This is a genomic window from Marinilactibacillus kalidii (genome assembly GCF_017599325.1).
Classification (GTDB): Bacteria; Bacillota; Bacilli; order Lactobacillales; family Carnobacteriaceae_A; genus Marinilactibacillus; species Marinilactibacillus kalidii.
Genome location: NZ_JAGFVM010000022.1, coordinates 57,672 through 139,959, shown reverse-complemented (window position 1 = coordinate 139,959; position 82,288 = coordinate 57,672). Strand labels below are relative to the sequence as shown.

Sequence of the window (82,288 nt, the reverse complement as noted above, 5' to 3'; positions counted from 1 at the left end):
ATATCAGCGATGTGCCGTGCCCTTGAGATCAGTAGAGGATCTTATTATTACGAAGTAATAAAGAAAGAAAGTGACGCGGAACTTGAACAAGCGATTATTGAAGAGTTTGCCAAAAGCAAAAACAATTATGGCACGCGTAAATTAAAAAAACGATTGAAGAAACGCGCGTTTACTGTGTCCCGTCGGAGAATTGGGCGCATTATGAAGAAGTTTCATCTGGTATCCAAATATGATAAACTGTCATATAAACCGCAACAGAGTGGTGTCAATCAAGCGAAGATTGAAAACACCTTGAACCGTGAGTTCAATCCAGAAGAACCAATGAAAGTGATTGTCACAGACTTGACCTATGTCAAAGTTGCCAACAAGTGGTTTTATGTTTGTTTTATTATAGACCTATTTAACCGTGAGATTATCGGGTATTCCGCAGGACCAAATAAGACAGCTGACTTGGTTCTCCAAGCTCTCGCTACAGTTAAAGGAACTCTATATACGGTCAACGTTTTCCACACTGACCGGGGAAAGGAATTCGACAACCACACCATTGATGAGTTACTGGACTCCTTTGATATTGTGCGTTCGTTAAGTAGAAAAGGGAATCCTTACGACAATGCCGTAGCGGAGTCCACGTATAAATCATTTAAGTTTGAATTTGTCTACGACAACACATTCCATACACTCTATGAACTGCAAGTTCAACTTATGGACTACGTCCATTGGTGGAATCATTTTCGCCCACATGGATCATTGGACTACGAATCTCCTATCGATTATCGAAAAAGTTGGGAACTGGAACAGTCTGAAATTAAAGTCCGCAAGTCCGTTGTCCATCAGCCGGTCAAAACTAGCCTTACATTCAGTTAAAGAGACTCAAGTAAAGTAAAATAAACTCAAACATCATTTACACCTTATAATTTTTGTTCAAAAAAGTGTTGACATACCAGAGCCTTTATTACGATATGCCGCTTGAGTATTTCTTGAATGAACAGTCTGATGAAATAGTGACTTTTAAAACAGGTGTTGATAGTCCAAAAGATGAAAAGGATGAAAGTTTCAATTTGCTTATACTAACTCTTTTAAGTTGTTTAATTGCGCCATTCGGATTATTTATTGTCCCTTTTATTCTTAAAGTGAAAAAGAAAAGTACACATGCAAAGCTTATTTTAATCGCTTGTCTATTTTCAATGACAATCAATTTGTTTGTTGTTTATAGTGTAGTGGGAGATTATTTGGGATTTGGAACGGTGAGTATAGAGTATGAAGAATAACCAATAAGGATAATTAGTTTATATGATAGCAACCAGGGGACTAAAAAAGGATTGAATAAAAAGATAAAGGAGAATGAAGAATGCAAGTAGTAAACTTAACTGTAAAGTTTAAAAAGAAAGCAATCCTAAAAAATATCAACTTAAAAATTACTCAACCAGAAATCATAGGGTTAGTTGCACCGAATGGTACAGGAAAAACAACACTTCTAAGGACAATAGCCGGGCTCATACAACCTAATGAGGGAAGTGTTTCTATAGAAGGAACAACCGTTTATGAAGATAGAGAAACCTATTATAAAAAAATGTACTATGTTGAAAGTAATCATACTTTGTATTCTAACCTTAATGGAAAGGATCATCTTTCTTATGTGAAGTCCGTATGGAAATCATCGATAGATGTAGAAGAAGTGATTCGTAAATTAGGTATCTCTGATTATATTCATAAACCTATAAAAAAGTTATCATTGGGAATGAAACAACATATATTACTGGCCATGTGTATTGTAAGTGATGCAGATGTTATTTTATTAGATGAGCCCATGAATGGTTTAGATCCAACTAGTATGAAAGTAATTAGTAAATATATTAAAGAAATGAAGAAAAATAATAAAATTTTTATGATTTCATCACATATACTTTCCAATATAGATACTATTTCGGACAAAGTTCTTTTTCTTAAAGATGGTAATATCGTTTGTACTATAGAGAGCCAAAAAGATGGCGAGTCATCAGAGAATGTCTACGATAAATTGTATGGTACGGAGGAAGAATGATGTTTAATCAATTCATATTTGAAATAAAAAAGATCGTGAAAGATAAACTTTACATAGCAATATTAGCAATAACAGTAGCCCTGTTTTTAATTCCATTAATAGCAATGCCAGATAGATATTCTAATATAGATGAAACTGCAGAATTGGAAGCGGAGATTTCTTTAACTGAAGAAGGCATACGACAGATGGAGGAAGCTAATGCGGCGTTAGCAGTAAAAGATGAAACTGAACGGTTAGATTTGTTGAAGAACTTGTTGCAAGAAAGTGAAGGAAACGACTCTTCTAAAAAGTTAGAAGCAAAATTAGCATATGAAGAAAAATTTTTAGAACAAATGGAGGCGGGGTCGCGTTCAGGTATCCCTATAATTGAACAACGTAAAGTAGTTGCAGAATTAGACTACTTAGTAAAAAACAATTTATCCTATCTGGAGACATTTAGTAGTAGTACACCAGGAGCCAATTATATTTCTAATATTTTTCAGGGATTCTTCCCTTTCATCATGATAATGATCATACCAGTCGTGATTTGTAGTCATATATTTTCTGCTGAAAAGAATAAGGAGACAGAAGACTTTATGAATATGACTCCTTTGTCCTATAAAATATTAGTTTCGTCTAAAATAATGGTCTCCATCGGATACAGCATTTTCAATTTCTTTATAGCGATTGTTATTTCCTTTGTAGCGGCTACGCTAAAAAATGGACCGGGCATGTGGAATTATCCTATCCCTCGTTCAGAGGATGGTATACATGTTGATGTAATAACGACAGCTGATTTTTTAGTCAAAGTATCTATTTTATTATTGGTAATTATCGTATTTATTTCTTGTCTTTCAATACTGATTTCTAGATTTACAGATAATTTCTTTATTAATTTATTTGTTTTGTTGATTATTCTTGTTATCCCTAGTACACCTATTTTCAGCCCTGACTCTGCTTTGACTAATATTGCTCACTATATACCTTTAACCTATTTTGATATCTCAAAAGTTCTTCTTTATGGTAATGAGTATATGCCAAGAGTAAACCAACAGGTTAATTTTATGAATGGTTTACTAAGTTTATCTGTTTTTTCTATAATAGCCGCTACTATTTCAGGTTTACTTATAAATATTCAAAAAAGGTTGTAAGTTTAACTGAACTACGAAAGTCTAAATGTAGATTTAAAAATATAATAAAGGATGTAGTTTTATGAAAGCAGAACAAATGTGGACTAATTACTTAATTGAAAATCTGCTCGAGTTGGGATAAAAATTAGTACAAATAAAAATCATAAGCAAAAAACAGTGACGGTTAGCATACTACGCTAACCGTCACTGTTTTTTTAAAATTGATATTATTTTAACAATTAAACCATTGAAGTGAAATCTTCCTCGTCGGCATCGGCGATCACCTCAACTGATGGCCGATGCTGAAATTGATTGATTCGGTCGTCTAAAACGACACCGTTTTTGATAATCAGTGCTTCTTCTAAGATTGTATTTGATCGGTTTTCTACTAAGTCATCAATGTATTTAACGGTTTCTTTTGAAATGGCCTTTGATGATGAGCGATAAAATATGGTGGGTGTATGGTCAACAGCATAGTGAATAATTTCGTCAATTTCATAGATTGGTTCACTAAGTGAGGTAGGAACGGTCGTTTCGATTGCGCCATTCTCATCGCAACTCACATCTATAAACATTGTACCAGGTTTGAATTGTTTTAAATCTTTTCGGTAAATCAAATGGTCTTCACGCGAAGTATCCCATAGAATGGCATTGACGATGACATCAAATTTAAACATCTCTTTTTGAAAGAGTTTTTCTTGTTTACGGTTATATATTCTCACATCTGCACCAAGACCGATCAAGATACGCTGTGCGCCGCGGGCTGTATTGCCTCTCCCTAAAATAGCTACTTTGGTGTCGTAGGGCATAACACCATTTAACTGGTAGGCGTGCATGACAGCGGCTTCTCCGGCTAATTCGTTGTTGCGCCAATAAGCATGACGGTTATCTTCATACATATCTTCCCAAGCATATGCAGACAATTCGTTATCAATTAACGTATTCGTAACTTCTTCGCTCTGCACAGCATGAACCCATCCAAATATCGTTTGGCCTGGAATGAGTTCTTTTATTAAAGAAGAATCACCAATTTTAGGATCACAGACGATATCTTTTTCTAAAGCTACTTTCCTTGAAACGATGTGACAGCCTAGTTTAGTGTAAGCAGCATCTTCTATATTTAAATCGCTTCCATAATTTTCTTCGAAAAATAAGGCTTCTGGGTGACGGATTTCAGTAATGTCTTTAGGTAATAAGGCAATTCGTTTTTCACCGGCTTTATGACTGTTGACAAACCCGATCGTTCTATTCGTATCTTTTAACATATTCCGAACCTCCTATTGAAATCATCATGCGAGAGAAAGTCTTACGTAACAATTCATTATGACACTTATTTGAAGCACTTACAAATTCACTAAACGATTTATTCATTGGATCACACGCAAAGCTGTTAAAAAACGTAGATGTAGCAAGAAGTCTATTAATTTGGAAAATATTAATTTTAATAGGATTGACTTTGCTTAAATATGCTAAATGGTTAGAAAAATAGCTAACGACTTCTTAGAGGTTTAGAGCATTGTTTGATATAATAATCAAACAATAGTAAATAAAGGGAGCGAGTACGTGAGTGTTTTAGAGGGTTGGTTCGACTATTTAAATGATGTAGGCATAGGATACTGGATAGGTGGTTTATTAGGCCTAGTTGGATTATTAGCAGTAAGGTCCATATTAAAAAGGGCTGGAGAAAAATTGATTCGATCTAGACGTTGGATTGCTTTGTGGAAGACTTTTGTCAATTGGGTCGCGGTATTTTCGCTCATTATCTTTTTATTGAGTTACTTTTCCAATACACCTTGGCTGTATAGCACACTGTTTGTATTTGGTGAAACGAAAATTTCAATTTTCTTGATTCTAGCAGTTTTGTTTGTAATGATTGTTGCGCTCCGGTTCTCCAATGCGGTCAAACGGTTTGTCCTTCCTACCTTGTACTCAAGGTATGAGTTAGACAGAGGGATGCAAGCTACCTTTAACACGTTGTTTCAATATGCTGTTGTGACAATTGCGATTTTAGTGGCCCTCTCATCACTGGGCTTTAATCTGACAAGCTTAACGGTATTTGCTAGTGTGCTAGGTGTCGGGATCGGGTTTGGTCTGCAAAATGTGATGTCTAATTTCATTTCAGGTCTTGTAATTTTATTTGAACGACCTGTAAAAGTGGGCGACCGCATTATTATTGATGATACGATCGCAGATGTAGAAGAGATCAAAATGCGTGCTACGATCGTGCGTACAAGAGCAAACGAGCGTATGATCATTCCGAATTCTTTTTTCTTAGAGGAGAAATTTATCAATCGGTCGTATGCAGACACGCGCTTGAGAATCGCCATGCAAGTAGGGGTATCGTATGATAGTGATGTAAAACTAGTCAAATCATTACTGGAAGAATCGATCAGGGAATTGAAAGAGGAAAAATGGACAAGTATATTGGATGAACCGAAGCCGAGGGTGTTCTTCGAAGATTTTGGAGAATCGTCTTTAGATTTCAAAGTCTGGTTCTGGATAGATGAACAAACGGACGAGCGTGAATTTAGTATACCGAGTGATTTAAGATTCAAGATATTTGAAAAATTCAATGAACACGATATTGAGATTCCTTTCCCTCAAAGAGATGTTCATATGATTAAGTCAAAAATAGAATAGAATGGTAGAAGCGCTGGTTCGGTTTTCGAGTCGGCGTTTTGTTTGCATCGTTTAGTTATATATTTTTTCATTAGTTAGAATAATCAGTCAATTGATTTGTAGGATTATTGCAGAGAATTCAGACAAGCTATTCAAAATACCCTATGAATTTTTGAATCTAGTATAGAAAAATCAGATAAGCTTAGGTATAATGAGACTATTATAATTATATTTATATTTTACAAGGAACGAGGAATTCAGCGATGAGATTAGGGGAGAAGATCAAGAGAAGAAGAAAAGAAATTGGTATGACACAAATTGATCTAGCAGAAGGCATCTGTACGCAGGCAATGGTCAGTCGACTTGAAAAACAAAAAGTCCGACCAAGTCGTGATTTGATGGAAAAACTAGCGGATAGAATGGATACCCCTATGAGCTTTTTCTACGGAGAAGACTCTTTGGAAACGAGACATTCACAAGTTAGTCAGTTATGTAGAATGATCAGACAACACCTTGATCGTAGAGAATATGACTCAGTCGCATACTTAGTGGAAACCAATCATGAATTGATCGCCAGGTCTATAGGGGATGACAAGGTGTTCTTTGAATGGATTAAAGGCTTACTATATACGCACAGAGATGGCGACAATAAAAAAGCACTCAACCATTTGATAGCAATTGAAGAAGGCACGAAAAAAGGGGAATTACGTGTCGAAATCATCGATAGTATCGGAAATCAGTACCAAAGAATCCATGATTATAAAAAAGCAGAGGAATACTATCAAAACGGATTTGAATCGTTCTCAGAGTGGATGGGACATGAGAAGAAAGCTAAATTACTGTTAAACTATTCTCTTTGTCTTTCGAAACAAGAGAAATTCCGTGAGTCATTAGAAAAAACGCTACAAGGACTGGAGTTACTGATTGAAAATAATACACTATTTTTATTAGGAGATTTCTTTTATCAAAAAGGCTATTGCTTAGAGCACTTGGAGCAATTATCACAAGCGATGGAGTCCTATAAAAAAGCTGCTTTTATTTTTGAGATTCAACAAAACGAACGCTTCGTAACGATGGCGAATCTTGCGATGGACAAATTAGATGAAGTAAAAGTTGAGCAAAATCGTTAATAGATAAAGCACTGAATCGATCCTTCAAAGGACTTTTTAGTGCTTTTTTCATCTTCTCAAAAAGTGTTTTAATCAATATTAACGAATTCTGGACATACATAAAGTGAAGATAGCCTTTATTCTTAACAAAAAGAGTCGTTTCTATTAAGTTAAATAAAATATAGATTTTATATATTATAAATTGAAATATTATTTCATTTCGTTCATAATGATAGAGACGATAGGAGAATAAAATGGGGGGTATTTATTGACTATGCTTGGTGCAGCGCTGTATTTATCACAAGGGGAAGAAACCAATCTGAAGATTTTAAAACAGTTAAACGAACGAGCGGTCAAAACGGTCTTTACTTCTTTACACATACCGGAAGAAGATGCGAATCATACTTTGGTTGGTCTTAAAACAATAACTAAAGCAATAAATAAGTACAAGATGGATCTTATGATAGATGTCTCTGCGGGAACGCTTGAACAATATCATATAGATAGATCAGACGCTATTGGTTTTTTTAAGTCACTTGGGGCAACAACATTGAGAGTCGATTACGGTTTCAGCTATCAAGAAATCAAGCAGCTCAGCGAACAGTTTCGTATCGTACTGAATGCGAGTACAGTCACAGAAGAAAGTTGTGACGAGTTGGAAAAAGTAGGGATGACATTAACAGACTTAACGGTTTGTCATAATTATTATCCTAGAGAACATACAGGGTTAGCGCCGGATTTTTTCTTGAAAAGAAATCAGTATTTAAAAGAAAAAGGATTTATGATCCAAGCTTTTATACCAGGTGATTGGAAGAAGAGAGGGCCAGTTTTCGCGGGCTTGCCTACGCTTGAAGATCATAGAGAAGTGGATCCTTTGTTGGCTTACGTGGAGTTGAAGACTGTCTACTTTGTAGATGAAGTTCTCATTGGAGATGTTTTGATGCAAGAACAGACCTTGGATAGAATGATTCAGTGGAAAGATGAACAAATCGTGAGTCTACCTATCACCGATACCGCAGAGCAATTGCCTGATCATTTTTACGATGTTCAGCAGAACCGCAAAGATGTTGCGAGAGATGTTATTCGTTCCGAAGCTTCTCGTGTTTTACTGAAAGGACAGTCTGTCGTACCACTTACAGCTAAAGCGCGACCTTTGGGCACGATTACGCTCGATAATGATTTATACGGTAGATATGCTGGAGAACTACAAATTACGAAAACGAATCTACCCGCTGACGAACGCGTAAATAGACTGGCTCGTGTTCAAGCAGCGTCACTTGGTTTATTGCATTACGTAGGATCAGGCACAAAGTTTCAATTTATGGAGGAATCAGTATAAATGAGTACCGAAAAGAGAAACCAAAAATCTATGCAGCTAGATACTCTATCTATAGCAGAAATGACAGAATTAATGAACGAAGAAGATGCAACTGTTGCGATGGTGATTAAAGAAAATATTCTTGCCATCAATCGTCTGATTGAGGCAGTTATCGAACGAATGGAAATCGGTGGTCGCTTATTTTATGTCGGAGCAGGGACAAGCGGACGATTGGGTATACTGGATGCCGCAGAGTGTGTACCGACCTTTGGTATTTCACCAGAATGGGTTCAAGGTGTGATCGCAGGTGGTGAAAAAGCATTTGTAGAAGCCGTTGAAGGCGCAGAAGATTCTGAAACAATGGCCACAGAAGATTTGAAAAACGTAAAATTAAGTGAAAAAGATATCGTTATCGGCATCGCAGCTAGTGGTCGGACGCCTTATGTAAAAGGGGCACTGGGCTATGCAAGCGAAGTGGGGGCGCAGACAGGATCTATTTCGAATAACCAGAATGCTGCGATCAGTAAGCTGGCCAATTTCCCAGTTGAAATCCCAACAGGTCCAGAAATATTGACGGGCTCGACAAGATTAAAAGCAGGGACTGCGCAAAAGTTGGTGCTCAATATAATCTCTACAGTGACTATGGTAAAATTAGGAAAAGCCTACGAGAATTTGATGGTAGATGTTCAAGCGACAAATGAAAAATTGGTGGATCGCTCTAAACGAATCATCATGGAAGCAACGGATTGTACATTTGAAGCAGCAGAAGCTTACTACAAAGCTTCGGGATCCGTAAAAACAGCGATTGTTCAGATTTTAGCGGGAACAACGGTTGAAGCAGCAGAAGCACTCCTGAACGACAACAAAGGACGCGTGCGTCAATCGATTGAAGCGAAGAAATGATCATTATACTATAGTGGCATCAAAGGACGGATCAAAGCATGGAGAAAAATATTTTAGGAAGAATCAAAAGTATCGCTGACCAGTTACCGAAAGCGGAAAAGAAAATCGCACAGGTCATCTTGGAAAAACCAGAAGAAGTTGTCCATATGACTGCTTCAAATCTTGGGAAAGCTGCCGATTCAAGTGCAGCAACGGTCATTCGCTTGTGTAAACGTGTCGACATTCCCAGCTTTACACAATTAAAAGTATTGATTTCTAGAGAAGTGATCCATACGAACCCGACAGGTTATTCTGACATCACGCCAGATGAGCCAATCGAAGAGATTATGGATAAATTACTCGGTAATGCATTTCAAACAATGCAAGATACCGTTTCTCTGATTCAAGAAAAGCCGCTTTTAGAAGCCGTTGAAGTACTAAAGGCTTCTTCGATCATCTATCTATTTGGCATCGGTGCCTCAGGGTTGGTCGCTGAAAATATTGCACAAAAATGGAGCCGAATCGGTAAAACGTGTATCAGTTTTAAAGATCCGCACGCTTTGTTGGCGGCGATGTCTTCTTTTAAAGAAGGGCAAGTCTTTATTGGGATTTCCAATTCTGGCGAAACTCAGGAAGTGGTCAACCTTCTTGAATTAGCGAAAGAGAATGGGAGTCAGACGATTGCCTTAACGCAATTCGGGAAAAATAGTTTGTCCAAAAAAGCCGATATTTCTCTTCAACACGTTAGAGCACAAGAAGGAACATTAAGAAGTGCAGCGACTAGTTCATTGCATGCACAATTTATATTAGTCGATATTTTATTTTATGCCTACGCTTCTAAAAACTTCGATAAAATCATCGATCAGATTCGTCATTCGAGAGAACAGATCGAGAAATATAGCCAATAGAAGGATCTAAACATTGACCGCTAAAAAATCACAATAGATTTTTTAGCGGTTTTTTCCTATTAACTAAAAAAAGGATTTTGATAATATAAGTCATATAACATGTAAATGAAAGGATGATAGGATGTCAGCTATTCCAGAAGGATTTTCGACACTGATGTTAAAGCAGTATGGTTCTGAAGCAACGGAGTGGGTTGAAACATTACCTGAACGGCTAACCGCGTGTGCGGCATTTTTTAAACTTCGTGAGCTTAAGCCTTTCGAACAATTGACATATAATTATGTTGCGGAAGGCATAACAAATCAAGAATCCGTTGTTTTAAAAATGTTGTTTGAAAAAGCATCGCTTAAAAAGGAAAAAGAAGTTTTAGAAGCCTTTGTAGATAAGGGAGTTATTCGTGTCTTAGGCTACAGTGAGCCCTTAGGGGGATTGATACTTGAAAAAGTAACGCCCGGGCGCCCACTCACAGAAATCGGGAATGACGAAAAAGACGGTTGGAAAGTGATTGATCCTAAAGGTATCATTGGCGATATTCATTTTGAAACGATTCAATACCTATTAAATTATGTAGATCGAAATGGAGACCCCGATGCAGTTTTAAAATGAAGAGTGCAGTCCATGTCATCACAATTGAACCTGAATCGTGAGCGTATGATTAAATGGGGTATCGTACGCGGTATGCTAGAAGCTTGCTGGGCGCTAGAAAGTAGTGGTGATTTCAAAAACGGGTTGGAGATTATGGAACGATTTAAACGGCAGTTGAATGTATCTGCGGACTAACAAGTAAAATCATCGTCGTTATCTTTTGATATAGAGACCGACTTCTGCAATACTTGAAGAACAAGAAGGAGGGTAAACATGACAAAGATAACGATAACTAAAAGAGATGCACTGATTTATTTAGGTATGCTCATCATTGTGGGGGTTTCAATTAATATCAATTTAGCTAAAGACGATAACGTGAGGAATATCATAATGAACTTCCTACCTGGCCTTGGGTTTGCATTTATGGGATTATCCGTAGAACACAAAGATATTGGGAAAAAATTTAGAATCACGCTTTTAGTGCTAGCATGTCTGTTTTTTGGTTATATCAGCTTATATTATTTGATTGGGTTTCATAATCATCATTGGGGCAACTAGAAGTTTGGATAATCTACATATCAATAAAAAAAGCCAACACTTGCTAACCAACTAGTTTCAGATAGCTAATAAGGATGCTGGGGTTGGCTTTTTACATTCAATCATATTAGATAGCCATGGAGTATGCTAGAATGATAACCATACAAACGAAGGAGTGATTAAAATGACTTACATAATGAAAACGAAAAAAATGGTGACTGAAAAGTAAGTATCCAAATGATTCTTCTTTTCAGCGTAAACAATTTGGAAAAGAGGAACGAAATGTATACAGATAAAGAATTAACGATTCGACCCATTGAAATAAGCGACTTACCAAGATTATGGGCGCTTGTTTTTAAAGAAGAAGCACCAGAGTGGAAACAGTGGGATGCACCCTACTATCCTCATAAACGTAAAAGCTATGAAACTTTTTTGGAAACTGCTGATGATTGGGTCAACCAAAAAGATAGCTGGGCAATAGAAGTAGCGGGCGAATTTGTAGGGGTCGTCACGTATTACTGGGAACATGAACCATCAAAATGGTTAGAATGTGGGATTGTTCTTTACGAATCCGGCAAATGGGGGAAAGGGCTAGGAACAAGAGCACTTAGTCTATGGATAGACCGCTTATTCAATACCCTACCACTTGTTCGCGTAGGATTCACGACTTGGTCTGGGAATAAAAGAATGATGGCAGTCGGAGAAAAACTAGGGATGACATTAGAAGCAAGCATTCGAAAAGTTAGACTGTACAACGACTGTTACTACGATTCAATTCGCTACGGTTTATTAAGGGAAGAATGGCAAACATTAAAAGAACAATAATAGAATAGGCACAGAAAAAGACAAGTGAGTAGGATAGCTAATCCTTCACTTGTCTTTTTATATTGGTATAATGTAATCAATAGAGTAAGATTACCGCACACATCGACAACACTGTTCCAACAACAGGAGGGTATTTTGGTGAAAAAGTCTAACGCGATAGATTGGCGTGTCAGATTGAAAGAGTTGGTAATAGATTATCTTGCGATTCTTATTTTTCTTATCGGTTTACTGGTGGTTAATTTACTGGTCTATTTTTTCATACTAGATGGAATTCCTACGTTCACAATGAATCAGTCAAAGCTTGTAGCGACGGTAGAATCGGTTATCCCCATCATAATTTGGTTCGCATGGATGGATTATAAAAAGCCTTATGGAACCTTTGGAAAACGTAAAGCTAAGCTAGAAGTGGTTTATACGAATCCTGCTTTGTGGCGAAGCCTAGTCCGAAATGCCATTAAATTTCTTCCATGGCAACTCGCTCATTTGGGTGTGATTGAAGGCATCTATACAGAATTTGAGACGATCGGTTCGATTCTGTTCACCAATGCCGGTATTTTGCTTGCCATGATTTTATTCGCTATGGGATTTCTTCGAAAAGATAAACGACACCTAGGTGATCTGCTAGCAGGAACGCAAGTTAGAGCGAAGTCAACATCATAAATTAATCTGCTAGAACATCTTTACTTTGTATAGTATATTCCATTTGCTGGGCGGTTTCTTTAGCAATGGCAGTACCTAATAGTTTGCCAACGAGATAAAGAGATAATTCGATTCCTGCACTGATCCCTGCGGATGTCAGGATATGACCTTGGTCGACAAATTTTGTGTTCCGTTTTACCGTAAGAGAAGGAAAAGCAGTCTCGAGTTTATCTAGTGAACTAAAATGAGTCGTGACGCTTAACCCCTCCAATAATCTTGCTTTAGCCAACAAGAAAGCACCGGTACAAACGGACATCGTATGCATAGTTGTCTGATCTTGTTTTTGAATCCATTGATGGAGTGTTTTGTTATGCACCTCAATCTCTCTTGCACCGTATCCGCCGGGAACGATGAGAATATCTAGTTCAGGATGTTGCTCGAAGCTGAAATCAGGTTTTACTTGGAGTCCATTTCTCGCTTTGATCAGTTCTCCGTCTTGGGAGATCGTGATTACTTTAAAGGGTCTTTCATCATTGGAAGCCTGCTGGGTTACCGAAAAAACTTCGAATGGACCGGCAAAGTCTAAAACTTCAACTTCATTAAATAAAAGAATACCTACAATCTTCTGGTTCATAAGCCTACTCCTTTGGGTGTATGTAGTGGTTTGTGTACTAGTATAGCGCAATCTACTAAAGTTTAACCAGTTTTATCCAAAAAAAGCAGCCAGTCAGGAGACTATCCTGACTGGCTGCTTCACTTTTTTATGCTTAAAATTAATGAGATTTGTTGATGTTGTTGTTTGTATGATTGTTTGTGTTGTTAGAAGCTTTATCTACTTCTTTTGAAACGTCATTTGCAGCTTGTTTCGTTGTTTCTTTAACATCTTGAGAAGCGCTCATAGCTTCTGATTTAATATCTTCAGATGCTGTGTGTAATTGCTCTTTAAGATCTTGTGCAGTTTTAGATAAAGTAATCTTGATGTTTTCTGATGCTTCACTTGCTGCATGTGAAACTTCTTCTGATTTTACTTTAGCCATTCCGGCATAGTCGTTAGCCATTTCTTTTTTCTCGTTAAACTTATTAGAAATGTCTGAACGTGTTTCTTTACCACTTTTAGGTGCGAATAGTAATGCTACTGCTGCTCCAAAAAGAGCCCCTTTAATAAATTTCATAGTCATTTCCTCCTAATATCTAATTGCCTTACTGTATCTTTCCCTTAATTATAGCGAATGTTATCAAACTTTTAAACAAGAAGCACTTACAACTTTTAAATTATGCAGTAAAAAAAGATAACAAATCATTAAATTGTCATAATAGTTCAAGAATAAAAATGAAATCAGTAAGCAATTTTTAAGTACAATATTAACGAATAAATTAAATAGGGAGCGGGGTTGGAATGTTTTTTGGATTAGATGGAGAAGCGTTTTAAAAAGGTATAGTTATTATAGATATCCTCAATTATAGTATCTCACTGAAAAAATATTTACGAACGAAAATGAAACGTTATAAATCAACGATTACAGGATTTAAAAATAGAAAATGACTTCAGGCATATAGCAATATCTGATTGTTATTGAAACGCTTTAGGTCAAGATGCAAACTTCGAAGAAAAATAGCTAAATATTAACAGGTTTTTTACTTCTAAAAAGGAAGTAGGAAAATGTTTAAATATTCCGGTATTGAAAATAGCAAGTGTGAAATGAGTTGTTGTGATCTTTAAATGGTTTTGGTACAATCTTGATAGTTAACGACTTTGTATAGTGAAATACATAACGTTTAAAACAAACGTTAAACAGTACTATATAGTTAGCTAGTATGTTTAAATGTATACGATTTTATTTGATGAAGGAGGATTAATTAGGTAGGTTATTAGAGGGGATAATCAGTAAATAATTTTAATAAAATTTGGAGGAAAATAATTAATGAATGAAGAAACAGAAGTTACTCAGAGTAAAACGTTTCCGTGGGGTGCATTAGCGGTTTATGTAGTTGTTGTATTGGGTATAGCAGCTTACAATTTTTTCACAATTGATACTTCGTTAATGGTAGAAGACATTGATACAGGTTCTATGTTAGCTGGTGGTGTTATTGGTTTGATAATCGGCGCAATTGGGTCGATAATCTTGATAGCTATCCAGTACGTTTTTATTAAGTTCCCAACGCAATGGATCGCGAAAGAAAACTTTGTTTATAAATACGATATTTGGTCAGCACTATTTTATTCAGGCGCGATTGGCGCTGTGATCACTTTCATGGTTCAGCAATTAGGATATGTAGGAAATCTTTATTTTGATTTAGCAAGCAGTGCGATCACAACCGCTTTATTCCTATTCTTCTATTTCTCAGGAGAAGAAAAAGAAAGCAATATCAAACGTGCCATTACGATCGTCCGAGTAGGTTGGTTCGTTATCGGTGCGATACTATCGATTGCTTTACAATCAGTAGTTGCTGATTTCCTCGTTTAATCAGTCAATCAAAAAAATGCTAATGAGATTGGACATGGAAGAAAAAGTAGAACAAACTCAGGCTAAAACGTTCCCTTGGGGAGCGTTAGCGATTTATTTAGGCGTTGTGTTTGCGTCAGCCATCATTGAAGGATTTGTATTTAACGAAGTACCACTGGAAGGATTCGGTGCCGATTCCATTATAGCCGTTGGTGTGATTGGTATCATTGTCGGTGCGCTGATTTTATTCATCGGGACAATGTTTCAGTATGTTTTTATAAAATTTCCAACGCAGTGGGTCGCAAAAGATGAGCATGTATACAAGTATGACATTTGGTCAGCTTTATTTTTGTCTAACGCAGTCAGTGTTGTATTGAGCTTTATTATTGACCAGATTGGATACGGCGAAAATTTGTTTATAGCGGCTATTGCTAGCTTGATCACTACTGTCTTATTCTTGTTCTTCTATTTTTCCGGAGAAGAAAAAGAACGTCACGTGAAGCGAGCAATGATGATTGTCAGAATTACTTGGTTTGTTATTGGGGTTGTCTTATTGTCTGCTATCCAAGTGCTAATCAGTAACATGTCAATTTATTAGAAAGAAGGAAAATAACATGAAAAAAACAACTAGCCCTTCATCGAAACGCTCATTTCTTGCGCGTTTCGGTGAGAAAAAGGGTCTTATCGCAGTAGGAATCATTGTCGTATTGGTTGCTATCTTTTTCATCTTTAAGGCTTTTCAGGGAGCTGCTATTGGAAGCGGCAGTGAACCAGAGGTCTCTTACTCTGTGTATACCGTTAGAGAAGAAGATCCGGTCTTGTTCGACGGGATTGTTCAAGCATCAGAAATACAAGAAGAATATTATAATGAATCAAATGGTGTAATTGGAGAGTTGCTAGTTGAAAATGGCCAAGAAGTAGAAGAGAGCACGGAATTATTTACATACACAAATGAAGAAAACCAACAGTTGTTGGATGAGCAGAACCGTCAATATAGTCGCTTAGAAAAAAGGCGTTCTGAAGCTGAGACAGAGTTAGCAAATGCAAAAAAAGCCTTAGAATCTGCGAATGCAAATATCGCTAAAAGTAACCGTACAATCGAATCTACAGGGCAAGAACCAGTAGATCAAGATAGTGAAGGTTTCGCAATGAATACGGAAATGGATGCAGCGCAGAATGATTTAATGAGTTATGAGTCAGAGAAAGCAGAAGCTGAAGCGACCATTGATAGTGCAGAGATGTCGATAAGAGATTTGAATGAGCAGATGGAAGATATTACATTTGAGATCGAAAAACTACGCAGTGGGATTACGACGACTATAAAAGCGAAATTCTCAGGAATCGTGGAATTGATGCAAACGAATATTTCAAGTATCCAAGCGAGTGAACAACCCGTTCTCCGTTTAATGTCGAAAGAGCAAAAAATCGATGCATCTGTTTCGGAATATGACTACGATAAAATTGTGGTCGAAGATGCTGTTGAAATCAGTCCAATCACATCTGACAGAATCGTAAAAGGTAAAATCACGAATGTGAGTGCGTTGCCGATGCAAGCAAGTGCTGAAGGGGACACGTCATCTTCGAGATATCCTTTTACAGTAATTCCTGAAGAGTCTATTCAATATGGATTTTCTGTACAGGTCGGAGTAAAAGAAGAGACCCTTTATCTTCCACAGAATGTAGTTATAAAAGAGGAAGATGGTACTACTATTGTATTCGTCAATAAAGATGGCGTAGTAGAGCGTCGCGAAGTACAGGTCACAGATGATGGAAACTTGTATGTGCTTGAGTCTGGTTTAGAAATTGATGAAGAAGTCATTATGGATCCGGATATGGATCTTGCTGATGGCGATGAAGTAGTGGTGTTTTATGATTAAGTTAGAAAAAATTCGGAAAGCCTATAAAGCAGATAACAATTGGATACCTGTGTTGAAAGACGTTGATCTAGAAGTGAGAAAAAAAGACTTTCTAGCCATTATGGGACCTTCTGGTTCAGGTAAATCAACTTTATTGAACTTGATTGGCTTTGTGGACCGTCATTATTTGGGCGACTACCATCTTGATGGCGAAGTCGTGACGTCAAAGGGGGATGCGGATTTATCCAAGCTCCGCAACCAACGTGTAGGCTTCGTGTTTCAGCAGTTCAACTTGATTGAGACGTTGACGATTGAAGAAAATGTCGAACTTCCATTACTTTATGACGGCTGGAACTATCGCCAGACAAAAGAAAAAGTACAAAGTCTTCTCGAAAAGCTAGGGATAGGGGATAAAGGGAAAAAATATCCCAAACAGCTATCTGGGGGTCAGCAACAAAGAGCGGCGATTGCGCGCGCGATTATTAATGATCCAGATTTTATTCTAGCCGATGAACCGACTGGAGCACTTGATACGCAGACATCCAGTGATATTATGAATGTATTTAAGACGTTAAACGAAGAAGAAGGTGTGACAATCATTTTAGTCACACATGATCCTTCTACGGTTCATTACTGCAACAGAGTCGTTCATATGCAGGATGGCGTACTAACCGAAGAAGTGAGGTAGGCAAATGAATCCTATAGTATTTTTTAAAGGCGCATGGAATGCATTGCTCAAAAATAAAAAACGAAGCTTTCTGACGATGATTGGTATTGTCATAGGGATCGCAGCAGTTAGTACGATCATGTCTATCGGTAGAGGATTTGAGAATTATGTTCTCGAATCGCTTAATCCTGATGAAGGTGAACTATTGACTGTGAATATCCAATTCCAGTCAGATGATCCAGAGTGGATGTTTGAAACGAATGAGCCATTATTTTCTGAAATGGATCTACAAACGATCCGCTACATGCCTGGTGTAAACAATGTAGAAGTTGTTGGAAATGACTACGAATTTGTATCGTTAGATACGATGATCGATGGGGAAGAAAGTTATGTAGATGCTACTTTGACAGAGGAACAAGGAAGACCAGTTTTAGCTGGAAGAGCATTGGACGAGATTGATAATCATAGAGAAAATAGAGTGACCGTTGTACCGTATTCGCTTGTTCAAGATGTCTACGAATCTGAGGATGAAGCAATCGGGAAAGGTATCTCGTTGGGTAATCAACTTTACACGATTGTAGGTATTTATGAAGAAGACATTGATGCTTCAGGTTTGTTCTCTGAATTTATGTCTGAAGAAGTAGAGATCCCATTAAATAGCTACAAACGATACAATGATCAAGATTCGATAGGTAACCAAATCAGCATTACCGTTGATAGAGGCTATCTTCCGTCAGAAGTAGCTGACGAAAGTACGGCGTTCTTGGAAGAAAATGGGACGATGCGCAACATGGGGACTTATGAATACTTTGATATGTCCGCATTGGATGACGGTTTGTCTAAAGTGCTGAGAGGGATTACGCTGTTTATTGCTAGTGTAGCGGGGATCTCGCTTTTCATCGCAGGTATCGGTGTAATGAACATGATGTACATTTCTGTCTCTGAACGGACAAAAGAAATTGGGATTCGCCGCGCACTTGGGGCTTCTCAGAAAAATATCCGAGCGCAGTTTGTGCTAGAAGGCGTTATGATGACAAGTATTGGGGGCGTTCTCGGCTATTTATTTGGCTGGTTATTCTCTGCAATCGCAACGATGTTCTTGCCGTTTACAGCAGGAATTGACTTGTTTACGATCATTACTTGTATCAGTGTTTCTGCTTTAGTTGGTTTGGTATTCAGTTACGCACCAGCGAATGCCGCAAGTAAAAAAGAAATCATTGAAATTCTTTAAGATCGTAAAAATCGCTATCAGAATAACGATAGGATTCGCTATGCAATTTGATTCAAACAACTGAAAAAGAGAGTGTCTTAACGATGGAAAGTTGAACTCGAACAAGGATGAAAAATCTTGTTCGAGTTTTTTTGCTAGTATGCTTTACAACCTAGTAGGTTTAATATAGTATAAACTTAACTAGTTGGTCATGCAATCTAGTGGAGATGATTTAGCACAGAGGTGAAATGGTGAAGAAAACGCAATTGTTAAAAGGTGTCCTTGAAGGCTGCATTTTATTGATTATTAAAAAGAAAGAAGTTTATGGCTACGAGCTTGTCCAGCAACTCAAACAATCTGGGTTTGAGGATATTGTCGGAGGGACGGTCTATCCTATTTTACAAAAGCTTGAAAAAAATGAATTGACGACAAGTGTCAAGAAGCCTTCGCCTGATGGACCTGACCGCAAGTACTATCAAATCACTGACAAAGGAAGAGACTACTGTGAGTCCTTCGTTCAAAGCTGGCGCGAACTAGAAACGAGTGTCCATCATTTAATCGATTAAAGGAGGAAGTCGAATGAACAATACAAAATTGCTGATCCAACAAAATAATGATCTAAGAGAAGAACTGAATTCAGAGAATAAAGAGTATTACGAAGAACTTCTGATTTATCTACGCCTTAAAACAAGTCTTAAGAGTGAAAAACAGATGGAAGAGATATTGATAGAGATCCTCCAAGATTTACTTAGTGCGCAAGAAGAAAATGTTTCAGCAGAAGAATACTTTGGAAAAGATCCAAAGTCATATGCAGATCAAATTCTCTCGAATACATCACGTAACTGGATGGATCAGGTTAAACTATTTTTATATGTAGTAGTTTTTTCGGTCGTGATAAGTTCACTAGATCACCTAATTACCAAGAGTACGATAATCGATTTAGTGTCGCTTTTATCAAGAAGCCTTTTTATTTATTTAGGGATTTTGATTATATTCAAATCACTAGAAACAGAGAGTTTCAAAAAAAACGCTTCAAAATGGAGAAATGCATTGTTTTTTGTTTTTCTTTTTTCAGCGATCTTTATACTTGGAGTCTTTGTTGAAGTTGTTGGCTTCCCGTTTCAGTTGTTGGTCACGGTGCCGCTTTGGGTTTCTTGGGGAGTTAGTATCATAGTTGTAATCGTAACTACTTGGCAATTTTTTTTGATACCGAGGAACGAAAAAAAATATTGGCTACTCCAACTTCTCTTTATATGGGGTACAGTAGGTATCGGGTTATTCCATTATTTAAATTAATTCAGGAGGCGATGTAGTGAAACATACGGAGATTCATGAAGAAAATCAAGTACTTAAGAAAAAGTTGACGGATGAAAATCAACAGCAATTTGACAAAATCGAACATTATATTCAATACGGAAATACAATGAAAAGTCCCTTGGAATTAGAAACGCGACTAAATGATTTTCTGCATGAAGTCATTAAAGCACAAGAAAATGGTTTGACGGTTGACGATTATGTAAATCATCAACCGAAAGTATTCGCTGATCATTTTCTGTCAAAGTTAGCGCATAGACCGCAAGAGATTTTTAAAATAGTCGGTATTTTTATACTTATCATAATACTATTGAACTTTGCATTTAACGATTTTAGAATCGACGTTTTTGGTTTGATTATGCAAACAATCTATATAGCACTTGGTTTGGAAATCTTTAAGAAGTTTAAACAATGGGAAATCTTTAGCGAAGTAAATGAAGCTTTGAAAATGACTTTTTTGATCGTTTTATCTGTTTTATTTTTTGCAATCTGGAGTATTGTAAGAGAACAATTAACATTTCTTACATGGACAATCTGCTTTTCTTTTAATGTTTACATGGCTATTGCGTTCCTCAGTGCTTTAGCAGTGACGCTACTTCGAGTGATGGAAAAAAATAAAAGTAGGGTAGATTGGCTAATTATTATGAGTTTGGTTTGGGGACTTTGGGTTATTGGAATAGTCAACTATATTTAGAGCAAAATTCAATGAGGAAGGGATAGACGAATGAACAATATCCAAAATGCCGGTCATCAGTTGTACATAGAAAATAAAGAATACTACCAAAAGTTAGCAGCGTACATTCGATATGGTAGTTGGCTTAAGAGTGAATCTGAAGTTGAGGATTTTTTATACGAAGTGCGAGAAGATATACTGGATGCGCAAAAAAGAGGGGTATCGGCTGAAGATTACTTTGGAAAAAATCCTCGTACTTCAGCGGATGAATTACTTGCTTCTTTGGAAAATAAATGGCTTGAAGTGCTGAAAATTTTTGGAATCGTAACAAGCACATATCTATTCTTCTTATTCGCCACGGCTGCGAATAGTATCAATATCCGAAGTATGTTGATTCAGTCAATAGTGATTACAGTAGCCACACTCATCATTTTTACAGTGTTGAAAAAAAGAATATATACGAAACAGATGTCGACTACAAAGAGCCGTGTGAAACTTGTACTGACAGTTTTGGCTTTGGGATTGGTGACTGTGTATGATCTAACAGCTGAGACAATGATACTGATTATTCCATTGCCTTATTTTCCTATAGCGATACTATTTATTATAGGCGCTTTAGCTGGAACGATTTATTATTTCAAACTACCAAAAGAGCGTCGGGTGTTATGGCAAATTGGCTTAGTTGCCGTTTGGAGTGCAATGATTATGGGAGTAGCCAATCATATCATTATCCCTTTTTTAGCCAACGTATAAATGATTTAATGGGTTCATTCGTTTATTTAGATGTTTATCGAGTAAAATGAACGAAATAGATATTGCGTCAAAAGTGCGCTTGTTGTAAGCTAGCCATGAAGAAAAGAGCGAGGAGTGAATCGGAATGATGCCTACGAAAGAGAATGGATATGCGAATTTTTTGATGCCTTTTGGAATGATCGTCGGTTGCTTGTTAGGTGTTCTTGTTGGATTGTATATTGATCGATTCCTATTGGGTACAGTGGTTGGAAGTTTGGTAGGCTACGCTACAGGTACGCTCGTGTACTTTTTGAAAGTCAAAAAAGATATGTATGATCAAAAATAAATAGTGCGTTTAAAACCTTCCATTGAGAAGGTTTTTTTTTACGTTAACTGTTATCTGTAATGGTTGATTGCCGGAGTAGTCAGGCTATTACGTGAAAGTCAGTCGATATTTTTAAACGAATTTGAGCATAATAGACTAATTAGAGGCGATTCCTATGTTACGATTACAATGCGGAAACTTAACTGATGGAAGTTGACCACTCGATAAATGATGCGCTTTATCATTCTTAACTCTTTTTTTAAGAAGGTCATTTATAATGAATATAAGATAAGAATTGGGATGCTTTTAAAAAGCAAAATACAGGAGGACGATCGTTTGGAAATCGGAATAGACAAAATAGGCTTTTATACCCCCGAAGTCTTTATAGATATGGAAAAATTAGCTGAAGCTAGAGGGGTTGAGCCGGCTAAGTATACGATCGGCATTGGTCAAGAAAAAATGGCTGTAGCACCTTTATCTCAAGATGCCGTCTCAATGGCTGCCAACGCAGCACTTGAAGTACTGGATGATGAAGATAAAGAAGCGATTGATTTTGTGTTGTTAGGGACAGAATCAGGTGTGGATCATTCTAAATCCGGTGCTGTATGGGTGCACCATTTAGCGGGCATTCAGAAGTACGCACGCTCGGTAGAATTGAAACAAGCTTGTTACAGTGCAACAGCAGCTATCACGATGGCAATGGGTCACATATCACTACATCCTGATCGTAAAGTTCTTGTATTAGGAACAGATATTGCAAAATATGGTTTAAATACAGGTGGAGAACCAACGCAAGGTGCAGGGGCTGTCGCAATCGTCTTATCTGCTAATCCTCGTATTTTAGCGCTTGATGCAGACAGCGTTTCGATGTCAGAAGATATCTCAGATTTCTGGCGTCCATTGCATTCAGATTATGCGCTTGTTGACGGTAAATTTTCGAATCAAGCCTACTTGAACTTCCTGACGGATGTTTGGGGAGAGTATAAACAGAGAACGCATCGTGATTTAAGTGACTTTGAAGCACTCTGTTTCCATGTTCCTTATACGAAAATGGGTAAAAAAGCATTAAAAGCGTTAACTGAACAGGCTTCTGAAGAAGATACTGCTCGTCTGATGGGGTATTATGAGCCAAGTATCTCTTACAACAAAGCCGTTGGAAATATTTATACAGGTTCTCTTTATCTAAGCCTGTTATCTTTACTAGAACAAGGCCCAGAGCTTCCAGAAAACGCTCGTATTGGCTTGTTCAGCTATGGTTCAGGAGCAGTTGGAGAATTCTTCAGTGGCAAAGTCAAACCAGGATACAAATCACATATGATGAAAGAAGCACATGAATCACTATTGAGTAATCGTCGTGAATTGACGATTGAAGAGTATGAAGCAATCTTACAACAGTCTCTTCCGAAAGATGGGACAGATGTCGCATTAGATTTTGAGGAAACGTCAACGGGTTCAGTTGTTCTTAAAGGTGTACAAGATAATATTCGTCAATATGGAATAAAATAAACGGACAGTTTGAGAGAAAAGAACTGTCTCTAAATGGAGGAGTACGTTCCTTATGCAAAAAGTTTATATAGCAGGTGCGAAGCGAACACCAATCGGTTCTTTTCTTGGTGCATTAAAAGATGTCTCGGCTTCAGATCTAGGAAAAACAGCCATTGAAGGCGTATTAACGCAAAGTGGAATTAATCCTAGTGATATTGATGAAGTATCGTTAGGCAACGTCTTATCGGCTGGTCAAGGGCAAGGTGTGGCAAGACAAGCAGCGATTAAGGCAGGTCTGTCTAACACCATTCCTGCTTACGGAACCAACATGGTCTGTGGGAGTGGACTAAAAACAGTCATGAACGCCTTTGTGGGTATTCGTGCAGAAGAATATGAAGCAGTGATAGCCGGTGGAACAGAATCGATGAGTCAAGCACCTTACTTATTGCCTGGTCGTACACGCGATGGCATTAAAATGGGGAACTTTCAGACTTTGGATCATATGGTCCACGATGGTTTAACAGATGCATTTGAAGGGTATCATATGGGTGTAACAGCCGAAAACATTGCTGAACAATACGGAATCACGCGTGAAGACCAGGATGATTTTGCCTTTGACTCACAACAAAAAGCAATAACAGCATTGGATGAAGGACTATTTCAAGAAGAAATCACGCCCGTTAAATGGACAAATAGACGTAAGCAAGAGATGATGGTCGATACGGACGAATATCCTAATCGTAAAGCGAATCTTGAGAAGGTGCAGTCTCTTAGACCAGCCTTCAAAAAGGATGGCTCAGTGACAGCAGCGAATGCATCAGGATTGAATGACGGTGCGAGTGCAACATTGATTGTAGGAGAAACCTATCTCAATGAAAACGACTTGAAACCATTGGCTGAAATCGTAGCGATTGGTCAAGGCGGGGTGGACCCTTCCGTAATGGGCATGGGACCAGTCCCGGCAGTTAAACAAGCACTGAAAAAATCCGGACTATCATTTGAAGATATTGATATGTTTGAGCTGAACGAAGCCTTTGCCTCTCAAAGTCTTGCGGTCGTGCATGAATTATCTGAAGCATTCGGCGTAGATAAAGAAGTGTTGAAAGAAAAAACGAATATTCATGGTGGTGCTATTTCTTTAGGTCACCCAATCGGTGCAAGCGGAAACCGCATTTTAGTGACGTTACTCTATACGTTAAAACGCAAAGGACTAAAATACGGTATTGCGTCACTCTGTATTGGTGGCGGAATGGGCGCTGCTGTCGTTATTAGAAACACAGATGTTGAATAGAATGACGAAGAACCTTCAATTGAGGGTTCTTTTTTTGTCTGGGGTGTAAAGTGACTTCTGAATGGTCATTGAGTATAATCAACTAAACGATAGAAACAATCATATTTACATACGGAGGATACAGTGATGAACTGTGTAAAATGGCTTTTTTTACCGATACTATTAATGGGATGTAGTAGTAAAGAAGTAGAAGAGGATAAGGTAACTGAATCAGCAGAAACTGTAAGTGAGGTAAAGAGTATTGTCTTATCTGAAACAGATAATGGCGCTCAAACAGTTGATTTTGACTCATCGGATGAAAAAGTTTTAGCAATCATTCAAGATATGCTGAATAATGCAGATAAGACGGATGGGGCAGTCAACATAGTAGATCCAAATTATAAGATGATTGTTGAACGTGAGGCAGATCAAAGAGATACGTATTCTATTTGGTGGGAAGATGACGATTCGGACAATCTTACGCTGATGGATTGGGAAGATACGCATACGATCTATACATTTGAGGGCGAATCCGCACGTCAATTTGAAGAACTAATAAAATAAAAGCAAGTAATCAAAGTTTCATTGAGAAGGATATGGTAAATTGAAATATTGGACGTTATTGGTAGCGGGATTTTTATTGGCAGGCTGTACAAAGGTAGACTCTTCAGAAGGTGATGAAGACACTGTTCTAGTCGATGACAACTTGAGTGACTTTAATATGTCTACAGCAGAAGGATTTGGTGGAATCAATGAAGATTTCTTTTTAGAAATTGAAAGAGAACCTGGAATTGAAATAGCCAGCGAGATTCTTTTATCTGCAGAAAGAAGAGAAGGTGTAGTAGATATTGAAGCGCCAGATTATCATATCCTAGCAGTACAAAAGAATGGCGTGGAACGAGAATTGTACGCTTGGTGGGACGAAACGGATCCAGAAGAACTTTTATTGATGAACAGTAAAGATACGAATACAGTTTTTACTGTAGATGAGTCATCAGCACTTCAGTTTGAGAAACTCTTTAAATATTAAAAACAGCCCTCTAACTTTAGCTAGAGGACTGCTATCTACTTCTATTCTACATCTTTTTTAGCTAATAAATCTCTGATTTCTTCCAAATAATCTTCTACAGTCGGTGCCTCAACAGGTGTTTCTTCTGGTTCCGGCTTGTTTTTGCGTGTCAAAGTGTTGATGAATTTGATTATGAAGAAGAGAACGAGTGCAATCAAGAAGAAATTAAGTACGGCTTGTAAGAATTCTCCATATTTTAATGTAGCTGTTCCAATCTTGATAGATAAGTCTTCAATCTTGGCTTCTCCGGTTAACGCGACAATAATGGGGGTGAGAATAAACTCAACAAGGGAACTAACAATTGCAGTAAAAGCAGATCCCATTACTAAACCGATGGCAAGATCTAATACATTTCCTCTAGCAATAAATTCTTTAAATTCTTTGATCATAAAAATAAAGGGTCCTTTCTTTTTCAAAAATGAATATTTCCTTTTTTAATATTACTGAAGCCAGAAATAATTTGCAAATCACAGTGATTCCCTTTTACGTAATCTTTACACAAATTTGATAGATGATGATCGGAAATAACCGTTATACTTAATACATAGGAAAAAGACAATAAACAAATTACTGTAGTTTGTCATAACCCGAAGTGTTAATGTTCGTCTTTTGACATTAAAAAAATCTGATTATGTCGCAAAATAGAGTAGACTTTTGTATTATCGAATGTTACTATTCTAAATGGAAATGAAATATTCAGATTCAAACAATCTATAAAGATGTACTTAGTTAAAATTAGGAGGAAGAATTTTGTCTAATAAATGGTTAAAAGGTTTAGGAATCACTTTTGCATCAACGCTTGTACTAGCAGCATGTGGTAACGGAAGCGACGATTCAGCTTCACCAGAAACAAATGAAGACGGTAACGTAGCGATTGAAGAATTATCTGTTCAATTCGTTCCTTCACGTGACCCAGAAGAAATCGTAGCAGCAACAAAACCACTTGAAAATATCTTGAAAGACGAGTTAGCAGAACAAGGCTTCGATGTTGAACAAGTAAAAATCGATGTCGGTACTGACTATGAAGCGGTTGGAGAAGCAATGTCTGCAGGTTCTGTAGATGTCGGATTCTTACCAGGCGGAACATATGTCCTTTATGACGATGGCGCAGACGTTATTTTAACATCAACACGTGCTGGTCTAACAAATGATTCTGAAGATCCTGCTGAATGGAATGCAAATAAACCAACTGAACCAACGGACGAACAAGTAACTTACTACCGTTCGATTTTAGTTGCGGGACCATCTGAAAAAGGTCGCGAACTAGCAGACAAAGTAAATAATGGTGAAGAATTGACTTGGGAAGACCTAGATTCGGCTTCTTGGAGTGTAATGAGTTCTTCTTCTTCAGCTGGTTACATCTATCCGACAATCTGGATGCAAGAAAATTATGATAAATCTCTATCTGATTTAAGCCAAGTTTCTCAAGCAGATTCTTACGGAACTTCTGTCTCTCGTTTAGCAACTGAACAAGCGGATGTTGCAGTAATGTACGCTGATGCTCGTCGTGATTATACTGAAGATTGGGAAGGTACTTTCGGCGGAGAAGATACGATTTGGGATTCGACTGATGTTATTGGTGTAACGCCTGGTATCTACAATGATACAATCAGTGTTAGCAAAAATTCTGATATCATGACTGACGATTTGAAAGCAGCTTTACAAGAATCGTTTATCAATATTGCTGGAACAGATGAAGGAAAAGAAATCATCGCTATCTACTCTCACGAAGGCTACGAAAAATCTGAAAGTTCAGATTATGACGTTGAACGTGAAGCGCAAGAAATTCTTAGAAACTTAACAAACTAATTTAACCAACCAAACAAACTTAATACTCAACAACAAAAGATCAAGCTAGGAGACTCTCTCTCCTGGCTTTCTTTTTGAGTATGTCTTAGAAAGGACAACGTGAATTATGATTGAATTTATTAATGTAAATAAAACCTATCCAAATGGGGTTACTGCATTAAGTAACGTGAATCTGGAAATTGAACAAGGTGAATTTGTCGCAATTATTGGTTTGTCAGGAGCTGGTAAATCTACCTTGATCCGTTGTATCAATCGTATGCATGAGATCAATGAAGGAACACTGAACGTAGATGGTGTCAATGTCAGTCAGTTAAAAGGAAAGCAAGTAAGAGCTTTTCGTCGCAAAATCGGCATGATCTTCCAATCGTTCAACCTTGTAACGAGAACGACTGTATTGAACAATGTACTTGTTTCATCTGTACCCGAACTTTCTTTTTGGAGAAAGACTTTAGGCTTATTCCCTAAAGATAAAAAAGTGGCAGCACTTGAGGCATTGGATAAAGTAGGCATTTTAGATAAAGCCTACAACCGTGTAGACCAATTGTCTGGTGGACAGCAACAACGTGTTGCCTTAGCGCGTACACTGGCACAAAATCCTTCGATTATCCTAGCAGATGAGCCTGTAGCTTCTCTTGATCCGGTAACGGCTAAAGTTGTAATGGATGATTTCAAACGTATCAATCAAGAAATGGATATGTCGATTCTGATCAATATTCACCATGTTGAACTAGCGTTAGAATATGCAGACCGTGTAATTGGCGTGCGTAAAGGAGAAATCGTCTACGACGGTAAGTCAGAAGACGTAACACAAGATGTGTTGAATAATATTTACGGTAGTATAACGGAAGTCCCACATATGGATGATCCTGAAGAAGCAGAAGTGTAAGGAGGGAAGACATTGGAAGAGACATTTTACGACAAGATTTTCAAACCGAAAACTTACACATTAGAAAATGGTAAAACGGTGAAGCAAAGAGCTTCTAGAACACCGATCGTTCTTTTACTTGTACTTGTTGCGACTTATGCTTCGTTTAGAACAACAGGTGCCGATCTATCTTTATTACTTTCACGTGGACACCAGTTTTTTGTTATTATTATCGGCATGATCCCACCAAACTTCAAATTTATTTCAAGCATTTGGGGACCGCTGTTTGATACGATTCAGATGTCTTTATTAGGTTCCTTAGCAGGTGCATTAGTAGCTATACCATTAGCGTTATTATCTTCGAGCAATATTATTAAAAATGTATTCGTGAACGGATTCTTCAAATTCTTTTTAAGTATTTTGAGAACTCTTCCTACATTAGTGCTAGCGTTGATTTTCACGTTCTTATTCGGACTTGGAACGATGGCAGGGATGTTATCGATCTTTGTTTTTACAGCTTCTTATGTTGGGAAATTAATGTATGAGCACATTGAAAATGTGGATATGGGTGCTTTTGAAGCACATGAGTCTATGGGATTGACTAAAGTAGAGGCGTTCAGATATGCCATTATACCAGAAGTTTTACCCACATATCTTTCTGTATCTTTATATGCATTCGAAGGTAATGTAAGATATGCAGCTATTTTAGGTTATGTTGGTGCTGGTGGGATAGGATTAGTTCTAAACGAACGTTTAGGATGGAGAGATTATCCAAGTGTCGGAATGGTCTTGCTTGTGTTGATGATCGTAGTGTTCATCATTGAACGAGTCAGTGAATATTTCAGACGCCAATTATCATAGAGAGGAAGAGTATACATGAATGAAGCAGTAAAACTGCAATATAATAAAGCACCAAACCGTAAAATGTACTTCGCTGTCTTAACAACGATCATACTAGCTCTTCTGATCTGGTCATTTTTAGGTGTAGATATCACTGGCTTTGATGAAAAAGGAACAGGTCTAGCACGTAATATCGTATCCGGAATTTTAACGCCTGATTTGGAATTCTTATTTGATTTTTCTAGCCAAGGTGTACCGTACCTACTTTATGAAACAATTGCTATTGCATTGTTAGGAACGGTTTTTGGTTCAATACTTGCGATTCCGATTTCTTTCTTAATGGCACCGAGTGTTGTAAAACCACCCGTTGCATACATCACAAGACTTTTTGTTATCTTCATTCGTACGATTCCATCATTGGTCTACGGAATCATGTTTATCCGTGTAACAGGTCCAGGGGCTTATGCAGGGGTATTGACGATGTCCATCACATCGATTGGTATGATTTCTAGATTGTATGTAGATGTTATTGAAAACTTAGATCGCGGAATATTAGAAGCGATGACTTCAATGGGTTGTACGACGTATCAAAAGATTCGTTATGGCATTTTACCGCAATTATTTTCAAGTTTCTTATCAACAACGATTTATCGTTTCGATATGAACTTGCGTGATGCGACAATCTTAGGATTAGTTGGAGCCGGTGGTATCGGTGCACCACTGATCTTCGCAATGAGATCTTATCGCTGGAATGAAGTTGGCTCTATTTTAATCGGGTTAGTCGTCTTGATTCTATTGGTAGAACTCTTCTCAAATAAATTAAGATCTAGATTAGTTAGCGGAACATAATAAAATATCGTATACTTGGGAAGTTGCATCTTGAAAAAGGTGCAGCTTTTTATTATAAGTAGAAAGCATGGGTCTTTATGAATAAGACCGAAATGCGGAGGGTTTAAATGAATACCAATAAATTGTTTTTTAAGTATGTGAGTTTGAATGTTTTAGGGATGATCGGCATATCCTTATATATTTTAGCGGATACCTTTTTTATCGCGCAAGCGCTAGGATCTAACGGGATTGCTTCGTTAAACTTGAGTATTCCAGCGTACGGAGTGATTCACGGTATTGGCTTAATGCTGGGTCTCGGAGGCGCTTCGCGCTTTAGTATATTGAATGCGCAACAAAAGATAAAAGAAGCAAGAAGTGTTTATACGCAGTCGCTATTATTTGGGTTGATTGTCGGGGTACTTTTTTCGATTATTGGTTTAGTAGGTGCAGATACTATTGCACGCATGCTCGGTGCGAATAATGAAACTTTTGCCAATACCTCGATTTACTTGAGAACACTGCTCTTCTTCTCTCCATTCTTTATTATCAATAATGCGATGCAGTCTTTTATCAGAAACGATGGGGATCCGTCGTTAGCCATGTACGGTATGTTGATTGGGAGTCTTTTGAATATTGTATTGGATTATATTTTTATCTTTCCATTAAATATGGGAATGTTTGGGGCAGCATTAGCGACGAGCATTGCACCTATCAGTAGCTTAGCTATTTTGAGCATTCATTTTAGACGACCTGCGAATCAGTTGAAGTTTGTGTTTCAAGGTATACAGCTAAAAGTAATACAAGACATCTGTTATTTGGGTGCTGCCGGATTTATCAACGAAATAGCGGCAGCAATCGTTATGTTCTCATTCAATACAATCATCTTCAATCTCGAAGGTAATCTAGGGTTAGCAGCGTATGGGATTGTTGCAAATATCTCCTTTGTTGTATTGTCTTTGTTTACTGGAGTCGCACAAGGTGCACAGCCGCTTCTAAGCGATAGTTATGGACTGAAAGATCTTAGTAAGATGAAACATGTCCTCACATTAGCGATAGCCACAGCGCTCTCTATTAGTACACTGATTTACGCATCAACATTTGTATTTAGAGAAGGTATTGTGTTTGCTTTTAATAGTGATCAAAATCCTCATGTTAAAGAAATGGCGATCATCGGTCTGTTGGTTTACTTTATCGGTTTCTTTTTTGCGGGTGCCAATACGATTTTGACGACTTATTTTAGTGCAACTGATCAACCGAGACTAGCTTTATTCTTTTCCCTTCTTAGAGGGGGATTCATCATTATACCCGTTGTTTTATTGCTGAGTTATTTATATGGTATGACGGGTGTCTGGTCTTCTTACGTCGTAGCAGAAGCTGTCGTAGTTTGTTGGATCATGGTTAAGATGAACCCAAATAAGCGAATTCGACAGAAGAAAGTTTCAAAAAAATAAAGAAATAGGGTATCGTCTTTTGACGATACCCTATTTTGATTGACTATCTAAAAAAAGCAACGAGGTATGGATATAAGCCCATCGCTAAAACAATTAGCGCAAAAGTATAGTAGACCGTGTTCACTATGATCCGTAAGTGTAAAATTTGTTCAGATTTTAAAGCATCACTCTTTTCTAAAATCTTAATCAAACTTCTTTTAATGATGTAACCAGATACGATCAAAAGAGCGTAGAATAAATTGGTTAGCAAAGTGATGATTCTAATCATTTGCATATAGGGATAACCTCCTTTGTCAACTTGATTTAGGCGGAAAAGGATACCTGTTCACACTAACAGAAATGTTAACGTATTCAAAATAGGACTGTTGAGTAAATTAGGTAGGATGCCTTAAGCTAACTGTTCTTGTTGGTAAACTTTTTGAAATATGAATGAAATGTTTTGTAACATTCTATAGGCTTTTTTCTATCTTCATGGTACGATATGCTTGTTCATTTACTATTCGGTTGTCTTGGTGAAAAAGCATCAATTTCAAGCGGTTTTTTCAAAATAGGCGTATAAAGTAGATGGATATAGGGTATAATAGTGCTAATCTTGTACTTATTTAACAAAATAGTATCATTGAATAACTGGTGATTGCTCAACGAACAACCACTTTTTTCTGCTTTTGATCGAAAGGTTGGTATACATATCGAGTTAGAAAAAACCACCTTACGAATCAGGCTAGTGTAAGAAGCATAAAATGAATTGTTCTTGTAAGGAAAAATAGTGATTGTATTTTGTGAAAAAAAGTATGGGATAAAAAATAGAGAGGAGGATGCATACCATTTGATTGAAACAATTCTATCCAACCAAACATATATGCAAATTGCTTTTGTCACGTTCTTGATTCTAGCGTTACTTATGTTGCCTTTGAGAGATATTTTAACGATTGGTTTTTTTGATATCAGTGATTTATTTGTCAGTATCATGATAGCAGTCTTCATCGGATACATCATTAATGATCGTTTGCCAGAAAATGATTCTATTTCTGTTGGGCTATTCACATTTTTATTCATCACTGTGGTCATTGGCGTAGTCTTACTTAACATATTCGTGATTATCCCTTTCCGAAGCCGTTCGGAAAACTCAAGTGCTACGTCGATTCATCAACTAGAAGGTAAAGAAGGAACCGTGTCCATTTCGATCACGGCGGATGGTGTGGGAGAAGTACTGATGTACACCGGTTTTACCAAAATCAATAGAATGGCGAAGATTTACGAAAACAGTAGTGAGCCCGTGACCTTTATTGAACAGGGTACAAATATTTTAGTCATGGATGTGAAAGATTCAATGCTTTATGTTTTACCGTATACCAATGCTATTCAAGCAGCAAAAGAGCAACAACCAACATGGAATCCAAATACAAAAAATAGAAAACGAAAGTAGGAACTTCTTCATGGATACACGACTTTTTGGACTTATCGGCATTGTTGCCATCGCATTATTGATTATTATTTTACTCGTTAGTCGCTACCGCATTGCCTCACCGGATATTGCGTTGATTATCAGTGGTACGGCACTTGGAAATAAAAATGTCTACACAGATCCCAATACAAATAATAAAATGAAGATTGTTAGTGGGGGCGGCTCGTTCGTCCTACCGGTTATTCAATCTGCTAGAACATTATCGCTATTATCTTCCAAACTAAAAGTGAGTACACCTGATGTTTATACAAAAGAAGGGGTACCTGTTACTGCAGACGGGACTGTTATCATCAAAGTTGGTTCAACAACTGAAGATATCGCTACCGCTGCTGAACAGTATCTTGGTAAAGCAACAGAAGATCTAGAAAATGAAGCACGTGAAGTTTTAGAAGGTCACTTGCGTTCAATCTTGGGTTCACTGACGGTTGAAGAGATTTATCAAAACCGAGATCGCTTCAGTCAAGATGTACAGAAAGTCGCTTCAGTCGATTTAGCAAAAATGGGCTTAACGATTGTTTCGTTTACCTTGAAAGAAGTAACCGATAAAAACGGTTATCTTGATTCACTTGGTCAAGGACGTATCGCTGAAGTAAGACGTGATGCGGATATCCAGTCTGCTAGAGCGGACAAAGAAACACGTATTGAACGTGCCTTAGCTGAGCAACAATCGAAAAAGGCAGAATTACAACGTCAAACAGAAACAGCTGAATCTGAAAAAGATAAAAGCTTACGTATTGCTGAATTCAAACGCCAAGAGAATGTTGCGACAGCGCAAGCTGAAAGTGCATATGAATTAGAAAAAGCTAAGCTAAGAAAACAAGTAATTATTGAACAAGGGAATGCTCAGATTATCGAACGTGAGAAACAAATTGAATTACAAGAAAAAGAAACAATCAAGAAAGAACGTGAATATGACGCTTCTGTTCGTAAAAAAGCTGATGCTGAGCGTTATGCTATCGAACAAGAGTCTGAAGCGAATAAATCAAAAGCCATCGCTGAATCTGAAGCGCGTGCTAAAGAAATTGAATTGAACGGTAAGGCAAAAGCAGAAAGTATCCGTGAAGTCGGTAAAGCCGAAGCTGAAAGTAAAACAGCTCTTGCGAAAGCTTTGAAAGAATACGGACAAGAAGCCATCGCTACATTGATGATCGAAGCGTATCCTGAAATGATCCGTGCCGCATCTGAACCGTTAGGAAATATTGATAAAATTACTATCGTGGACAGTGGTAATGGAAAAGGTGCGTCATCATTGACCAATACGGCATTGAACACACTAGCATCATCACAAGAGGCTTTTAAAGATGCTGTTGGACTAGACCTAACAGGTTTGATTGAATCATATGCAGGAACAAAAAATGTTGGTGGACAAGTAAGAGAATTAAATCAGACTTTAAAAAATTCAACACAAACGGAGACAATGCCATCTGAAGATACACAATCAGCGACAGAATAATTTAATTGAGCAAAAAGGCTAGGACTCTTGTCCTAGCCTTTTTACGATTATATGAAGTACATTTAAAATGAATAAATGCTATTTTTAGAGACACTTTATATCATTAGGATGAAAATCGGATAGAGTTAAAATAGAAATAGTATAAGCTTTTTTTTAAAAATATAAACAATGGGTATAGTACATATTTAACAAATCACTTGCTGTAATTTTGGAGAATTTTTAGTACAATTTGAATCTCTTTAGATCAGAGGTATAATAAAATTAGCTATATAGACCAGAAATAGTATGCTATAATGCGATGGAAATTAAGCGGTTACAAAAAAGGAGCGGTTAGATTGACTGATTTTCCAAATAAAGGTGTATGGAGTACGAAGCCAGCTGAGAAATGGGAAGAAGGCTATATTGTTGGGAATGGGGCATTAGGTGGTATATTATATGGTGCGCCACATACGTTCAAACTTGTAGCAAACCATCACACCTTATTTTTAAAACAACATAAAATGAATGAGATTCCGAATTTATCTACACATCTTGATTCTCTTAGAGAAACCATTGAAATGGATGGGTATCAAAAAGGCGTAGAATATTTTGAACAAAAGGCATTAGAAAAAGGCTATCAAGGTTTGACGATGAGTGACCCTTATCATCCAGGCAGTGAAATAGAATTCCAAATCAATGAGAATCAGGAAAGCATTACGGAATATAATAGGCAACTCAATTATGAGAACGCTACCGTAACTGAGCAGTTCACAACCGCTTCCGGAAAATTATTTACCAAAACACTATTTTGTTCCAAAGAACAAGAGGCTCTTTATTTTAAACTCACATCAAATCAACCATTCGATCTTTCTTTCTCTTTAACAGACTTTCAACATCCAGAACTTCAGCAAGAAGTGATTCAAATGACTGATCACCGACTTGTACAAAAGGCTTCGTACACAGATCAATCTGGTTATGTATCAAGCGTAGACTGGATCGTTAGAGAAGGGGAAGTAACAATTGAAAAAGATTGGATAACGGTCACGCAGACGAACGAAATTTCTCTTGCTTTGTCGATTCAGCCAGAAGCCGTGACCAATCCAATCGAAAGCATTGAACAAATTCAACAAGCTCATATCCAAGAGTTTCAATCAACTTACAATCAAGTCTCTTTGAGACTGGTTGATGCAGAAGAACGTAGTCGGTCTTTAGATGATATTGTCGAAGAGATGCGTACAACAGAAATGGTGCCATTGGTGCTATATGAGAAGCTCTATGACGCGAGTCGGTATGTGATTCAATCGATGGCTGGAGAGGCGTTACCGAACTTGCAAGGGATTTGGGGTGGAGATTTTTCGCCTGCGTGGAGTGGTGACTACACTTTGGACACGAATGTTCAGCTTGCGATTGCTTCTTTAGCCAGTCTTGGCTTATTTGAGCAGTTTGACGGTTTATTCAATCGAATGGCAGAATATCATGAGGACTTCAGAGAAAATGCTGCTTGCTATTATGGCTGTCGTGGGTATTTGATGCCAGTTCATGCTAGTACACGTGCACTTCATGTTCATTGGAATAGCGAATGGCCGATGGTTTTATGGACAGCAGGAGCCGGTTGGATGAGTCACTTTTACGATGAATACTTTACGTATACACAAGATAAAGGATTCCTGAAAGAGAAGGCGATTCCTTTTTACGAAGAGACGCTTTTGTTTTATGAAGATTTCTTAACGATCAAAGCAGGTAAAGTCCACTTGCGGCCAAGTTATTCTGCTGAAAACGGAATGGGCGACACGGCGACGATGGATATTGCTGTTATCAAAGAAACTATCTGGAATCTGCAGAAAGCTTATCATTTGTTGGGTGAACCCGTACCTGAGAAATATGAAACTTTACTAGCGCAGCTACCAGATTACATGATTGATTCGGAGGGTATTTTAAAAGAATGGATCGATGAAACAAAAGCAGAAAACTTCAACCACCGTCACTTTTCCAATTTATATCCTGTCTTTCAGAGTAAAGAAATCGATCAAAAATCGCCTGCATTATGGGCGGCAGCGAATAAAGCCTTTGATAAGAGAATTGAGGCTTGGTTATTGAGTGAAGATGGGGATACAAGTTCTTCGCACGGTAGGATCCATGCAGCGATGTGCGGAATCGCTTTGGAAAGATCCAAGGAAGTAGAAGCCGCTTTGCGAGAACTCGTGATCAATGAATCCTTTTTCCCTTCACTCGCAACAGCACATTACAATCAAGCGCATGTATTTAATGTAGATGCGAACGGATCATTTCCTAAAGTTCTGCATGATGCCTTGATTTATTCTGAGGCAGACGGCTTGTTGACTTTATTCAAAGCTACACCGACATGGTTAAACAAGGGAGCTTTGAGTGGTATTCGATTACCCAAAGGCGTGGTAGTAAAAGCCTTTGAATGGGATTTAACACAGACAGAGAAAAGCTGTCGCTTGACCTTGCAGTCGGATAGAGACCTGACAGTGTCGATTCAACTTCAACCCCAATACACGTTGCTAGGGTCTGATAAAGATACGATTCAACTTATACTGACAGGTCAAAAAGCGCAAACGATAGATTTACCGTTTACCATGCTAGAGGATGTGCCAGATGGAGAAAACAGCTAAGAAAAAACGCTATATTTCAATTAAACAAAAATTGCTCGGTACTTATTTCGTGATGTTGATCATTCCGATTTTACTCGTCGGTATTTATCTGACAACGAGTATCCGAACCAATCTGATCAATAATAAAATGGCAGAAATCGAAAACAACAATGAACGTATTCAGACTGATTATGCAGCGCTTTTGTCGTCGGTAACCAATGTCTCCGACTGGATCTATCAAGATGGAGACTTGGCTGATCTTGTGACGAAACAATACGAAGCCCCTTTTGAGGTTTACCAAGCTTATCAGAATTATCAAATGTTTGAAGATTACTTACGGTATTATGATGAAATTGAGCATATTCGTTTTTATGTGGATAACGATACACTGACGAGTACAACAGGTATCTATAACGCAGATGAAACGATCAAAAGTGAGTCGTGGTACCAAAATAGTGTCAGTGGAAATGGTGGCATTGAGTGGCTTGTTTTGGAAGATACGATCTCAAAAGAACAACATTTGAATTTGGTTCGTTCTGTTTATCGAAACTATGAACTAGTCGGCGTCTTGACAATCGCCGTAAACGATAATATGGTCAAAAGTCTATTAGCTGATTCAGCCAGTACCGTTTTTATCACGCTGAACAATCAAACACCCCTGTACAGCTATCCCGAATACGAGAATATATTGGATACGTATAACCAATACAGACCTGTTTTGGCAGCTGTTGAGGACACTGAAGGTAATTATGAAGCCCTAGATTCACAGCGATACGACCGAGAATTCACCTTAAATATCCGGGATGTTGAAATTCCTAAAACCTTAGATTCTCAAATGCAGATCGTCGGCGTCGTACCTACAGATACAATCTTACGCGATGTGAATAAGGATCTGCGACTAGCTTATATGATCATTGTAGCGGCTTTGAGCATCAGTATACTATTGCTGAGCATTTTTATCCGAACCTTTAACAAGCGCATCATCAAATTGAAAGATGCCATGACAACTGTAGCAGCGGGACGTTTCACCATACCGCCTTCCATCAATGGAAATGATGAGTTATCGGAGGTATATAAGCATCTCGTCAAGACAACGAGAAGTATTGAAGCTTTGATGGCATTGAACGCTGAACATATTGTGAACGAAAAAGATTGGGAGTTACAAGTAAAAGATGCACAATTCAAAATGCTGGCAAGTCAGATCAATCCGCATTTTCTGTATAACACACTTGAGATGATCCGTATGAAAGCTTTGCGTAATCAAGATCGCGAAGTGGCTGAAATCGTCATGATTCTTAGTAAGCTCATGCGGAAGTCGTTAGAAAGAAAACAGAAAGAAACAACATTGAGTGAAGAATTGACTTTTACCGATCTGTATTTGCAGATTCAAAAATTACGATTTGGAGAACATATCGATTATGAGATCGAGAACACTGCAACATATGACTATACGATCGTACCCCTGATTATTCAGCCGCTAGTAGAAAATTCCTTTATTCATGGTATTGAACCCAAGATTGATAAAGGGCATATCAAAATCCAAGTAGCAGAAGTGGATGACTACCTTGAGATAACGGTGAAGGACAATGGCATCGGTATGAAGACAGAACAGTTGAATCAGATCCGAGCGTTACTGGCATCTAATGGAGACAGCAGTCACCTGGGTGTTTACAATGTTCATCAACGGATTCGCTTTACCTACGGACCAACATCAGGGCTATCCATTGACAGTATAGAAGGAGAAGGCACAACAGCGAAAATTAGATTACCTTTACCAGAGAAACCTTAATCAACAGGAGGAATAATATGTACACGGTAGTTTTAGTGGACGATGAACCGATTGTAAGAGAAGGCATGGCGTATATTATCGACTGGAAAAAAGAAGGCTTTCAAATTGTCGAATCTGTGGATAATGGCATAGAAGGATTAGAGGCCATAGAAAAGAAACAGCCAGATCTTGTGATCACAGATATTCGTATGCCAGGATTAAATGGCTTAGAAATGGTCGAGGCAGCCAAAAAGCGTCAATTAGATGCAAAGTTTATTGTATTATCAGGCTATTCAGATTTTGAATATGCACAAAAGTCTGTTTCTCTAGGAGCGCTTCATTATTTACTCAAGCCAATTGATGAAGAACAGCTTGTCGTTATTTTGAGAAAAATCAAAGCACAACTTGATGAAGAACAGGTGAAAAAGAAAGAGCGTACGCATATAGAGAAGCATTTATTCGCCAATCAATTATTTTCCTATATCATGTACCGGGAAAAAATGTTCGATTTGAGTCGTTTAACACAGTACCGAAGCTTTCGATTGATGAAAATGTCTAGTAAAGAAAAGCGTATCGATTTACAATTATTATTGGATTTTGAGAAAACGTTGGTTGGTGAGGAACATTTTTATACCTACACGGATGGCCGAACGATTCTCTTATTGATTTGTAACGAAGAACAGCAAGCATTCGAGCATGTTGTCCAATGCTTCAGTGAAGTAGAACATGTTCAAATAAAAATAAGCTCAGTAACAGAAAAGTATGAAGGACTCCCTGTTCTTTACGATGAAATTAGAGAACTGGATAATTTATCTTATATTTTTCCAAATGAGCAGATTCTACTCAGTTCTCTTTTGAAGACAAAAGCAGCGTATCCGTTATCGGTCAATGAGTTACTGAAAAAGTTGAAGAAGGCCATCAAGGATAACAATAAAGAGCAAATTGAATGTGTCTTGGATGACTACGTTTCTTTCTTTCAGCATTCCAATAAAACGGTTGAAGAAGTCAAAAGGGACTGGTCTTATGTTTTTATTGAATGTGTAGAATTTCTAGAAGAGAGTATGCATAAACCAGTCAAAGAAATCGAAAAGGACAAGATTTTATCGGTTATCTGGAAAGAATCGTCGATTGAACAGACCGCTGACTTTTTGGAATTTACCTTTTATGATTTTGGACGTTTCTTCTATGAAGCTTTTGAAAAGCAAGATATCGTAGAAGAAATCAAACGCTATACCATGAAAAATTATCACTTGAATTTAAATTTAAAAGAATTGGCGCATCACTTTAACTATAGTCAGTCGTATTTAGGTAAGAAATTCAAAGCAGATATGAAAGTCAGTTACCATGACTACTTGGATACGATTCGACTGAATAAAGCCAAACAATTTCTTGAAGAAGGATCGCTCTATGTGTACGAGATTGCCAAGATGGTAGGTTACGCAAACTACGACTACTTCCACAAAAAATTCAAGAAGCAATTTGGAGTTAGTCCAAAGGGCTACCAGAAGCATCAGCAGGAGGCGATGGAATGAAAGAGAGAAATTCTACAGATACGATTTTTTATAAAGCAACCCAATATATCTATTACTTCTTATTAACGAATACTTATTTTCTAGTGAGTAACGTATTGATTTTATCGGCACTGATTTTTCTGCCACTAAGTATTTCCAATTTACTTATCTATGGTGTAGCACTCATCCCAACAGGTGCTAGTATGACTGCCCTATTTTATGTGATGGGTAAACTCTATAGAGAAAAGACGATTCAGCCTACAAAAGAGTATTGGCGAGCCTATCTAAGCAATTTTAAAGAAAGTACGAAATATTGGGCACTTATTATTTTAGTGCTCGTTATCTTGAGCGTAGACATTTTATATGTGTTGGAACGCGGATGGCTTTTTTTGACGATCATCAGCTTGATTGCATTAGCAATTTTGACCGTTACCATTATTTATGCATTTTCTATTTTAGCCCGTTTTGAAGTCACGACAAAAAATCTTGTGATTTTTTCTATCTTACTACTGTTTAGAAATAAACTAAATTCTCTGTCGCTACTGTTCCTACTAGTAGCTTTTATGGTGATTTTCTATGGATTCGCTGGCTATGCACTGTTATTTATTTTTTCGGTCTCTGGGTATTATTTCATGCGGAGCAACCACAAAATACTAGAAAAATTAATGCTAGATTTTCAATGAACTTAATCAATTATCCCAAAAAAATGGCTACTTTTTTATAAAGTGTCCATTTTTTACTATGTTGAGGGCAGAATAACACTGTAGTTATTGTAAGCGTTATCAATTATTATGGGTGTAGGAAATAAATCAAAGAGGGTGGGTATAGATGGATTCTTCTAAATCGATGGATGTGAACAGTAAAGGAATGACCAATACAAAATTAAAGAAAATCCCGAAGAAAAAAATCACCTGGGAAGCGATCAAACGACAGAAACTACTAATCATTATGACAATACCTTTTGTGATTTGGTTACTGGTTTTTGCTTATACACCACTGATTGGCTGGCTTGTCGCCTTTCAGGAATATCGACCACAAAATGGCTTTTTTGATTCACAATGGGTAGGCTTTACCCAGTTTCAGACATTATTCAAAGATTCACTTTTCTATACGGCATTGAAAAATACGCTAGGTATGGGTGGATTAGGACTTGTCTTTGGGACGGGAACAGCGATTACGTTTTCCTTGTTGCTAAATGAATTACGATTTACAAAATTCAAAAAATTTACGCAAACGATCTCGTATCTACCGCATTTCGTATCATGGGTCGTAGTAGCCAACTTAGTGACGACGGTTCTAGCAAATACGGGTATTGTAAATGAATTATTACAATTTTTAAACATCACGAGTGGCCCAATCAATTTCATGGCAAAACCGAATATGTTCTGGGGAATTGTAACAGGTGCAGATGTTTGGAAATCAACAGGTTGGAACGCCATTATTTACTTATCAGCGATGACAAGCATTGATCAAGAAATGTATGAAGCTGCTCACGTAGATGGCGCGAGTCGTCTCCAAAAAATGTGGCATATCACCTTACCATCAATCAAGGGTATTATCATTATTTTGATGATTATGAATATCGGTAATATTATCAATATTGGATTTGAACGACAAATGCTGTTAGGAAATAATATCGTAGCAGATGCAGCAATTGTTATTGAAAAATATGCATTAGACTATGGTATCGGCATGTTCAGGTATTCTTACGGAACAGCGATCGGGATATTCAAATCTGTTATCTCCATTGCGCTGATCGTAACCTTTAACTCGATCGCCAAGAAAACAAGTGACATCTCAATCATGTAGAAAGGAGGAATAATATGGATACACCAGTAAATAAGCCATTCATAAAGAAAAAGAAGAAAAAATGGAGTGATCGAGCGACTACGCTAGATTATGTTATCGCCGTCATGATGGTGATTGTGGTGATCGTCACCCTTTATCCCTTCTTGCACGTCCTAGCTATTTCGTTTAATAGTTCGGTTGATACAGCGCGAGGTGGATTAACGATTTTCCCAAGAGAATTTACCTTACAAAACTACCGAGAGGTGTTTGGTTCAAATAATAATTTGCTGATTGCTTTTAGAAATTCAGTACTCAGAACAGTCATTGGAACAATTTCAGCAACTTTCTGCTGTGCGGTATTAGCTTATATTCTTAGTAGAAAAAGCTTTATTTTAAGAAGACCATTAGGTATCTTGCTCGTCTTAACCATGTATGTCAGTGGTGGGTTGATTCCAACCTACTTGGTTATCAGAGGTTTGGGGTTGGTGAATACATTCGCCGTCTACATCATCCCGGGATTGGTCAATGCCTTTAATGTTATTGTCATAAGGTCCTTTATTGATGGGTTACCAGATGCGCTCGAAGAATCTGCTAAAATGGATGGGGCGAATGAAATAACGATTTTCTCTAAAATCATCATGCCACTCTGTGTACCAGTACTTGCGACGGTTGCTTTATTCGTAGCCGTTGGACAGTGGAACAACTGGTTCGATACGTACCTTTATGCAGGCGCTAATGTGAATTTAACGACCTTACAATATGAATTGATGCAGATTTTAAATAACGCTTCTTCTATGAGAGCGGCGGATGTCAGTGGGCTCGCTCAAACAGGTGGAACCGCTATACGGGTCAATCCTGAGTCGATTAGAATGGCGATCACGATTATCGTAACCTTCCCGATTGTCTGTGTGTATCCATTCCTTCAGAAGTATTTCGTATCAGGTTTAACGTTAGGTGCAGTAAAATAATCAACGAGCTTGAGCAATTTAAAAAGAAAAGGAAAAGAGGAAAAATAAATGAAAGCACTTACGATAAAAAGTTCGATTTTAGTTTCTAGTTTATTCTTGCTAGCAGCATGTGGTAATGGAGATGATAGCAGCAATGACGCTTCAGGATCAGCTGATGGTGAAGATGAGGTTTTGACACTCAAGATGTTCAGCGCGGATTTGACTCAAGACGATCCATTTGATAACGCTGTTGCACAAGAAATCGAGAAAAGAACAGGCGTGAGATTAGAGTTTTCATACCCAGTTGGTGGAGATGATCAAGAAGCGATCGCATTGATGATTGCCAGCGGTGACTATCCAGATTTGATTTACGGCAAAGGTGGATTGAACCAACTCATTGATGCAGGTGGTGTCATTGCGTTAGATGATTTAATTGAAGAGCGTGGAGATAATATCAAAGCCATGTATGGCGATCAGTTAGACCGATTAAGAAGAAGTACAGAAGATCCTAACATTTACCACGTAGGTACAGCTGGCGTTGAAAATATGTATCTGGAAACCAGTGGTACGTTAAGACTACAAATGGAAGTCCTTAAGGAATTAGGTTATCCAGAAATCAATACTCTTGAAGATTATGAGAATGCTTTGACAGAATACATGGAAATGCACCCAACGAATGAAGACGGTGAACCATGGATTCCAATGTCTCTATCTGGTAGTGACTGGCATTGGCTCATTACAGTTGGCGATCCAGCTAGTGCAGTAGGCGGTATCGAAGGTGATGGTCAATGGTACGTAACAGATGAAGGTGAAGCAACTTACAAATTCCAGCGTCCAGAATTAAAAGAGTACTTCAAGTGGTTAAATGGCATGAACGCAAAAGGAATGTTGGATGAGGAGTCTTTCACGCATACAAATGACACTTATGTCTCTAAACTTTCTTCAGGAAGAGTACTTGGTATCGCAGATCAGGATTGGAACTTCACAGAAGCAGAAGCAGCACTGAGAGCGGATGGCAATGAGTGGAATCTATGGGCACCACTACCTGTAGGTTTAGATGAAAGTGTTGAAGTTCAAACATTGAAAGATTATGGCTTCACAGGAATGACAGGTGTTTCCATTACATCTGGATCAGAACATCAAGAAGAAGCCTTTGATTTCTTAGATTGGTTTGCAACAGAAGAAGCACAGATTTTAATGAACTGGGGCGTTGAAGGTGTCCACTATGAAATAGTAGATGGCAAACGTGTTCAGTTAGAAGATGACTTGAAAAATTCTCAAACAAATCCAAACTATTCAATCGAATCAGGTGTAGGTGCATACATTCATCCGTTCCCACAATGGGGTTCTGCAGCAGTAGACTCTAATGGTCAAACAATCGGTAGAATGGGCGCAGAAGATATTATGGCACAATACTCTGATGCTGAAAAAGAAGCGCTAGCAGGATACGATGCTGACCTTTGGGTAGACTTGTTCCCGGCTACTGAAGATTTAGAAACACCAAAACATGGTCGTGCTTGGGAAATTGCTTTACCAACAGGCAGCGATGTAAATGTGATTCAACAAAGAGCAGATGATTATACGACTCAAAAAGTCACAGAAGCAATCTTAGCAGACCCAGCGGACTTTGATGGCATATGGGAAGAAATGCAAGCTGAACTAGAGTCAATGGGGATTGAAAAAGCAAATACTCAAATGACTGAGATTATCAAAGATAGACTAGAACTATGGGGAGAAACTGAATAAGTTGTTCAACCAGATGAAAAGTATATACCCTCCTTTTATAGGAACATATACTTTTCATCTCTTTTTTTATCAGACTGTGAAGGAGTTAAAACGATGGCCTATATTTGCTTTGACATCGGTGGCACGAATAGCAAGCATGCCTTAGTTAACGAGAAAGGCATCATTTTAAAACAAGGATTCTTTCCGACGATCCACACGAGTACAGAGGATTTTGTATCAGGATTGGTTGAACAGATTCATCTTTATGAAGCTGTTGAAACGATTGAGGGCGTCGCTATGAGTATCCCAGGCATTGTTAAAAAAGGAACGGGAGAATTGATCACCGCTGGAGCATTACTGCATTTGTATGGAGAGAATATACAGGATTTGTTGCTTCAGTACATTTCTTACCCAGTATACGTAGAGAACGATGCGAAGTGTGCCTTGATGGCTGAGCTGACATTTGGCGCAGCTGAGGGATTGAGAGATGTCGTTTTGATGACGGTCGGGACGGGGATTGGTGGCGCAGTTGCCTATGATCGACAGATTTTATATGGTAATGAATACAAAATTGGTGAATTCGGTATGATGCGAATGGATATGATAAATGAGCCTGATAAAACGATGCATGATTATGCGTCTACAGCGGCTTTGATTCGCGAATTTAAAGCACTTAAAAATGTTTCACAAGAAACATTCGTAGATGCACGGACGATTTTGGAAGAGATGGAGACCGATCCAGTAGTCAATGAACTTGTTGAGCGTTGGGCATATTATCTAGCGACAGGTATATTCAACGTGTCTGTTTCCTTTAATCCCCAAAGAATTGTTATCGGTGGAGGAATTAGTGCAAATCCTAAATTGATTCCACTGATCAAGAAGCAACTGGAAAGAAACATTCACTGGGAGAATCACCGTACGGAGATCGAAACAGCAATATATAGAAATGATGCGGGTATCATCGGTGCGTGGATCTTTTTAACGGCGCATATCAATAGAAAAATACAGAGTGAAAAAGGAGCTTAACATGTATCAGGAAAAATTAGACGCATTTCCAACGTCCTTCTTGTGGGGAGCAGCTTCGGCAGCTTATCAAATCGAAGGTGCGTATGACACAGATGGAAAAGGACCATCTATCTGGGATGAATTCACTAAAATAGAAGGTAAAACCTATGAAGGAACCAATGGAGATGTAGCCATCGATCACTACAATCGCTACAAAGAAGACGTCAAACTGATGGCCGACATGGGATTGAAAGCTTATCGATTCTCTGTTTCATGGGCTAGAATCTTACCGGATGGAGAAGGGCAAGTCAACGAAGATGGGTTGGCTTTCTACGAAAATCTAGTTGATGAGCTGATTGAGAACGGTATCGAACCTGTTTTGACGCTCTATCACTGGGATTTACCGCTAGCGCTCCAAGAAAAATATAATGGATGGGAATCCAGAGAAGTGATTCGTGCATTTAAAGAATACTGCAAAGTACTCTTTAAACGACTTGGAGAAAAAGTTCACTACTGGGTCACCTTCAATGAACAGAATGTTTTTACAAGCATGGGCTATAGATGGGCAACGCATCCGCCAAATGTAACTGACACGAAACGAATGTTTGAAGCCAATCACATCATCAATCTGGCAAACGCTGAAGCCATTGTCTTGTTCAAGGAAATGGTTCCCAACGGAAAAATCGGTCCAAGCTTTGGTTACGGTCCGGTCTATCCACTGACGGCTGATCCAAGTGATGTGTTAGCAGCGGAAAATGCACATGAATTCAGTAATAGCTGGTGGTTGGATGTTTATTGTAAAGGGAGATATCCTGTAGCAGTCTTCAAACAACTCGAGCGTAAAGGCATTGCGCCAACGGTGACAGAAGAAGACAAAATAGTGCTTAAAAAAGCAAAACCAGATTTTTTAGGCATTAATTATTATCACGGAGGAACTGTAAAACAAAATAAAATTGAAAAACCTACACAGGGTAATGAACAAGACAAACAATTCTCGTCAACAGATCCTTACTTGATGCAACCGAAAGAAGAGCAGTCACAAAGCCCAGAGATTCCGATGTATCAGTCATTGGATAACCCCTATTTAGAAAAAACAGAATGGGGTTGGGAAATTGATCCTGTCGGTTTCCGACTAGCACTGAGACAAGTGTACGCAAGATATGACTTACCGATTTTTGTAACAGAGAATGGCTTAGGCGCAAAAGATACCTTAACAGATGAAGGTGAGATCAATGATGATTATCGGATCGATTATCTCAATAAACATATTGTAGAGATGAAAAAAGCGATCACTGATGGCGTAGAAATGATTGGTTATTGTGCATGGTCATTCACGGATCTCTTAAGCTGGTTGAATGGTTATAAAAAACGGTATGGGTTTGTTTTTGTTGATCGAACAGAACAAGAGGAAAAAGACCTCAAGAGAATACCGAAGAAAAGTTATTTCTGGTACAAAGAGGTTATCGAACAAAACGGCAAAAATATAAAATAGGAGTGACAGGATGAAGTTTCTAGACGGAGGATGGCTGGTTAAAGAAGGATATGAAGTGGACTATCCAGCCCATGTGTATGCAACAAGAAAAACAGATAAACAACTAACGGTTTACGCACCATTCAGGTACGTCGCGGATAAAGGCGGTACGCTAGACGGCGGTATGATGACGGTAGAACTCAGTTCACCGCACGAAAACATTATCGGGGTCAAAGTCTATCATCATAAAGGCACTGTAGCAGCGGGTCCTTCATTTGAATTGGATAAACAAAATCCTACTGTCGAAATCAAGGATGGAGAAACAGAAGCTTCACTAAAAAGTGGGGCACTTTCTGCCCACATCCAAAAAGGTGATCAATTCGAAATCAGCTTTGAAAAAGATGGAGAAGTGTTGACTGCTAGTAAACCTAGAGGACAAGCTTATATTCGTCAACCACTTGAAAATCAGTCTTACATTAGTGAACAACTGACGATTGATGTAGGTGAACTGGTTTACGGATTAGGTGAACGGTTCACTTCTTTCGTTAAGAATGGCCAGACAGTTGATATCTGGAATGCAGATGGTGGAACCGGAACAGAGCAAGCTTATAAGAATATTCCATTTTATATGACCAATAGAGGATATGGCGTATTCGTCAACAGCCCAAAAAAAGTCAGTTATGAAATCGGTAGTGAAAAAGTATCTCGTGTTCAATTCAGCGTGCCTGGTGAAGAGATGGAATACTTTATCATTGCAGGTGACTCTATGAAAGAAGTACTCGAAAATTATACAAATTTGACCGGCAAGCCGGCATTACCACCCGCTTGGTCCTTTGGTCTCTGGATGAGTACGTCTTTCTTAACTGATTATGACGAAGCGACGGTCAATCATTTTGTGGACGGTATGATCGAGCGAGATATTCCTTTAGAAGTGTTTCATTTTGACTGTTTGTGGATGGAAGAATATGAGTGGGTCAACTTTGAGTGGGACAAACGCACATTCCCTGAACCACAGAAGATGTTGACAAGATTAAAAGAAAAAGGATTAAAAATCTGTGTCTGGATCAACCCTTATGTTGGGCAAAAATCGCCCTTGTTTGATGAAGGTATGGAAAAAGGTTACTTTATCAAACGACCAAATGGAGATGTTTGGCAGTGGGACAAGTGGCAAGCAGGATTGGCCATTATTGATTTCACAAATCCAGCAGCGGTTAAATGGTATCAAGATCATTTAGCGAAGTTGATGGATATGGGTGTCGATTCCTTCAAGACCGACTTCGGTGAACGCATTCCAGTAGATGCTGTCTACTACGATGGATCAGATCCTGAACGGATGCACAACTATTACACGCAACTATACAATCAGATCGTTTTTGACTTATCAAAATCTAAAAATAAAGATGACGAAGCAGTAGTGTTTGCGCGTTCTGCAACAGTCGGTGGACAGAAATTCCCAGTACACTGGGGTGGAGACAGTACATCTGACTATCCTTCAATGGCAGAATCTTTAAGAGCGGGATTGTCATTTGGTATGAGCGGCTTCGGTTATTGGAGTCATGATATTGGCGGATTTGAAGAAGGGTGTACACCCGACTTGTATAAACGCTGGACACAATTTGGCCTACTTTCTTCCCATAGTCGTTATCATGGAAGTAAAGAATACAAAGTGCCTTGGGTCTATGATGAAGAAGCAGTCGATGTCACACGAAGCTTTACAAAACTGAAATTAAGCTTAATGCCATACTTGATGAATCAAGCTGTAGTAGCGACTGAAGGTATACCAATGATGCGCTCGATGGTGCTCGAGTTTCCTGAAGATATGACTAGTCACACGCTTGATCGACAATTTATGCTAGGAGATTCTTTACTGGTAGCGCCAATCTTTAACGATAAAGGAACGGTCAACTACTATGTACCTGAAGGAACATGGACGAACTATTTGACGAATGAAAAAATCGAAGGTGGCAAATGGCATAACGAAACACATGGTTATGATACCTTACCCCTACTTGCAAGACCCAATAGTATCATTGTAGAAGGTAGTCAAGATACGCAAGCAGAATATGATTATGCTGAAGCCGTTACGCTACATGTATTCGAAGTGTCTGAAGGCGTAGAAGCAACGACTCGTATTGTAGACCGTTCAGGTAAAGTAGTCGGCACAGCTAGTGTACATTTTGCTGAAGGTGCGTATAACATAAAAGTCGATCATATTGATGTAAAAGCTGTTTTATTGCATAACGTTCATAACGTAGAAACAGTAGAAAACGGAAAAATAGAAGCCACTGATTTTGGCACACGCATTTCTGTAGAAGGCACAGAAGTTAACGTTCAATTAACAAAATAAGACACATCAGGAGGGAATCAATGAGTAAACAATTGTTTGACCGCATGTTGTACGGAGGAGACTATAATCCAGAACAATGGCCAAAAGAAGTCTGGGATGAAGATCTTCGTATGTTTAAAAAAGCGCATATCAATTCAGCAACGATCAACGTCTTTTCATGGGCGAAACTACAGCCTTCTGAAGAAGAATACAACTTTGAAGAACTAGATGAGATCGTAGAACGACTATCCAGCCAAGGCATGGATATCGTTCTTGCTACCGCTACAGCGGCATTGCCAGCTTGGATGTGTAGAAAATACCCAGATGTGAAAAGAGTGGACTTTGAAGGAAGAAAGCATGGATTTGGTCATCGACATAACCATTGTCCGAATAGTCCAAGTTTCAAGCGATTTGCCAGTGAACTTGTATACAAACTAGCAGAACGGTATGGTGACCACCAAAGTATCAAACTCTGGCATATATCTAATGAGTATGGCGGGGAATGCTACTGCGACAACTGCGCAAAAGCTTTCCGTGTTTGGGTAAAAAACAAATATGGTTCTATTGAAGCAGTCAATGAAGCATGGAATATGCATTTCTGGGGACATACGCTTTATAGTTTTGACGATATCATTCCGCCAAACTATCTAGGAGACGGTATTAGTGACACAGCGGCTGCTTTTGCTGGATTATCCATTGATTATCGTCGCTTTAATTCAGATAGTTTATTGGATAATTATAAAATGGAACGGGACATCATTCGCTTATTTGATGAGACACCCGCAACAACGAATCTGATGGGCACCTTCAAAGGACTCGATTACTTTAAGTGGGCGAAAGAATTGGATATCGTTTCTTGGGATAATTATCCAAGTCATCATACACCGCTGAGCCATGTAGCGATGAATCATGATTTGATGCGTGGCCTCAAAGATGGACAAAGCTTTATGTTGATGGAACAAACACCCAGTCAACAAAATTGGCAACCTTATAATTCCTTAAAACGCCCCGGGAAAATGCGCGCGCAAAGTTATCAGACGATTGCGCATGGTGCGGATACGATTCAGTTCTTCCAACTCCGTCGCTCAAAAGGTGCCGTAGAGAAATTCCATGGTGCAGTCATCGAACATGCTGGACACGAAAACACACGTGTCTTTCGAGAGGTCACAGCACTTGGAGAAGAATTGGAACAGTTAGGCGATCAATTGATTGGTGCAGAAACGAAAGCCAGAGTAGGTATTTACTTTGACTGGGATACGTATTGGGCTTTGGAATATACAAGCGGGCCAACTGTTGATCTTCGATATGTCGAACAGATTCAGCAGTACTATGATGCTTGCTACGCCAAGCAAGTGGCAGTCGATATGCTACATGAAGGAGCTGATTTCAGTCAGTACGATGTTATACTAGCGCCCGTTCTGTATATGGTGAAAGAAGGATTAACTGAAAAAATCGAAGCATTTGTTGAAGCTGGTGGTACCTTTGTTACAACCTTTATGAGTGGGATTGTCGATCAAAGTGACAATGTTCATTTAGGTGGGTATCCTGGTCCACTGAGAAAAGTATTGGGGATTTGGGCTGAAGAAATCGATGCTTTAGCACCCGGACAAACCAATGTTGTGCATACAAAAGCAGATTTCTTCAAACATTCTTCCTACACGTGTCGTATGTTGTGTGATCTGGTTCATCCAGAAACAGCAGAAGTCGTAGCAGAATACGGTTCAGACTTTTATAAAGGTATGCCGGCTGTGACGAAAAATACAGTTGGTAAAGGTGAAGCGTGGTATGTTGCGACAGTTCCAGAACAACACTTGCTGAATGAATTGATTGGACATATACTAAACGAGAAAACGATTGAAGGCTTTGATCATTTACCAGAAGGCGTAGAAATTGCTTGTCGTGTGAAAGAAGATAAACAATATTACTTTGTCATGAACCATACTGAAACACATCATAGCATCGACCTACCATTCTCAGGATATAAAAACTTGCTGAACAATGAAACAGTAGAGAAGACCTTAACGCTTAAATCATTTGCGGTAAAGATACTGACCGCGTCATAATCAACCGAATCACTTAAAACAACAGCCGATGTTTTTACCGATAAAAAACTGGGAGGACAGTCAATAATGAAAAAATTGATTGCAATACTGGCTACTTTAATGGTCGTGATACCTTGGGCATCAACGAAGAAAGTTCAGGCAGCAGAAGAGACACCGTCTCAACGTTATGTCGAGGCTATGGGCAGTGGATGGAATTTAGGAAATACGTTCGATGGATTCGATGAAGCAGGAGATACTGGCGAAACATCTTGGTCTAATCCAGTTGTGACGAGAGAACTTATTTCTAGCGTAAAAGATAAAGGTTACGATAGTATCCGCATGCCGTTCACAGCGCACATGCGTGTTGGTGGGGCGGAATCGAACTATCAACTCGACGAAGCTTTTCTTGATCGATATGAAGAAGTCGTCAACTGGGCTTTGGAAGAAGACTTGTATGTCATGATCAACGTGCATCACGATTCATGGATCTGGCTAGCCGATTGGGATGGTAATACGGAAGCCGAAGCGTATAAGAAATACGTTCGAATTTGGGAACAACTAGCAGATCGTTTCAAAGACTATGATGAACGGGTCATGTTTGAATCGATTAACGAACCACAATTCTATACAGACGAAGCGAATGCGCTTAGTCATCTTGAAAAAATCAACAATACTTTCCATACGATCATTCGAAATTCCGGGGGACGCAATGCCGAAAGAATGCTTATTTTACCAACTTTAGTGACTGATTCAGCACAAAGTAGATTAGATGCCCTTTATCAACAGATCGTTGGCTTGGAAGACGAAAATATTATCGCGACGATTCACTATTATAGTGAATGGGTATTCAGTGCTAATTTAGGCACGACCCAATTTGATGATGAATTATGGGACGGGGTTACGGCTAGAACGAGTTTGATCAATACCTTTGACCGAATCGCTGAGACGTTTACGGAAAATGGTATTGGTGTTGTTATCGGTGAATATGGCTTATTGGGTTATGACAAAGGCGACGACGTAAACCCATTGGGCGAAACGCTGAAATTCTTGGAATTTATCAATTATTATGCGGATCAAAAAGGGCTCAACTTGATTCTCTGGGATAATGGCCAACATATTGATCGCTATACCTACCAATGGAAAAATACCAGGTTTGGTGACATGATTGAGTCATCAATGGAAGGGCGTTCTGCTTATTCAACGGGATGGGATACAACGTTTTTGAATCGGACAGTTCCCGAAAGTGGGATAAGTATTCCATTGACACTGAATGGTCTAACACTGGCGGCTGTTAGTGAAGGCGATACTGCCCTGACTGCGGGTGTGGATTACACGATGCAAGGGACGAACTTACAACTTACAGAAGCCTATCTTAATCGTTTGCTAGAAAGAACAGGCGGTGTGACCGGAAGTGAGTCAACCCTCAGACTACAGTTCGATGGTGGTGCCGACTGGTATCAAACCCTCGTTTATAGCGAAGCGCCGGTAATGTCTGAAGCACAAGGAACGGTCAGTGAAGGTATCCGTATTCCGACTGCTTATAATGGAAGCCAACTAAAATCAGTGGTCTCTCAAAATGAAGCAGGCGCGATCGTTTCTAATAATAGCTGGTGGAGATTCTTAGAACACAGCAGTGAATTTGTACCAAACGAATCAGAAAATACCATTGATTTGCTAACTAGATATACGTCGATTCTATCAGATGGTCAATATACGTTGACCTTCACTTACTATGATGGAACGGTCATTCCCTATCAGTTAAGCATTCAAAATGGTGGCATCAGCGGTCAAGTCGTGACTGCGGTAGAGACGCCGGAAGTAACACCAAAGCCTCCAGTAGAGGCAGCGCCAGGGGCACCAATTGAAGAGACACCTGGGGAAGTTACCGAACCAGAAGAGCCAGAGGAAACAATCAGTACACCTGACACACCAACTGTTTCTGAACCGGAAACGATGCCGGAAGCAGAAAATCTAGAAAATAAAAGTAACCATAGAGAAATGCTCGATATAGTAGGGGATCGAGAAGCTGAAGGATATATAAGAATAGAAGAAGAACCAATTTTTTCTAGCGATAATGAGGAAGTCAGTAAAGCACAAGCTCTGCCCGCAACTGGGATGACAACGTCAATTACTGGGTTCGTTGGATCTCTATTATTAAGTAGTGGATTGGGTATGTTTTTCTGGAGCAAAAGAAGATAAATAACCAAAAGACGCGATGAATTTTTCTCATCGCGTTTTTTAATGGATATTAATAAAAATTTATTGAAAAAACTGTTATCAATCTCTACTATGAAGGATAATAAGGAGTGATTTTCGTGGCAACGATTGAGGATTTTCAGTCATTAGACATCAGAGTTGGAACCATTTTAGAAGCATCATTTTTTGAAGAAGCAAGAAAGCCAGCGTATAAAGTACGCATCGACTTTGGGGAAGAATGGGGCATCAAACAAAGCTCTGCACAGATTACAGATCGATACGAAGCAGAACAGCTTGTGGGGAAACAGGTAATCGCGGTCATAAATTTTCCGTCTATGCGGATTGCAGGATATAAATCCGAAGTCTTGATCCTTGGCGGTGTGCTCGCAAATAAAGCAGTTGTGTTGCTAAATTTAGATGACCCTGTTCCAAATGGTACGAAAATTAGTTGATGACAAGTATTAAAAAAGCTGTGGGGGCTGTAAGGCTAACCATAGCTTTTTGTGAGTGACTTAAATTTGTGTAGTCTCGCCGTCATTCGGCACAAGTAATTTTTCTGAGAAATCATTTTCTCTAGCGTATTCCCGTAGGTTTTTTCTAGAAAGTATCCAATGATTGACTGCTTCCATATGGACAGCAATGATGGTTGATGCTGGTGTTGCCAAATGAAGCGCGTGCACATCTTTTTCATTCATCACGATCGGGCCACCCTGTAGAAACTCATTCGCACCGGCATTTACAATGATAACATCGGGCGTATGTGTGTGAAGTGCCGTTTGAACACCTTCGTACCAAACAGTGTCTCCTGCAATATAGAGGGTTTTCTCTGAAGAATGTTTAAAAACGACCCCACAGACTTTTCCAGTTAACACCTTTATTTCTCCACGTCCGTGTTCACCAGCAGTTTTACTAAGGCTAATCCCATCAAAATCTGTGTGCAGTTGAAGGATACGGACGTTTTTAAATCCGTCGTTTTCGATGATTTTTTGGTCAGTTTCATTTTGGACAAAAATAGGCATTTCCTTAGGTAATCTATCTCTTGCAACAGGATCATAATGATCTAAATGCAAGTGTGTTAGCACGACAGCGTCTATGTTCTCGGTAACTTCTTCTATTGATACAGGTAAATCTACAATTGGATTTTTCGCCTCTTGTCTTATCGTGTTTTTGACAGGATCATAGGTCCCTTTCTCTGCTAAATACGGATCAATTAAGAATCGTTTTCCAGCATAGTCGATTCTTAGCGTTGCATTTCTAATCAACTGTATCTTCATGATCAAATCTCCTTTGTTTTTGTGTAATTCTATTTTATACTTATAGTGATTTCTTTAATATAGAAAGAATCAAGTCTTTTAATGATCTTACTTGATTTTTGAAAGGATAAAATAAATGATTGATGCAACAGATGAGCTAATTTTAAAAGAACTTCAACAGCATGGTAGAATCACGATGAAAGCGTTGGGTGAAAAGGTTCATTTATCTGGACAAGCTACAGCGGATCGAGTGATTAGACTGGAAGAATCAGGGGTCATAGAAGGCTATACGACAACAGTTAAACTTGAAAAAAATCAAATGAGTATCAAAGCCTTTATTACCTTGATTATAAAAGCGACGAGTCATGAACCACTTTTAAAGTTTATCGAAGAGGAAAGAGGTTGTGTCAAAAAAGCTTATAGAATAAGTGGAGAAGGCTGTTATCTCGTTGAAGGTGAATTTAGTTCAAGTGATGTAATGGATGAATTTTTAGTGAAACTAAATCATTATGCCTCATACAAAGTATCTATTGTGATCAAAGATATATTGCTTTAATCGTACGGTCTCGTTTTCAAAATAATGAGAAAATGAAAAACGACCAAGTACAGCGAGATTGTTGCTGCTACTCAGTCGTTTTTTTAGAAGATGCTTTTTTTTAAAGGTTGTTCAGTAGTTCTTTTGCTGTCTGCAAGTTCATGTGAGGCGCTTTTTTAAGTTGTTCAGCAATTAATTCAACGTGTTCACCTTTAGCACCGGCACTGATCGCTAAAGAACGAGCGTGCAGACCCATATGGCCTTTTTGAATACCGTCCGTTACCAATGCTCTCACTGCACCAAAGTTCTGTGCAAGACCAACAGAAACAAGGATACTTTCAAGTCTCTTAGCATCAGGGTACATCATTAACTTGTGAGCAAGTTTCGCACCGGGATGAATACTGATTGAACCACCGACTGTTCCAATCGCTAGCGGAAGTGTCAAGGTACCCACTAGATCACCTTGGTCATTCTTTTGCCATTTTGATAGAGCACGGTACTGCCCAGATCGAGCAGCATAAGCATGTACGCCGGCTTCAATCGCTCGCCAGTCATTCCCGGAAGCTACCACGACGGCATCGACGCCATTCATGATTCCTTTATTGTGGGTGACCGCTCGGTAAGGGTCTGCCAAGGCTACTTGAGAAGCCTCAATAATGCGGTCGCGTACCGCTTCGCCAGTATAGTCACCGGTTTTTAATTTGTGTGCTGGAATCGTGCAAGTAGCTGTTGCTAAACATTCAGTTGCGTAGTTGGACAGAATCCGTAACAATGCTTTTCCACCGGTCAGCTCTTCAATGTAAGGTGCGATGCCCTCCATCATTGTGTTGACGATATTCGCACCCATCGCTTCTTGTGTGTCTATATGCAAGTGAACGACGAGGAATGCTGGAATGTTTTCTTCAGGATCTGCCTCGAGTATCCGTGTTTCAAGCGCTTTTGCACCTCCGCCACGTTTGACGATAGAAGGATGCGCTTCATTAGCGCGCTCTAAAATGTTGTGTTCAGCTGCTTTGATATTTTGAGCAGCTTGTTCCATATCTTTGACATTTTTAAGCGTGACTTGCCCAATCATCAATCGATCAGAGACAGCGGTCGTAAAGCCACCCGCTGAACCAATGATTTTTGCCGCAAAACTAGCCGCTGCGATGACGGATGGTTCTTCAATAGCCATTGGGACGAGTACTTCGTTGTCGTCAATAACAAAGTTTGTAGAAATACCTAGTGGTAGAGAATAATTTCCAATATAATTTTCAATCATGTGTTCACCGACTGAAGGATCTAGATCTAATCCATCTTCCGTTAGCACCGTGGCTTCTTCTAAAGAAATAACCCCTGCCTCTTTGAGTGCTGAGATTTTTTCTGCATGTGTTTTTTTGTAGAATTTCGATAATTTATTCGTATCCATCTGGTTCCGTCTCCTCCGAATGTTGTTAATCTTATTATGAAGTACGGAGCAGAAAAAGAAAAGGATTGAATCCTTTTGAGCAAACAGAATCTTTACAAATCAATGAAGAAAGGGTATACTAATGGAGTACGAAAAAAAGGTTCTTTAGCTCAGTTGGGAGAGCACTACCTCGACAAGGTAGGGGTCGCTGGTTCGAGCCCGGCAAGGACCATCAATATAAAAAGGCAGCGCCATTCTTATTATTAGAAGGGCGCTGCCTTTTTTTCTCATTAGCTGTTAAAGCATAAAGTTTAATAGTCATACATTTGGTAAAGTGCATACGATTACCTCATTAAACCGTGAATAGTGTATCTGTTTTTAATAGATGAACCGAGAACCGTTTTACTGATTATTCTTTTACTTTAATCCATTCCATATTTTCTTCAGATTCATAAATCGGGATGACAAATACCTGTTCGAGCGAGTAGCCGTGACTGATACGTGCAAAGATTTCATCTCCTGCATGAATTTCTTTACGATTGAGATTAATAATTTCAAAGTATCCTTCGTCGTTGATTTCAGGAGTGATTCGTACCACATCTTCCATATCTCCAGATTCATTTAATGAAAACTCAATGACTTCTCCTGGATTAATACGTCCTTCATACACTTCTGTGTTTTCGTGCCATCCTGGAAGCATGAGATGTTCATATACGCGTTTGTTGATTTCTTCAGGATGAGGAGCGAGTGACTCGTGATAATTTTTACGTTCCTGACTATTCATACCTACTAAATCACTGATATGACTATTGGCAGGTCTTGATCTTTCCCCTGCTGTATCGCTGTCATCTGTTGAGCCGCTGATAGTCTCATCGACAGACTGAAAGTCATCGTCTTCATTCGAACTCTCCACGTGTTCATTCTCGTTATCTTCGGAATCAGCTTCAACTGCATCCGAATCCTCTGCCTCATTTTCGATTGTCTCTTTAGTGTCGGTATTTCCCTCCTCACTCATTTCAATCTTTTCTTCTGAGGATTCTTCTTTATCTGTCGAAGAGCAAGCGAATAATAGTAGTGATGTTGAAGCTAAAAGTAACGTTACTTTTTTAGATTTTTTTATCATTTTAGTCATCCTTTTAGTGAAATATGTAGTAATTTTAACAACAATAAATCAATAGCACAAACGATATATGGTTATAATATCGCTCACATTTTAGTAAAAAGGCCTTTTAAGTGAAGTATAATTAAAAAACTTGTTATCGAGAGAACACCTTATTCTTGAGTAACTTTTGATAGGAAGTTTCGTTATCAAAAACTATGATAGTATGAGTAAAAGGATATGATTGAAATCTATCATTTAAAAAGAATGAGTAGGAATGAAGCAGAAGATATTATTAATTGGAAATATCCTAGCCCATATAATTTCTACGATATGAATGAAGACAGTTTAGAAGAAATGTTAGAAGAGAGATACTTTTCATGTATAGAAAGCAAGAAACTTATAGGATTTTTTTGTTTTGGAAAAAGCGCTCAAGTACCTAGTGGCAATAAAAATAGAGTGTATGCTAATACCGACTTTTTAGATATTGGGTTAGGCCTACATCCAAAATTGACAGGGACAGGGAAAGGAATTGACTTCATTAAGGCTGGCCTTGAATTTGCAAAATTTGAGTTTCATCCAGTAGGATTTAGGTTAAGTGTAGCAGCTTTTAATAAGACAGCATTCCTCTATCAATAGAAGGCGTTATCTTTGTTTGTTCATTATCAAGCATCTATCTCTTACTCTTGATTAACTAAAAATGCATAACTGACGGTTCCTTCTGGCCATTCTGCTAGCACTTCATAGGTGACTTCTCCTTCAACGGAAAGTAGGTCTTCGTCGGGTATAACCGTATTTGTTTCATTATCCCACACTTTTACAGTAACCTTATCGGGTGCTTTGTCAAAGGCCAAATTATACGAAGTTTCATCGGTTAAATGCAAGGGTGTAGTGTCTTTAACAAGTTCTGGTGGAGAATCGGAATTGGCCTCTACAGAATTATCCATTCCTTCTGTGCTTTCATCACTCCAACTATATGTACCTATGACAGGTTCAACAACTTCTCCGCCAGCTTGGACTGTTAAGATAGGAGGTGTTAGATCAATTTCATCCGTACTGTTGTCAGAGAAATCGATTATCGTGTGTTGACTAATATCTTCATCTTCATCTTTATTTTGTTCGAGTGAGTTGACACAACCACTTAAAATAGATAAAGCGGTGATAGTAAATATAGCGAATAGATAAATTTGTTTATTCATTAGATTTCCTCCATTTTAAGGCATTCTCAGTTAACTCAGATACAAGATTATGTTTGCTTTGTTGATACACAGCTACGTCCTGAGAAGATCCTTTGATATAGTCTTTCTTAAACTGTTTATATCGTGCTGCCTCGTTTGGAAAAGCAATCAGGTAATCTCTAAACGCTAAATGTTTGTTGATTTCATCAGAACCACTTTGAAAAACATGGACATGGTGTGTTCGCTTCTGCTGTTCTTCTTTTATAAAAAATCGTCTTCCTTCAATACCGTTTTCACCTCTAGGGATATAACCAGCTACTTCCATCTTGGTATTTAATGCGTCCACATATGAAATATCTTGGACTTCTATTAAGACATCTATAGTCGGTTTAGCCATCATACCGGGAATAGATGTACTACCTATATGATGAATACGAGAAGCGGTATCACCAAAGATGACCTTGATTTCTTTAGCTGTTTTGTCAAATTCAGTCGGCCAACTATCTTGGTAGTTTATCAATTCTAAGTACCTCATTATCTTCCTCCAACCTTATATTACGCATCAACAGATGTGATTATTTTACAAAAATAAGTTTGAGATAAGTATATCACTATTTGTAAGCAGTGTTAGCCCTTTGTTCTGTGAGAGTTAACACTGCTTTTTTAATGCGTTCAATAGTTAAAAATGTATTACAGTGGCTATAAGTTGTTAAGCTAGTAGATTGTTGTTATATTTTTTTTAAGGAAGTATGAGAAAGTGTTAAAAAATAAAGAAATCATAATTAATTTTAAAAGTATTCTAGCTTGCCGAAAGGAAGAACAGTTGATGAAAAAGTTATTTATATTGAGTACGTCTATTTTACTATTGTCGAGTTGTAGTAATAATGAAACAACAGAAACAGATGAAACCAATCAAATAGAGAGTGAACAAACTTCTGAAGAGACAGACTCAAACAAAGATCAAGAGGGTATGGGTACAAACGATACAGAAACGGATGAAGAATCTGTGGAAAATACAGATGATACTGAAGATGAAAATCAGAATAAAGAAAACACTAAAATGACTAAAAAAGAAGCTGAAGAGAAGGTTATTGCTTATATAAATGAACAAGCAGACTATACAGAAACTGATTTTTATGAATTCAACATCCAAGATGAAGGGTCGGTTTATACGGCTTCAATGTATGCACCTGTTTCTACTGATGAAACAAAAGGTGCACCGATTATTTCAATGTATGAGATCAATCAAACGACGGGTGAAGTGAAGGAAATTGAGGTAGGAAATGATGAACAAGACACAGCAATCAGCGAAATTGTGACCATGAGTGAGGAAGAAAGAAAAGCACACCATAGAGAATTGGTTGCTGAAGGTGAAAGTATCGACAAGAGCGTCCTAGAAAATTTAATGTTACCGGGCGTTCACATGAATACAACATTTTATGAAGGAAGGGTAAATCCCGGAGACGCTATAGAGGCTTCTCTTGGTACCGCGGATACACCACCGGATTATGAACAAATTGATGTTGCTCCAAAAGTAGATTCAGATGGATACTTTACGATTAGTCTTAGCCCATATGATTTGACGAATAAATCAGTTTTACGTTTTTCCATTCAAGGAGATTATTCAGAAGAACAAATCTTCGATGTTTCAATCTATGAGGAACAAGCGGGAATGGAAAATGTCGGTGTGAGAGAATAATAGTTGAATCGTTCTGTCGTAACGTTGAGAAGAAAATAGCGAACACCTGACGTCAGGAGAAGCAAGCAGAATCGATTTTATGGAGACGACAGATAGGGAAATTCCAGATTTCGATTTCTCCTTTAACAAGAAGTCATTGACGTGCCGTTTGATGAAATTATAGAATAGTACCCTAAAGTATTTTAGGGGGTAAAACAGTTGAAAAGAATTACAATCGTAGGACCTTCAGGTTCTGGAAAATCTACCTTAGCTAAACAATTAGGACAAATATTTGATCTACCTGTTTTCCATATGGATCAGCTGTTTTTTGATCCTGGTTGGGTGGAAAAATCCAAAGAGACATTACTAGAAGAGGTAAAGCAAATACTTGATAAAAATGATCAGTGGATTATAGAGGGAAATTATGGAAAAACACTACCTACTAGACTGTCACAGAGTACGCAGGTTATCTTTTTAGATTATCCTCGAAGAATCTATTTTTACAGAGTATTGAAGCGAGTAGTCACCACCTTAGGAAGCGTTCGAGAGGACATGGCACCGGGCTGTCCGGAAAAAATAGATCTTCCCTTTTTGAAGTACGTCTGGAACTTTAAAACAGCAAGACGAGAAAAGCTAGTTAAACTGATTCAATCGGAACTACCGGATGATTGCGAACTAATTGTATTTGAGCATCCAAAAGCTTGTGAGCAGTATTTTAAAAATATAAAAGAAAGTTAGATAATGGTTGCATATCCTGCAATATTATCTAACTTTCTCTATGAAAAGGAGATTTAGATGCGTTACAAAGAATAAATGAGATTTACCAATAATGGGTTCTTTATGGGTTGTCTACTCTTTATCACCACTGTTATCATTTATGAGGGTGTTAGAGGGTATATATTTGAAACCTTGCTGAGCACCTTATTTTTTTTCTACTTATCTCTTTGTATTTGGTCATTCGCTTTCTTGACTAGTATTCTTGCAGAGCTAGAAGAGGACAAGAAATTCGTTCTCAGAGGATCATTTTCAGAAATATTTCTATTTGGTCCAATCATCTATCTGTGGGTAAAAAAGTGCAGATAATCTACCGTTTACTTAGTCGTACTTTCTTCTAGCATATCCAACATGGCTTCATCCATCATGCGAAGACTTTTATGCGTATTTTCAGAAAGGGTTTTGTGGTACTCATTTCCATCCAAATCTTGAATGATGCTATCACTTAATTTCTTGAACCGTTGTGAATAGCCATTCGCTGTGACAACGTAATAATTTTTGTCCAATTCAATCGTCATGTCGGGATATTCTTTTGTGCCGTCTTCAATGCCTTTTTCAAGTAGCTCATTCGCTCCTGCAGATGAATGGTTTTCATCTAGATCACTTCTTAAAGCGCCATTAAGCCTATGAGAATTGTATATAGCTACGCTGCTTTGGTCGAAGGATAAAAAAGACTGATCAAGATTTTTAGAAAGAGAGTAGTTTAGTTCCCAAGACGATTCAATGAGATCGTTTGGACTCAAACCTTCTTCGTTGATTTGAGCGTGTTGGCGTGAATTGAAATAGTAAGTTGTGCTAAAACCAATGACGATCAATAACAATGCGCTAAGCACAATATTCAGTACTTTCCTACGTTCACTTCTTTTTACCTTTCGAGAAATTTCTTCAATCATATTTGAATCTTCTTTCAACAGGTCGTCAAGTGGGACTTCATAGTACTCACTGATGGTCACCAATGTCTCAAGATCTGGATACGTTCGCCCAACTTCCCAGCTAGATACGGTCTGTCTAGATACATGTAAAATCTCTCCCAATTCTTTTTGAGATAAAGAAGCCCCTAACCTTTTTTCTTTTAATCGATCACCAATTTTCATATCTTTGTCCCCCTGTTCTTTCTACCATTATAAATTAAGCCAATAGAATAATACTAGATTTATTTTAGTGTTTTCCTAAGAAACGTTGGTGTATCAGCTTGCTACAGTTTGTTGCTAGTGTAAGTATGCTCTTTTTATTACTATTTATACTTTCTCGTAGGTACGTAATCAAAAAATAGTTAACGTAATTTGACTGATAACAATCTGTTCACTTTCTTTATTATTTCCATATTGATTCATCCCGTGATCAATTAATAAAGGTTGAATATTCATTTTTTTGAAAAAATTCAATTTGATTTTAACTATATAAACTTCAAGCATTAGTTATATTTAAAAGATCGATAGTTATAAGTCAAAGAAAAAATGTAAAATGCAAATAATCTTCATAGAATCTTTATCTTCATTTGCTAAGATTTTAAATTGTAAAAGAATGAATACAATCGTTATTTTTGAAATGTATTTCTACAAGTGTTGTTCTATTAAAATCGTTTTTAAGGAGTTTTATAAATGTTTAAAAAAGGAAATCGTAAATTGAGTAGAAGAAAGGTTGTTGTTCTACTTTTTGTCGTTCCACTTGTTATGCTGCTAGCGAGCGGAGCTGTTTATGCAAAGAGTTTGCTTAAAACAACGGAAAAGGTATTGGAATCGTCTTATAAAGAAATTGACCGATCGAAACCTGTGGAAGAAGTGAATCCAATTGAAGAACCTGTCTCGATTTTACTGATGGGTATTGACGATGATGACGAAAGAGGGCTAGGTTCTGCAAGAGCGGACTCACTAATTTATGCAACAGTCAATCCTAAAACACATCAGTTAGATATGGTTTCGATTCCAAGAGACACATACGTCCCGATTATGAATGATGGTGAAGAAGTAGGGATGGATCGAATCAATACAGCTTATGCCATTGGAGAAGAAGATGCGATGGTAGAAACAGTAGAACATTTTCTTGATTTGCCGGTCAATTATTATGCGACATTTAATTTCCATTCCTTTTTAGACGTGATAGATGCGCTTGGAGGAATAGAAGTTGATGTTCCGGTAGATATTGTAGAAATGGACTCCAAAGATAACAGTCAAGCGATTTCGCTTAACAAAGGACTACAGACATTAAATGGTGAACAGGCTTTAGCGTTAGCACGAACACGGAAAATTGATGATGATATTGCACGCGGTCAAAGACAACAGTTAGTGGTTAAATCTGTTATCAATAAAGCGGCTGATCTAGGTTCGATTACTAAATATAATGACGTTTTAAAAAGTATTGGCGCAAATATGAGAACCAATATGAAAATGAACGAGATTAAAAGCGTACTACAAACGGGATTGAATGAGTCCTTTGATACAGAATCTCATGTGTTCGGATGGACGAGTTTCAGAGACGCTGGAAGAGATCTTGTGAAAATAGATTCTAAAAGTTACGATGAGATTCAACAAACATTAGCTGAATCATTGGAATTAGAACAGCAAACGATCAATACGATTCCTGATGGTATCGAATCGGAAGAAGTAATGGGTGATTCAGAGGGTGAGGATAACTATAGCGAGGATTATCCAAAAATGGATTTGGAAAAAAGTAATGGATCTACTTCGGTAAAATCACAATAGTGATGAATGAAAGTGAAATGACTGATTTTTAAATAAGAAGCAATATAATATAGAATATAACTATAAAAGAATGCCTTTGATTAATATTTTCAATTGTTGAACAGTATTTATTAAAGGAGATATAAACGAAAGACTGTGAAAATGATGAAGAACGGTTTTGCTCACTATTTCATTCCAATTTAGAAGGAGGGAACTTGATGTGCCAAAAACGATTTTGTTAGTAGAGGACGAAGCGATATTAAGAGAGATTAGTAAAGATTATTTTCTAAGTGAAGGATATAGCGTTTTGGAAGCTGAAAATGGATTAGAGGCGCTAGCATTATTTAATACACACACGGTGGATCTTATTGTTTTAGATATTATGATGCCTAAATTCGATGGTTGGAGTGTGTGTAAGACAATACGGAAACGCTCTTCTGTCCCAATCATTATGTTGACAGCGAGGTCTGACGAGGAAGATACGATTGTTGGATTCGAACTAGGCGCAGATGATTACGTGACAAAGCCCTATAACCCTAAGATCCTACTAGCTAGAGCGAACAGACTATTGAATGCTACAGTACACCCCTTTGAACAGTTGGATCAAACGAAGACTTTGAAAAGTGGCTTGATTGAGATTGATTTACAATCTCGTTCAGTAGCCGTTGAACAGCAGCTGATTGATTTGACACATACAGAATTCGAAATATTGGTTTACCTAATGAAAAATAAGAATATTGTCATTTCAAGAGAGCAGATGATCGTGAAAATATGGGGATATGAGTACTTAGGAGCTGACAGAACAATCAATACGCACATGCGTAACCTCAGAAAAAAACTAGGAGATGCTGCGAATCAAATAAAAACGATTGTTAGAACAGGTTACAAATTCGAGGGCAACTAATGAAAACGAGTATTGTTGTAAAATTATTTTTATTTACCTCTCTTCTTTGTATGACTATCGTTGCAAGTATCTATTGCGGTCAGACTTTATTTTTTGAATATTACTATGAAAATAGCAAAATCGACAACTTGTCAAAAGCGATTGATGAATTCAAGCAAGCGTATATCAGTTTGGATGAAAAAAATCAGATGCGAGACTTGGAACAACAGTTTTACCAAGAAAATAATGCTTGGATCGTCGCCTTAGATGAGCATGGGTATATAGAAGGCACAACACCGTTAAGGATGGATATAACAGGAATATCTATTTCGGAAAAAGCTGAAGAGGGGTATATAGATGAACAGCTCATTACGCCAATTGAATACCTGTTAGATTCCTATGATAGTGATCACTTAAGTGCTTTGAGAAATAAAGAGAGCGTATTTGCGGAGATTCACGGAATCGAAAAAGATGATGAGTTTTATACGTATGCAATGATTTTGACTGAAATGGACGTAGATTATGAACATGAAAAAGCGGAGGCTGCTTCCAATACGGTTGTGGAAAGCGTGAATAGTTTTAAAAATCAGACATTGCTATCTAAAATAGCAGAGCAAAACGACCAGATGGGACTTGTTGAAAAGGTATATTATGGAGAAATCAAAAATCTTCAAGTACCTAATCATTACGGCTTGCTTTACTCTTCTTCGCTTACAAGTAAACTGTTTTTTGAACAAATTAAAGTATTCCAAGCCAGATTGCTCTTTGATGAGTTTGAATCAGATGGTCAAGAAGCATCCGTAACAGATTTCGAAGAAAATGGCATACAGTATAAAATGATTATTGATCAAGGACTGTCCAAAGATGGACAAGTCATTTACTTCTTTACGATGGCTTCGCTCCAACCGATAGATGAAGCCGTAGGAATGATGCGTCAGTATTATATCTATATTATTATCGGAGTAATTCTTTTAATTCTATTTGCAGCTTTTTACTATTCAAAAATGATCGCTAAGCCATTGATTAGAATGAATAACTCTGCAAAAAGAATAGCCAATCTTGATTTTTCAGAGCGTATTGATATTCGGTCTAAAGATGAGATAGGAGAATTGTCGCAAAATATCAATTTTCTTTCTGATAGCTTACACGAGCGCATTAGCATGTTGCAAGGGGATATTCAGAAGGAACGACAGCTTGAGAATACGAGAAAAGAATTTATCGCCAGTGTTTCGCACGAATTGAAGACGCCGTTGAGTATAATGAAGAGTTGTATCAGTATTCTTCAGGACGAAGTAGCGGTTGAAAAGAGAGACCATTTCTTTGCTGAGATGGATGCAGAAGTCAATCGGATGAATCAGTTGATCGTTGATATGCTGGAACTAGCTAAATTTGAGTCAGGAACTTATAAGATGAAAAAAGAAGTTTTTGCACTTGATGTGCTCGTTAGAGATACCTGTCAGCAACTTTTTATCAAGCTAGAAGAAAAAAGATTAATCGTACAAATGGCCTTAGAGGATGCAGAGATTATAGGGAACGAACACTGGATCAAACAAGTTGTAATGAATTCTGTTATAAATGCGATCACGCATACGCCAGAAGGTAAGCACATTAGAATTGCCATTACGAAAGAATCGGAAAGAATTCGTTTATCTATCGAAAACGAGGGAAATCCTATTGAAGAAACGCAATTAAATCATATATGGGATAGATTTTATCAGATTGAAAAATCGCAACGAACAAAAGAGGGGACAGGCTTGGGATTGGCGATATCTAAAAATATCATGCTGCTACATGATGGTGAATATGGGGTTCGCAACACTGAACATGGCGTAGAATTTTATTTTTATTTTGAGTTAGCCAAACCTGATCAATAATCTTGATTCAATCTTTGCCTCATCTTTATTTTAACTTCATTTCAACTTCATTTCGCTGATTTACTATAAGTTTAAAAGATAGTATAAATCAAGGCGAAAGGAATTATGAATATGACTAGCAAGGTAAGGTTTGTACTGACTATTGGATTGCTAGCGATCCTGTATTTTGCCTATAAAGGAAGCCACGAATCCAAAGTACAAGACGTGGATTCTGCTATAGAAGCAAATACCTTTGTAGATCCTGTTAAAGATGAAGTCGAGCTGGAAGAACCAAAAGAAAAAACAGAAGAATTGCAAGAAGAACAAGAAGATCCCCAAGAACAGCAAGAAGATGCACAACAGACAGAGCAAAATTCGATAGAAGAACAAACTGGACAGGAAGATCAAAAAGAAATAGAACCAGAACCGGTAGCGGAAGAAGAACCTATTACAAAAGAAGAAGCACCAAAAATAGAAACAGAAGATCAGAGGAAAATCATCTATCTAACCTTTGATGATGGTCCCAATGCAGTTACAGAAAAAATATTAGACATATTAAAAGAATATGATGCAAAAGGGACGTTTTTCATGTTGGAGCCAGCGATGAGAAATCATCCGGAAACCCTTAAAAGAATTGTTAAAGAAAACCATGGTGTTGGATTACACGGTGTGACGCACGATGTAAAGGCATTTTATCGAACAGAGCATGCAGCATTAGATGAGATGCAGACATGTCAGCAAACCTTAAAAGAACTGACCGGTGTAGAATCCTATCTGGTTAGAACGCCTTATGGAAGCATGCCCTATTTTAAACAAACTTTCAGAGCCCTATTTGATCAATACAACTTCAAGCTGTGGGACTGGAATGTTGATAGTAGAGACTGGGCTTCTACGGGAGATGAGTACGTTAAAAGAGTGATTTCCTTACTAGAAGAATTAGATTCTAGTTGTACACCAGTCGTGTTAATGCATGATAGAGAAGGGACAGTAGCGCATCTTCCAGCATTAATGCAATATTTGAAAGAAAATCATTATCAGACGAAAATCATTGAAAATAGTACAGAACCTTACCACTTTAAGCTATCACAATAATAAAAGGCTATTGGTATTTTTAAGATAAAGGAAATGAATAGCATGTCGATTCAAAGAGCAATATTTGGAGGTGAACCTTTTGGTGCAAGAGGAAGTAATATCGGTAGAGAAAATTTATAAGATCATCCTTACGACACTGGTATGTTTATTTATATTGTTGGGATTTGTTGGGCATCATTTTTGGGTTAGCTCACTTAACTCTTTAGAACCTCAATCCGATGAATCGATAACCGTTCAAATACCAAGAGGATCTTCAAGAATGGCTATCTCAAAAACATTGGAAGACGATGGTGTAATCAAAAGTGCTTTTGTATTCAATTATTATGCTAAGTTCAGAAGCAATAAAACTTTTCTTCAAGGAAACTATGAACTTTCTCCAGCTATGTCGGTAGATGAAATTCTCGAAAGAATCCAAAAATGACAAGTAGAGATGGACATATGATAATGACAATTGACTCAAATTAACTTACACCCACATACAAAAAAAGACAGCCTTCGATCCTACTAAAGGATTGAGGCTGTCTTTCTTATATGATTCAACAGAGATTATGCGTAAAGAGATTTGATTTGATCTTGTATATCTTTATTCTCAAGAAATTCATCATAAGTGGTTTCTGAGCGGTCAACGACTCCGTTAGGTGTCAGTTCAATGATGCGGTTAGCTAATGTTTGAATAAATTGATAATCATGCGATCCAAAAAGAATAGCACCTTTAAAGTCGATCAAACCATTATTCAATGCAGTAATAGATTCTAGATCCAAGTGATTCGTTGGATCATCCATAACGAGCACATTTGCTTTGCTCAACATCATTTTTGATAGCATACAACGAACTTTTTCTCCCCCAGAAAGGACAGAAACTTGTTTCAGTACTTCTTCTCCTGAGAACAACATTCTTCCTAAGAAGCTACGTAAGAAAGTATTATCGTTTTCTTCTTTGGAAGCATACTGGCGTAACCAGTCTAAAACAGATTCGTTGTTATTGTTGAATTCGTCAGAAGTATCTTTCGGTAGGTAAGACTGAGAAGTCGTTACGCCCCATTGGAAAGACCCTGTATCAGGTTCCATTTCGCCCATAATAATTCTGAAGAGCGTTGTGATAGCAACATCGTTCAAACTAGTAAAAGCGACTTTATCGTTTCTACCAAGGTTGAATGAAATATTGTCCAAGACTTTCTTACCATCAATTGTTTTAGAGATATTTTCAACGCGAAGTAAATCATTTCCGATTTCACGCTCAGGACTAAATCCGACAAACGGATAACGTCTAGAAGAAGGTTGGATATCATCTAAAGTGATTTTATCCAGCATTTTTTTACGTGAAGTTGCTTGTTTCGATTTAGATGCATTGGCACTGAATCGTGCGATAAAGTCTTGGAGTTCTTTGATTTTTTCTTCTTTTTTGCTATTTGAATCAGCAGCTAGTTTAGAAGCAAGTTGACTAGATTCTAACCAGAAGTCGTAGTTCCCTACAAACAATTTGATTTTACCGAAATCAACGTCGACCATGTGCGTACATACCTTGTTTAGGAAGTGACGGTCATGGGAAACAACGATGACCGTATTATCAAAGTTGATCAAGAAGTCTTCCAACCATTTGATTGACTGTGCATCCAAACCGTTGGTAGGCTCATCCAGTAGTAATACATCTGGATCACCGAATAGTGTTTGAGCTAGTAAGGCTTTAACGTGTTGTCCACCTGTTAACTCGCTCATTTTTTGATTGTGTAATGCTTCAGGAATACCGAGACCTTTTAATAACGTCATTGCTTCAGGTTCAGCTTCCCAACCATTTAACTCAGCGAATTCGCCTTCAAGTTCAGCAGCGCGAATACCATCTTCATCAGAAAAGTCTGCTTTTGTATAGATGGCGTCTTTTTCTTGCATGATTTCATAGAGACGTTTATGTCCCATGATTACTGTGTCAATAACCGTTTGTTCTTCAAAGTCATAATGGTTTTGTTTTAATACAGCCATTCGTTTGTCGGCAGGTAATGAAACATTACCAGAAGTTGGAGCAATTTCTCCTGAAAGAATTTTTAGGAAGGTTGATTTACCGGCACCGTTCGCACCAATCACACCATAGCAATTGTCATTATTAAATTGTAGATTTACATCATCAAATAGTTTTCTATCTGAAAAGTTTAAGCTCACGTCTGTTACTGTAATCATTTAATGATAGCCTCGTTTCTTTTTTGATCTTTGCCACAAGGCAATTTATGCCCATTACGTTCTATTATACGTCATTTTCAAAATAATGCATTGTTTATGAGAAGGTAAAAAGAAAAAAATAGTGGATTTGAAAAACTGTCACAATTTAATGGTTGGGCACAATTTAATTTGTCAAAACAAGATCGTATATGGAACTAAATGCTTAATATAGTTCGAAAAGAGAACAAATCCTGTAATAAGATAAGTACACATTTAACAATTTTCAAGGAGAAAAAGCATCAAAAAACACAAAAATAAACTATTCCTAATTCGAGTTAAATGACATTTTTAGATTTTCAGTTTATAATAACGTTACTTTCAATCTTTGACGACCTAGAGATTCTTGATTTTTAGGCAATGAGAAAGAAAAGTCTAAGAAAATAAAGGAGTCGTTTTAAAATGATGGAGAGTATGACTATTGAAAAAAGTGGGCTACATGAAGAATTGATTGTGACTGCATTGGAACAGAATATCGCAATTATTCGGTTTGATACCAATAAGAGAGTTACATACGTCAATGACAATTTCGCGAACGTTTTAGGCTATCACAAAGAAGAACTGTATGGGAAAGAGCATAAGATATTTTGTTTTCCTGAATTTGTAAATAGTCCAGCATATGATGAACTTTGGAGCAATTTATTAAAAGGTGTTAAATTCCAAGATAAAATTGTTAGAAGAAATGTGCACGCTGAAGAAGTCTGGTTAGAAGCAACATATTTTCCAATTTATGATGAAAATCATATAAATGTAGTTGGAGTAGCTAAAGTGGCCACGGATATTACAGAAAGACAAAAAAATATTGAAAAAGTGACCGCAGATTTGTCAGAGATGTCTAGCAAATTAACCGGTTCTTCAAAAGAAGGTATCCAGAAAGGCCATGATTTGCTTGGTGAGAGTAAAGAAATGATCAATCTTTCTAATGTTAGTACGGATAACTTGAGTGAATTACAAAAGAAAAACAAATCTATTCAAAATATTGTAGAAACTATTCAAGACATAGCATCGAATACAAATCTTTTAGCGATCAATGCTTCTATCGAAGCAGCACACGCCGGAGATTATGGTCGGGGATTTGGGGTTATTGCGCAAGAAGTGAAAAACCTGTCTCAGAAAGTATCGGAGTCTGCTTATATAATTGGGGAAGACATATCTGCGATAACCAACAATATTGATTTAGTTGTGAATGGAAACACGCAATTAAAAGAACGTATTTTGATGAGTGAAGAACAAATTGAAGGAACGATTGGTGAGTTTAATCAAATCGATTTTGAATCTAAAAAACTGCAAGAGCAAGCAGAAAAATTGGAAAATATTATTTGAATTTTTTGAGATATTTTTTATCAACGCTTAAACCTTAACACTATCTTCAATTATGTCTTATAGAATAAAGGGGTAGATAAGACTGGATAGATAGGAGACGATGACGTGGGAAACTATGGTGAAATGCTAGCAAAGCAACAAGCCTTTTACAATTCTGGCGCGACAAAAGAAGTAGATTTCAGAATTGAAGCGTTGAAGCGCTTGGGTGAATCGTTGAAAGAACATGAGCAACAGTTGATCGAGGCTTTAAAAAAGGATTTAAACAAATCTGCTTTCGAGACATATTCTTCTGAAATCGGTATGGTCTTGCAAGAACTTCGATTCACAATGCGCAATCTAAAAAAGTGGATGAAACCTAAACGCGTGAAAACAACTTTTACACATACTGGGTCTAAAGGGACAGTGTACGCTGATCCTTATGGTGTGGCGCTGATTATCGGCCCATGGAATTATCCGATACAATTAATCTTAGCACCTTTGATTGGGGCAATTGCTGGTGGTAATTGTGCCATGATCAAGCCCTCTGAATTAACACCAGAAACGTCGAAGGTTCTCAAAAAAGTCATCAATCGAGCCTATCCAGAGCGTTACATCGCTGTTGTAGAAGGAGATGCGGAAACCACGCAGGATCTTTTAACAGAAAAATTTGATTATTTGTTTTTCACGGGTAGTGTACAGGTAGGAAAGATTGTGATGGAAGCTGCTGCAAAAAATTTAACACCGTTAACCTTAGAGTTGGGCGGGAAAAGTCCCGCTATCGTGCATGAAGACGCAGACCTCAAACTTGCGGCTAAAAGAATTGCTTGGGGAAAATTTATGAATGCAGGACAAACTTGTGTTGCACCAGATTATTTATACGTACACCAAAGTGTTAAACAAGCATTTATTGATCAGCTGATTCGTGAGACACGAGAAATATATGGGGAAACGCCAATTGAAAATGAAGCATACACGCATATCGTGAATCAGAAACATTTTAATCGGCTGAAGAGCTATTTAAACCAAGGGCATGTTTTATATGGTGGTCAGGTCAAAGGAGAAGCTTTAGTGATCGAACCGACGATTTTAGAGCAGGTTTCTTTTGAAGACGAGGTCATGCAAGAAGAAATTTTCGGGCCTATCCTACCAATCATCACGTATGAAACTATTTCAGAAGTGATCGAAGGGGTACAACATAATCCAAACCCACTGGCACTCTATCTTTTTACCAATAGTCAAAAAATAGAGAAAACGATTATTCAATTTTTATCCTATGGTGGCGGCTGTATCAATGATACGGTATTCCATATCGTTACCCCCTATCTTCCGTTTGGTGGCGTTGGGACTAGCGGGATGGGAACGTATCATGGGAAAAGTAGCTTTGAGACCTTTACTCATAAAAAAAGCATACTTAAACAGACCAATCAATTTGATAACCCCTTCCGGTATCCAAATACTAAGCATGGATTGAGCATGATTAAGCGAATTTTAAAATAAAAGACAGATGACCTTTTAACAAGAGGCCATCTGTCTTTTATAGTTTAATCATTGAAACCGAATAGGATACCTTTAGTATATTTTATAGACAGATAGCCAAAGTAAACCTCTGCCAAAATGACAGTCAAGTAAATCCACCAGATATTTATACTGATGAATGTTGACGTGAAATACAAAAGTGTCAGACATGGTGAGGCAAACAACAGTAATGCCAATGTTAGACGCCAATATTTAGGAATCGACTGATTCTTAAAAAAGAGCCGTGTGAACGAAGTGACTAGAAAAAAGACGAATTCTATGACCATCTCAACCAAGTCTGCCAATGCCCCATCCTCCTAATGAGTTAATTTGATTTATTTATCCCTATTATATTAAAAAAAGAAACCAATTAATAGTACGATAACAACAATTATTGGGGCAGGTATTTTTCTTGTTGAAAGGATTAAAACGGTGCCTAGCGTAACAAGTAAGTTGTCCCAAGTTAAACCACTTTGTTGAGTGAGTAAAACAGCTGCAATGGCAATTAGACCACCGGCAACAGCAGCGACCCCTTTTAAGGCGATATTAAATCCCTTGATGTGCTTGATGGCTTCCCACATTGGATAGACAAAATAAATCAGTAATAAACCTGGGAGGAAAATACCAATACCACCGGCGATCGCGCCAATAATTTGCATCCAGATAGCGTTAGCTTGTACGGAAAGACCGCCAGCATAGGCTGCGAAACTGAACATGGGTCCTGGAATGCCTTGGACTAGACCGTAACCCGTTAGAAATTCTTGGCTACTCATTAACTGATTCACATCGACTAGCTCACTGTACATCACAGGAATCACTACTTGACCGCCACCGAACACAAGATAGCCATAACGATAAAAACGCTCAAAAACTTGAATCAGTTCTTGTTGGAAGACTGTCGCGAGTGTCAGTGAACCGAACGTGAAAAGTAAGAATAACGCGAGATAACCATAAGGCGGATTTAAGGTAACACGATTCCAAAGGTTTTTTTCTTTTGAAGTCAGTACACTAGCGAGTCCACCAATCACTAAAACTAAAGGGAAAATCCAAGGGTCACGAACAAAATAGGTGGTAATCGCGCCAAATAAAAGCAAGAGAAACGTCAAGCGATCTTTAACGACTTTCTTACCGATACGATAAGAAGCAACAATGATAAAACCAACTGCCATTGGACCAATGTATCGTAAAATATCAGTTGAAATATCTTGCATATCTAAAAATTGATAGAGGAAAGATAAAATGGTCATGATGACTAATGCTGGGAACGCCCAGACGAGCATGGTAAGGAAAGCAAGTAAAGGTCCGCCAGTTTTATGTCCAATAGCGACGATCGTTTGTGTACTACTAGGACCAGGTAGAAAGCTACATAAAGCAATCAGCTCAACGAGCTCTTCTTCAGTCAAGTAGTGTTTCTTGGTTACGAGCTGATCTGTAAACACGCTGTAATGGGCTTCTGGACCACCGAAAGCACCTAAAGAACAAATGAAAATATCCTTTAAAAATGTTTTCCAATTTACTGGTGAAGATTTAACAGTTTCATGCATAAAAATAGCTCCTCATCATTTTGTTTAAGCGTCCTTTCCAAGATACCTTAAATAAAGTCGAAATACTACAACCGTTGAAAACTTTACATTCTTTACAATTTTATCATTGTAATCTTTCGTTTTGGTTGATATGATAACTTCATCAAAAAAAATTGATAAAGGAGACCGTTGCATGGATCAAATTAAAACGATGAGAACGGACTTGCCAGATGTCGTTACTTATGCAAAACAATTTAAGGCACTTTCAGATCCGATCAGATTAACGATTTTGCACCTTTTAGCGATGAATGGTAAATCGTGTGTGTGTGATTTGGAGGATATTCTCGAATTGCCGCAATCTAAACTGTCTTACCACTTAAAAATATTATTAAATAATGGATTGATCCATAAAGAAATTTCAAAAACTTGGAGCTACTATTGGGTCGATGAAGCGAAAACAAATGAATTACTATCTGAACAATTCTGCTACTTTTTAAAATCCCCAGATGATGATTGCTGTTAAAAGGAGAGAATACGTATGAGAATCGTGATAATCGGTTCAGTAGCGGCGGGTACTTCCGTTGCTGCAAAAGCAAGAAGAAATGATGAAACAGCTGAAATTGTCGTTTATGAAGCGGCGCAGGATATTTCATATTCCGTATGTGGGATGCCTTATTTTTTAGGCGGAGAAGTGCCTTCTGTAGAAGAACTGATCCCTAGAGATGCAAATTGGTTCAAAAAGCGTTTTGAGATTGATATCCACACTAATCAACAAGTAGTGGCGATTCAACCCCAAGAAAAAGCGTTAACGATTCACGATAAGCTAACAGGTGAAGATACGCAAGATTCTTACGACAAATTGGTTATCGCAACAGGTTCGTACTCGTTAACGCCAAGACCGTTTGATCAATCGACATCAGATAATGTGTTTCATGTCAAAACGATGGAGAACACAAGAAAGATTGACCAGTTTATGCAAGAAAATGAGATTAAAAACGTTACGATTGTTGGATCAGGATTTATTGGTCTTGAAATGGCTGAGCAGTTGACTGAAAAAGGAATACAGGTAACTATCGTCGAATTAGCTGACCAAATTTTCCCGAAAATTGATCCAGATATGTCTTATCATTTAGCGGAGACATTACGGAATAACCATGTCGATTTCTACTTAAACGATAAAGTTGAACTAATAGAAGGAAAAGATAATATCACTCAGTTGAAAACAGCTAAAGGCGAGGTCATTGATACAGATATGGTGATTTTAGCGGTGGGTGTGCGACCGAATGTGTCACTTGCAGAAGCTGCGGGTATCACATTGGGCGAAACGGGTGCTATCAAAGTAAATCCGTTCATGCAAACTTCTGAGAAAGATATTTATGCTGTAGGGGATGTTGCGGAAAGCTACCATCTCATTACAGGGAAACCTGTTTACCACCCGCTAGGTTCAACGGCGAACAAAATGGGCCGTGTTGCGGGAGACCACATAACCGGTGGCGCTTTATCGTTTAAAGGAACACTTGGCACAGGGATATTTAGGTTGTTCGATCTGACCGTTGCTTATACTGGCTTATCATATAATGAGGCGCAAACACAGGGCTATGATCCTGTTGTGATCCACAATATCAAACCTACTCATGCAACTTATCTGGGCGGGGAAAACCTTTTGATTAAAGGGGTTGCGGATAGAGAAACTGGTAGGGTGCTTGGTGCGCAAATTGTTGGTCCTGAGGGTGTAGACAAACGAATTGATGTACTGGCAACGGCTATTTCATTTAATGCCAATGCGGAAGATCTGTTTCATTTAGATTTGGCGTATGCTCCGCCATTTAGTACGACGAAAGACCCCGTTCATTATACCGGTATGGTATTGGAGAATGCTCGTCAGCATTTACCTGTGATGACACCCGAAACGGTCATTGAACTTCAAAAAGCGCAGCAGCCTTTGCAGGTTGTTGATGTTCGGTCTTCATCAGCGTTTGAAAAGGGACATGTGACTAATGCAGTAAATATGCCGATGCCTAGTTTAAGAAAAGAACTAGATAAACTAGATAAACGTTTACCGACAGTCGTTTATTGCAACAAAGGGGTAACCAGTAATACTGCACAGAACTTATTATTGAATAGTGGATTTAAAGAGGTTTATGTTTTGTCTGGTGGAAACACGCATTATCAAAATTATCAAAAAAGTTTAATAAAATAAAGATTAGAGGGTCTTGCTTTCTATCCTATTAAGGAAAGCAAGACCGTTCTAAATCAAAATTTAGGACGAGTGCTTAATCAATTTTTTTTGATTAAGGAAATGGAGGAACGTATGGAGAAGACAGGGAATAAAGATATCAGTTTGTTCGAGCGCTATTTAACCGTTTGGGTACTTTTATGTATGGCAATTGGTGTAATGATCGGGCAATTTGTACCTCAAATTCCAGATTTATTGAGTCGATTTGAATATTACCAAGTATCCGTACCAACGGCTATCTTGATTTGGATCATGATTTTTCCGATGATGTTGAAAATTGATTTTGCCAGTCTCTTGAATGCGACAAAAAAACCAAAAGGTCTCTTTTTAACGACAACTGTAAACTGGCTGATTAAACCATTTACCATGTTTTTTATTGCCTCATTTTTCTTTCTGTTTGTATTTGGAGGTCTTATTGAAAATGAGTTGGCACGAGAGTATATTGCAGGTGCGGTACTTTTGGGGGCAGCACCCTGTACAGCAATGGTGTTCGTTTGGAGCAAATTGACTAACGGTGACCCAGCTTACACACTTGTTCAAGTATCCGTTAACGATATCATTATTTTGGTGTTATTTGCGCCAATTGTTGCAGTATTATTAGGTGTTGGAAATGTAAGTGTACCGTGGAATACGTTGCTACTTTCTACTGTGCTATTTGTTGTCGTTCCATTGTTGATGGGTATACTCATTAGAAAATTTGTAGTCAAAAAGCAAGGGATCACTTATTTTGAGAAGACCTTTATCAGCAAATTTGATCGTGTCACAATGGCAGGACTGCTCTTGACACTGATTATTATCTTTTCGTTTCAAGGAGAGAGAATTGTTCAAAACCCTGTACATATTCTCTTGATCTCAGTGCCATTGATCATTCAAACGCTCTTTATCTTTAGCATCACCTATTTTGGCGCATATGCTTGCAAACTGCCATATAATATTGCTGCACCCTCTGCCATGATTGGTGCCAGTAACTTTTTTGAATTATCGGTGGCTGTTGCGATCTCTTTATTCGGTCTTAACTCTGGAGCAACATTAGCAACGGTAGTGGGTGTGTTAGTTGAAGTGCCTGTCATGTTAATGTTGGTCAAAGTAGCGAATAGCACACAAGCTTGGTTTGATTTTAAATAAGGGTATAAAGAAAGCTAGATAGTATCTGGCTTTTTTTATTGCTTCAAAACTGTGGTATCGTTAAAATGAAACTAGCTACTGAACGATGCTGAGATTTGCAGTGTAGCTATAGTTGGCTAGAGATCTATTATTTTTTAATAACTAGGGGAGATGAAGAAATGACGATTACATACAAAGAAACGAAAGTAATTGAAGTAGAAAAAGTAAAGGCACTCTATCAGGATGTGGGCTGGGTTGCTTACACAGAAGACGATAATATTATTACAGCTATCATACCTAATGCGTTGCAAGTAATTTCGGCATGGGATGGGGATGAACTGATCGGTTTAGTAAGAACAGTTGGTGATGGTGTTTATATTATGTACATACAAGATATTCTTGTTAAAGAAAGTCATCAAGGAAAAGGCGTCGGAAGTCAGTTGTTACAAAAACTTTTAGAATCAAACAAGCATATTCGACAAAATGTATTGCTGACGGAAGATACAGAGAAAACCATACAATTTTATGAAAAAAATGGCTTTATGAAAGCAGATGGGAAAGAAGCAGGCATTGCCTTTGTAAAATACGGGGGCTAATTACAACAGTTAAATAAAAAGGTATAGCCATCTTTTGTTGAAAAGATGGCTATACCAATTTGCCTAAATGAGTAAAGTTGACAATCGCAGATTTAAATTTCTTCTACTGCAACCGGTTTTCTTGCGTTTAATAACATATCATAGTGTGCAATATCATCTTCATCATAGTAAAGTTCTGAAATGATTTCAAAACCATAAGATTCATAAAAATCTTTGAGATAAGCTTGTGCCTGAATCTGCACTTCTCGTTTAGGATACCGTACCGAAATGTAATTCAGTGCGACCTTGAGTAATTCTTTGCCGTTTCCAGAACCTCTAGAATGCTCTGGAACCAAAACACGACCGATCCAGATTTTTCTGTCTTTAATATAAATTCTGCAGTAGGCATTGATCGTCTCTCTGCAGCGTTTTATTAAGTGAGTTGCAGTAAGATCGATATCGTCGACTTCCTGATAAGCTGCACTTTGTTCTACAACGAATACTTTGGTTCTTTCTCTCACGATTGAGTGTAACTCTTTTGCGCTCATTTCTTCTAACTGTTTAAACTGCCACATACGGTTTAAGTAATCCTCCTAGTCGATGCCAGACATACTGTTTTAGCACCTTCGATAAATGAAATATACATACGGTTTTCTTGTAACATGTCCTTCTTCAACTACAGTATACATAAAAAAAATAGATTCTCAAATGCTACATGAAAATGATAGAAAAATGAAGGATATTGTTCGGGAATAGAAGGGTAAAAAGCAAGGGAATAGCTTTGTTTACTTACTTAAAAAAAGTGGAGAATGCGTGTATTGGATGATGTCTTAATTATCTGAAGTGTTAGAAAGAGAAAAACGCTTTTTTTATTTGATCAACGAAAATTATCAAAGTATTTTATCCGTAACTAGCAAATAGACGACAAAAAAACCTAGACTCGGAAGTCTAGGCTCTTTTAAGGGTCGCTTATACAAAGTTGAGAGGCATTGTATAAGCTACGGTAGAGGTATTTATCATGCTACGAATCGACTTTATCGGCTTTAGCAAGGAGAAAAAAATAGATAGGAGTCAAGCCGTCGATCTCATAACTTGATATAAGTGTACTACAAACAGGCTAAAATTCTGATATATAGTCATATAATGTTAAAAAACACTCATTAAAGGGAACAAGCTATACCAATTCTAATTTTTTGTTCCCTTTTTAATCGGTTTAAGCGAATCATCGTAAAGAAGGATGTTTCAAAAAAGCTCTCACTTCTTCTTCTAAATGCTTTTTCAACGTATCTTCTTCTATAACCTTGAGCATATTTGTACCTCTTTTGATCCAAAGATTACCATCTGTATTGCCTGATTTGAGCATAGAAACACCTTTTCTTGCATAACAAACAGCTAGCATATCATGTTTTTTTAATTGTTTAGCATAAAGGATCAAACTTTCCAGTGCTACAAGTGCCTTATCGAATTGTCCATTATCGATTAGTAAATAAACGAGATTGAACTGGAAATTAAACCGTAGACTATTGCTTGCGCGAAAGCCTTCGTATCGTTCTAGTTGTGTGATTGCTCTATCAGAGATATGGATGGCCGAGTCTGCATTAAAGAAATAAAGAATATTATTAACTAAGTAGATTTCCGTCAAATGCCACTCATCAAATGATTCCAAGCGATCCCAGACAGGCTGGACATGTTTTCTGGCTAATCTGATGTCATGCGTTTTTCCGAAAATGATTAACCCTTCATAGATAGATTGGATGTCTTGAACGATAGGATCTTCGTTGTAGTGAAGATAATCAGTTACTTCGGACTTTAACTTTTCCAACTCTTCGGGTACGTTATATTTTTGAGAAACGAATTCATAAATAATATTTCCTTTTTTAGAATGTCTATAGTCACCTTGAATAAATAAGAATTCTTCAACTGAGATTTCTAACCGATCTAAAATAGCAAATAATTTAGGTGCTGAAGGTTCTGTTTCTTCTCTTTCGATTTTAGAATAAGTAGATTGTCGCATGATACCTTGGGAAACATGCTTTTGTGTATACCCCTTCGATTCTCGTATCTTTCGAAGCAGTTTTCCAGATAATTGATTGAAAGGTGCTAGATTCTCTTCGAAATGATCCATGATTACCCTCTTTTATTAAATGTGATTTATTAAAATTATACTATTTTTTTGATGTATTTGCTATAAAATAGTGATAAACCTTCCTGTTCAACAAGGTTAAATCAATCGTACTGATTTATGTTTATCTTGTTTGAGGTCATTATGTAGTCATCATTCTTAGTAAAGCGAATTTGAAATGATGAAAAGAACGACATCTGTTTGTATTTTTTAGGCGGCATCACCTATATAGTAAATTTAGAACGCGTTCCTTTTTATTAAAGAAGTGACTGTCATTTTTTTGTGGATTTTATGAAACAATTCGGCGGAAAGCATTGTATTCATAAGGGATTTAGTATAAAGTGAAGAGAGTGATTTTGTGAAACAAATAGCTGTTTCACGAGTCGATATAAAAGGAGTTTTTGGTTATGAATCCAGAAGAATTTAGAGCCGAGTTAGAACGTCGTGGTTTACCAATCACTGATGAAAAAATGACTCAATTTAATCTTTATTTAGAACTACTTCAAGAATGGAACGAAAAAATTAACCTGACTGCGATTACGGAAAAAGAAGAAGTTTATTTAAAACACTTCTATGATTCGTTGACAGCAGGACTATATGTAGATTTTAGCAAAGGGGTCCACAGCTTATGCGATGTAGGCTCAGGTGCTGGTTTTCCCAGTATCCCCCTAAAAATACTTTACCCAGAATTATCTATTACGATCGTCGATTCATTAAAGAAAAGAATTGGCTTCTTAGAGATTTTAGTAGAGAAACTTGGTCTGAAAGACGTCACATTATTGCATGATCGTGCAGAAACATTCGGTCAAAACAAACAGTATAGAGCGTCTTTTGATTTCGTCACTGCAAGAGCTGTCGCAAGAATGAGCGTGCTTGCGGAGTTATGTTTACCGCTTGTGAAAAAAGGTGGTACCTTTATCGCGATGAAAGCGATGCATGCACCTGAAGAAATGAAGGCCGCAGAAAAAGCAATTGCAACGTTAGGTGGAAAAATCAAAGAAGATTTTTCATTCGAGCTTCCGCTTGAAGCTGGAGAAAGACATATCTTACTGATTGATAAGAAAAAAGAAACACCTAACAAATACCCTAGAAATCCAGGAACACCGAATAAGAAACCACTATAAAGTAGAAAATATATGTCTGGAGGATTCAAATGGCACAGATTATTGCCGTTGCGAACCAAAAAGGTGGTGTAGGTAAGACAACTACCACTGTCAATTTGGGTGCATCACTCGCTTATGCAGGAAAGAAAATTTTATTGATTGATATGGATGCTCAAGGAAATGCTACAAGCGGTTTAGGCATTCGTAAAGGAGAAGTTGACAGAGATATCTATGATGTACTGATCAACGAAGTACCGCTAGAAGAAGTGATCCTACCTACGAGTAGAGAAAACCTATCTATCGTTCCAGCTACTATTCAGCTAGCCGGTGCAGAAGTGGAATTGACCAGCTTGATGGCTAGAGAAACGAGATTGAAGAGAGCGATTGAGACCATTGATGAAGGCTATGACTATGTACTGATCGACTGTCCGCCATCATTAGGACATTTAACGATCAATGCCTTTACAGCAAGTGATTCTGTTTTGATT

Annotated in this window: 81 protein-coding genes and 1 tRNA gene (1 of these 82 running past the window's edge); 66 read left to right on the top strand and 16 right to left on the bottom strand. The window is 37.9% G+C overall.

Going from position 1 to position 82,288, the window contains the following annotated elements; translation table 11 throughout:
• The 4 genes from J5J05_RS04700 to J5J05_RS04685 all read left to right on the top strand — a co-directional run.
• Positions 1 to 864, top strand: an 864-nt coding sequence (locus J5J05_RS04700; protein ID WP_208559507.1) for an IS3 family transposase, incomplete at its 5' end; no start/stop codon positions are given.
• Positions 865 to 977: 113 nt separating this feature from the next.
• Complete coding sequence (locus tag J5J05_RS04695) at positions 978 to 1,268, top strand: hypothetical protein (RefSeq protein ID WP_208559506.1); 291 nt, start codon at positions 978 to 980, stop codon at positions 1,266 to 1,268.
• A gap of 80 nt (positions 1,269 to 1,348) precedes the next feature.
• Positions 1,349 to 2,041, top strand: coding sequence for an ABC transporter ATP-binding protein (locus tag J5J05_RS04690; RefSeq protein ID WP_208559505.1), 693 nt, complete (start codon positions 1,349 to 1,351; stop codon positions 2,039 to 2,041).
• The gene (locus J5J05_RS04685) at positions 2,041 to 3,171 is read left to right on the top strand and encodes an ABC transporter permease (protein WP_208559504.1); all 1,131 of its coding nucleotides are present in this window, start codon (positions 2,041 to 2,043) and stop codon (positions 3,169 to 3,171) included. Before J5J05_RS04690 ends, J5J05_RS04685 begins: the two co-directional genes overlap by 1 nt.
• A gap of 218 nt (positions 3,172 to 3,389) precedes the next feature.
• Here the strand turns inward: J5J05_RS04685 and J5J05_RS04680 are convergent, their stop codons facing one another.
• Positions 3,390 to 4,415, bottom strand: a complete 1,026-nt coding sequence (locus J5J05_RS04680; protein WP_208559503.1) for a N(5)-(carboxyethyl)ornithine synthase — start codon at positions 4,413 to 4,415, stop codon at positions 3,390 to 3,392.
• A gap of 298 nt (positions 4,416 to 4,713) precedes the next feature.
• On the opposite strand from J5J05_RS04680, the gene J5J05_RS12940 reads away from it, so the two are divergent.
• The 10 genes from J5J05_RS12940 to J5J05_RS04630 all read left to right on the top strand — a co-directional run bounded on the left by J5J05_RS12940 (position 4,714) and on the right by J5J05_RS04630 (position 12,591).
• Positions 4,714 to 5,790 carry a mechanosensitive ion channel family protein gene (locus J5J05_RS12940; RefSeq protein ID WP_208559502.1) on the top strand — a complete coding sequence of 359 codons (1,077 nt, stop codon included), beginning with the start codon at positions 4,714 to 4,716 and terminating at the stop codon, positions 5,788 to 5,790.
• Positions 5,791 to 6,032: 242 nt separating this feature from the next.
• Positions 6,033 to 6,899 carry a helix-turn-helix domain-containing protein gene (locus tag J5J05_RS04670; protein ID WP_208559501.1) on the top strand — a complete coding sequence of 289 codons (867 nt, stop codon included), beginning with the start codon at positions 6,033 to 6,035 and terminating at the stop codon, positions 6,897 to 6,899.
• Positions 6,900 to 7,152: 253 nt separating this feature from the next.
• Entirely contained in the window at positions 7,153 to 8,217 is a 1,065-nt protein-coding gene (locus J5J05_RS04665; RefSeq protein WP_244244618.1) for a MupG family TIM beta-alpha barrel fold protein, read from the top strand.
• Entirely contained in the window at positions 8,218 to 9,099 is an 882-nt protein-coding gene (gene murQ / locus J5J05_RS04660; protein WP_208559499.1) for an N-acetylmuramic acid 6-phosphate etherase, read from the top strand.
• A 38-nt stretch (positions 9,100 to 9,137) separates the two neighbouring features.
• Positions 9,138 to 9,986, top strand: coding sequence for a MurR/RpiR family transcriptional regulator (locus J5J05_RS04655; protein ID WP_208559498.1), 849 nt, complete (start codon positions 9,138 to 9,140; stop codon positions 9,984 to 9,986).
• A 121-nt stretch (positions 9,987 to 10,107) separates the two neighbouring features.
• On the top strand, positions 10,108 to 10,590 hold the full coding sequence (locus tag J5J05_RS04650; RefSeq protein WP_208559497.1) for a hypothetical protein: 483 nt from the start codon (positions 10,108 to 10,110) through the stop codon (positions 10,588 to 10,590).
• Between the two features lie 12 nt (positions 10,591 to 10,602).
• Complete coding sequence (locus J5J05_RS04645; protein WP_208559496.1) at positions 10,603 to 10,764, top strand: hypothetical protein; 162 nt, start codon at positions 10,603 to 10,605, stop codon at positions 10,762 to 10,764.
• 78 nt (positions 10,765 to 10,842) lie between these two features.
• Positions 10,843 to 11,127 (top strand): hypothetical protein, encoded by a 285-nt coding sequence (locus J5J05_RS04640; protein WP_208559495.1) that lies wholly within the window; start codon positions 10,843 to 10,845, stop codon positions 11,125 to 11,127.
• 261 nt (positions 11,128 to 11,388) lie between these two features.
• Positions 11,389 to 11,931 carry a GNAT family N-acetyltransferase gene (locus J5J05_RS04635; protein WP_208559494.1) on the top strand — a complete coding sequence of 181 codons (543 nt, stop codon included), beginning with the start codon at positions 11,389 to 11,391 and terminating at the stop codon, positions 11,929 to 11,931.
• Positions 11,932 to 12,069: 138 nt separating this feature from the next.
• Complete coding sequence (locus tag J5J05_RS04630; protein ID WP_341868500.1) at positions 12,070 to 12,591, top strand: RDD family protein; 522 nt, start codon at positions 12,070 to 12,072, stop codon at positions 12,589 to 12,591.
• A gap of 1 nt (position 12,592) precedes the next feature.
• On the opposite strand, the gene J5J05_RS04625 is transcribed toward J5J05_RS04630, so the two are convergent.
• On the bottom strand, positions 12,593 to 13,204 hold the full coding sequence (locus J5J05_RS04625) for a DJ-1/PfpI family protein (protein ID WP_208559492.1): 612 nt from the start codon (positions 13,202 to 13,204) through the stop codon (positions 12,593 to 12,595).
• A 139-nt stretch (positions 13,205 to 13,343) separates the two neighbouring features.
• The gene (locus tag J5J05_RS04620) at positions 13,344 to 13,742 is read right to left on the bottom strand and encodes a YtxH domain-containing protein (RefSeq protein WP_244244612.1); all 399 of its coding nucleotides are present in this window, start codon (positions 13,740 to 13,742) and stop codon (positions 13,344 to 13,346) included.
• Positions 13,743 to 14,492: 750 nt separating this feature from the next.
• On the opposite strand from J5J05_RS04620, the gene J5J05_RS04615 reads away from it, so the two are divergent.
• The 14 genes from J5J05_RS04615 (at position 14,493) to J5J05_RS04550 (ending at position 25,576) form a co-directional block, all read left to right on the top strand.
• Positions 14,493 to 15,035 carry a hypothetical protein gene (locus J5J05_RS04615; protein WP_208559490.1) on the top strand — a complete coding sequence of 181 codons (543 nt, stop codon included), beginning with the start codon at positions 14,493 to 14,495 and terminating at the stop codon, positions 15,033 to 15,035.
• 34 nt (positions 15,036 to 15,069) lie between these two features.
• Positions 15,070 to 15,612, top strand: coding sequence for a hypothetical protein (locus J5J05_RS04610; RefSeq protein ID WP_208559489.1), 543 nt, complete (start codon positions 15,070 to 15,072; stop codon positions 15,610 to 15,612).
• A 16-nt stretch (positions 15,613 to 15,628) separates the two neighbouring features.
• Positions 15,629 to 16,891, top strand: a complete 1,263-nt coding sequence (locus J5J05_RS04605) for an efflux RND transporter periplasmic adaptor subunit (RefSeq protein ID WP_208559488.1) — start codon at positions 15,629 to 15,631, stop codon at positions 16,889 to 16,891.
• Entirely contained in the window at positions 16,884 to 17,558 is a 675-nt protein-coding gene (locus J5J05_RS04600; RefSeq protein WP_208559487.1) for an ABC transporter ATP-binding protein, read from the top strand. Before J5J05_RS04605 ends, J5J05_RS04600 begins: the two co-directional genes overlap by 8 nt.
• A gap of 4 nt (positions 17,559 to 17,562) precedes the next feature.
• Entirely contained in the window at positions 17,563 to 18,768 is a 1,206-nt protein-coding gene (locus tag J5J05_RS04595) for an ABC transporter permease (protein WP_208559486.1), read from the top strand.
• Between the two features lie 230 nt (positions 18,769 to 18,998).
• A complete protein-coding gene (locus J5J05_RS04590; protein WP_208559485.1) occupies positions 18,999 to 19,313 on the top strand; it encodes a PadR family transcriptional regulator in 315 nt (104 codons plus the stop codon).
• Between the two features lie 13 nt (positions 19,314 to 19,326).
• Complete coding sequence (locus tag J5J05_RS04585; RefSeq protein WP_208559484.1) at positions 19,327 to 20,043, top strand: DUF1129 domain-containing protein; 717 nt, start codon at positions 19,327 to 19,329, stop codon at positions 20,041 to 20,043.
• Positions 20,044 to 20,059: 16 nt separating this feature from the next.
• On the top strand, positions 20,060 to 20,755 hold the full coding sequence (locus tag J5J05_RS04580; protein ID WP_208559483.1) for a DUF1129 domain-containing protein: 696 nt from the start codon (positions 20,060 to 20,062) through the stop codon (positions 20,753 to 20,755).
• A gap of 30 nt (positions 20,756 to 20,785) precedes the next feature.
• Positions 20,786 to 21,487 carry a DUF1129 domain-containing protein gene (locus J5J05_RS04575; RefSeq protein WP_208559482.1) on the top strand — a complete coding sequence of 234 codons (702 nt, stop codon included), beginning with the start codon at positions 20,786 to 20,788 and terminating at the stop codon, positions 21,485 to 21,487.
• Between the two features lie 124 nt (positions 21,488 to 21,611).
• The gene (locus J5J05_RS04570) at positions 21,612 to 21,812 is read left to right on the top strand and encodes a hypothetical protein (protein ID WP_208559481.1); all 201 of its coding nucleotides are present in this window, start codon (positions 21,612 to 21,614) and stop codon (positions 21,810 to 21,812) included.
• Between the two features lie 315 nt (positions 21,813 to 22,127).
• Complete coding sequence (locus J5J05_RS04565; RefSeq protein ID WP_208559480.1) at positions 22,128 to 23,297, top strand: hydroxymethylglutaryl-CoA synthase; 1,170 nt, start codon at positions 22,128 to 22,130, stop codon at positions 23,295 to 23,297.
• 52 nt (positions 23,298 to 23,349) lie between these two features.
• A complete protein-coding gene (locus tag J5J05_RS04560) occupies positions 23,350 to 24,567 on the top strand; it encodes an acetyl-CoA C-acetyltransferase (RefSeq protein WP_208559479.1) in 1,218 nt (405 codons plus the stop codon).
• 126 nt (positions 24,568 to 24,693) lie between these two features.
• Entirely contained in the window at positions 24,694 to 25,110 is a 417-nt protein-coding gene (locus J5J05_RS04555) for a YhfM domain-containing protein (RefSeq protein ID WP_208559478.1), read from the top strand.
• Positions 25,111 to 25,150: 40 nt separating this feature from the next.
• The gene (locus J5J05_RS04550) at positions 25,151 to 25,576 is read left to right on the top strand and encodes a YhfM domain-containing protein (protein WP_208559477.1); all 426 of its coding nucleotides are present in this window, start codon (positions 25,151 to 25,153) and stop codon (positions 25,574 to 25,576) included.
• A gap of 41 nt (positions 25,577 to 25,617) precedes the next feature.
• Here the strand turns inward: J5J05_RS04550 and mscL are convergent, their stop codons facing one another.
• Positions 25,618 to 26,004 (bottom strand): large conductance mechanosensitive channel protein MscL, encoded by a 387-nt coding sequence (mscL, locus tag J5J05_RS04545; protein ID WP_208559513.1) that lies wholly within the window; start codon positions 26,002 to 26,004, stop codon positions 25,618 to 25,620.
• Positions 26,005 to 26,365: 361 nt separating this feature from the next.
• Here mscL and J5J05_RS04540 point away from each other — a divergent pair, with 361 nt between their 5' ends.
• The 5 genes from J5J05_RS04540 to J5J05_RS04520 all read left to right on the top strand — a co-directional run bounded on the left by J5J05_RS04540 (position 26,366) and on the right by J5J05_RS04520 (position 31,408).
• Positions 26,366 to 27,424, top strand: a complete 1,059-nt coding sequence (locus J5J05_RS04540; RefSeq protein WP_244244610.1) for a phosphate/phosphite/phosphonate ABC transporter substrate-binding protein — start codon at positions 26,366 to 26,368, stop codon at positions 27,422 to 27,424.
• Positions 27,425 to 27,530: 106 nt separating this feature from the next.
• Positions 27,531 to 28,310 (top strand): phosphonate ABC transporter ATP-binding protein, encoded by a 780-nt coding sequence (gene phnC, locus J5J05_RS04535; protein ID WP_208559476.1) that lies wholly within the window; start codon positions 27,531 to 27,533, stop codon positions 28,308 to 28,310.
• A gap of 12 nt (positions 28,311 to 28,322) precedes the next feature.
• Positions 28,323 to 29,150, top strand: a complete 828-nt coding sequence (gene phnE / locus J5J05_RS04530) for a phosphonate ABC transporter, permease protein PhnE (protein WP_244244609.1) — start codon at positions 28,323 to 28,325, stop codon at positions 29,148 to 29,150.
• 15 nt (positions 29,151 to 29,165) lie between these two features.
• The gene (phnE, locus tag J5J05_RS04525) at positions 29,166 to 29,978 is read left to right on the top strand and encodes a phosphonate ABC transporter, permease protein PhnE (protein WP_208559475.1); all 813 of its coding nucleotides are present in this window, start codon (positions 29,166 to 29,168) and stop codon (positions 29,976 to 29,978) included.
• 107 nt (positions 29,979 to 30,085) lie between these two features.
• On the top strand, positions 30,086 to 31,408 hold the full coding sequence (locus tag J5J05_RS04520) for an MATE family efflux transporter (RefSeq protein WP_208559474.1): 1,323 nt from the start codon (positions 30,086 to 30,088) through the stop codon (positions 31,406 to 31,408).
• 43 nt (positions 31,409 to 31,451) lie between these two features.
• On the opposite strand, the gene J5J05_RS04515 is transcribed toward J5J05_RS04520, so the two are convergent.
• A complete protein-coding gene (locus J5J05_RS04515) occupies positions 31,452 to 31,682 on the bottom strand; it encodes a hypothetical protein (protein WP_208559473.1) in 231 nt (76 codons plus the stop codon).
• A 552-nt stretch (positions 31,683 to 32,234) separates the two neighbouring features.
• Here J5J05_RS04515 and J5J05_RS04510 point away from each other — a divergent pair.
• From J5J05_RS04510 to J5J05_RS04440, 15 genes are all read left to right on the top strand, one after another.
• Complete coding sequence (locus J5J05_RS04510; RefSeq protein WP_208559472.1) at positions 32,235 to 32,834, top strand: hypothetical protein; 600 nt, start codon at positions 32,235 to 32,237, stop codon at positions 32,832 to 32,834.
• Positions 32,835 to 32,844: 10 nt separating this feature from the next.
• Positions 32,845 to 34,326: a flotillin family protein gene (locus J5J05_RS04505; protein WP_208559471.1), complete on the top strand. Its 1,482-nt coding sequence runs from the start codon at positions 32,845 to 32,847 to the stop codon at positions 34,324 to 34,326.
• Between the two features lie 335 nt (positions 34,327 to 34,661).
• Complete coding sequence (locus J5J05_RS04500) at positions 34,662 to 36,941, top strand: glycosyl hydrolase family 95 catalytic domain-containing protein (RefSeq protein ID WP_208559470.1); 2,280 nt, start codon at positions 34,662 to 34,664, stop codon at positions 36,939 to 36,941.
• Positions 36,925 to 38,709, top strand: a complete 1,785-nt coding sequence (locus J5J05_RS04495; protein ID WP_208559469.1) for a sensor histidine kinase — start codon at positions 36,925 to 36,927, stop codon at positions 38,707 to 38,709. Before J5J05_RS04500 ends, J5J05_RS04495 begins: the two co-directional genes overlap by 17 nt.
• 17 nt (positions 38,710 to 38,726) lie before the next feature.
• On the top strand, positions 38,727 to 40,220 hold the full coding sequence (locus J5J05_RS04490) for a response regulator transcription factor (protein ID WP_208559468.1): 1,494 nt from the start codon (positions 38,727 to 38,729) through the stop codon (positions 40,218 to 40,220).
• Positions 40,217 to 40,882, top strand: coding sequence for a DUF624 domain-containing protein (locus tag J5J05_RS04485; protein WP_208559467.1), 666 nt, complete (start codon positions 40,217 to 40,219; stop codon positions 40,880 to 40,882). The genes J5J05_RS04490 and J5J05_RS04485 overlap by 4 nt, the downstream gene beginning before the upstream one ends.
• 145 nt (positions 40,883 to 41,027) lie before the next feature.
• Entirely contained in the window at positions 41,028 to 42,008 is a 981-nt protein-coding gene (locus tag J5J05_RS04480) for an ABC transporter permease (protein WP_244244608.1), read from the top strand.
• A 14-nt stretch (positions 42,009 to 42,022) separates the two neighbouring features.
• Entirely contained in the window at positions 42,023 to 42,955 is a 933-nt protein-coding gene (locus tag J5J05_RS04475; RefSeq protein ID WP_208559466.1) for a carbohydrate ABC transporter permease, read from the top strand.
• Positions 42,956 to 43,003: 48 nt separating this feature from the next.
• On the top strand, positions 43,004 to 44,680 hold the full coding sequence (locus J5J05_RS04470) for an ABC transporter substrate-binding protein (RefSeq protein WP_208559465.1): 1,677 nt from the start codon (positions 43,004 to 43,006) through the stop codon (positions 44,678 to 44,680).
• Positions 44,681 to 44,773: 93 nt separating this feature from the next.
• Entirely contained in the window at positions 44,774 to 45,685 is a 912-nt protein-coding gene (locus tag J5J05_RS04465) for an ROK family protein (protein WP_208559464.1), read from the top strand.
• Between the two features lies 1 nt (position 45,686).
• Positions 45,687 to 47,156 (top strand): glycoside hydrolase family 1 protein, encoded by a 1,470-nt coding sequence (locus tag J5J05_RS04460; RefSeq protein WP_208559463.1) that lies wholly within the window; start codon positions 45,687 to 45,689, stop codon positions 47,154 to 47,156.
• Between the two features lie 10 nt (positions 47,157 to 47,166).
• Positions 47,167 to 49,482, top strand: a complete 2,316-nt coding sequence (gene yicI / locus J5J05_RS04455) for an alpha-xylosidase (RefSeq protein WP_208559462.1) — start codon at positions 47,167 to 47,169, stop codon at positions 49,480 to 49,482.
• Positions 49,483 to 49,502: 20 nt separating this feature from the next.
• Positions 49,503 to 51,524 (top strand): beta-galactosidase, encoded by a 2,022-nt coding sequence (locus J5J05_RS04450; RefSeq protein ID WP_208559461.1) that lies wholly within the window; start codon positions 49,503 to 49,505, stop codon positions 51,522 to 51,524.
• A 66-nt stretch (positions 51,525 to 51,590) separates the two neighbouring features.
• Complete coding sequence (locus J5J05_RS04445; protein ID WP_208559460.1) at positions 51,591 to 53,702, top strand: cellulase family glycosylhydrolase; 2,112 nt, start codon at positions 51,591 to 51,593, stop codon at positions 53,700 to 53,702.
• A 116-nt stretch (positions 53,703 to 53,818) separates the two neighbouring features.
• Complete coding sequence (locus J5J05_RS04440; RefSeq protein ID WP_208559459.1) at positions 53,819 to 54,151, top strand: tRNA-binding protein; 333 nt, start codon at positions 53,819 to 53,821, stop codon at positions 54,149 to 54,151.
• A 60-nt stretch (positions 54,152 to 54,211) separates the two neighbouring features.
• Here J5J05_RS04440 and J5J05_RS04435 read toward each other — a convergent pair whose 3' ends face one another.
• A complete protein-coding gene (locus tag J5J05_RS04435) occupies positions 54,212 to 54,973 on the bottom strand; it encodes an MBL fold metallo-hydrolase (RefSeq protein ID WP_208559458.1) in 762 nt (253 codons plus the stop codon).
• Positions 54,974 to 55,088: 115 nt separating this feature from the next.
• Here J5J05_RS04435 and J5J05_RS04430 point away from each other — a divergent pair, with 115 nt between their 5' ends.
• The gene (locus J5J05_RS04430) at positions 55,089 to 55,508 is read left to right on the top strand and encodes an Lrp/AsnC family transcriptional regulator (protein WP_208559457.1); all 420 of its coding nucleotides are present in this window, start codon (positions 55,089 to 55,091) and stop codon (positions 55,506 to 55,508) included.
• Between the two features lie 100 nt (positions 55,509 to 55,608).
• On the opposite strand, the gene J5J05_RS04425 is transcribed toward J5J05_RS04430, so the two are convergent.
• Positions 55,609 to 56,916 (bottom strand): hydroxymethylglutaryl-CoA reductase, degradative, encoded by a 1,308-nt coding sequence (locus tag J5J05_RS04425; RefSeq protein WP_341868502.1) that lies wholly within the window; start codon positions 56,914 to 56,916, stop codon positions 55,609 to 55,611.
• 117 nt (positions 56,917 to 57,033) lie between these two features.
• On the opposite strand from J5J05_RS04425, the gene J5J05_RS04420 reads away from it, so the two are divergent.
• A tRNA-Val gene (locus J5J05_RS04420) sits at positions 57,034 to 57,106 on the top strand.
• A 177-nt stretch (positions 57,107 to 57,283) separates the two neighbouring features.
• Here J5J05_RS04420 and J5J05_RS04415 read toward each other — a convergent pair.
• Positions 57,284 to 57,997, bottom strand: coding sequence for a hypothetical protein (locus tag J5J05_RS04415; RefSeq protein ID WP_208559455.1), 714 nt, complete (start codon positions 57,995 to 57,997; stop codon positions 57,284 to 57,286).
• A gap of 216 nt (positions 57,998 to 58,213) precedes the next feature.
• On the opposite strand from J5J05_RS04415, the gene J5J05_RS04410 reads away from it, so the two are divergent.
• Positions 58,214 to 58,612 carry a hypothetical protein gene (locus J5J05_RS04410; RefSeq protein ID WP_208559454.1) on the top strand — a complete coding sequence of 133 codons (399 nt, stop codon included), beginning with the start codon at positions 58,214 to 58,216 and terminating at the stop codon, positions 58,610 to 58,612.
• 41 nt (positions 58,613 to 58,653) lie between these two features.
• Here J5J05_RS04410 and J5J05_RS04405 read toward each other — a convergent pair whose 3' ends face one another.
• Positions 58,654 to 59,172, bottom strand: a complete 519-nt coding sequence (locus tag J5J05_RS04405) for a hypothetical protein (RefSeq protein ID WP_208559453.1) — start codon at positions 59,170 to 59,172, stop codon at positions 58,654 to 58,656.
• A complete protein-coding gene (locus J5J05_RS04400) occupies positions 59,165 to 59,686 on the bottom strand; it encodes a GrpB family protein (protein ID WP_208559452.1) in 522 nt (173 codons plus the stop codon). The genes J5J05_RS04405 and J5J05_RS04400 overlap by 8 nt, the downstream gene beginning before the upstream one ends.
• 291 nt (positions 59,687 to 59,977) lie before the next feature.
• Between J5J05_RS04400 and J5J05_RS04395 the strand changes: the two genes are divergently transcribed.
• Positions 59,978 to 60,850, top strand: a complete 873-nt coding sequence (locus tag J5J05_RS04395) for a hypothetical protein (protein ID WP_208559451.1) — start codon at positions 59,978 to 59,980, stop codon at positions 60,848 to 60,850.
• A 198-nt stretch (positions 60,851 to 61,048) separates the two neighbouring features.
• Positions 61,049 to 61,567, top strand: a complete 519-nt coding sequence (locus J5J05_RS04390; RefSeq protein ID WP_208559450.1) for a P-loop NTPase family protein — start codon at positions 61,049 to 61,051, stop codon at positions 61,565 to 61,567.
• A gap of 353 nt (positions 61,568 to 61,920) precedes the next feature.
• Here J5J05_RS04390 and J5J05_RS04385 read toward each other — a convergent pair whose 3' ends face one another.
• On the bottom strand, positions 61,921 to 62,697 hold the full coding sequence (locus J5J05_RS04385) for a helix-turn-helix transcriptional regulator (RefSeq protein WP_208559449.1): 777 nt from the start codon (positions 62,695 to 62,697) through the stop codon (positions 61,921 to 61,923).
• 507 nt (positions 62,698 to 63,204) lie between these two features.
• Here J5J05_RS04385 and J5J05_RS04380 point away from each other — a divergent pair.
• From J5J05_RS04380 to J5J05_RS04360, 5 genes are all read left to right on the top strand, one after another.
• Positions 63,205 to 64,305, top strand: coding sequence for an LCP family protein (locus tag J5J05_RS04380; protein ID WP_208559448.1), 1,101 nt, complete (start codon positions 63,205 to 63,207; stop codon positions 64,303 to 64,305).
• Between the two features lie 199 nt (positions 64,306 to 64,504).
• Positions 64,505 to 65,188 (top strand): response regulator transcription factor, encoded by a 684-nt coding sequence (locus J5J05_RS04375; protein WP_208559447.1) that lies wholly within the window; start codon positions 64,505 to 64,507, stop codon positions 65,186 to 65,188.
• Positions 65,188 to 67,041, top strand: a complete 1,854-nt coding sequence (locus J5J05_RS04370) for an ATP-binding protein (protein ID WP_208559446.1) — start codon at positions 65,188 to 65,190, stop codon at positions 67,039 to 67,041. Before J5J05_RS04375 ends, J5J05_RS04370 begins: the two co-directional genes overlap by 1 nt.
• A 111-nt stretch (positions 67,042 to 67,152) precedes the next feature.
• Complete coding sequence (locus J5J05_RS04365) at positions 67,153 to 68,112, top strand: polysaccharide deacetylase family protein (RefSeq protein WP_208559445.1); 960 nt, start codon at positions 67,153 to 67,155, stop codon at positions 68,110 to 68,112.
• An 82-nt stretch (positions 68,113 to 68,194) separates the two neighbouring features.
• Positions 68,195 to 68,533 (top strand): endolytic transglycosylase MltG, encoded by a 339-nt coding sequence (locus tag J5J05_RS04360; RefSeq protein ID WP_341868501.1) that lies wholly within the window; start codon positions 68,195 to 68,197, stop codon positions 68,531 to 68,533.
• A gap of 125 nt (positions 68,534 to 68,658) precedes the next feature.
• Here the strand turns inward: J5J05_RS04360 and J5J05_RS04355 are convergent, their stop codons facing one another.
• Positions 68,659 to 70,284 (bottom strand): ABC-F family ATP-binding cassette domain-containing protein, encoded by a 1,626-nt coding sequence (locus tag J5J05_RS04355; protein WP_208559443.1) that lies wholly within the window; start codon positions 70,282 to 70,284, stop codon positions 68,659 to 68,661.
• A 438-nt stretch (positions 70,285 to 70,722) separates the two neighbouring features.
• Between J5J05_RS04355 and J5J05_RS04350 the strand changes: the two genes are divergently transcribed.
• Together J5J05_RS04350 and J5J05_RS04345 are read left to right on the top strand one after the other, a co-directional pair.
• Complete coding sequence (locus tag J5J05_RS04350) at positions 70,723 to 71,643, top strand: methyl-accepting chemotaxis protein (RefSeq protein WP_208559442.1); 921 nt, start codon at positions 70,723 to 70,725, stop codon at positions 71,641 to 71,643.
• Between the two features lie 105 nt (positions 71,644 to 71,748).
• Positions 71,749 to 73,119, top strand: coding sequence for an aldehyde dehydrogenase (locus tag J5J05_RS04345; protein ID WP_341868499.1), 1,371 nt, complete (start codon positions 71,749 to 71,751; stop codon positions 73,117 to 73,119).
• 44 nt (positions 73,120 to 73,163) lie between these two features.
• Here the strand turns inward: J5J05_RS04345 and J5J05_RS04340 are convergent, their stop codons facing one another.
• On the bottom strand, positions 73,164 to 73,442 hold the full coding sequence (locus J5J05_RS04340) for a hypothetical protein (RefSeq protein ID WP_208559441.1): 279 nt from the start codon (positions 73,440 to 73,442) through the stop codon (positions 73,164 to 73,166).
• Between the two features lie 48 nt (positions 73,443 to 73,490).
• The gene (gene chrA / locus J5J05_RS04335) at positions 73,491 to 74,681 is read right to left on the bottom strand and encodes a chromate efflux transporter (protein WP_208559440.1); all 1,191 of its coding nucleotides are present in this window, start codon (positions 74,679 to 74,681) and stop codon (positions 73,491 to 73,493) included.
• A gap of 172 nt (positions 74,682 to 74,853) precedes the next feature.
• On the opposite strand from chrA, the gene J5J05_RS04330 reads away from it, so the two are divergent.
• The 4 genes from J5J05_RS04330 (at position 74,854) to J5J05_RS04315 (ending at position 78,596) form a co-directional block, all read left to right on the top strand.
• On the top strand, positions 74,854 to 75,183 hold the full coding sequence (locus J5J05_RS04330) for an ArsR/SmtB family transcription factor (protein WP_208559439.1): 330 nt from the start codon (positions 74,854 to 74,856) through the stop codon (positions 75,181 to 75,183).
• 15 nt (positions 75,184 to 75,198) lie between these two features.
• Entirely contained in the window at positions 75,199 to 76,860 is a 1,662-nt protein-coding gene (locus J5J05_RS04325; RefSeq protein WP_208559438.1) for an FAD-dependent oxidoreductase, read from the top strand.
• 111 nt (positions 76,861 to 76,971) lie between these two features.
• Complete coding sequence (gene arsB / locus J5J05_RS04320) at positions 76,972 to 78,021, top strand: ACR3 family arsenite efflux transporter (RefSeq protein WP_208559437.1); 1,050 nt, start codon at positions 76,972 to 76,974, stop codon at positions 78,019 to 78,021.
• A gap of 158 nt (positions 78,022 to 78,179) precedes the next feature.
• A complete protein-coding gene (locus J5J05_RS04315; protein WP_208559436.1) occupies positions 78,180 to 78,596 on the top strand; it encodes a GNAT family N-acetyltransferase in 417 nt (138 codons plus the stop codon).
• A 92-nt stretch (positions 78,597 to 78,688) separates the two neighbouring features.
• Here J5J05_RS04315 and J5J05_RS04310 read toward each other — a convergent pair whose 3' ends face one another.
• Both J5J05_RS04310 and J5J05_RS04305 read right to left on the bottom strand, forming a co-directional pair.
• The gene (locus tag J5J05_RS04310) at positions 78,689 to 79,150 is read right to left on the bottom strand and encodes a GNAT family N-acetyltransferase (protein ID WP_208559435.1); all 462 of its coding nucleotides are present in this window, start codon (positions 79,148 to 79,150) and stop codon (positions 78,689 to 78,691) included.
• A 647-nt stretch (positions 79,151 to 79,797) separates the two neighbouring features.
• Positions 79,798 to 80,700, bottom strand: a complete 903-nt coding sequence (locus J5J05_RS04305; protein ID WP_208559434.1) for a helix-turn-helix domain-containing protein — start codon at positions 80,698 to 80,700, stop codon at positions 79,798 to 79,800.
• 404 nt (positions 80,701 to 81,104) lie between these two features.
• On the opposite strand from J5J05_RS04305, the gene rsmG reads away from it, so the two are divergent.
• Positions 81,105 to 81,821: a 16S rRNA (guanine(527)-N(7))-methyltransferase RsmG gene (gene rsmG / locus J5J05_RS04300; protein ID WP_208559433.1), complete on the top strand. Its 717-nt coding sequence runs from the start codon at positions 81,105 to 81,107 to the stop codon at positions 81,819 to 81,821.
• A 29-nt stretch (positions 81,822 to 81,850) separates the two neighbouring features.
• Positions 81,851 to 82,288, top strand: the 5' portion of a protein-coding gene (locus tag J5J05_RS04295) for a ParA family protein (RefSeq protein ID WP_208559432.1). 327 nt of this gene lie beyond the right edge of the window; 438 of the gene's 765 nt are visible here — the first part of the coding sequence; its start codon is at positions 81,851 to 81,853; the stop codon falls past the right edge of the window.

Coding starts and splice junctions, on each gene's coding strand:
- J5J05_RS04515 (WP_208559473.1), bottom strand. CDS start 31,682: ATGCAAATGATTAGAATCATCACTTTGCTAACCAATTTATTCTACGCT.
- J5J05_RS04330 (WP_208559439.1), top strand. CDS start 74,854: ATGGATCAAATTAAAACGATGAGAACGGACTTGCCAGATGTCGTTACT.
- J5J05_RS04430 (WP_208559457.1), top strand. CDS start 55,089: ATGATTGATGCAACAGATGAGCTAATTTTAAAAGAACTTCAACAGCAT.
- arsB (WP_208559437.1), top strand. CDS start 76,972: ATGGAGAAGACAGGGAATAAAGATATCAGTTTGTTCGAGCGCTATTTA.
- J5J05_RS04475 (WP_208559466.1), top strand. CDS start 42,023: ATGGATACACCAGTAAATAAGCCATTCATAAAGAAAAAGAAGAAAAAA.
- J5J05_RS04690 (WP_208559505.1), top strand. CDS start 1,349: ATGCAAGTAGTAAACTTAACTGTAAAGTTTAAAAAGAAAGCAATCCTA.
- J5J05_RS04615 (WP_208559490.1), top strand. CDS start 14,493: ATGAATGAAGAAACAGAAGTTACTCAGAGTAAAACGTTTCCGTGGGGT.
- J5J05_RS04505 (WP_208559471.1), top strand. CDS start 32,845: ATGGATACACGACTTTTTGGACTTATCGGCATTGTTGCCATCGCATTA.
- J5J05_RS04555 (WP_208559478.1), top strand. CDS start 24,694: ATGAACTGTGTAAAATGGCTTTTTTTACCGATACTATTAATGGGATGT.
- J5J05_RS04685 (WP_208559504.1), top strand. CDS start 2,041: ATGTTTAATCAATTCATATTTGAAATAAAAAAGATCGTGAAAGATAAA.
- J5J05_RS04310 (WP_208559435.1), bottom strand. CDS start 79,150: ATGTGGCAGTTTAAACAGTTAGAAGAAATGAGCGCAAAAGAGTTACAC.
- J5J05_RS04635 (WP_208559494.1), top strand. CDS start 11,389: ATGTATACAGATAAAGAATTAACGATTCGACCCATTGAAATAAGCGAC.
- J5J05_RS04605 (WP_208559488.1), top strand. CDS start 15,629: ATGAAAAAAACAACTAGCCCTTCATCGAAACGCTCATTTCTTGCGCGT.
- J5J05_RS04370 (WP_208559446.1), top strand. CDS start 65,188: ATGAAAACGAGTATTGTTGTAAAATTATTTTTATTTACCTCTCTTCTT.
- J5J05_RS04325 (WP_208559438.1), top strand. CDS start 75,199: ATGAGAATCGTGATAATCGGTTCAGTAGCGGCGGGTACTTCCGTTGCT.
- J5J05_RS04625 (WP_208559492.1), bottom strand. CDS start 13,204: ATGAACCAGAAGATTGTAGGTATTCTTTTATTTAATGAAGTTGAAGTT.
- J5J05_RS04490 (WP_208559468.1), top strand. CDS start 38,727: ATGTACACGGTAGTTTTAGTGGACGATGAACCGATTGTAAGAGAAGGC.
- J5J05_RS04640 (WP_208559495.1), top strand. CDS start 10,843: ATGACAAAGATAACGATAACTAAAAGAGATGCACTGATTTATTTAGGT.
- J5J05_RS04405 (WP_208559453.1), bottom strand. CDS start 59,172: ATGAATAAACAAATTTATCTATTCGCTATATTTACTATCACCGCTTTA.
- J5J05_RS04415 (WP_208559455.1), bottom strand. CDS start 57,997: ATGATAAAAAAATCTAAAAAAGTAACGTTACTTTTAGCTTCAACATCA.
- J5J05_RS04365 (WP_208559445.1), top strand. CDS start 67,153: ATGACTAGCAAGGTAAGGTTTGTACTGACTATTGGATTGCTAGCGATC.
- J5J05_RS04380 (WP_208559448.1), top strand. CDS start 63,205: ATGTTTAAAAAAGGAAATCGTAAATTGAGTAGAAGAAAGGTTGTTGTT.
- chrA (WP_208559440.1), bottom strand. CDS start 74,681: ATGCATGAAACTGTTAAATCTTCACCAGTAAATTGGAAAACATTTTTA.
- J5J05_RS04485 (WP_208559467.1), top strand. CDS start 40,217: ATGAAAGAGAGAAATTCTACAGATACGATTTTTTATAAAGCAACCCAA.
- J5J05_RS04560 (WP_208559479.1), top strand. CDS start 23,350: ATGCAAAAAGTTTATATAGCAGGTGCGAAGCGAACACCAATCGGTTCT.
- murQ (WP_208559499.1), top strand. CDS start 8,218: ATGAGTACCGAAAAGAGAAACCAAAAATCTATGCAGCTAGATACTCTA.
- J5J05_RS04355 (WP_208559443.1), bottom strand. CDS start 70,284: ATGATTACAGTAACAGACGTGAGCTTAAACTTTTCAGATAGAAAACTA.
- J5J05_RS04480 (WP_244244608.1), top strand. CDS start 41,028: ATGGATTCTTCTAAATCGATGGATGTGAACAGTAAAGGAATGACCAAT.
- J5J05_RS04610 (WP_208559489.1), top strand. CDS start 15,070: ATGGAAGAAAAAGTAGAACAAACTCAGGCTAAAACGTTCCCTTGGGGA.
- J5J05_RS04655 (WP_208559498.1), top strand. CDS start 9,138: ATGGAGAAAAATATTTTAGGAAGAATCAAAAGTATCGCTGACCAGTTA.
- J5J05_RS04600 (WP_208559487.1), top strand. CDS start 16,884: ATGATTAAGTTAGAAAAAATTCGGAAAGCCTATAAAGCAGATAACAAT.
- J5J05_RS04680 (WP_208559503.1), bottom strand. CDS start 4,415: ATGTTAAAAGATACGAATAGAACGATCGGGTTTGTCAACAGTCATAAA.
- J5J05_RS04465 (WP_208559464.1), top strand. CDS start 44,774: ATGGCCTATATTTGCTTTGACATCGGTGGCACGAATAGCAAGCATGCC.
- J5J05_RS04450 (WP_208559461.1), top strand. CDS start 49,503: ATGAGTAAACAATTGTTTGACCGCATGTTGTACGGAGGAGACTATAAT.
- J5J05_RS04520 (WP_208559474.1), top strand. CDS start 30,086: ATGAATACCAATAAATTGTTTTTTAAGTATGTGAGTTTGAATGTTTTA.
- J5J05_RS04585 (WP_208559484.1), top strand. CDS start 19,327: ATGAACAATACAAAATTGCTGATCCAACAAAATAATGATCTAAGAGAA.
- J5J05_RS04350 (WP_208559442.1), top strand. CDS start 70,723: ATGATGGAGAGTATGACTATTGAAAAAAGTGGGCTACATGAAGAATTG.
- J5J05_RS04460 (WP_208559463.1), top strand. CDS start 45,687: ATGTATCAGGAAAAATTAGACGCATTTCCAACGTCCTTCTTGTGGGGA.
- J5J05_RS04570 (WP_208559481.1), top strand. CDS start 21,612: ATGATGCCTACGAAAGAGAATGGATATGCGAATTTTTTGATGCCTTTT.
- phnC (WP_208559476.1), top strand. CDS start 27,531: ATGATTGAATTTATTAATGTAAATAAAACCTATCCAAATGGGGTTACT.
- J5J05_RS04395 (WP_208559451.1), top strand. CDS start 59,978: ATGAAAAAGTTATTTATATTGAGTACGTCTATTTTACTATTGTCGAGT.
- J5J05_RS04315 (WP_208559436.1), top strand. CDS start 78,180: ATGACGATTACATACAAAGAAACGAAAGTAATTGAAGTAGAAAAAGTA.
- yicI (WP_208559462.1), top strand. CDS start 47,167: ATGAAGTTTCTAGACGGAGGATGGCTGGTTAAAGAAGGATATGAAGTG.
- J5J05_RS04445 (WP_208559460.1), top strand. CDS start 51,591: ATGAAAAAATTGATTGCAATACTGGCTACTTTAATGGTCGTGATACCT.
- J5J05_RS04435 (WP_208559458.1), bottom strand. CDS start 54,973: ATGAAGATACAGTTGATTAGAAATGCAACGCTAAGAATCGACTATGCT.
- J5J05_RS04620 (WP_244244612.1), bottom strand. CDS start 13,742: ATGAAATTTATTAAAGGGGCTCTTTTTGGAGCAGCAGTAGCATTACTA.
- J5J05_RS04385 (WP_208559449.1), bottom strand. CDS start 62,697: ATGAAAATTGGTGATCGATTAAAAGAAAAAAGGTTAGGGGCTTCTTTA.
- rsmG (WP_208559433.1), top strand. CDS start 81,105: ATGAATCCAGAAGAATTTAGAGCCGAGTTAGAACGTCGTGGTTTACCA.
- J5J05_RS04645 (WP_208559496.1), top strand. CDS start 10,603: ATGTCATCACAATTGAACCTGAATCGTGAGCGTATGATTAAATGGGGT.
- J5J05_RS04670 (WP_208559501.1), top strand. CDS start 6,033: ATGAGATTAGGGGAGAAGATCAAGAGAAGAAGAAAAGAAATTGGTATG.
- J5J05_RS04495 (WP_208559469.1), top strand. CDS start 36,925: ATGGAGAAAACAGCTAAGAAAAAACGCTATATTTCAATTAAACAAAAA.
- mscL (WP_208559513.1), bottom strand. CDS start 26,004: ATGATCAAAGAATTTAAAGAATTTATTGCTAGAGGAAATGTATTAGAT.
- J5J05_RS04400 (WP_208559452.1), bottom strand. CDS start 59,686: ATGAGGTACTTAGAATTGATAAACTACCAAGATAGTTGGCCGACTGAA.
- J5J05_RS04595 (WP_208559486.1), top strand. CDS start 17,563: ATGAATCCTATAGTATTTTTTAAAGGCGCATGGAATGCATTGCTCAAA.
- J5J05_RS04470 (WP_208559465.1), top strand. CDS start 43,004: ATGAAAGCACTTACGATAAAAAGTTCGATTTTAGTTTCTAGTTTATTC.
- J5J05_RS04410 (WP_208559454.1), top strand. CDS start 58,214: ATGATTGAAATCTATCATTTAAAAAGAATGAGTAGGAATGAAGCAGAA.
- J5J05_RS04305 (WP_208559434.1), bottom strand. CDS start 80,700: ATGGATCATTTCGAAGAGAATCTAGCACCTTTCAATCAATTATCTGGA.
- J5J05_RS04575 (WP_208559482.1), top strand. CDS start 20,786: ATGAACAATATCCAAAATGCCGGTCATCAGTTGTACATAGAAAATAAA.
- phnE (WP_208559475.1), top strand. CDS start 29,166: ATGAATGAAGCAGTAAAACTGCAATATAATAAAGCACCAAACCGTAAA.
- J5J05_RS04650 (WP_208559497.1), top strand. CDS start 10,108: ATGTCAGCTATTCCAGAAGGATTTTCGACACTGATGTTAAAGCAGTAT.
- J5J05_RS04665 (WP_244244618.1), top strand. CDS start 7,153: ATGCTTGGTGCAGCGCTGTATTTATCACAAGGGGAAGAAACCAATCTG.